We start from the raw sequence: 112990 nt of genomic DNA on the forward strand, positions 1-112990 counted from the left end.
GGTGGGATTCCCTGACGCTGATGTTCCAGCGCGAGGTCGCCGAGCGCATCGTCGCGACGCCGGATGAGCGCGCCGATTACGGCCGGCTTGCCGTGCTCTCGAACTGGCGCTGCGAGACGAAGATCCTGTTCGACGTGCCGCGCAGCGCCTTCGTGCCGCCGCCGAAGATCACCTCGTCGATCGTGCAATTGATCCCGCGCCCGCAACCGGAGCCCTGCGACCGGCGCCTGCTGGAGCGGGTGACGCTGGCGGCCTTCGGCCAGCGCCGCAAGATGATCAGGCAGAGCCTGAAGGCCGTGCTGCCCGATCCCGCCCCGATCATCGCGGCCGCCGGCCTCGACGAGACGGCGCGCGCCGAGGAGATACCGGTCTCGGGCTTCGTCAGGCTGGCGAACGCGCTGGCCGCGCAGCGCTGATCAGGGCAGCTCTTCAGTCAGAAGCTGGTCGACGAAGTCGTTGAGGCCGACCGCGCGGCTGCGCTTCAGGCGCTCGGCCGTCAGGATCGCCTTGATCGACTCATAGGCCGCCTGGAGATCGTTGTTGACGATGACGTAATCGTACTGGTTCCAGCGCGCGATCTCGTCACGGGCATTGGCGAGACGCTTGACGATGACCTCCTCGGCATCCTCGGCGCGGCGGATCAGGCGCGAGCGCAGCTCCGCCATCGAGGGCGGCAGGATGAAGATGGTGACGACGTCGGCCCGCGCCTTCTTGACGATCTGCTGGGTGCCCTGCCAATCGATGTCGAACAGCACGTCGCGCCCGGCCGCCAGCGAGGCCTCGACCTCCTTGCGCGGCGTGCCGTAGCCATTGCCGTGGACCTCAGCCCATTCCAGCAGGTCATTGTGCTGGCGCATGGTGTCGAAGGCTGCGCGATCGATGAAGCGGTAATGCACGCCCTCGATCTCGGACGGGCGCTTGGCGCGGGTCGTCACCGAGATCGAGAGGTCGAGGTTGTTCTCGCTCTTGAGATTGCGGGTGAGCGTCGTCTTGCCCGCGCCGGAAGGCGAGGACAGGATCAGCATGAGGCCGCGGCGGGCCGGGTGAAGGGTCTCGGCAGCCATCCGGCTCACTCCACGTTCTGGACCTGCTCGCGCATCTGGTCGACGACCGTGCGGAGCTCGAGCCCGATGCGCGACAGGCCGGGATCATTGGCCTTGGCGCAGAGCGTCGAGGCCTCGCGGCCGAATTCCTGCGAGAGGAAGTCGAGCTTGCGGCCAATCGGCCCACCCTTGGTCAGCAATTCCCGCAAAGCCGCGACATGGGCCTGCAACCGGTCGATCTCCTCGCGGATATCGGCACGCACGGCGATCAATGCCGCTTCCTGATGGAGGCGCTGCGGATCGAAGCCGTTATTCGCCCCGAGCAGGGCCTCGACCTGAGCTGCGATCCGGGCGCGGATCGCCTCAGTGCTGCGGGCGGGGTGCCCCTCCGCCTCGCCGGCGAGGCGGGCGATGGTTTCGAGATGGCCGAGGACGATCGCTTCGAGCGCGCGCCCTTCGGCGGCCCGCGCTTCCTTCAAGGCATCCGTGACGGCTGCGAGGCCGGCAAGGGCCGGGGCCTCGACCGCGCCGAGCGCGTCCTGCGCCTCGTCGGCATAGTCGACGACGCCGCGGATGCCGAGCAGCCCGTCATAGGATGGCGGATTGATGCCGGCGGCCGGCGGCAGCCTTTCGACGGCCTCGAGCAGCGCGGCCAGGACGGCCTCGTTGACGCGCGGGCGCGGCGGACCGGCATCGCTGGTGACGGCAAGGTTGACGTGAAGCGTTCCGCGCGAGAAGGCGGCGCCCAGCTTCTTGCGAGCGGCCTCGGCGAGGACCTCGAAGCCGGGCGGGACACGGACACGCAAATCGAGCCCACGCCCGTTGACGCTGCGGATTTCCCAGGCCCAGCCATGGACTCCGGCCGTTCCCGCCGCGCGGGCAAAGCCCGTCATGCTTTCGATGGACATTGCCCCTGCCGCCTTCATTCAAGATCGGCGGGACCGTAGTGGCGCGCATCCATGACAGCAAGCGGGCTGCCGCCGGAAAATGGGGATTGCGAGCCTTCCGGGGCCTGCAACTCAGGGCTTGAGCTGCGGCACCTGCTTGGGCGAGTTCAGGTCGAAGCTCTTGTTGAGCAGCGGATCCCGCGTCGTGCCTTCCGAAGCGTCGAAGGCGCGGGCGCGTGTTCCCGCAATCGCACCGGTCGGCTGGGCGACGGGGACGCCAGCGGAGCCGGTATTGTCGGCTGCGGGCTGCGTCGTGGCCGGCGCCTCGGTGCGGTTGTCGGGACCGGCCGGCGGCTCGACCTTGTCGACGGCCTCGGCCGGCGGCTTGCCGCCCTGCTGCTGCGTCCGCGTCGTCTCGATCTGGCGCCAGCGTCCGACATTGCGGTTGTGCTGCTCCAGCGTCTCGGCGAAGGCGTGGCCGCCGCTGCCGTCGGCGACGAAGTAGAGATCCTTGGTCCGCGAGTGGTTGACCACCGCCTCCATGGCGGCGCGACCGGGATTGGCGATCGGCCCCGGCGGCAGGCCGTTGATGACATAGGTGTTGTAGGGCGTCGCCTGCGTGATCTCGCTGCGCTGGATCGGCCGGCCGAGCGTGCCCTTGCCACCGACGAGGCCGTAGACGATCGTCGGGTCGGATTGCAGCCGCATCTTCTGGTTCAAACGGTTGATGAAGACGCCGGCGACGCGCGGCCGCTCATCGGCGCGCCCGGTCTCCTTCTCGACGATGGAGGCGAGGATGACGAGTTCCTCGGGTGTCTTGATCGGGAGATCAGCGGGCTTGCGCAGCCAAATGCTCTTCAAGATCGCATTCTGGCTCCGCCCCATCTGATCGATGATGCCCTTCCGCGAAAAACCGCGCGGGAAGCGATAGGTGTCGGGCAGGATCGAGCCCTCCTTCGGCACCTGTGCGATCTCGCCGGTCAGGAGGTCGTTGTTGCGCAGTCGCTCGACGACCTGCTCGCTCGTCAACCCCTCGGGAATGGTGATCGAATGCTCGACCACCTTGCCGCTCGAGATGATGTCGAGGATCTCCTGGGGGCTGATACGCGCCTTGAACAGGTACTCGCCGGCCTTGAGCTTGTGCCAGTCACCGCCGACGACGGCGGCGACGCGGAACGAAAGCGGGTGCTCGATCAGCCCCTCGCGCTGCAACAGTTCGGCGATCTCGGTGAGCCCGCTCTCCCTGGGGATGATCACGGCCCGGTCGCTGGCCAGCGGCCCCGGCGCCTTGCTCTGGTTCGAGACGACGGCGATCCCGGCGCCGACCACGCCGGCGCCGACGAGCGCAACCGTGAACAGCCCGCTCAGCATCGACAGGAAAGGGCTGCGCCGGCGGCGGCGGACCTTCGGCGGCGGCGCGGGAGGCGCTACGGGCTTGAGGGCCTCGCTCGGACTCTTCGGGGCGACGCGGGGCGTATCATTCACGATCAGGACGCTCGCAGCACGGGGGTGATGATCTCGGCACGGTGCAAACTGGACCGCGCCTGCCGGAGTGGGCATGCAGCCGCACTCAGTCGGGCGACGGCATTAGAGCCGGTTTCGGTGCGGCTGTGAACGCGGAATCACGCATTCAGCCGCAGTCGTCGCCAACTCTACCCAAGATTATGGCGAAACCGCGCTGTTTCGCAGCGGTTCAATGCTCGGGCCTGTAGCGCCGCATCACCAGCGAGGCATTGGTGCCGCCGAAACCGAAGGAGTTCGACAGGGCGTAATCGATCTCGCGCTTGCGGGCGACATGCGGCACCAGGTCGATCTCGGTCTCCACCGAAGGATTGTCGAGATTGATCGTCGGGGGCGCGGTCTGGTCGCGGATGGCGAGCACGGTGAAGATCGCCTCGATCGCACCGGCGGCGCCGAGCAGATGGCCGGTCGCCGACTTGGTCGACGACATCGACGGACGCCTCGAGGCATTGGCCAGCAACCGCTCGACGGCGCGCAATTCGATCTCGTCGCCGAGCGGCGTCGAGGTGCCGTGGGCATTGATATAGTCGAGGTCGGACGCCGTGATGCCGGCGCGATCCAGCGCGGCCTGCATGCAGCGATAGGCGCCGTCACCATCCTCGGAGGGCGAGGTGATGTGATAGGCGTCGCCGGACATGCCGTAACCGACGATTTCGGCATAGATATGCGCGCCGCGGGCAAGCGCGTGCTCGAGTTCCTCGAGCACGACGACACCGGCGCCCTCGCCCATCACGAAGCCGTCGCGATCCTTGTCATAGGGGCGCGAAGCCTTTTCGGGCGTATCGTTGAAACCGGTCGAAAGCGCGCGGCAGGCGCAGAAGCCGGCAATGCCGATGCGGTTCACCGCGGATTCGGCGCCGCCTGCGATCATGACCTCGGCATCACCCAGCGCGATCATGCGGGAGGCGTCGCCGATCGCATGCGCACCGGTCGAACAGGCGGTCACGACGGCATGATTCGGGCCTTTCAGCCCGTGCTCGATCGAGACATAACCCGCCGCCAGATTGCTCAGGCGGCCGGGAATGAAGAAAGGCGAGAGGCGGCGCGGGCCGCGCTCCTTGAGCAGGAGCGAAGCCTCGTAGATGCCGCCCAACCCGCCGATACCGGAGCCGATGGCGACGCCGGTGCGGGTCTGATCCTCGTAGCTTTCCGGCTTCCAGCCGGCGTCCTGCAACGCCTGCGTGGCCGCCGCCATGGCGAAGACGATGAAATCATCGACCTTGCGCTGCTCCTTCGGCTCCATCCACTGATCGGGATTGAAGGTCCCGTCGCTGCCGTCACCCCGTGGGATGTTGCAGGCGATCCGCGCCGGCAGATCGCTGGCGTCGAAGGATGTGATGGGGCCGGCGCCGCTGGCACCGGCAAGAAGGCGCGACCAGGTCGGCTCGACGCCGCATGCAAGCGGCGTCACCATGCCGAGCCCGGTTACGACAACACGCCGCATCGGATAACTGCGAGAAGCCATGGCTCTTTCTGCGTAGACCAACCCTTAAGGTCGATCAGGCGCTCTTCGACGACAGGAACTTGACGGCGTCGCCGACGGTCACGATCGTCTCGGCGGCATCGTCCGGGATCTCGACCCCGAACTCTTCCTCGAAGGCCATCACGAGCTCGACGGTGTCGAGGCTGTCCGCGCCCAGGTCCTCGATGAAGTTGGCGCCGTCGACGACCTTGTCGGCCTCGACGCCGAGGTGCTCGACCACGATCTTCTTCACGCGCTCGGCAACATCGCTCATGGGTCTCTTCCTTAGACTTTGAAACTGAAAACGCATCGCAGGGGTGCGACGCGGTGGAGGAATCTCATTCCGAGCCGCCGCGCCACCTGGAGGGGGCCCGCGATCCGGAAAGCTTGAAGCCTGCACAAACGCAACAACCGAGGTTTCGTCAAGTCCCCTCGGAACGCCCGGCGGCAGCGAGACGGCGCTAGTTAACATACCCTTTACGGACTGGCGAGAGCGCTTCCAGCTTATCAAAGCCGATCCGGAATGGGCGCTAACGCCCCTAGATCATTGCCATTCCGCCGTTGACGTGCAGCGTCTGCCCGGTCACGTAGCCGGCCTCCGTGCTGGCGAGAAAGGCGACGGCCGCGGCCACATCCGCGCCCTCACCCAGCCGCCCCATCGGCACGTCGGAGAGGATGCCCTCGCGCTGCTTGTCGTTGAGCGCCTGGGTCATCGGCGACTCGATGAAGCCCGGCGCGACCACGTTGACGGTGATGTTGCGGCTCGCGACCTCGGCTGCGAGCGCCTTGGACATGCCGATCAGGCCCGCCTTGGCGGCGGCGTAGTTGCCCTGGCCGGGATTGCCCATCGTGCCGACGACGGAGCCGATCGCGACGATTCGGCCGTAGCGGCGGCGCATCATCGACTTCACCGCGGCGCGCGACAGCCGGAAGGCCGCGGTGAGGTTGACCGCGAGCACGCTGTCCCAGTCCTCGTCCTTGAGCCGGATGAACAGGTTGTCGCGGGTGATGCCGGCATTGTTGACGAGAATGTCGAGCCCGCCAAGCTTCTCCTCGGCAGTCGGCACGAGCGCCTCGACCGAATCCTTGTCGGAGAGATTGCAGGGCGCGATCACGACGCGCTCGCCGAGCTCGGCCGCCAGCGCTTCGAGCGCTTCCGCGCGCGTTCCGGAGATCGCGACGCTGGCACCCTGCGCATGCAGTGTCCGGGCGATGGCGCCGCCGAGGCCGCCTGTCGCGCCGGTCACCAGGGCCTTGCGGCCGGTCAGATCAAACATGTTCGCTCCCCTTGTTCGGCATCCTGCCGCTGCAGCCCGTCCCGGGTTTCTGCACTTATTCCTTGCGGGCCTTCCAGGCCGCAACGTCATCGGCCGTGCCGATCGAGACCGGCGCCGCGCCTGCGACGATACGCTTGACGAGCCCGGCCAGCACCTTGCCGCTGCCGGCCTCGACGAAATCGGTGACGCCAGCGGCCGCCATCGCCTGCACGCATTCGCGCCAGCGCACCGTACCGGTGACCTGTGCGACGAGCGAAGCCCGGATCGCATCGGGGTCGCTCAGCGGCGCGGCACCGACATTGGCGACGACCGGCACCACCGGCGCCTGCATCGCGACCTTGGCGAGCGCGTCGCGCATGGCGTCGGCGGCCGGCTGCATCAGGGCGCAATGGAACGGCGCGGAAACCGGCAGCAGCATGGCGCGCTTCACGCCGCGCTCGCCGGCCAACACGATGGCGCGGTCGATCGCGGCCTTGGCGCCGGAGAGCACGACCTGACCGCCGCCATTGTCGTTGGCGGCTTCGCAGACTTCACCCTGCGCTGCGGCCGTGGCGATCTCGCGGGCGAGATCGAGCTCGGCACCGAGCAGCGCCGCCATCGCGCCCTGCCCCGCCGGCACGGCCTTCTGCATGGCGTCGCCACGAATGCGCAGCAGGCGGGCGGCATCGCCGATCGAGAAGGTCCCGGCCGCGGCCAGCGCCGAATACTCGCCGAGCGAATGACCGGCGACGAAGGCTGAATCGCGCTTCAGGTCGAGCCCGGCTTCGCTTTCCAGAACCCGCACCACCGCGAGGCTCACCGCCATCAGCGCCGGCTGGGCATTGGCCGTCAGGGTCAGCTCCTCGGAAGGCCCTTCCCACATCACGGCCGAGAGCTTCTGCGACAGCGCCGCATCGACCTCGTCGAAGACCGCCTTCGCGACGGCGAAGTTCTCGGCCAGGCTCTTGCCCATGCCGACGGCCTGCGAACCCTGGCCCGGAAAGATGAAGGCTGTGGTCATGTGCGGAACGCCTCGTTCTTCACTACTTATGTATTATGACGGGGCTGTCACATCGGTTTAGCGGCCAAGTCAAGCACAACGCCCATCTTTTCCGCCCGACAGACGCTCGTCCACACGAGATTCCGGTTGCCACGACGCACCGGACACTGTAACCACCGCCTCCTGCTTGTTCGGCCGGAGGCTGAACGGATGGCGCTTGCCCGCAAGGAAGAGCGCAGGTTCTTCGGAACCGTCATCCCGTGTCTCCGCCTTCGATGAAATCCTGTCGGGCCTTATCCAGGGCTCGGAGGGCTCCGCGCCGGGCGAAGCAGGGTGAAACAAGGAAGGCCACATATGGCATTGTACGAGCATGTGCTGCTCGCGCGGCAGGATGTCAGCGCGCAGCAGGTCGAAGCTCTTGTCGAGCAGTTCAAGGGCGTGATCGAAGCGAATGGCGGCGCCATCCGCAAGGTCGAGTACTGGGGCGTCAAGTCCCTCGGCTACCGCATCAAGAAGAACCGCAAGGCGCATTACACGCTGCTGAACATCGAGGCTCCCTCCGCCGCCGTGCTGGAGATGGAGCGCCAGATGCGCATCAACGAGGACATCCTGCGCTTCATGACCATCAAGGTCGAGGAGCTCGAGGAAGGTCAGTCGGCCATGCTGCAGAAGCGTGACCGCGACGACCGTCCTGAGCGTGGCGGCGACCGTTTCGACCGCGGCCCGCGCCGTGATCGTCCGCGCCGTGACGACGAAGCGACCGAAACCGCCGAAGCGGAGGCCTGAGAATGTCGACTGCATCCGCTGGCGCCCGCCGCCCCTTCTTCCGCCGCCGCAAGTCCTGCCCCTTCTCGGGCGAAGGCGCCCCGAAGATCGACTACAAGGACGTGCGCCTGCTCTCGCGCTACATCTCCGAGCGCGGCAAGATCGTTCCGTCCCGCATCACGGCGGTCTCCGCCAAGAAGCAGCGCGAGCTCGCCCAGGCGATCAAGCGCGCCCGCTTCCTCGGCCTGCTGCCCTACGTCATTCGCTGATCCGTTCATTCGGTTCCGGCACACGATAAATCCCGGAGGCGTACCTTTCGCCTCCGGTTCTCGCTTTCAAGATCAACCAGTCGCCCGTCGGTGAAACTCCCTCGGGTTCGTTGAGGCCAGAAGCCTCTCACCCTGCCGAGCCCACAAGGCTTGCGAGCAGCGGGACAGCAGGACGGACTAAAATGATTCCGATTGTCGGCATCGGCGCGGGCCTCGTTTCGGCCCTGCTCTTCTCAGTGGTGATCACCGGATCGCCGCTGGCTGCCCTGCTGTATTCGGCCGCTCCCCTCCCGATCTTCATCGCATCGCTGGGCTGGAACCACCGCTCCGGGCTGTTCGCCACGGTGGCCGGTGCGCTCGCCGTCGCGGTTGCGCTGGCTCCGACCGGCGGCATCGCCTTTGCCCTGATCATCGGCCTGCCGGCCTGGTGGATCGCCTATCTCGCCCTGCTCGCCCGCGGCGACATCGAGGGCCGGGTCGAGTGGTATCCGCTCGGCAACCTCTTGCTCTGGATCGCTGCCACCGCGGCGCTCGCGACCGTCGGCAGCGCGCTGGTGATGACCACCGATTACGAGACCTATCGCTCGGTGATCGCGCGCATGATCGAGAACCTGCTGGGCGAGATGGTGCGCGGCAAGCTGATCGCATTGCCCGCCGATATCCAGGTGAAGGAGCTGGCCGACAGCCTGGCTCCGGCCGTGCCGCTCGGCATCGGCGCCTCCTTCGTCACCACCATCACGGCCAATCTCTGGCTCGCGGCCCGCACGGTGAAGATGTCCGACCGTTTGCCGCGCCCCTGGCCCTTCATTCCCTCGACCACGCTGCCGCGGCAGGCCCTGCTGCTGCTGATCGCCGGCGCCTTCGTCGCGACCACGGGCGGCTTCATCGGCGTTGCCGCGATGGCCTTCGTCGGCGCGCTGCTCGCCGCCTTCATGTTCAGCGGGCTCGCCACGCTGCACGACATCTCGCGCGGCCGTGCCTGGCGGATGCCGATGCTGATCTCGGTCTATGTCGCGCTCGTCGTGATGCAGGCCCTGCTGACGCCGCTGCTCGCGATCGCCGGCGTCATCGACACGCTTCTCGGCCTGCGCAGGCAGGCCGCGCTGCCGCCTCCGCCTACCCGTTCCTGAAACCCTGACCACAGACAGATCAAGGAGAAGACAAAATGGAAGTGATCCTGCTCGAACGCGTCGCCAAGCTCGGCCAGATGGGCGACGTCGTGAAGGTCCGTGACGGCTTCGGCCGCAACTACCTGCTCGCCCGCGGCAAGGCGCTGCGCGCCACCGAAGACAACAAGAAGCGCTTCGAGAGCCAGAAGCTCGAGCTCGAGACCCGCAACCTCGAGCTGAAGTCGGAAGCCGATGCGGTCGCCGAGCGCCTCAACGGCCAGAGCGTCACCATCCTGCGCCAGTCCGGCGAGTCCGGCGTGCTCTACGGCTCGGTCTCGACCCGTGACATCGCCGAGGCCCTGACCAAGGACGGCTTCAACGTCTCGCGCGGCCAGGTGACCCTGAACACCCCGATCAAGACGCTCGGCCTGCACACCGTCCCGGTCGTGCTGCACCCGGAAGTCGCGGTCACCGTCACCGTCAACGTCGCCCGCTCGGCTGAAGAGGCCGACCGTCAGGCCGCCGGCGAGAACGTCACGGCCCAGGAGAGGTTCGATCTCGACGATCTCGGCCTCGAGGTCGGTGCGGCGCTGGCCGAGGCCGGTGGCGACGACGATCGCTGAGCCTTATCGCTCCCGAAACGAGTCAAGGGCGCCGTGGCAACACGGCGCCTTTTTCGTCTGTCCTGTGAACTGCGGGAATAGACCCTCAACATGCTGGCAGAAGCTGGCGGAGTGCTAAACTAGGTTCACTCCGACTCAGTTGCCGCCATGCGTTCCGCTCTCCGCGGTCGAATGCCGGCTTGAACACGTAAGTAAGAGCTTACTTACCAAGGCAGCCATGGCCCCCGTCACCGCCCTCGTCGCCCGCCTCGACAATCGCGAGGCCGAATTCCGCGTCCAGCCTCATAATATCGAGGCCGAGCAGGCGCTGCTGGGCGCGATCCTGGTCAATAACGACGCGTTCTACCGCGTTTCCGACTTCCTGCTGCCGGACCATTTCTTCGAGCCGATCCACCAGCGCATCTACGAGCTGGCGTCGAGCCTCATCCGGGCCGGCAAGGTCGCGACGCCGATCACGCTCAAGACCTTCGTCAACGACCTCGATCTCGGCGAGATCACGCCGAGCCAGTATCTCGCCCGCCTCGCCGCCGAGGCGACGACCGTCATCAACGCCGCCGATTACGGCCGGACGGTCTACGACCTCGCGATACGCCGCCAGCTCATCGGCGTCGGCGAGGACCTCGTCAACGTCGCCTATGACGCGCCGGTCGAGATGGCGCCGCGCGAGCAGATCGAGGACGCCGAACGCCGGCTCTACGAGCTCGCCGAGAAGGGCCGCTACGAAGGCGGCTTCCAGAAATTCGACGGTGCGCTGCGCCTCGCCATCGACATGGCGGCGAGCGCCTACCAGCGCGCCGGTGGCCTGTCGGGCATCTCGACCGGCCTGCGCGACGTCGACCAGCGCATGGGCGGCCTGCAGCGCTCGGACCTGCTCGTGCTCGCCGGGCGCCCCGCCATGGGCAAGACCTCGCTCGCGACCAATATCGCCTTCAACATCGCCAAGGCCTGGCGCGGCGAGCGGCAGGAGGACGGCTCGATCAAGTCCGTCGATGGCGGCATCGTCGGCTTCTTCTCGCTCGAAATGTCGGCCGATCAGCTTGCGACCCGTATCGTCGCCGAGCAGTCGAGCATTTCCTCCTACAAGATCCGGCAGGGCCGCATCACCGAGGGCGATTTCGCCCGCCTGACCGACGTCGCCGCCCAGATCGAGAAGCTGCCGCTCTATATCGACCAGACCGGCGGTATCTCGATCGCGCAGTTGATGGCGCGCGCGCGCCGCCTGAAGCGCCAGAAGGGGCTCGACGTCCTGTTCATCGACTACCTGCAGCTCCTCTCCGGCTCGTCCAAGAACAGCCAGAACCGCGTGCAGGAGCTGACCGAGATCACCACCAGCCTGAAGGCGCTGGCCAAGGAGCTCAACGTCCCGATCATCGCGCTCTCGCAGCTCTCGCGCCAGGTCGAGAATCGCGACGACAAGCGCCCGCAGCTCTCAGACCTGCGCGAATCCGGCTCGATCGAGCAGGATGCCGACGTGGTGATGTTCGTCTACCGCGAGGAATACTACCTCAAGGGCAAGGAGCCGCGCCCCGGCACCGAAGAGCACAACAAGTGGCAGATCGAGATGGAGGCGATGCACGGCGTCGCCGAGCTGATCATCGGCAAGCAGCGTCACGGCCCGACCGGCGCCGTGGCCTTGCAGTTCGACGCGGATGTGACACGCTTCTCCGATCGCGCCGATGAGATGCGCTTGCCGGACCGTGAATGATGCCTGCCGACCTGCCTGATTCCGCCGCCTTCGGTGCGACCCTCACCATCGATCTCGACGCACTGATCTCGAACTGGCGCCTGCTGGGGAAGCGGGCCGGCACCGAAGCCGGCGCCGTGGTCAAGGCCGACGCCTATGGCATCGGCATCGAGCCCGCCGTGACGGCGCTGGCGAAAGCCGGCTGCAAGAGCTTCTTCGTCGCCCATGTCTCGGAGGCCATCCGCGCCCGCAAGGTCGCACCGGACGCCACGATCTACGTGCTGAACGGGCTGCTGCCCGGCGCCGCCGAGACCTTCGCCGCGCATGGCCTGTCGCCGGTTCTGGGCTCGCATGAGGAATTGCTGGAATGGGCCTCGTTCCGGCAGACCGGCGCGCAGGTCCGGCCGGCGGCGCTGCATGTCGACACCGCGATGAACCGGCTCGGCCTCTGGCCCGGCGAGGGTCTCAATCTCGCCCGCGAGCGCTCGGGCGTGATCGCGGCGGCCGGAATCGGGCTGGTCATGAGCCATTTCGCCTCGTCCGAAGTCGAGACCGACCCGGCCAATGCCCGCCAGATCGCCGCCTTCGCCGAGATCGCGGCGGCCCTGCCCGAGGTGCCGGCCTCGCTCAAGAATTCGTCGGGTCATTTCCTCAAGGACTGCCCGTCCTACCAGCTCACCCGGCCGGGCTATGCGCTCTATGGCGGCAATCCGACGCCCGGGCAGCCGAATCCGATGAAGCCGGTCGTCGGGCTCGAAGCGACGATCATCCAGACCCGCGAGGTCGAGGCCGGCACGCAGGTCGGCTATAACGGCCGCTGGACGGCCAAGGGCAAGCGCAAGCTCGCCACGATCTGCCTCGGCTATGCCGATGGCTATCCGCGCAACGGCAGCTGGACCGATACCTCGACCGGCGGCTCGGTGCTGATCGATGGCGTCTCCTGCCCGTTCGTCGGCTCGGTTTCGATGGACCTGATCATCATCGACGTCACCGATGCTCCCGCGGATGCCGCCAAGCGCGGCGCGAGCGTGACCCTGATCGGAGGCCCGCTCGATCTCGAAACGGTCGGCGGCGGCGCCAAGACGATCGGCTACGAAATCCTCACCAGCCTCGGCCGCCGCTACCAGCGGCGCTATATCGGCGGCTGATGGCCAAGCGCGGTCCCACCTATCACTGCCAGGCCTGCGGCGCGGTCTATCACCGCTGGCAGGGCAAGTGCGACGCCTGCGGGACATGGTCCTCGCTGGTCGAGGAAGCGCAAGCCGCGCCCGTTCCTGGCGGCGGGCGGCTTTCCTCCGGCGGGCGGGCCCGCGGCCGCGTCTTCGCGCTGGAAACGCTGAAGGGCGAGACGCAGGACGCTCCACGCATCGTCTCCGGCATCGGGGAACTCGACCGCGTCACCGGCGGCGGCTTCGTGCCGGGCTCGGTGCTGCTGATCGGCGGCGATCCCGGCATCGGCAAGTCGACGCTCTTGATGCAGGCCTGCGCGGCGCTCGCCAAGGCCGGCCGGCGCGTCGTCTATGTCTCGGGCGAGGAATCGACCGGGCAGGTGCGCCTCCGGGCCGAGCGGATGGGGCTGGCCGAGGCGCCGGTCGATCTCGCGGCCGAGACCAATGTCGAGGACATCATCGCGACGCTCGGTCAGGGCGAGCGCCCTGCCCTGGTGGTGATCGATTCGATCCAGACGATGTGGTCCGGTGAGGTCGAGAGCGCGCCGGGCACGGTGACGCAGGTGCGCGGTTCGGCGCAGGCGCTGATCCGCTATGCCAAGACCAGCGGCGCCTGCCTGATCCTGGTCGGCCATGTCACCAAGGACGGGCAGATCGCCGGCCCGCGCGTGGTCGAGCACATGGTCGATGCCGTGCTCTCCTTCGAAGGCGAAGGCGCGCACTCGTTCCGTATCCTGCGCGGCCAGAAGAACCGCTTCGGCGCGACCGACGAGATCGGCGTCTTCGAGATGACCGGCAAGGGCCTGTCGGAGGTGACGAACCCCTCGGCGCTGTTCCTGGCGGGGCGTGACCAGCCGGCGCCGGGCGCCGCCGTCTTCGCCGGCATGGAGGGCACGCGGCCGGTGCTGGTCGAGATTCAGGCGCTGGTGGCGCCGACTGCGCTCGGCACGCCGCGGCGCGCCGTCGTCGGCTGGGAGAACAGCCGGCTCGCCATGGTGCTGGCCGTGCTCGAAACGCATGGGGGCTTGAGGCTCGGCCAGCACGACGTCTATCTCAACGTCGCCGGGGGGTTGCGGGTCAACGAGCCGGCGGCCGATGTCGCGGTCGCGGCGGCGCTGGTGTCCTCGCTGAGCGGAGCGACCCTACCGCAGGAAGCGGTCTATTTCGGCGAGATCGCGCTCTCGGGCGCGATTCGCCCGGTCGCCGTCGCGGCCGCGCGCCTCCGGGAGGCCGCCAAGCTCGGCTTCGAGGCAGCGCTGATGCCGAGCGGCGGCACCGATCATGGCGACGGCAACGGGCTCTCGCTGAGGCGTTTCGGCCATGTCACGGAACTCGTTGCCGATATCGCGGCGCGTGCACCTCGCAGAGATGTGAAATGACTCCGCCGAAAGGGTGACGCAGAGGGCGGGAACGCGTATAGCAAAGCCGAAACGGCCGCCCTGCTCCGGCTGGCCGGCACCTGACCACAGCAAAGCGGCCCTCCCAATGCCTGTCACCATTCTTGATCTCGTCGTCATCGGCGTGGTTCTGATCTCGGCTTTGCTCGCAGCTGTGCGCGGCTTCACCCGCGAGGTGCTTGCGATCGCCTCCTGGGTCGCCGCGGCAGTCGTCGCCTGGCTTTTCCACCCGCAGCTCGTGCCCTTCATCCAGCAATACATCCCGGCAAGCTCGGCGCAGGGCACGATCGCACTGGTCGCCTCGATCGCGGCTTTGTTCCTGGGCACGCTGATCGTCGTCTCGCTGATCACGGCGCGGGTCTCGGACTTCGTGCTGGATTCGCGCATCGGCGCGCTCGACCGCACGCTCGGCTTCGTCTTCGGTGCGGCGCGCGGCCTGCTGCTGGCGGTGATCGGCTATCTGTTCTTCGCAGCCCTGGTCGGCGCCGAGAAGATGCCGGTCTGGGCCAAGGATGCCAAGGCCAAGCCGATGCTCGAAGAGACCGGCCGCTCGCTGATCTCCATGCTGCCGCAGGACGTCAACGCCGACTTCATCAAGAACCTGCTGAAGAAGCAGACCACCGAGACCGCGCCCGAGGCTCCGGCGGAAGAGCCGCGCAGCCCCGCGACGCCGGCACCGGTGGCGCCGGCACCCGTTGCGCCGGCGCCCGCCCGTCCCTAATTGAGGCTCAGCTAAACCGTCCCAGCGCGTGGAGCTCGACATGATCTCGCACACCGAGCGTGATACCGCCTTCGACCCCAATGCCGACCGGCTCCGGGAAGAATGCGGCGTCTTCGGCATCTACGGCCATGCCGACGCGGCAGCGCTGACGGCGCTCGGTCTGCACGCGCTTCAGCATCGCGGCCAGGAGGCGGCGGGCATCGTCTCCTTCGACGGCAAGCGCTTCCACTCGGAGCGCCGCCTCGGCCTCGTCGGCGACGCCTTCTCGGAAGCGAGCGTCATCGACAAGCTCAAGGGCAAGCAGGCCATCGGCCATGTCCGCTACTCGACCACCGGCGAGACGATCCTGCGCAACGTCCAGCCGCTCTTCGCCGAACTGCATGGCGGCGGCTTCGCCGTCGCGCATAACGGCAACCTGACGAACGGGCTGACGCTGCGCCGCAACCTCGTTCGCGACGGCGCGATCTACCAGTCGACCTCCGATACCGAGGTGCTGCTGCATCTCGTCGCGCGCAGCCGCAAGCAGCAATTCGTCGACCGCTTCATCGAGGCGATCCGCCAGATCGAGGGCGCTTATGCCTTCGTCGGCATGACCAACAAGAAGCTGATCGGTGCGCGCGATCCGCTCGGCATCCGCCCGCTCGTGCTCGGCGATCTCGATGGCTGCCCGATCCTGACCTCGGAGACCTGCGCGCTCGACATCATCGGCGCCAAGTTCGTCCGCGAGATCGAGAACGGCGAGGTCGTGATCATCTCCGAGAGCGGGATCGAGAGCCACAAGCCCTTCCCGCCGGTGGCCGAGCGGCCGTGCATCTTCGAATATATCTACTTCGCCCGCCCCGATTCGATCGTGAAGGGCCGCAGCATCTATGAGCGCCGCAAGGCGATGGGTGCCGTGCTGGCGCAGGAAGCGCCGACCGAGGCCGATGTCGTCGTGCCCGTGCCGGATTCCGGCGTGCCGGCGGCGCTAGGCTATGCCCAGGCCAGCGGCATCCCCTTCGAGCTCGGCATCATCCGCAACCACTATGTCGGCCGCACTTTCATCGAGCCGACGCAGAAGGTCCGCGAGCTCGGCGTCAAGCTGAAGCATTCGGCCAACCGCTCGGTGGTCGAGGGCAAGCGCATCATCCTGGTCGACGACTCGATCGTGCGCGGCACGACCTCGTTCAAGATCGTGAAGATGATGCGCGAGGCCGGCGCCAAGGAGGTGCATTTCCGCATCTCCTCGCCGCCGATCACCCATCCCGACTATTACGGCATCGATACGCCCGATCGGGAGAAGCTGCTCGCCGCGACCCATTCGCTGGAGGAGATGCGCCAGTTCGTCGGCGCCGATTCGCTGGCCTTCATCTCGGTGGACGGGCTCTACCGGGCGATGGGCCATGAGCGGCGCGATCCCGTCCGGCCGCAATTCACCGACCATTGCTTCACCGGCGACTATCCGACCTCGCTGACCGACCTGATCGGCGAGAGCGCCAAGCAGCGGATCTCGCTGCTGGCCGAAGCCGGCTGATCTGGAGCAATGCCGCATTTCTCCGAAACGCGGCATTGCTCCAAGTTCCTCACTTTGTCGCATTTTCCTCACGCGAACCGGTATCCACTTCGCTCGAAAATGCTCCAGCGGAGCCTCCCATGACCAAGCCTCTCGCGGGGCGCGTCGCGCTCGTCACCGGCGCTTCGCGCGGCATCGGCCGCACCGCGGCGCTGGCCTTCGCCGAGGCGGGCGCCCATGTCATCGCGCTCGCCCGCACGGCCGGCGCGCTCGAGGAGCTCGACGACGAGATCGTTGCGATCGGCGGCAGCGCCACGCTGGTGCCGCTCGACCTCACTGACGCCGGCGGGCTGGAGAAGCTCGGCCACGCCGTGACGGAGCGCTGGGGCAAGCTCGACATCCTGCTCGCCAATGCCGGCGTGCTCGGCTCGCTGAGCCCGCTCGACCATGTCACCGAGAAGGACTGGGCCAAGGTTCTCGACATCAACGTCACTGCCAACTGGCGCCTGCTCAAGGCGCTCGATCCGGCGCTGCGCGCCTCCGATGCCGGCCGCGTCCTGCTAATGACCTCGGGCGCCGCGCATAAGTGCACGGCCTATTGGGGCCCCTACTCGGTCTCCAAGGCCGCCGTGGAGGCTCTGGGACGCACCTATGCGGCCGAGACCGCGACGACCCCGGTCAAGCTCATGCTGGTCAACCCGGGGCCGCTACGCACCAAGATGCGGGCCGAGGCCATGCCGGGCGAAGACCCGCAGACGCTGAAGACGCCCGAGGAGCTGGCGCCGCATCTGGTCCGACTGGCTTCGCCCGACTGGGCCGAGAGCGGCAAGATCTTCGACTTCCCGCAGGGCAAGGTGCTGACGCCGCGTTTGCCGGCCTGAGACGCGGCCATACCAAGACGAAGGAGACAGCGTGGTTTTGCCTTCCGTCCGTTGGTCGACAGCCCTCTGCCTCGCCGCTGTCCTGATCGGGGGACCGGCTCTTGCCGATTCCGTCGCGGACCTGCGCCAGATCTGCCGTTCGGGGCATAACGAGCCCTCATCCGATCCGGCTCAGATCATTGCGCGCCATGACAAGGCTCTCGCCGCCTGCAACGCGCTGGTGGAGCACCACGGGCTTACGGGTGAGGCGCTTGTCGCCACCCTTCTGGATCGCGCCGATCTCCTGGCGCCGGGAACGGGCGCGGCCTATACGCAGGCGCTTGCCGATTATGGCCGTGTCATCGCGCTCGCACCGAAGACGGCCATCGCCTTCTGGAAGCGCGGCCAGGCCCGGCTGCTCTACATGCGTGACTTGCCGCGAGCCTTGAGCGACCTCAACACCGCCATCGGGCTCGATCCATCGCAGGCCGAGCTCTTCATCACGCGCGCGTCGATCCAGACCTCGCTCGGAGAGCCCGCCAAGGCTCTCGCCGATCTCGACCGTGCAATCGCTCTGGCGCCGCGTCTCGAAAAAGCCTGGTCGGTCCGCGGCCTGACCCATTTCAGCAAGGGCGACACCAACCGCGCCATCGCCGATTTCAGCGAGGCGATCCGTCTCGCGCCGGATGCCGACGATAATTATCGCTTCCGCGCAGCCGCCAGACGCGCAGCCGGCCAGGAGGCCGAGGCGGTTGCTGACGAGGCGAAGGCCAAGGCCCTTTCGGCGCGCGATGCAGGCGCGCCTGCGCCGGTCACTCGGCCCTGAGCCAGCGCAGCAGGCCGGCCTGATCGCCGCTCTCGACCGCAGCCGCGACGCGCCGGCCGACCGCCGCGCCGAACTTGTAGCCATGGCCGGAGCAGGCCGAGACCGCCGTCACGCGGCCGATCTGCCGCGACAGGAACTTGCGATCCGCCGTGAAGGTGTAGGCGCAGGTGACGACGCGATCGACGCGATATTCGGCGATGCGTGCGAAGGGCGGCGCGAAATAATCGCGGATCTGCTCGCCTTCGCCGGCCCGCGGCTCGCGCTCCTCGTCGGGCTGGCGCGGGCGCTTGTGCACGCCGGCGCCGACCTTGAGGCCAGTGCCGTCGACCGGCGGCAGGACATAGCCGTCGACCGAGCCGCCGACATCGACGATGACCGGGGCAGCCTCCCAGGCGGCCTTCAGGTCATCAGGCGGGTCGAGATAGGCGACGGCGGTGCGATAGGTCGTCAGCACCTCGGCAAGCTCCGGCAGGAGCTTCAGCACCCAGGCGCCGGAGCTGACGACGATGCGGTCGAAGCTCGCCACCTCGCCGTCGGCAAGGTCGATACGGCCGCTCTCGGGATCGATCACGGTGACGGCCGCGCCTTCGCGCAAGGTGACGCCGCGCTCGCGCAGCAGGCGGACCATGTCGGCAGCGATGCGGGCCGGGAACAGCGCGCCACCCTCGGGGCTGAGATAGGCGTAGCGGATCGTCGCCGGATCGATGAAGGGATAGCGCCGGGCGGCCTCGGCTGCTTCGTAGAGCTCGTAGGGCGAGGCCATGCGGTCGAGGCCCTCGCGATATTCCTCGCCCTCGTCGCCCTCGGTCTGGGAGATGCCCAGCACGCCGCAAGGCGCGTAATGCTGCCTGCCGAGATCGCCCCAGAGCTCGCCCCAGGCCTCGAAGGCCTCGGTGATGGTGCGGGCATAGCCGTCGGCGCCGCCATAGGCGCGGCGGATGATGCGGTGCTGGTCGCCCGAGGCCGCATAGGGGTTGGGGATCTGCGGCGCCTGTTCGAACAGCGTCACCTCATGCCCGCGCCTGCTGAGCGACCAGGCGGTGGAAAGCCCGGCGATACCGGCCCCGACGACAGCAACCTTCATCAGCTCTTGCGCCCCTTGTCATAGGGATTGTCGCCGCCGCGGCGATGCAGCCGAATCGGCGTGCCCGGCAATTCGAAGGCTTCCCGGAGATTATTGACGAGATAGCGGGTGTAGGACACCGGCAGATGATCGAGCTGGTTGCCGAACAGCGCGAAGGTCGGCGGGCGGGCCTTGGCCTGCGTCATGTAGCGGATCTTGATGCGCCGTCCGGCCACGGCCGGGGGCGGATGCGCCGAAAGCACGCCTTCGAGCCAGCGATTGATGCGCGCGGTCGAGACGCGGCGGTTCCAGACGCCGTAGGCGGAGAACACGCCCTGCATCAGCTTGTCGATGCCCTCGCCAGCGAGGCCGGAGAGCGGAATGATCGGCACGCCGCGGACCTGCGCGAGGAGATGGTTGGCCTTCTCCTTGAGCTCGGCCAGCAGGCCCTGCTTGTCGGCGACGAGATCCCATTTGTTGAGGCCGATGACGACGGAGCGGCCCTCGCGCTCGGTCAGGTCGACCAGCGTCAGGTCCTGCTTCTCGAAGGGGATGGTGGCGTCGAGCAGGACGACCACGACCTCGGCGAAACGGATCGCGCGCAGCGAATCCGCGACCGAAAGCTTCTCCAGCTTCTCCTCGATGCGGGCACGCTTGCGCATGCCGGCCGTGTCGAAGAGCTTGACCTTGCGGCCGCGCCATTCCCAGTCGACCGAGATGGTGTCGCGGGTGATGCCGGCCTCGGGGCCGGTCAGCATCCGGTCCTCGCCGATCATGCGGTTGACCAGCGTCGACTTGCCGGCATTCGGGCGGCCGATGATGGTGACGCGCAAGGGGCGATCGGGGTCGATATCCTCCTCGTCATCCGAATCGGCGGCGGGAACGTCGGCCCAGGCCGTCTCGTCCTCGTCGTCCTCGGGCTCATCGGGGATGTAAGGCGCGAGCGCCTCGAGCAGGTCCGAGGTGCCTTCGCCATGCTCGGCCGAGAACGGCACGGGATCGCCGAGGCCGAGCCCGTAGGACTCGATGATGCCGTCGGTGCCCTTCTTCCCCTCGGCCTTGTTGGCGAGCAGGATCACCGGCTTGCCGGAGCGGCGCACCAGATCGGCGAAGGGCTGGTCCATCGGCGTGATGCCGAGGCGGGCGTCGATCATGAAGAGCACGACGTCGGCCTGCGCGATCGCGGTCTCGGTCTGGGCGCGCATGCGGCCCGCGAGCGATTCCTTGTCGGCCTCTTCGAGACCGGCGGTGTCGATCACCTTGAAGCGGAGATGGCCGAGGGTGGCATCACCCTCGCGGCGGTCGCGCGTCACGCCCGGCCGGTCGTCGACCAGGGCGAGCTTCTTGCCGACCAGCCGGTTGAACAGCGTCGACTTGCCGACATTGGGGCGCCCGATCAGGGCGACGATGGCTGTCATCAGATTTCACACATTTTCGCCGTCGTCCCGGTTCGCCGAAGCGAAGGACCGGGGCGGCGGCGGCGTTGGAGCGAGGCTCCGGTTCAGTTCTTCACCGTGACGGGGCCGCCACGGACCAGAGCGAGATAGAGCTCGACACGCTGGCGCAGGCCGCGCGGCGCCTGCGGATCGGTGATCGCGGCATCGAACCAGCGCCCGGCATCCTCGAAGAGGTTGGCCTTGAGCGCGGCGATGCCGAGGAACTCGCGAGCGGTATGGCGCCAGACGCCCTCCGGGGTGGCCAGCGGCTCCAGCGCCGCCTTGATCTCGGGATAGGGCGCGAGATCGACGCGCAGGATGCCGGCGCGCAGCTTCGCGAGGTCGCGATAGGTCTGGTCGAGCGAAGCGTCGCCGGCGAGCGCATCGAAGGCTGCGGCGCCGGCGGCCGGGTCGCGCTTGGCCGTCTCGGCCGCGAGGCGGAAGCGGGCGATCAGGCGGTAGCCGGCCGGCGCCGTGGTCGAGAGCTCCTTCAGGATCGTCTCGGCCTGGGTGGCGTCGCCGTCACGCGAGGATTTCAGCGCTGCTTCGAGGCGCGCGCCGACGGCCTGCGAGGCCTGATTCTCGCGGTGCAGCCAGAACTGCCAGCCGGCGACGGCCAGCACCGCCAGCACGGCGAGGCCGGTGATGACCCAGCCATATTTCTTCCAGAGCTCCGCCGCCTTGTCGCGGCGGACTTCCTCTTCGATCTCGCGAAAAATATCGGCCATTTGACTGTCAAAATCCCTGTTGGGAGCCCGGTAGCATTTTCAGCCGGGGAATGCGAGCCGGTTCAGTGCATGGAGCACCGACCATGATGGACGAGCGGGCTCCGAACATGGCAAAATTGGCTCGGCCCCTGCTGCGCCCGCCCCGGACGGCCTTTCAGCTTGCGGCCGTGGAGAGTTCCATGAAGCAGACGACAACCAGACGGGCCGGCCTCGCCGCCGTCGCCTTCGCCGCCTTTGGTGCGCTCGCGGCCCCTGCTGCCGCGCAGACCCAACCGATCAAGGTCAAGGTCTTCATCGCCGCGATGTTCGAGATCGGCGAGAATACCGGCGACCGGGCCGGCGAATTCCAGCACTGGTACGAGCGCTACTGGAAGACGAGCCAGCCGCATGAGGTCAAGGGCGCGCTGAAGCCGGTCTACTGCAACGGCGACGGCGTCTGTGGCGCCGTGCTCGGCATGGGCAAGGTCAATTCGTCCTCCTCGATGCAGGCGATCCTGCTCGACCCGGCCTATGATTTCTCGCAGGCCTATTTCGTGCTGAGCGGCGTCGCCGGCACGCCGCCCTCGCGCGGCACGATCGGCGATGTCTCCTGGGGGAGCTGGCTGGTCGATTACGATCTCGGTCATCGCTGGGCGCCGGAGGAAGGCAAGCCGGGCGAGCCCGTCTTTATGCCGCGCAAGGGCTATGAGGCCTATCGCGTCTTCCAGCTCAACCCGGTTCTGGTGAACTGGGCGGTGAAGCTCGGCTCCGGCGTGAACCTTCAGGATTCCGACTCCGCGAAGCAGTATCGCATGCGCTACCCCGACAAGAAGGCGCAGGCCGCGCCCTCCGTACAGGTCGGCACGCATATGACCGGCGACACCTTCTTCCACGGGCCGGGCCTGTCGAAGGAGGCGCAATACATGGCCAAGCTCTACGGCGCCGATGACTACGTCATCACCGAGATGGAGGCGGCCGCGATCACGCTGGTGATCAAGCGGCAATTCGGCACCGACCGGATCATGAGCCTGCGCGGCGCTGTCAATTTCGACCAGGGCAACCCGAACGAGACGACGCTGCAGCATCTCGACCCGGCGCCCGGCCAGACGGCGGGCGGCTTCGCCGAGACCGTCGCCAATGTCGAGGCAGTGGGCTCGAAGGTGGTCGATCACATCGTTGCGGACTGGCCGGTCTGGCAGAAGGGCGTGCCGCCGCTGCCGGCGAAGTAAGGCCTGCGGGCGCGGTCAGCCTGCCCGGAAGAGCAGGCTGCCATCGCCGTAGGAGTAGAAGCGGTAATTTGCCGCGATCGCATGGGCATAGGCCCGTTTCATCATGTCGAGTCCGCAGAAGGCGGAGACGAGCATGAAGAGCGTCGAGCGCGGCAGATGGAAATTCGTCATCAGCATGTCGACCGCACGGAAGCGGTAGCCCGGCGTGATGAAGATTGCGGTGTCGCCGGAGAACGGCCGGATCGTGCCGTCCTCGGCGGCCGCGCTCTCGATCAGGCGCAGCGAGGTCGTGCCGACGCAGACGATCCGCCCGCCCTTCGCCTTAACGGCGTTCAGCGCGGCAGCCGTCTCGGCTGAGACCGTGCCCCATTCGGCATGCATGCGGTGGTCGTCGGTGTCCTCCGCCTTCACCGGCAGGAAGGTGCCGGCGCCGACATGGAGCGTGACGAAATGCCGGCTGACGCCGCGCACCTCCAGCGCCGCCAATAGCTCCGGCGTGAAATGCAGGCCCGCGGTCGGGGCGGCGACGGCGCCGTCCTTCCGGGCGAAATTGGTCTGGTAATCGGCCGTGTCGGCGCTGTCGGTCGGGCGCTTGCCGGCGATATAGGGCGGCAGCGGCAATTCGCCGAGCCGCTCGATCGCCTCGTCGAGATAGGCGCCGGTCAGGCTGAACTGCAATTCGACCTCGCCGCCCTCGCCCTTGGCGATCACCTCGGCATGCAGGCGGCCGAGCTCGCAGGCATTGCTGGCGGCGTCCGAATCGAAAACCACACGCTCGCCGACGGCGAGCTTCTTGGCCGGCCGGGCGAAGGCGAGCCAGCAATCCTCGCTCTCGCGCTTGTGCAACATGATCTCGACGCGGGCCGAATCCTCACCGCGATAGCGCCGGCCGCGCAAGCGGGACGGGATGACGCGCGTGTCGTTGAGGACGAGCGCGTCACCGGGCTCAAGCAGCGCGACGAGGTCGCGGATGCCGCGATCCTCCAGCGGCTCGGGTGCGTCCGGGCGCACCACGAGCAGCCGCGCCGCATCGCGCGGGCTTGCGGGCCTCAGTGCGATACGGTCCTCGGGCAGGTCGAAATCGAAGAGCCCGACATCCACGATGATCAGGCCGCGTCGGCCATCACCTTCATCGAGACGATCGAATCGGGATCGCGCACCGGCTCGCCACGCTTGATCAGGTCGACATTGTCCATGCCTTCAACGACCTCGCCCCAGACGGTGTACTGCTTGTCGAGGAAACGGGCATCGTCGAACACGATGAAGAACTGGCTGTTGGCCGAGTTCGGGTTCTGGGCACGGGCCATCGAGCAGACGCCGCGGACATGCGGCTCGGCGTTGAACTCCTGCTTCAGGTCCGGATAGCTCGAGCCGCCGGTGCCGGTGCCGTGCGGGCAGCCGACCTGGGCCATGAAGCCGTCGATGACGCGATGGAAGACGATGCCGTCATAGAAGCCCTCGCGGGCGAGCAGCTTGATGCGCTCGACATGGCCCGGCGCGAGATCGGGACGCAGCTTGATGACCACCTTGCCCTTGGTGGTTTCCATGACGAGGGTGTTCTCGGGATCGAGGGACATCAGGTTTGCCTTTCATTGAGCCGCGTGCGGCCGTGGAAGCGGATGGTGAAGGGTCGCCCCGCGATACTCGCTCCGAGGCCCGCCGACAACCTCATCGGCGTGCAGGAACGGATGGCGGCAACGGCGGAATCGCTGAAGCGCTGCTGGAATGCGGCATCGCCGCGCTTGGTCTCCCAGGTGACGCGCGGCTGCCCGAAGAGGCTGCCGTCACGCCGCAGACTGAAGCGCAGCGACACCATCGCGCCCGTCAGATCACCGGGCAATGGCGGCGGGTGCCAGCAGCGCTGGAGCGCCGGGGCGATCTGGTCGAGCCGGTCGACGGTTTCGGTGCCGTCTTTGGGGCTTTCGGGCGTGACCTGACCGATCAGGCCGATCTCGCCGGTGCCCTGCAGAACGCGCGGCGAACCGAGCCGGCGCTGGTCGAGGCCGGGAATGTCGTCGCCCCTGAAGGGGCCGCCGACACCAGGATTGTAGCGTTGGCCGCTCTGCGGCGGCAGGATCGGGTTCTGCGAGCCCGAAGGCGGGGGCAGAACCGGATTCTGCGAGCCGGAAGGCGGCGGCAGGCCGAGATCGCGCGTCTCCTGCGCGAGCGCTCCGCCCAGGCCGAGCACCACGGCGATCCCGATCAGGGCCGTCCGAAGCATCGCCGCACCCTCCCCGGCTCGTCCTGCCCGCTTCGAGCCGGCTTACTTGGCGTCGGCCTGCATGCGCATGCGGACGATCTTGTCGGGGTTGCTCACCTGGCCGTTATTGGCGCTGGAGCCCTTCTTGATCTTGCGCACGGCATCCATGCCGGAAACGACCTCGCCGAAGAGCGTGTACTGGCCGGTCAGCGAGCCGCAACCCTCGTAGCAGATGAAGAACTGCGAATTGGCTGAATCCGGCGAGGACGAGCGGGCCATGCCGAGCGAGCCGACCTTGTAGGGCGTCGGGGTGAACTCGGCGGGCAGGTTCGGCAGGTCGGACTTGCCGGTGCCGGTGCCCGTCGGATCGCCGGTCTGGGCCATGAAGCCGTCGATGACGCGGTGGAAGACGATGCCGTCATAGAAGCCGCGCTTCACCAGTGCCTTGATCTGGGCGACATGTTTCGGCGCGAGATCCGGCCGCAGGCGGATCGTCACGGGGCCATCCTTGGTCTCGAGGATGACGGTGTTTTCCGGATCGGCTTTCGGCGTCTGTGCCTGGGCGAAACCGAGCGAGGCGACGACGGCAAGGGCGGCGAGCGAGCTGCGCAGCATGAAAATCTCCATGGCCGCCGGCGAGCCCGGCGGATGCCGGTCGATAGCCCTATCCTTTGACCGGAACAAGGCATCGCATCGACACGCGCCTGCCCTTGCTGCACTGCACAAGTGCAAGGAAGACTAATCTTGCAAAAATTCCAGGCTGATGCTGCCTAAACTGGTGACAGAGCCGTCACAATCGGCTAATCCTTCCGGCGCTGGGAGCGCTTTGCCAGTCGAAGCGCTGCGGACCAGGTCTTGGGAGGAACAAACGCCCGCCTTGCAAAATGAGTCGCACGCTTTTCGGAGACGTGCGCCGGTGCAGCGGTAAAAGCGGACTACCAAAGGCAAGGCATCGGCCTTGCCTTTTTTCTTGGGCGGTTGCGCGGCGTTTCCCGGCTCATCGAACAGTTACTGAGCCCTCATCCTGAGGAGCGGCCGAAGGCCGCGTCTCGAAGGATGTTCGCCGAGGCCCCCGAACCATCTGGAGCATCCTTCGAGACGCCGCTGCGCGGCTCCTCAGGATGAGGGCTCGGAGCGCAGGTGGACATTCTCTCAGATGTCGTAGCTCACCCAGAGATACCAGACGCCGGCGAAGATCACTGCCGCGACCAGCGAGGTGATGACGGCCTTCTTCAGCAATCCGGGGAACACGGGCGCGCCAGGCTCGGTGCCGGCCACGACCTCGCCCGCCTCGTGCTGGCTGCGGATGCCGAAGGGCAGCACCGCGAAGAGCGTGATCCACCAGATCACGAAATAAAGGGCGAGGCCGCCGACGATATTCATGCTGAGGCCCCCGCGAGCGCGATGCAGGAAAAGGCGACCTTCGCCTCGGTCGGCACGCCGAAGCGCGCAGTATGACGGGCCGGCAGGCCACCGGGGAAATGCTTCACGTATTCGGCGTTGCAGGCGGCATAATCGACCGGGTCGGTGATCAGCATCGTCATCTGCACGACGCGGTCGAGGGAACTTCCCGCCTCCGCCAGGATCTCGGCGACGCGGCCGAGCGCATTGCGGACCTCCTCGGCGGGTGTCGCGCCGCGATGGACGCCACGCGCCGGGTCATGCGGCGCCGAATGCCCGGAGACGAAGACGAGCCCGCCCGCGACGGTCGCGGCGCTGAAGGGGCGTGGCGAGCCGGCTTCCGGCTGGCCGAGAAAAGCAATGGCGGTCATTGTCGTCAGGCCTGTTCGAGTTCGACCAGCGTACCGAGGAAGTCCTTGGGGTGCAGGAAGAGCACCGGCTTGCCGTGGGCGCCGATGCGCGGCTCGCCGGAGCCGAGCACGCGGGCCCCTTGCGCCTTCAGCCGGTCACGCGCCGCGAGGATGTCGTCGACCTCGTAGCAGATGTGATGGATGCCGCCGTCCGCATTGCGCTCGAGGAACTTGGCGATCGGCGAGTCGGCGCCGAGCGGCTCCAGCAATTCGATCTTGGTGTTCGGCAGTTCGACGAAGACGACCGTGACGCCGTGCTCCGGCTCGGGCTGAGGCTGCGAAACGCGCGCGCCCAGCGTGTCGCGGTAGAGCGCCGTGGAGGCTTCGAGGTCCTTCACCGCAATGGCGACGTGGTTCAGGCGTCCGATCATCTTCATCCTCTCCGGCGTGGCCGTACGGCCTTTCTACACCTCGATCACGAGAGCATGCACCAGCGGCTTCTTGCCCCACTCGTCGTTGACGGCGCTGCGCACGCCGCGCTCCAGCGCGTTGCGCAGGGCCTCGGGGTCGCGGCGGCGGGCCTTCGGGATATTATCGAGCAGATCGCCCACGGTATCGGCGACGTATTCGTCGAAATCGATGCCGCCAAGCGTGCGCGGCGGCAGGCCGAGCACGGCGATCTCGGGCTCGCCGGCGATGCCGCCCTTGTCGTCGATGGCAACCGCAATCGAGACGATGCCGGCGAAGGACAGGCGGCGACGCTCCTGAATGGTTTTCTCGAGAGCATTCACCAGCAGCGAGCCGTCCTGGTAGAGCCGGCCATGCCTGACCTCGTCGACCTTGCGGGCGCCCTCGCCCGAGATCGCGACCACATCGCCGTTGCCGGCGCGCAGCACATGCTTCACGCCGAGGCTTCTGGCGAAGGTTTCATGCTCGGCCAGATGCAGGTCCTCGCCATGGGCGGGGATCGCGATCTGCGGCTTCAGCCAGCCATAGAGCCGGGCCATCTCCTCGCGGCGCGGATGGCCGGAGACATGGACCAGATGCGTCCTGTCGGTGATGATCTCGATCTTGTCGCGGGCCAGCGCGTTCAGGATGTTGCCGACCGACTTCTCGTTGCCGGGAATGGTGCGCGAGGAGAAGATCACGCGGTCGCCGGGCGAGAGCGCGATCTCGGGATGGTCGTCCGAGGCGATGCGCGAGAGCGCGGCGCGCGGCTCGCCCTGGCTGCCGGTGACCAGCGCCACGACCTTGTCGCGCGGCAGGTAGCCATAGGCATCGACCGCGCGGAATCCGGGAATGCCGTCGAGATAGCCGCATTCGCGGGCGACATCTATGACGCGGTCCATGGCACGGCCCACGACAACGACCTCGCGGTCGTTGGCCATCGCGGCTTCCGCGACGGCGCGCAGGCGCGCGACATTGGAGGCGAAGGTGGTGACGGCGACGCGTCCCGGCGCCGAGGCGACCAGTTCCTTCATCTTGGCGGCGACATCGGCCTCGCTCGGGCTCGTGCCGTCACGCATGACATTGGTCGAATCGCAGACCAGCGCCAGAACGCCCTCGTCGCCGAGCTCGCGCAGGCGCTTCTCGTCGGTGGGCAGGCCGACGCGCGGGGTCGGGTCGATCTTCCAGTCGCCGGTATGGACGACGAGGCCGGCGGGCGTGCGGATCGCCAGCGCGTTCGATTCCGGGATCGAGTGCGCTACCGGCACAAACTCGATATCGAACGGACCGAGCGTGATCGCCCCGCCTTGCGGCACGACGTTGATCTCGACGCTCGGCGCGCCGGGCTCCGAGAGGCGGCGCGTGGCGAGGAGGCCGGCGGCGAAGCGCGTGCAATAGACCGGCGCGCGCAGGGAGGGCCAGAGCGCCGCGAGCGCGCCGATATGGTCCTCATGGGCATGGGTGATGACGATGCCGAGGAGGTTCGCCCGCTCCTCGATGATGTAGCGCAGGTCGGGCAGGACGATATCGACGCCCGGCGCCTCCGGCCCGGCGAAGGACAGGCCGCAATCGACCAGGATCCACTTTCGCCGGCCCTCGGGCCCGAAGCCGTAGAGAGCGGCGTTCATGCCGATCTCGCCGAGGCCGCCGAGGGGAACGAAGACGAGCTGGTCGCTGGAACGGGTCACTGGCAATCCTGATTTTGGCAATGGCTTGATCTTATGCCGCGTGATGGCAACGAGCCCTAGCACGCCAGCAAGGTAGCCTCCAGATCGACGGAGGCTGGAGAGATGGCTGGATCAGCCCGGAGGGCCGAAGAAGAGGTCGCCGGCATCGATGACGCGGCGGCCGGCTTCGGTTTCGAGTTCGAGGCGCCCGGTCGGGTCGAGACCGATGAAGATGCCGGTGAGCGGACCTTCGGGCAGGCGGATGGTGATGGTCTCACCCAGGAAGGCGGCGCGCTCCAGCCAGGCGGCGCGGGTCGGGCCGAAGCCACCGGCTTGCGACCAGACGGCGAAGCGCCGGGCGAAGGCATCGCTCAGGCCCGTGAGCATGGCTTCGACATTGGCCTGCGGCGCGGTAGCCTTGAGGAAGGTCGCGGGATAGGGCGTATCGGGAGGGCAGGAGGCGATGTTGACGCCGCAGCCGACGATAATGTTGAGCCGCCCTGCCCGGCTCTCGCCCTCCAGCAGCAGGCCGGAGGTCTTGGCGCGGTCGAGCAGCAGGTCGTTCGGCCATTTCAGCTTCAGCCCGGATGCGGCCGGACCAAGCAGCTTCGCGGCGGCATCGTGCAAGGCGAGACCCACCACGAAACCCAGTTGCGGCGCCAGCGCCGGTTCGCACGGATCGGTCAGCAGCAGGCTGGCGTAGAGATTGCCGGGCGGCGAGCCCCATTGCCGGCCATGACGACCCCTGCCCGAATTCTGGCTGCGGGCGACGATCCAGAGCTTGCCCGGTTCGCCCTGATCGAGCGCCCGACGGGCCTCCTCCATGGTGGAGCCGACCTCGTCGCGGACGATCAGCCGATAGCCCGCGGCGCGGGCGGCCTCACCGAGCATGGGAGTTGGTCGACGCCGTCATGCTCGCCCTTGTGGCGACCATCCACGTCTTGAACACGCCCCTCGACCAGCGAAGACGTGGATGGTCGGGACAAGCCCGACCATGACGGGGAGACATCAAAACAGCGACTTGGCCGCAGCCGCCGCCGAGTCGAAGAGCGGCGCCGGCACCAGCGAGAGCACCAGCACGAAGACCGCCGAGACCAGCAGCACCGCGCGAACGCCGAGATCGGACGTCTCGAAGGCCGGCTTCGGCTCGTCGAAATACATCACCTTGACGAGGCGCAGGTAGTAATAGGCGCCGACCACGCTGGTCAGCACGCCGATGACGGCGAGCACATAGAGCTTCGCATTGATCGCGGCGAGGAAGACGTACCACTTCGCCCAGAAGCCCGCGAGCGGCGGGATGCCGGCAAGCGAGAACATCATCATCGACATCGCGAACGCCATCCAGCCATTGGTGCGGGACAGGCCGGCGAGTTCCGAGATGTCCTCGACCAGCTTGCCGTCGCGGCGCATCATCAGCACACAGGCGAAGGCGGCAAGCGTCGTGGCGAGATAGATCGCCATATAGGTCATCACGCCCTGCACGCCCTCGGCCGTGCCGGCGGCGAGGCCGACCAGCGCGTAGCCCATGTTGGCGATCGAGGAGTAGGCGAGCAGGCGCTTGATGTTGCGCTGGCCGATCGCGGCGAAGGCGCCGAGCGCCATCGAGGCGATCGAGATGAAGACGATGATCTGGCGCCAGTCATGGATCGCGCCCGGGAAGGCGCCGATGAAGACGCGGATCACCATCGCCATGGCGGCCATCTTGGGCGCCGAGGCGAAGAAGGCCGCGACCGGGGTGGGCGCGCCCTCGTAGACGTCCGGCGTCCACATGTGGAACGGCACAGCCGAGATCTTGAAGGCGACACCGGCGGCGATGAAGACGATGCCGAAGATCAGGCCGATGCCGGCATGGCCGCCCGCCGTCGCCGCGGCGATGCCCGGGAAGGTGACGGTGCCGGTGAAGCCGTAAACCAGCGAGCCGCCATAGAGCAGCATTCCGGAGGAGAGCGCGCCGAGCACGAAATACTTCAGGCCGGCTTCGGTCGATTTCGCGTTGTCGCGGTCGAATGCGGCGACGACATAGAGCGCCAGCGACTGCAGCTCGAGGCCGACATAGAGGCTGATGAGATCGTTCGCCGAGATCATCATCATCATGCCGATCGTCGCGAGCACGACCAGGATCGGGAATTCGAAACGCATCGTGCCCTGGCGCCGCAGCGTATCGGCCGAAAGCAGGATGGAGGCGCCGGCGCCGATGAGCGTCAGCACCTTCATGAAGCGGGCAAAGCCGTCGACGATGAAGCCATCGTTGAAGGTCAGCATCTTGCCGCTGCCTGAGACAACCATCACCAGCGCGACCGCGAGCAGCGCGAGCGCCAGCCCTTCGAGCAGGCGCGTGGCGCGCTCGCCCTGGATCGCACCGACCAGCACCATCGTGATGGCGCCGAGGGCGAGGATGATTTCCGGCAGGGCCGGGCCGAGAGCGGGCAGAGCCATGACGAGACCTTACTGCGCGGCCGCCAGCGCCGTCTTGGCGACGGCGAGGGCTGCCTGATAGTTCTTGATGAGCGCTTCGGTCGGCGCCGCGAAGGCGTCGAGGATCGTGTGCGGCTGGATGCCGTACCAGATTGTCAGCAGGACGAGCGGGACCAGGATCACGAATTCACGCGGGTTCAGGTCCTTGATGTCCTTCAGCTCCGGCTTGACCAGCTCGCCGAAGACGACGCGGCGGTAGAGCCAGAGCGCGTAGGCAGCCGAGAGGATGACGCCCGACGTCGCGATGAAAGCCACCCAGGGGTTGGCGCGGAAGGCGCCGAGCAGCGTCAGGAACTCGCCGACGAAGCCCGAGGTGCCGGGCAGGCCGACATTGGCCATCGTGAAGATCATGAAGACGACGGCATAGGCCGGCATGCGGTTCACGAGCCCGCCATAGGCGGCGATCTCGCGGGTGTGCATGCGGTCGTAGATCACGCCGACGCAGAGGAAGAGCGCGCCCGAGACCAGCCCGTGGCTGACCATCTGGTACATCGCGCCCTGGATGCCCTGCGGCGTCAGGGTGAACAGGCCCATCGTCACGAAGCCCATATGGGCGACCGAGGAATAGGCGATCAGCTTCTTCATGTCCTCCTGCATCAGCGCCACCAGCGAGGTGTAGACGATGGCGATGACCGAGAGGGCGAAGACCAGCGGCGCGAACAGGGCCGAGGCTTCCGGGAACATCGGGATCGAGAAACGGATGAAGCCGTAGCCGCCCATCTTCAGCAGGATCGCCGCCAGAACGACGGAGCCGGCGGTCGGCGCCTCGACGTGGGCGTCGGGCAGCCAGGTATGGACCGGCCACATCGGCATCTTCACCGCGAAGGAGGCGAAGAAGGCGAGCCACAGCCAGGGCTGCATCTGCGACGGGAACTTGTGCGCCAGCAGTGTCGGGATGTCGGTGGTGCCGGCGTTCCAGTACATCGCCATCACCGCCAGCAGCATCAGCACCGAGCCGAGCAGCGTGTAGAGGAAGAACTTGTAGGAGGCGTAGACGCGCCGCTTGCCGCCCCAGATGCCGATGATCAGGAACATCGGGATCAGGCCAGCCTCGAAGAACAGGTAGAACAGCACGAGGTCGAGCGCCGCGAAGACGCCGATCATCAGCGCTTCCAGGACGAGGAACGCGATCATGTATTCGCGCACCCGCTTCTCGACCGAGGTCCAGGAGGCGAGGATGCAGAACGGCATCAGGAAGGCCGTCAGCACGATGAAGGGGAAGGAGAAGCCGTCGACGCCGAGCTTGAACTTGATGGACTCCGAAACCCAGCCATGGGTCTCGACAAGCTGGAAGCCGGGATTGGCCGTGTCGAAGCGCCCCCAGGCGACGCAGGCCAGCACAAAGGTGAGCACCGTCGTGACGAGCGCCGCCCAGCGCGCATTGGAGTTGACCGAAGCCTCGTCGCCACGCTGCACCAGGATGAAGGCAGCGCCGACCAGCGGCAGGATCAGGAGACCGGTGAGGATACCGAAACCGAACATCATCTCACCCGCGCGCCACGAGATACCAGGTCACGAGCCCAGCGACACCGATGAGCATGGCGAAGGCATAGTGATAGAGATAGCCGGTCTGAAGCCGGACCACCCGATTGGTGACGTCGACCACGCGGGCCGAGACGCCGTCCGGGCCGAAGCCGTCGATGACGAGGCCATCGCCCTTCTTCCAGAGGAAGCGGCCGAGCCACTTCGCGGGCCTGACGAACAGGAAGTCGTAGAGCTCGTCGAAGTACCACTTGTTGAGCAGGAACTGGTAGAGCGCCGGGTTGGCGGCCGCCAGCTTGCCCGGGATCTCGGGCCGACGGACGTACATGTACCAGGCCAGTGCGAAGCCGATCACCATCGCCACGAAGGGCGACCAGACGACCCATTTCGGCACTTCGTGCATGGCGTGCAGGATGTGGTTGTCCTTGCCCATGAACAGCGCCGACTTCCAGAAATGCTCGAAGTCGTGGCCGATGAAGGCTTCCTTGAAGGCGTAGCCGGCCACGATCGCGCCGAGCGAGAGCACGGCGAGCGGAACCAGCATCGTCCAGGGGCTCTCATGCGGCGTGTGGTCATGGCCGTGGCCGTGATCGTCGTGCCCATCAGCGGCATGGGCGTGATCGTCATGGCCGTGAGCATGCGCGTCGTGACCATGGCCCCAGCGCGGGGCGCCCTCGAAGGTCATGAAATAGAGCCGCCAGGAGTAGAACGAGGTCATGCCGGCCGCGACGACCAGCAGCACGAAGGCATAGGACGAGGCGAGGCCGCCATGCGCCACCGAGGCGTAGGCGCTCTCGATGACCGCATCCTTGGAGAAGTAGCCGGCAAAGCCCGGGAAGCCGGTCAGCGCCAGCGTGCCGATCGTCATGGCGGCGGCAGTCAGGGGGATGTGCTTCCGGAGGCCGCCCATGTGGCGCATGTCCTGCTCGTGATGCATCGCGTGGATGACCGAGCCGGCACCCAAGAAGAGCAGCGCCTTGAAGAAGGCGTGGGTGAAGAGGTGGAAGATGCCGGCGCCATAGTTGCCGACGCCGAGCGCGACGAACATGTAGCCGAGCTGCGAGCAGGTCGAATAGGCGATGACGCGCTTGATGTCGTTCTGCACGAGGCCGACCGTCGCCGCGAAGAAGGCCGTGGTCGCGCCGATGACGACGACGACGGTGAGCGCAACGGGGGCGTACTCGAACACCGGCGACAGCCGCGCCACCATGAACACGCCGGCCGTGACCATCGTCGCGGCATGGATGAGGGCCGAAACCGGGGTCGGGCCTTCCATCGCGTCCGGCAGCCAGGTGTGCAGCAGGAACTGCGCCGACTTGCCCATCGCGCCCATGAAGAGCAGCAGGCAGGTCAGGGTCAGCGCGTTCCAGTCATAGCCGAGGAAGCGGAAGCTCTGGCTCACCATCTCGCCGGCGCGCGGGAAGATGGCGTCGAAGGTGACGGCACCGAAGAGCACGAAGATCAGGAAGATGCCGAGCAGGAAGCCGAAATCGCCGACGCGATTGACGATGAAGGCCTTCATCGCAGCCGCATTGGCCGAGGGCTTCTGATACCAGAAGCCGATCAGCAGATAGGAAGCCAAGCCGACGCCCTCCCAGCCGAAGAACATCTGGACGAGGTTGTCGGCCGTCACCAGCATCAGCATCGCGAAGGTGAAGAGCGAGAGATAGGCGAAGAAGCGCGAGCGGTGCTCGTCCTCGTGCATGTAGCCGATCGAGTAGAGGTGCACGAGGCTGGAGACCGTGTTGACCACGACCAGCATCACCGCCGTCAGCGTGTCCACGCGGAAGGCCCAGTCGACCTGCAATTCGCCGGAGGAGATCCAGCTCGCGACCTGCACGCGGGTCGTGCCGGAGCCGAAGCCGACCTGGGTGAGCGCGACCCAGGACAGGGCGGCGGAGACCATCAGCAGCGAGGTCGTGACGATCTCGGAGCCGCGCGCGCCGATCAGCCGGCCGAAGAGGCCGGCGATCAGGAAGCCGATGAGAGGGAGGAAGACGATCGCGTGATACATGGCAGTGAGGTCCAGGCGCGTGGGTGCGCTCAGCCTTTCATCATGTTGATGTCTTCCACCGCGATCGTGCCGCGGTTGCGGAAGTAGACGACGAGAATGGCGAGACCGATCGCGGCCTCAGCCGCCGCCACCGTGAGCACGAGCAGCGCGAAAACCTGGCCGACGATGTCGTTCAGGAAGCTCGAGAAGGCGACGAAGTTGATGTTGACCGAGAGCAGGATGAGCTCGACCGACATCAGGATGACGATGACGTTCTTGCGGTTGATGAAGATGCCGAGCACGCCGAGCGTGAAGAGGATGGCGCTGACGGCGAGATAATGGCCCAGTCCGATCGTCATCACGCCATCTCCTCGGGAACGCCGGCGCGCGAAGGCACCTGCTTGACCGCCATCGCCGCGTCCTTGGTGCGGGCGTTCTGCGTCGGGACGTGCTGGCGCTTGATGCCGGGGCGGTCGCGCAGCGTCAGCACGATCGCGCCGATCATGGCGACGAGCAGCACGAGGCCGGCCGCCTGGAAGTAGTAGACATACTGGGTGTAGAGCACGCGGCCGAGCGCCTCGGTGTTCGAGATGCCCGCCGGGATCGCGGCGACCGGCGCCTTGACGATCTGCGGATCGATGACCCAGGCGCCGACGACCAGCAGCAGCTCGACGGCGAAGATGAAGCCGATCAGCGCGCCGATCGGCAGGTAATTCAGGAAGCCCTGGCGGAACTCGGCGAAATCGACGTCGAGCATCATCACCACGAAGAGGAAGAGCACCGCGACCGCGCCGACATAGACGACGACCAGCAGCATCGCGAGGAACTCGGCGCCGAGCAGCATGAAGAGCCCGGCCGCGTTGACGAAGGCCAGGATCAGGTAGAGCACCGAATGCACGGGATTGCGCGAGGTCACCACCATGAAGGCGGATGCCACGGTCACCCCTGCGAAGAGATAGAAGAAAGCCGCTGCGGCATTCATCTCGGCCAGCCCTTCCCGCCCCTTTTCGGCGCGGTCCTCGTTTGGTTCGTGCTCCGGGACTCAGAAGGCCCGCAGCAATTTGGAGCGTCTATAATCAGGCCCGCCGGGCGGGACAACCGCACGGCGGGTCTGTGAACTCAATCGCACCCTTCGGCATCATCGCGGGACGACGCCGGAGGTCGGTCGATCACCGATAGGGCGCATCCATCGCGATGTTGCGCGCGATCTCGCGTTCCCAGCGCGCGCCGTTCGCGAGCAGCTTGTCCTTGTCGTAGAACAGCTCCTCGCGGGTCTCGGTCGCGAACTCGAAATTCGGCCCCTCGACGATGGCATCGACCGGGCAGGCTTCCTGGCAGAAGCCGCAGTAGATGCATTTGGTCATGTCGATGTCGTAACGGGTGGTGCGGCGCGTGCCGTCGTTGCGGCGCGGGCCGGCCTCGATGGTGATGGCCTGCGCCGGGCAGATCGCCTCACAGAGCTTGCAGGCGATGCAGCGCTCCTCGCCGTTCGGATAGCGGCGCAGCGCGTGCTCGCCACGGAAGCGCGGCGAGAGCTGGCCCTTCTCGAACGGGTAGTTCAGCGTCGCCTTCGGCTTGAAGAAATAGCGCATCGACAGGCCGATAGCCCCGACGAACTCCTTCAGCAGCAGGCCCCTTGCGGCTTGCGCGAGTGACATCGCCTTCGTCCTTTACATCCTCAGCCGAACACCGTCCGACCGATCACGAAACCCAGAACCGGCATCAAGCCGATCGTCATCACAACCAGCACCGCCCGCAGGATGCGGATGCGGCGCTCGTAGTCAGCTCTCTCGGCCTCGGTCTCCGAGTGATCCGTGCGCCGGAGCGCCCCGATCACCACCGCCGACATCAGCCGGTATTCCAGCAGGCCGAGCCCGAAGCCGATCAGGGCACCGAGCGGGCCGGCCCAACTCATCCCGCGACCGGGCCCCAGCCGGTCAATTGCAGCACCAGCGCCACGATCACCACGCTACCGATGGAGAGCGGCAGAAAGACCTTCCAGCCCAGGCGCATCAACTGATCGTAGCGGTAGCGCGGCACGAAGGCCTTCACCAGCGCGAACATGAAGAACACGAAGCAGACCTTGAGCGCGAACCAGAACACGCCGGGCAGCCAGGTGAAGGGCGGCAGCGCGACCGGCGGCGCCCAGCCACCGAGGAAGAGGATCGTGGTCAGCGAGCACATGGTCATGATCGCCACGTATTCGCCGAGCATGAACAGCAGGTACGGCGTCGAGGAATACTCGACCATGAAGCCCGCCACGAGCTCGGATTCCGCCTCGGCCAGATCGAAGGGCGGCCGGTTCGTCTCGGCCAGCGCCGAGATGAAGAAGACCACGAACATCGGGAAGAGCGGGATGAAGTACCAGTTCAGGATCGAGAGCCACGGCACGCCGAGCGCATGCGCCAAGCCGCGGTTCGCTTGAGCCTCGACCACGGCCGAGAGGTTCAGCGAGCCGACGCAGAGCAGCACGGTGATGATGACGAAACCGATCGAGACCTCGTAGGACACCATCTGCGCCGCCGAGCGCAGCGCGCTCATGAACGGATACTTCGAGTTCGAGGCCCAGCCGGCCATGATGATGCCGTAGACGCCGAGCGAGGAGATCGCGAGGATGTAGAGCACGCCGACATTGATGTCGGCGATCGCCCAGCCTTCCGCCACCGGGATCACCGCCCAGGCGCCGAGCGCCAGGAGGCAGGAGATAAACGGCGCCAGCAGGAAGATGCCCTTGTTGGCGCCCGATGGGATGATCGGCTCCTTGAGCGCGAACTTGATCAGGTCCGCGAAGCTTTGGAACAGGCCCCAGGGTCCGACCACGTTCGGGCCGCGGCGGAGCTGCACCGCCGCCCAGACCTTGCGGTCGGCCAGCAGGATATAGGCGATGAAGACCAGCAGGCAGACCAGCAGCAGCAGGCTCTTGCCGAGGATGATCGCGATATCGAGGACGAGGTCCCAGTTCATGGCCGCTTACTCCGCCGCCTGCTGATGCCGGCCGGAGGCCAGCGCCGAGCATTCCGCCATGATGGCGGAGGCACGCGCGATCGGGTTGGTCTGATAGAAATCGGCGACGACGGGCGAAAAACCCGCCTTGTCGGTCTTGCCGCCGAGGCCGGCGAGCTTGCCGATCTCCGAGGCGTCGTTGACTGGGAGGCCGTCGAGCGCCGCGAAATGCGGGTGCGCCTCGTAGAGCGCCTTGCGCAGGCCGGCGAGCGAGTCGAAGGGCAGTGTCTTGCCGAGAGCTCCTGAGAGCGCGCGCAGGATCGCCCAGTCCTCGCGGGCATCGCCCGGCGGGAAGGTGGCGCGGTCGCCCATCTGCACACGACCTTCCGTGTTCACATAGGTGCCGGACTTCTCGGTATAGGCCGCGCCCGGCAGGATGACGTCGGCGCGGTGAGCGCCCTTGTCGCCATGCGTGCCCTGGTAGACGACGAAGGCGCCTTCCGGCACCTCGATCTCGTCGGCGCCGAGCAGGAAGAGCACGTCGAGCGCGCCAGGCTTGACCATCGCGGCGGCGTCCAGACCACCCTCGCCCGGCACGAAGCCGAGATCGAGCGCGCCGACGCGGGCGGCGGCGGTGTGGATCACGCCGAAGCCGTTCCAGCCTTCAGCGACGGCGCCGAGCGCCTGCGCCGCCTTGGCGGCGAGCGAGAGCACGGCCTCGCCGTCGGCGCGGGCGAGAGCGCCCTGCCCGACCAACACCATCGGCTTGGCCCCAGTGGCCTTGGCCGACTTGACGATTTCGGCCAGCGTTTCCGGGCCGGCGCCGAGATAATCGTAAGCGTAGGTCAGGTCCGCCTTGTCGCCGATGACGGAGACCTTGAGATCGCCACGCAGCCAGCGCTTGCGGATGCGGGCGTTCAGGATCGGCGCCTCGCGGCGCGGGTTCGAGCCGATGATCAGCAGCGAGGTCGCATCCTCGATGCCGGCGATGCCGGCGTTGAGGACGTAGGAGGCGCGGCCGAACTTGGGATGCAGCTTCGTGCCGTCCTGGCGGGCGTCGAGATTGGCGGAGCCGAGCGAGGCGATCAGGCTCTTCAGCGCGAACATCTCCTCGACCGCGGCGAGATCGCCGGCGATGGCGCCGATCTTCTCAGGCGCCGTCGCCTTCACCTTGTTGGCGATGGCGGCGAAAGCCTCGTTCCAGCTCGCGGGGCGCAGGCGGCCGTTCTCGCGGATATAGGGCCGGTCGAGACGCTGCGTGCGCAGGCCGTCGGCGACATGGCGGGTCTTGTCGGAGATCCACTCCTCGTTCACCGCCTCGTTGAGGCGGGGCAGGATGCGCATCACTTCCTTGCCGCGCGAGTCGACACGGATGGCCGAGCCGACGGCGTCCATCACGTCGATGCTCTCGGTCTTGGAGAGCTCCCAGGGCCGGGCCTTGTTCTGGTAGGGCTTCGAGGTCAGCGCGCCGACCGGGCAGAGATCGACGACGTTGCCCTGCAGCTCCGACGACATCGCCTGCTCGAGATAGGTCGTGATCTCCATGTCCTCGCCGCGGCCGATGGCGCCGAGGTCGGAGGCGCCGGCGACCTCGGTGGTGAAGCGGACGCAGCGCGTGCACTGGATGCAGCGCGTCATCGAGGTCTTGACCAGCGGGCCGATATACTTGTCCTCGACCGCGCGCTTGTTCTCGGCATAGCGGGAGGTGTCGACGCCATAGGCCATCGCCTGGTCCTGCAGGTCGCACTCGCCGCCCTGGTCGCAGATCGGGCAGTCGAGCGGATGGTTGATGAGCAGGAACTCCATCACCCCTTCGCGGGCCTTCTTGACCATCGGCGACTTGGTCAGGACGACCGGCGGCTCGCCGTTCGGGCCGGGGCGCAGATCGCGCACGCCGATGGCGCAGGAAGCCTGCGGCTTCGGCGGGCCACCCTTCACCTCGACGAGGCACATGCGGCAGTTGCCGGCGATCGAGAGGCGCTCGTGGAAGCAGAAGCGCGGCACCTCGGCGCCAGCCGCCTCGCAGGCCTGGAGAACCGTGTACTCGGCGGGTACGTCGACCTCGACGCCGTCGATGAGGAGTTTCGTCATGGTCTCACTCCGCCGCCATCAGGCGCACAGGCTCGCTGTGCGGATTGGCGGCATAGTCGTCGATGCGCTGCTCGATCTCGTGACGGAAATGCGCGATCAGGCCCTGGATCGGCCAGGCGGCTGCGTCGCCGAGCGCGCAGATGGTGTGGCCCTCGATCTGCTTGGTGACGTCGAGCAGCATGTCGATCTCGCGCTTCTGGGCGCGGCCCTCGGCCATGCGCTCCATGACGCGCCACATCCAGCCCGTGCCTTCGCGGCAGGGCGTGCACTGGCCGCAGCTCTCGTGCTTGTAGAAATGGCTGATGCGGGCGATGGCGCGGACGATGTCGGTCGACTTGTCCATCACGATGACCGCCGCCGTGCCGAGGCCGGAGCGCAGCTTCGAGAGCGAGTCGAAATCCATCGGCGTGTCGATGATCTGCTCGGCCGGGACCATGCGGACCGAAGAGCCGCCGGGGATGACCGCCTTGAGATTGTCCCAGCCGCCGCGGATGCCGCCGCAATGCTTCTCGATCAGCTCACGGAACGGGATGCCCATCGCCTCCTCGACGTTGCAGGGCTTGTTCACGTGGCCGGAAATGCAGAACACCTTGGTGCCGACATTGTTCGGCGTGCCGAGCGAGGAGAACCAGCTCGCGCCGCGGCGCAGGATGGTCGGCGCGACCGCGATCGACTCGACGTTGTTCACCGTGGTCGGGCAGCCATAGAGGCCCATATTGGCGGGGAATGGCGGCTTCAGCCGCGGCATGCCCTTCTTGCCTTCGAGGCTCTCCAGCAGCGCCGTCTCCTCGCCGCAGATATAGGCGCCGGCGCCGTGATGCACATAGAGATCAAAGGGATAGCCGTGGACGTTGTCCTTGCCGATCAACTTGGCGGCATAGGCCTCGTCGACGGCGCGCTGCAGCGCCTCGCGCTCGCGGATATATTCACCGCGGATGTAGATATAGGCTGCGTGCGCGCCCATGGCGAAGGAGGCGATCAGGCAGCCCTCGACCAGCGTGTGCGGGTCGTTGCGCATGATCTCGCGATCCTTGCAGGTGCCCGGCTCCGACTCGTCGGCGTTGACGACGAGATAGTGCGGGCGCCCGTCGCTGACCTTGGGCATGAACGACCATTTCAGCCCGGTCGGGAAGCCGGCGCCGCCGCGGCCACGCAGGCCGGACTTCTTCATCTCGTCGATGATCCAGTCCCGGCCCTGCTCCAGGATGAACTTGGTGCCATCCCAAGCGCCGCGCTGGATCGCACCCTTCAGGGTACGGTCATGCAGGCCGTAGAGATTGGTGAAGATGCGATCGCGATCTGCGAGCATGTCCTAGTGCCTCACTCTGCCGGCTTGTCGCCAAGCTTCGACTCCGGGCGCCAACCCGTCGCGAGCTTCTTCGACTGAGCAATCCAGTCGTCACGCAGCGCCCGGCCCTTGAAGCCGGTCAGCCGCGCATCGACCCAGGCGAGCTCCGCCGGTGTCCATTTGGCGATCTGGTCGTAATGCCAGACCCCCATCTCGTTGAGCATCTTAGCCAGCTTCGGCCCGACGCCCCAGATCAGTTCGAGATCGTCGCCTTTGCCGCCGCGGGCAGCGGTCAGCAATTCGGGCTTGCTCTCGTCAGTTGCAGCCGGCGCCGGCGCAGGCTTCGCCACAGCAACAGGCTTCGCCACAGCAGCGGGCTTGGCCGCAGCAGCAGGCTTGGCAGCCTCGGCGACATCCTTCTTCTCGACCTTGCCCTTGGCGGCCGGCGTATCGTTCGCGGCGCTCGAAGGCTGGGCGGGAGCAGAGGGCTTCGGACGGCCGGCAGCGGCCGTCTCGGTCGCAGGCTTGGCAGCGACGGCGGCCGGGGTCGCCTCGGCCTTCTTGGCCTCGGCTTCAGCAGCTTTCTTGGCCTCAGCCTCGGCGGCGGCCTTGGCGGCGGCGGCCTCGGCGGCAGCCTTGCGCTGCTCGACGACGCGCTTCTGCCAGTCGCCGGCGCCGATCATCGAGCCGTCATAGAGCGCCTTGTCGGTCAGCGTCTGCGGGCCGCCTTCCGGCTCGGAGCCGGTGCGGCCGTTCTGCGGGCCGGGCTTGGTGGCGCGGCCATTGCGCATGTCGTCGAGAAGCTGGCGGAAGGAAGCCGGCGTCAGGTCCTCGTAGTAATCGACATTGATCTGCGCCATCGGGGCGTTGCAGCAGGCCCCCAGGCACTCGACTTCGAGCCAGGACAGCTTGCCGTCGGCGGTCACGGTCGATTGCGGGCCGATGACGTCCTCGCAGACCTTCTTCAGCGCTTCCGCACCGCGCAGCGCGCAGGGCGTCGTGCCGCAGAGCTGGACGAAGAACTCGCCGACCGGCTGCAGGTTGAACATCGTGTAGAAGGTCGCGACCTCCAGCACGCGCATCGGCGCCATTCCTAAGCGCTTCGCGACGGTCTCGATCACGGCGCGCGAGACCCAGCCTTCCTGCTCCTGCGCCTTCCACAGAAGCGGGATGACGGCGGAAGCCTGGCGGCCTTCGGGGTACTTGGCGATCTGCTGGTCGATCCAGTTCTCGTTCGCCGCGGTGAAGGCGAAGGAGGCAGGCTGGATGGGATCGGGCGCGAGACGACGGACGGACATCAGCGGTCCACCTCACCAAAGACGATATCGAGGGAGCCGAGGATCGCGGAGACGTCGGCGAGCATGTGCTTGCGGCACATGAAATCCATGGCCTGGAGATGGGCGAAGCCCGGGGCCTTGATCTTGCAGCGATAAGGCTTGTTGGTGCCGTCCGAGACCAGATAGACGCCGAACTCGCCCTTCGGCGCCTCGACGGCGGCATAGACCTCGCCGGCCGGCACCTTGTAGCCCTCGGTATAGAGCTTGAAGTGGTGGATCAGCGCTTCCATCGAGCGCTTCATCTCGCCGCGCTTGGGCGGAACCATCTTGCCGTCAAGCGAGGAAACCGGGCCGCCGCCATCAGGCGCCAGCAGCTTGTCGCAGCACTGCTTCATGATGCGCACCGACTGGCGCATCTCTTCCATGCGGATGTGATAGCGGTCGAAGCAGTCGCCGTTCTTGCCGACGGGGATGTCGAATTCCATCTCCTCGTAGCACTCGTAGGGCTGCGACTTGCGAAGGTCCCAAGGCGCGCCGGAGCCGCGCACCATCACGCCCGAGAAGCCCCATTTCCAGCAGGCCTCGAGATCGACCACACCGATATCGACGTTGCGCTGCTTGAAGATGCGGTTGTCGCTGAGCAGCCCTTCGAGGTCGTCGCAGACCTTGAGGAAGGGATCGCACCACTCGGCGATGTCGTGGATCAGCGAGACCGGGATGTCCTGATGCACGCCGCCGGGCCGGACATAGGCCGCATGCATGCGCGCGCCGCAGGCCCGCTCGTAGAAGATCATCAGCTTCTCGCGCTCCTCGAAGCCCCAGAGCGGGGGCGTGAGGGCGCCGACGTCCATCGCCTGCGTGGTGACGTTGAGCAGATGCGAGAGGATGCGGCCGATCTCGGAATAAAGCACGCGGATGAGCTGGCCGCGGCGCGGCACGGTCACGCCGACGAGGCGCTCGACCGCGAGCGCAAAGGCATGCTCCTGGTTCATCGGCGCGACATAGTCGAGCCGGTCGAAATAGGGCACAGCCTGGAGATAGGTCTTGGCCTCGATCAGCTTCTCGGTGCCACGATGAAGCAAGCCGATATGGGGATCGACGCGCTCGACGATCTCGCCGTCGAGCTCCAGCACGAGGCGCAGCACGCCGTGCGCGGCCGGATGCTGCGGGCCGAAATTGATCGAGAAATTGCGGATATTGTGCTCGGTCATGACCGGCCTTCCTGCTGCGCCTGGAAGCGCGCCATCACTTCGGCACCCGTCAGCCGCGGGCGCTCGCCGGCGAAGGCATAAAGCGCCGGCTTTTCATCGATGAAGATCTCTTCGAGGAACTTGAACGATCCGGTGTCGTCGAAGCTCTGGAAGGCCACGGCGACATGGCCCTCGCCTTCGCGCAGGCGCCAGAACAGGCTCGAGCCGCAATTCCGGCAGAACTGCCGCATCGCCCATTCGGACGAGACGTAGCTGCCGAGCTGGCTGTCGTCCTCGATCGCCACGTCGCCACAGGACACGGCCATGAAGACGCCGCCGCTCCATTTCCGGCACATGCCGCAATGGCAGACATCCATCTCATCGTTCTTGGGCGTCGCCGTGAAGCGGATGGAACCGCAGAGACAACCGCCGGAGAGTTTTTCCGCCGCAGCCGTCATCACGCCCCCTTCGCCTTCTCGTCGCCCGGCAGCACGTAATCCGTGCCTTCCCACGGCGAGAGGAAATCGAAGTTGCGGAATTCCTGGTTGAGCTTCACCGGCTCGTAGACGACGCGCTTCTGCTCGTCGTCGTAGCGGACCTCGACGAAGCCGGTCAGCGGGAAGTCCTTGCGCAGCGGATAACCCTCAAAACCGTAATCGGTGAGGATGCGGCGCAGGTCCGGATGGCCCGAGAACAGGATGCCGTAGAAGTCGTAGGCCTCGCGCTCGAACCAGTTCGCCGCCGGGAAGACCTCGATCACGGAGGGGACGGGCGTCGCCTCGTCGGTCTGGACCTTGACGCGAATGCGGCGGTTATGATGCGGCGCCAGCAGATGGTAGACGACGTCGAAGCGCTTCTCGCGGCCGGGATAGTCGGCGCCGGCGAGGTCGGTGAAGTTCACGAAGCGGAAGCGCGGATCGCTGTAGAGTGTGCGCAGGACCGCGACGATCGAAGCCGCCTCGGCATGGATCGTGAGCTCCTCGAAGGCGACGACCGCCTCCGTCACCGCGCCGGGCAGCGCGGCCTTGATCTCTTCGCCGAGTTGTACGAGCGCTTCGCTCATCGTCTCACCTTCATCGCCTGCAGCATCGACCGAAAGAACGCTCAGCGCTCGATCGTGCCGGTGCGGCGGATCTTCTTCTGCAGCAGCAGGACGCCGTAAAGCAGCGCCTCTGCCGTCGGCGGGCAGCCCGGGACATAGATGTCGATCGGGACGATGCGGTCGCAGCCGCGCACCACCGAGTAGCTGTAGTGGTAGTAGCCGCCGCCATTGGCGCAGGAGCCCATCGAGATGACGTAGCGCGGCTCCGGCATCTGGTCGTAGACCTTGCGCAGAGCGGGAGCCATCTTGTTGGTCAGCGTGCCCGCGACGATCATCACGTCGGACTGGCGCGGAGAGGCGCGCGGCGCGAAGCCGAAGCGCTCGACGTCGTAGCGCGGCATCGAGAGCTGCATCATCTCGACGGCGCAGCAGGCCAGGCCGAAGGTCATCCACATCAGCGAGCCCGTGCGGGCCCAGTTGATCAGGTCGTCCGTGGCGGTGACGAGGAAGCCCTTGTCGGCCAGCTCGTTGTTGATCTCGACGAAGAACGGATCACGCGTCCCTACCGGCTTGCCGTCCGGACCCAGAAGGCCCTTCGGAGCCGGCGCGACCAGCGGGTTGCCGCGATCGATCGCTGTGACTGCCATAAGCTAATCCTCGTGAACTTTCAGACTGTCAGGTAAGAAGCAGAAAACCGTTTTTCTACCCGACAGTTAGTCCCACTCCAGCGCGCCCTTGCGCCACTCGTAGATGAAACCCACGGTGAGCACGCCGAGAAAGATCATCATCGACCAGAAGCCATACCAGCCGAGCCCGCCGAAGGCGACGGCCCAGGGAAACAGGAACGCGACCTCCAGATCGAAGATGATGAAGAGAATCGCGACCAGGTAGAACCGGACATCGAACTTCATGCGCGCATCGTCGAAGGCGTTGAAGCCGCATTCATAGGCCGAGAGCTTTTCCGCGTCCGGCTTCGAATAGGCGATCGCGAAGGGCGCGATGAGCAGGGCCAGGCCGATGACCGCCGAGACGCCGATGAACAGCACCAGAGGCAGGTAGTCGCTCAGGATGGAAGGCACCGTGGCAGCTTGCATGGTCGAACTCACTTCAGACGGCCGTGGGGCGGCGCGCTGTCCCAGTCGCTTAGACCCTCGATTAGAATGAAGCAAGACTCCGCCGCGCCGCACAATCGCCGTATCCGGGTTGAACCCAGCGCAGAATGCGGCAAAATCCGGCCACGTCCCGCCATCGCCCTGCAGAGCAGTGGCGAAAATCCGACAAAACCGCCTGCTTTCGGCATGCGGGAACGGCAATCATCCGTTCACCCTGCCGAATCGTTGCCGGCTGTGCGAGCGCTCTCCCCGAAAGGCCTGCGATGTTTCGTGCCCCTCGCCCCTCCTCCTTGCCAGCTGAATCCGGACGCATGACGGCACGATGACCCGCGCCGGCCTTCCGCGGGTTCTGGCCATGCCGGCGCTCGCCCTGCTGCTCTCGACGGCCGTTGCCCGCGCTCAGGACGGCGAGCCGATGCGCGCGCCGCTGCCGCCTCAGCGCCCGTTCGACCTCGATCTCGAAGGCACGCCGAAGCTGCCGCCGATCGTGGTACCGCCGCCGACGCCGCGCGCCTCCGCCCCCGATACGCCCGCGCTGGCCTTCTCCGAAGAGACACCTGCGGTGACAAAGGGATCGGAGACGCCGGCGGCTCCCGCGTCACCGCCCAGTCCCGGCGAGCCGGACGACGACGAGGGCGTCGAATGGCCGAAGCTGACGCCGGGCCAGAAGGCCGGCGCGGAACCGGAATTCGATCCGAACGAGCGGGCGGAGCGACCGGGCATCTCGACCGATCCGGGCACCTCGACCGCCTGCCTGCCGCAGGAACTGAAGCAGATTCTCGGCAAGATCGCCGACAAGTACGGGGCGGTTAAGGTGACCTCGACCTGGCGGCCGCCCTGGCGCGCCCGGCGCGGCTCCTATCACAAGGGCTGCCAGGCGATGGATTTCCGCGTCCCCGGCGTCAGGCCCCGCGCCGTGCTGGAATGGGTGCGCGCCATGCCCGAGGTCGGCGGCCATCATGTCTATTGGAACGGCCTGATCCATATCGACACCGGGCCGCGGCGGCCCTGGTAGGATCTTTCCGCGAAGGCGCGGTTCCAGCTCACGTCATGCTCGCCCTTGTGGCGAGCATCCACGTCTTGGACGCCGCACGGCATCAATGAAGACGTGGATGGCCGGGACAAGCCCGACCATGACGACGATCCGCTGCGCTCCGCCCGGGATGCCCGCTCCTTTGAAAGTCACGACAGGTCCCGCATTCAGGACACTCTCTCAGCTTTCAAAAAACAGGCTTGACTGTTTGTAAGTGAGCCCGCACCGTTTCCTCATCGTCAGGGGAGCGAGACCGGCATGAGCAGCACCGGCAAGCGACGGTCGCAGAAGGAGCGCAGCGCGGAGACATCCGCGCGGCTGATGAACGCGACCATCGACCTGCTGCACGACCAGGGGCTGGCCCGCACCACCACCCCGGAGATCGCCCGCATGGCCGGGGTCTCCCGCGGGGCTTTGACCCATCATTTTGCCGGGCGCGAGGCGATCATCAGCGCTTCCGTCGCCGACATGCTCGGCAAGGCTGCGCGCGACCTGCACCGTTTCGCGGAGGATTTCATGGCGCGCGGCGGCTCCAGCGACGAGATCGTCGACTATGCCTGGCGGATGATGGACGACCGGCTGTTCTACGTGACGATGGAATATCTGCCGGAGGCCCGCCACAACCCGGCCTTCCGCGCCGATCTCATTCCGACGGTCAAGGAATTCCATGCCGGGCTCGACGCGGTCTGGACCGCGCTCGCGGCCCGCGCCGGCACCGACCCCGACCATACCCGCACCGTGATGAACGCGACGATGTGCCTGGTGCGCGGCATGATCAGCCAGACCGTGCTGCGGCCGAACGATCCGGCCTATTACGAGGGCCTGCTCGGCTTCTGGAAGCAGCAGGTCCGGCAGCATTTCCCGATGAAACCCGCGGCTGCCCAATCCGGCCGACGCAAGACGGCGACGGCATGACGGCTGCATTGACCATCCAGGGGCTGAAGCTCGGCTTCTACGGCGTGCAGGTATTGCGCGGCGTCGATTTCGCGGTGCCGCAGGGCTCATTCACCGGGCTGATCGGGCCGAACGGAGCCGGCAAGTCGACCCTGTTCAATGCGGTCTCCGGGCTCTACCGGCCGCAGGCCGGCTCGGTCCGGCTCGGCACGACGGAAACGGCCGGGATGCCGCCGGAGAAGCTCGTCGCGGCGGGGCTGGTGCGCTCCTTCCAGCTCGCGCGCGGCTTTCCCAAGCTCAGCGTCTTCCAGCACCTGATGCTCTACGGCGCCGGCCAGCCGGGCGAGGGCCTGCTGGCCGGTCTGATCGGCACGGGCGGGGCCAAGCGGCGCGAGGCCGAGCTGTCCGAGCGCGCTTTCGGCATCGCCCGTCGATTGAAGCTCGACCATGTGCTGGACAACCCCGTGACCGCGCTCTCCGGCGGCCAGAAGAAGCTGGTCGAGATCGGCCGTGCGCTGATGGCCGAGCCGAAGCTGCTGCTGCTCGACGAGCCGATGGCCGGCGTCAATCCGAGCCTGACCGAGCAGATCGCCGCGCATCTCGTCGCGCTCAACAACGACGGGCTGACCATCTGCCTGATCGAGCACGACATGGGGCTGATCAGGAAGCTCTGCGCGCCCGTCATCGTCATGGCCGAGGGCAAGACGCTGACACAGGGCACGTTCGACGAGGTCGCCACCGACACCCGCGTGCAGGAAGCCTATCTCGGGAGGCGTCATTGAGCGCGGCACAAGGCGAATTGCTCGCCGTCGACGGCGTCGTCGCGGGCTACGGCGCGGCCGAGCAGATCCTGAAGGGCACCTCGCTCACGGTGGCACCCGGCGAGATCGTCTCGATCATCGGCCCGAACGGCGCCGGCAAGTCGACATTGCTCAAGACCATCGCAGGCCTCGTCCAGGCGCGCGACGGCACGATCAGGCTCAAGGGCGGCGACGTCACCCGCGAGAATGCACTCGGCCGGGCAAAGGCCGGCATCGGCTTCGTGCCGCAGGAGCGCAACGTGTTCGGCGCAATGACGGTCGCCGAGAATCTTGAGATCAGCGGCTTCCAGGAGCCGGGCAAGGTCGGCGCGCGCGCTGAGGAGCTCTATGCGCGCTATCCGATGCTGGCGGAGAAGCGCAAGGCGCTGGCGCGCACGCTCTCAGGCGGCCAGCGCCAGATCCTCGCCATGGCGATGGGGCTGATGAACGCCCCTGCCCTGCTGCTGCTCGACGAGCCGACGGCGGGGCTCTCGCCCAAAGCCGCCGACGAGCTGTTCGACGCGATCGTCGCCCTCAACAAGGGCGGCCTGCCCATCCTGATGGTCGAGCAGCATGCGCTCGAAGCTCTGCAGATCTCGACGCGCGGCTATGTGCTGGTTTCCGGCCGCAACAGCCGCGAGGGCGCGGGCCCCGCGCTCGCCACCGATCCCGAAATCCGCCGGCTCTTCCTCGGCGGCTAGGACGACGCCGACACGACATCAAACCAACAAGACAACAGGGGAACATCATGACCGAGTTCACGACCGACCGCCGCACGCTTCTGGCAGGCGCCGCCGCGCTTGCCGGCCTCTCCGCCCTGCCCGGCCGCGTGCTCGCCCAGGGCGCCCCGATCAAGATCGGCACGCTGACGCCTCTCACCGGCGCCGGCGGTCCCTATGGCCCGGTCATGGTCAAGGCGGTCAAGGCCGTCGTCGACGAGGTCAATGCCGCCGGCGGCGTGCTCGGCCGCAAGATCGAGCTGATTTCGGAAGACGACCAGACCAGCCCGGAAGCCGGCGTGCGCGCCGCCCGCAAGCTGATCGATGTCGACAAGGTCTCGGCCATCCTCGGCACCTGGTCCTCGGCCGTCACCACCGCCGTCGCGCCGCTGTGCTGGGAATCGAAGACCTTCCTCGCCACCGTCTCGGGCGCCGATTCGATCACGCAATTGCCGCATCAGGGCTACCTGATCCGCACCCAGCCGAACACGACGCTGCAGGGCCGCAAGTTCGGCGAGTTCTGCCTCGCCGAGAAGGCCAAGCGCGTCTTCTTCCTCTCGCCGCAGACGCCTTTCGCCAAGAGCCAGTTCGACAACATCACCGAGGCCGTGAAGAAAGCCGGCGGCGAGACCGGCTCGCTGATCTATGACGACAAGAAGCCGGCCTATCGCAGCGAGATCGACGAGGTGCTGCGCTTCAAGCCCGACGCGATCATCTTCGGCGGCTACACGCCCGATACCGCCGTCATGCTGAAGGACGCCTATCGCGCCGGCTATACGGGGCTGAAGGTCGCCTTCGGCTATGCGGTCAACCAGAAGCTGGTCGAGAGTGTGCCGGCCGAGGTGGTCGACAAGACCTTCACCATCGCGCCCTCGCCGGCCGAGGGATCCAAGGCCTATGCAAGGCTGGTCAAGATGATCGGCGTCGCCTCGCCCGATCCCTACACCACCCAGGTCTACGACCAGATCAACCTGATCCTGATGGCGATCGCCATCGCCGGCGACACGTCGGGCACCGCGATCAAGGATGCGGTCCGCAAGGTCAGCCAGGCGCAGGGCGGAGCCAAGGTCGACAACGCCATCGACGGGCTCAAGGCGATCGCCGCCAAGCAGCCGGTCGATTACGACGGCGCCAGCGGCCCCTGCGACTTCACCGAGACCGGCGACATCGCCGATTGCCAGTTCCGCTACGAGCAGGTTCAAGGCGGCAAGCTGACGCTGGTGAAGATCGCGTGAGCCAGCTCCTGCAGGCGCTCATCAACGGGGTGATGACCGGGACGCTGATCGCCGTCCCGGCCATCGGCTTCTCCGCCATCTTCGCGGTGCTGCGCTATCCGAACTTCGCCATCGCGGCCTATGCCACCATCGGCGCCTTTGCCGCCTGGTGGGCGAATGCCGCGATGGGGCTGCCGATACCGGCCGCGCTCGTCGTCGCCTTCGCGGTGACCGGCTTCGTCGGGGTCGTCGCCGAGGAAACCTCGCTGAAGCGCCTGCGCGGCAACGGCGCGCTGATCGTGGCCATCGCCTCGATCGCGCTCAATCTCGTGCTGGAGAACGTCGTCCGCTTCATCTTCGGCAACGAGATGCGCGGCTACGACCTGCCGATCGCGCGCGACATGCGCTTCGGCGACCTGCGCATCGGCCCGCAGCAGCTCCAGAGCCTTCTGCTGGCCGTCGCGATCATGGCCGCGATGTTCCTGTTCCTGCGCTATACCCGCTTCGGCAAGGCGATGCGCGCCGTCGCCGACAATCCCGACCTCGCCCGGCTCAAGGGCATCGATCCCGCGAAGATCGCGATCGTCACGCTCTTTTTGGGCGCCGGGCTGACCGGCGTCGGCGGCGTGCTGATCGGATTGGACACCTCGATCGACCCGCTGACCGGTTATCGCGTGCTGCTCTCGGTCTTCGCCGCCGCCGTGCTCGGCGGGCTCGGCTCGATCCCCGGCGCAGTCGCCGGCGCGCTGATGCTCGGCATCGCGGAGGAGCTGGCACTGCTCGTCGTGCCCGCGACCTACCGCACCGGCGTCGGCTTCGTCGCGATCCTGCTGATGCTGACCTTCCGGCCGCGCGGCCTCCTCGGGGAAAGGGCCGCCTGATGCTGTCCTATCTGATCTTCACCCTGACGCTCTGCGCCATCTACGGCCTGCTGGCGCTCAGCCTGAACCTGATCTGGGGCAGCGCCGGCCTCGTCAATCTCGGCCTCGCCGGCTTCTTCGCGGTCGGCGCCTACGCTTCGGCGCTGGCGACCGGAGCGGGCGCGCCGGTTCTGATCGGCTGGGGGGCGGCGCTCGTGGTGGGCGCGGCGGTCGGGCTCGTCGTCACCTTCGCGACGCTACGCTTGCGCGACGACTATCTCGCCATCGTCACGCTCGGTTTCGCAGAGGTGATCCGCCTCGTCGCGCTCAACGAGCGCTGGCTGACCAATGGCTCGGACGGCATCTCCGGCATCAAGGCGCCGCTCAAGGCCGAGCTCGGCACACAGAACTTCGCCTGGTTCTATCTCGGCCTCGCCACGCTTGTGCTGGTCATCGTCTGGGCGCTGCTGCGCCGGCTCGACGCCTCGCCCTATGGACGTGCGCTGAAGGCGATCCGCGAAGACCAGCAGCTCGCGGCCTTCGCCGGCAAGCCGGTCTTACGCTTCAAGCTCCAGGCCTTCGCGCTCTCAGCGGCGATCGCGGCGCTGGCGGGCGCGCTCTACGCGCATTTCCAGTCCTATGTCTCGCCGGACCATTTCCAGCCGCTGATCACGATCTACATCTTCCTCGCCGTCACCGCCGGCGGCGTCGGGCGCCCGAGCGGCGCCGTGCTCGGCGCCTATCTGGTCGTGATCTTCCTGGAGGCGACGCGCTTCATCACCGAATGGGTGCCCGGCCTCCAGCCGGTCCAGCTCGCCGCCACGCGCGAGATGCTGATCGGCATCGCCCTCATCCTCGTCCTGCATCTCAAGCCGCAGGGCATCCTGCCCGAGCGCATCCCGAAGGCGCCGGCTCCCCCGACGACCGCCTGAAGCAAAGAAGGCCTGCCCATGTCCGACGATCTCGCCACCCTCTCCGCGCTCATCAAGGAGCCCGGCCAGCCCGATACGGTCTTCAAGGCCTTCGAGGACATCACCCGCCGCCTCGTCGGCCACGAGCTGTTCACGCTGCTCTATGTCGACGGGCAGGAGGTCGCGCGCATCTTTTCCAACCGGCCGACCGAGTACCCGGTCTCCGGCCGCAAGACGATGGGCCCGACGCCCTGGGGCAAGCATGTGCTGGACGGCCGCCAGCCCTATCTCGGCAAGGACAAGGCCGGCATCCGCTGGGCCTTCTTCGATCATGAACTGATCGAAAGCATGGGGCTCGGCTCCGTCATCAACATCCCCGCGATCTATGACGGCAAGGTGGTCGGCACGATCAACCTGCTCGCGCCCGAGCACCATTACCGCGAAGAGCATGTCGCGCCGGTCGAGCGCCTCGCGCCGCTGCTGGTACCCGGCTTCCTCGCCGCGCGTGCTGCCAACAAAGCCGCCTGATTTCCTCCCTTGAGCCTTCCCGAAGGAACACGCCCGTGGCTTCCACCCTCTTCACCAATGCCCGCATCGTCGACGGCTCGGCGCCGGAAGCGGGCGCACCCGTCAGCGTCCTCGTCGAGGGCGGCACCATCCGCGAGGTCGGCAAGTCGGTGACCTCGGCCAAGGCCAAGGTCATCGATCTCAAGGGCAAGACGCTGATGCCCGGCCTGATCGACGCCCATGTCCATGTCATCGCCTGCCTCGCCGATCTCGGCGCGAATTCCCGCCTGCCGGATTCGCTGGTCACCGCCCGCTCCTTCGGGATCATGCGGGCGATGCTGATGCGCGGCTTCACCACGGTGCGCGATGTCGGCGGCGCCGATTTCGGCCTGAAGCAGGCGACCGAGGAAGGCGATTTCCCGACGCCGCGCCTCGTCATCTCCGGCAAGGCGCTGAGCCAGACCGGCGGCCATGCCGATTTCCGCGGCCGCTACGACGACCGCCCGAGCGTGATCGAGCGCCATCGCCTGGGCGCGCTCGGCCGCATCTGCGACGGCGTCGATCAGGTCCGCCGCGCCGCACGCGAGGAATTGAAGGGTGGCGCCGACTTCATCAAGATCATGGCCAATGGCGGCTGCGCCTCGCCGACCGACCCGATCCATTTCCTCGGCTTCTCGGTGAGCGAGCTGGAGGCCGTGGTCGAGGAAGCCCGGATGGCCGGCACCTATGTCTCGGCCCATGTCTATACCGACGACGCCATCCGCCGCTGCGTCGAGGCCGGCGTGCATTCGCTCGAGCATTGCAACCTGATCAAGGCCGAGACGGCGAAGCTCGCGGCCAGCAAGGGCGCTGTCGCGGTGCCGACGCTGGTGACCTATGACAAGCTGGTCTCGGACGGGCCGAAGCTCGGCTTCCCGCCGGATTCGGTCGCCAAGGTCGATGTCGTGCGCTCGGCCGGCATGGAATCGCTCGCGATCATGAAGAAGGCCGGCCTGACCATGGCCTATGGCAGCGACCTGCTCGGCGAGATGCACAAGTACCAGTCAGAGGAGTTCGTGATCCGCGGCCGCGCCCTACCGGCCCATGAGGTCATCGCCTCGGCGACCCATGTCGCGGCCAAGCTCCTGAAGATGGAAGGCCTGATCGGCACTGTCGCGGCCGGCGCCCATGCCGACCTGATCGTCGTCGACGGCGACCCGCTGAAGGACCTCTCGCTCTTGACCCGCCAGGGCCGGCATATCCCGCTGATCATGAAGGCCGGCGTCTTCATGAAGCGCGCCAGCCTGAACTGATCGCATAGGCCGGCGGGGCATATCGCCCCGCCGTGCATTCTCCGGCTATGGCGCGGCCGGTTTCTTCGCCATACTGCCCTTCGGCCGCCGACGGATTCGAAGGTTGTGAAGCGACTGCCTCTCCTGCTCGTTGCATTCTGCGCCGTCACCCTGAGCGGCGTGGCGCAGGCCGCCAGCGATGCGGGCGAGATCGTCAGGCTGGCCATCCGCCGCCACGATATCCAGACGACGATGCCGGTGCCCGAGCCACGCCAGCCGGGCTGGCTCGACTGGCTGAAATTCGACCTCTCGCCCGATACACTGCGCATCCTGCTCTGGGGCGCCGTCATTCTCGGCGTGGCCGTGACGCTCTGGTCGCTGCGCGACAGCCTGCCCGCCTTCAGCCGCTCGCGCCGGATCAAAGCGGCCGAGACAATGTCCGGCTTCTCCGACCCCTCCGGCCGGATGGAGGAAGCACAGCTCGAGGCGGACGATCTCGCGCGCCGGGGGCAGTATGGCGAGGCCATGCATGTGCTGCTGCTGAAGAGCTTCGCCGAAATCCGATTGCGGCTCGGCACCAGTTTCGCGGTGTCGCTGACCAGCCGCGAGATCCTGCGCCGGGTTGCCCTGCCGCAGAGCGGGACCGGCGCGCTCGGCGCGATCGTGCAATCGGTCGAGCAAACGTATTTCGGCGGGCGGCCGGCCGGGCAGAAGGACTATCTCGGCTGCCGGCAGGAATTCGAGACGCTGCGGCGCTCCCTTGCGACAGGGCCGGCCTGATGGGGGGAACAACCTTCCAGCCGCGTATCCTGGCCGCACTCGCTGCCGCGCTCTTCGCACTCTTCGCGGCATCTCTGCTGCTGACGGGGATGGGCGGGCGCGAGGCGGGCGGCCTCGCCTCCGGCGCCAACAGCTATTCCAGCTCCGCCGTCGGGCATCTCGCCTTCCATGACCTGCTCGAGGGTCTCGGCCACAAGACGGTGCAAGCCGAGGACCGCCCGCTTGCCGCCGTCAGCGAGAATGGTGTGCTCATTCTCGCCGAGCCCTCCGGAAGCCTCACGGGCGAGGAGAATCGCAACAAGCTCCGGATCGCCGGCCGCATCCTGCTCGTCCTGCCGAAATGGACCGTGAAACCGGGCGAGCGGCGCAAGGACTGGATCGGCGAGGCGGAACTGGCTCCAGTGCTACAAGTCCAATCCGTGCTCGGCGCTGCCGTGAGCGGCGGCGATATCGTCCGGACCAAGCCGCCGGCCTCCTTCCAGAAGACGATTTCCGCGGCGGACCCGACCGTCCAGGGCGAGCTCCAGCTCATCAAGGGTTCCAACCTCACCCCCCTGATCTCGACGCCGGACGGCATCCTGCTGGGCGAGTTGCGGCAGGGCAATCGCCGGACGCTCATTCTGGCCGATCCCGACCCGATCGAGAACCACGGCATCGGCAAGGGCGGGAACGCCACGTTCGCACGCGACATCGTCGCCGCGTTGCTGGACGGGAAAAGCGGCACGTTGGTCTTCGACGAGACCATCCACGGCTTCAGAAGATCGCCGCCGAACCTGCTGAAGTTCCTCTATGAATTCCCGCTCAACCTGGTGCTCGTCCAGATCCTGGTCGCGGCCGCGCTATTGCTCTGGGCGGCGATGGGGCGCTTCGGCGCTCCGCTGCCGGCACCGCGTCGGCTCGATGCCGGCCGGCATGCTCTGATCGGCAATGCCGCGGCGCTGGTCGACTATGCCGGGCACCATGGCGCGATCCTGCAACGCTATATCGCGATGACGCTTCAGGATGCGGCGCGGGCCTTGCGCGCTCCCGCCGGGCTCGAAGGTGCCGCGCTCACCGAGTGGCTCGCGCGGGCCTCCGAGGCGCGCGGCATCGATCCGAAACCCCTCTCAGGGCTGGGCGACAGCCCTGCGGCCGGCCCCCGCAATCTCGCCTCGCTGCTCGCCGCGGCGCAGGCCCTCCATCACTGGCGCAAGGACCTGCCGCATGGAACTCCGCGACGTCTCGACGATCACTGAAGCGCTTCGCGGCGAAATCCGCAAAGCCGTCGTCGGCCAGGACGAGGTCGTCGACCTCATGCTCGTCAGCCTGCTCTGCGGCGGGCATGTGCTGCTGGAGGGGGTGCCGGGCACGGCCAAGACCCTGCTGGCGCAATCCTTCGCGGCGGGGCTGTCGTTGCGCTTCGGGCGCATCCAGTTCACGCCCGACATGATGCCGGGCGACCTGCTCGGCACCAATCTCTTCGATTTCCGCACCAGCAGTTTCAACCTGACGCGCGGGCCGATCTTCACCGATATCCTGCTCGCCGACGAGATCAACCGCACGCCGCCCAAGACGCAGGCCGCGTTGCTGCAGGCGATGAACGAGCGCAACGTCACCATCGACGGCACGACCCATCCGCTGGGCGAGGCCTTCATGGTGGTGGCGACGCAGAACCCGATCGAGCAGCAGGGCACATATCCGCTGCCCGAGGCGCAGCTCGACCGCTTCCTGTTCAAGATCAACCTCGCCTATCCGAGCCGCGAGGAGGAGTTCGCCATCGTCGCGCGGCACGGGCACCGCGCCGCCATGCCGAAGCTCGCGGAGTTCGGCCTTGCCTCTATCGTCTCTGAGCAGGACCTGCTGGCGGCGCGGGCGCTGGTCGGCGGGATCGCTCTCGGCGAGCCCTTGGTCGGCTATATCGTCGACCTGATCCGCGCGACCCGCAACCATCCGGCGATCGAGACCGGCGCCTCGCCCCGCGCCGCGACGATGCTCGCCTCGGCCAGCCGGGCGCGGGCCGCGACGCAGGGGCGCGACTTCGTCATCCCCGACGACGTCAAGGGCATCGCCCTGCCCCTGCTGCGGCACCGGATCGTGCTCGCGCCCAATGCCGAGATCGACGGGCTGATCAGCGACAAGGTCATCCTGGAACTGATCGACCAGGTCGCCGTGCCGCGATGATCAGGCCGACCCCGCGCGCCGTGCTGCTCTTCGGGGCGACCGTGCCGGTCGCCATCGGATTGCTGATCCATGACCCGTCGCTCTGGCCGATCGCGCTCGATCTCGGCCTGTTCGTCCTGGCGCTGATCGGGCTCGACGCCCTGCTCTGCGCCCGGCCGTCGCGGCTTTCGCTGACAGTCGATGCGCCGCCGCGATTGTATATCGGTAGCGAGGGCCAATTGAGCGTCAGCGGCGCCATCGAAGGCGCATCACGGGCCGTGTCGATCCAGGTCCTGCCGGAGCAGAGCGGCGATGTAACTTCGCCCGAACCAGCCCGGCTCGATGTCCCGCCGGGAGCCGTGGGTTCGGTTACGCTGCCGGTGCGTCCGCTCCGGCGCGGGCGGATCACGATCGAGGCGCTCTGGCTGCGCTGGCGCGGGCCGCTGGGTCTCGCCGGCCGGAGCGAGCGCCGGCCGCAGGCGCTGACGATCGACGTCGTGCCAGATATCCGCGGCATCGCCTCGGCCGCCGTGCAGTTCTTCAACCGCGATGCGATCGACGGCATCAAGGTCCAGCGCCAGAAGGGCGAAGGCACGGAGTTCGAGGCGCTGCGCGACCATGTCCAGGGGCTCGACAACCGCTTCATCGACTGGAAGCACTCGGCCAAGCATCTCAAGCTGCTGTCGAAGGAATTCCGGATCGAGCGCAACCACCAGATCGTGCTCGCCTTCGATACCGGGTACCTGATGGCCGAGCCGATCGACGGCCTGCCGCGGCTCGACCATGCCATCCATGCCGGGCTGCTGCTCGGCTGGGTCGCGCTGCGCAGCGGCGATCATGTCGGCTCGTTCGGCTTCGATTCACGCATCCGGCAATATCTCCAGCCTTCGCCCGGCCGAAACGCCTTCGCCAGGCTCCAGAATGCGTCCGGCCAGCTCGGCTACCGGGCCGAGGAGACCAATTTCACCCTCGGCCTCGCCGAGTTGAACACCCGCCTGAAGCGCCGGGCGCTGGTGGTGCTGTTCACCGAGTTTATCGACACGACGACGGCGGGACTGCTGCTCGAAAGCCTGCAGCGCATGGCCAACCGCCATGCCGTGATCTTCGTCACGCTGCGCGACCCGCTGCTCGCCGATATCGTCGATGCCGAGCCCGCCGGCTTCCGGCCGGTCGCCGAGGCGGTCGTCGCGCGCGACCTCCAGCGCGAGCGCGCCGTCGTGCTGGAGCGGCTGGCACGGATGGGCGTGCATTGCCTGGAAATCCCGCCACGCGGCCTCGCCGTCGGTCTCGTCAACCGCTACCTGACCATCAAGCAGAGGGGGCTGCTATAGAACCGCTTCGCCCTTCCGCCGCTCCGCCGCCGGCCCCTGTCGCGACCGTGACGCTGCGCAGCGCCGAATTCCGCCGCAGCCGCGAGACGGCCTGGCGGATGCTCGACGGTCTCGTCTCGCGTGTCGAGAAGAAGGGCCTGTCGCGCCTCTCCGCCGAGGAGTTGCAGGAACTGCCCTTGCTCTATCGGACCGCGGCCTCTTCGCTTTCCGTCGCCCGCTCGATCGCGCTCGACCGCAACCTCATCCTCTATCTCGAAGGGCTGGTGCTGCGCGCCTTCTTCGTCGTCTACGGGCCGCGCATCGGCATCCTCGAAGCGCTCGGCGGCTTCCTGAAGCGCGGCTTCCCGGCGGCCGTCCGTGCGGCCGGCTGGCACATCCTGCTGGCGACGCTCGCCATCGCCGCCGGAATCGCCATCGGCTACCTGATGGTGCTGCCCAACGAAGCCTGGTTCGGCATGCTCGTGCCCGAGAGCATGGCCGGCGGGCGCGGGGCCGCGAGCACCGCCGACCAGCTACGCCGGACCGAGATCTTCGCGCCCTGGCCCGGATTCGTCGATTCCTTCGTCGTCTTCGCCAATTTCCTGTTCCGGCATAACGCGACGATCGGAATCATGACCTTCGGGCTCGGCGTGCTCGGCGGTGTGCCGACGCTGCTGCTACTCGGCTATCAGGGCCTCATTCTCGGCGCCTTCCTGGCCCTGCACTACAATCGCGGGCTGCTCGTCGATTTCATCGGCTGGATCTCGATCCATGGCGTGACCGAGATCGGCGCATTGATCCTGTGCGGCGCCGGCGGGCTCGTCATCGCCGAGAAGATCCTGTTTCCGGGTCGCTACAGCCGCCTCGACAGCCTGGCCATGGCCGGCAAGGCGGCGGCCGGGCTCGCCGGCGGAGCGGTGCTGATGCTCTTCGTCGCGGGGATCATCGAGGGCGGCCTGCGCCAGCTCATCGCCTCGACGCCCTGGCGGCTGGCGATCGGCGCGGCGACCGGCGCCTTGTGGACCGCCTATTTCCTCCTGAGCGGCAGGCGCTGAACCCATGGCCCAGCGACTTGACCGCATCAACCGCCTGCTCGACGGCACCACCCGCAACCGGCGCGAGATCAGCACGCCGGAGGGCGTGACGCTGGAGGTCGACATCGCCAACCACGGCGAGCGGCTCGTCGCCTTCCTGATCGACTTCCTGTTCTGGATGCTGGCGACCGCCCTGCTCTTCCTCGTGCTGGGCCTGACCCTGCTCCACGGCGTCACCGGCTCGGTGACGGTCACGGTCGTGCTGTTTCTGTCCTTCCTGCTCCGGAACCTCTACTTCATCCATTTCGAGCTGCAGAGCCAGGGCGCGACGCCGGGCAAGCGCATCGTCAACCTGAAGGTGATCGACCGCAGCGGCGGCCCGCTGCTGCCCGGCGCGATCGTCGCCCGCAACCTGACGCGCGAGGTTGAGATCTTCCTGCCGCTCGGGCTGTTCTTCGCCGTGCCGAAGATCGGGGCCGGCGCGGAATTCTGGACGGCGGCGAGCTATTTCGGCTGGGCGGTCGCGCTCTCGGCCCTGCCTTTCTTCAACCGCGACCACCTGCGGGCCGGTGACTTGATCGGCGGGACCATGGTCATCTCGGTGCCGCGGCGAGCCCTGCTGGCCGAACTCGCGGAGGCGCAGAGCCGCTTCGTCTTCAGCCGCAAGCAGCTCGACGCCTATGGCGCCTTCGAATTGCAGGTTCTGGAGGAACTGCTGCGCCGCCCGTCCTCACCCGACACGCACAGAATGCAGCGCCAGGTCTGCGAGAAGATCCGCCGCAAGATCGGCTGGACGGAAGAGGTTCCGCCAGTCGAGACGCTCGATTTCCTCAGGGCCTTCTACACGGCCGAGCGGGCGCATCTCGAAGGCGAGCAGCAATTCGGCCGCTACCGCGCCGACAAGAACGAGCCGGCTGCGACCGGCCCGTGAAGGCCTGCCGCAGTTCGGCAAGCTTGCGTCAGTCGAAGACGCTCGCCAGCGTATCGAGGTCGATGCCTTCCTTGGCCATGCGCAGATCGTGATAGATCACGGCCGAGAGCACGGCACCGAAAGCGGTCGAGACGACCTGCCAGGCGAAGCCGAGAATATCCCCGATCAGGCCGCCGCCACCGATCCGCGCCAGCACGAGAGCGCCGACCAGGGCGATGACGATGACCAGCAGGAAGAGCCCGAAGATCTGCCAGCGATAGCCCTTGGTCAGCGCGACGCTGCGGCTCATGCTCGCCGTCACCCCGGTCTTCTCGATGACGCAGGCGGGGATCGCGACATAGAGCATGCAGCCGATGATGGCGCCCGGCACGACGAAGAGCAGGAAGCCGAGACCGGTCGCGAGACCGACGAGGATGCCGACACCGATGACGGGAACGGCACGTGCGAGCCCGATCCGCAGGGAGTCGCCGATGGTGAAGGGCTGTTGGCGCATCTCCTGGAAGGCGCCGTAAAGGCTCGTCGCCTGCGCCACGGTCTGGAGCACGAAGGTCAGGAGCCCGGTCAGCACCGCACCGAAGGCGATGCCCGATGGCGAAGGGGCACCCGACGACAGCGCGCCCAGCGTCAGCAGGAAGATCGGGATCATCGGCACAAGCGCCAGCAGGGCGAACTTGCCGAACTGACGTCCGAGGATCGCGAAAGTCTTGTTCATGACCGAGCCGATGCGAAACTGCCCGGGCGCGGCGGAAAATCCGCCGGTCGATGTGCTGCTCATGAGGAACCCCGCCGCGAATGAGGCGGAATAGTGGCACGCCCCGTATAGCGGCACAATCCGCAGCAACGCGGGCTACGCGCTTCGCATCAAGGTCTCGCGCAAGCCGAGAAGCGTTTCGCAGACGGCTTCCAGCTCGCGGATGTCGAACCCATCCCGCAGCTCCGGAACGTGCCCCGCGATCCTGCCGCCGAGGATGCCGGCAAAGCTCGCCCTCCCCTCAGACGACACGACGAGGCCGTTGGCCGCCTCGAAGGAAGCGTTCCAGGCGATGGCATCCTCGCGCGTCAGCCCCGGCGGCAGATCGAGTTCGAGCGTGCCGCCCGCGAGCCGGACCGGATAGCCGCCGGGCAAGCCGTCCGGGCCGGGCACATGCCCCTGCCAGGGCCGGCCCGCCGCCATGGCAAGCAGCATCGGGACGCCGCTCGCGCCGGAAATCTCGATCACCGGCTCGGGCGTGAGCTGGATATCGGCGAAGCGGGCATAGACGTCGGCGACCTCCTCGCCATCCAGCCAGACGCGCGGGGCGCGTCCGTCGCGTTCCTCGGGACGGCGCCGCCAGGCTGAAAGGTTCTGGTAATGCGCGAGAACTTTGACCGCGGTGCCGGCAGGCACTGCGGCCGAGCCGGCGAAGACATTGGACAGGATCGCGACATTGCCCATGCCACAGGCGACCTCGTGCCCCATCGCGCGGATCATGCCGTTGACCACATCGGGGAAGCTGCAATTGACCAGGGTCACCGGCTTGCGGCTGCGCGTGATGGCGGCGGCGACGCGGGCGCTGATCAGCGCCTGAAAGACGGCCGTTGCGCTCAGGCCGCCCTCGGCGACGAGGCGCGTCCAGGCATTGCCGCTCTGGGCGATCACCTGCGAAGTCTGGATCGAGGCGGCCTGTACGACGATGCGCGGGCCGGTCGCCGCGAGCAGCGTGTCTGAGGCGTCCGGGGCAAGCAGGTCGATCGCATGAGTGGTGAAGCGCGCCTTCGCTCCAAAGAGCGCGGCGCGGGCATTGGCGGCCGTGCGCAGCCAGTTCAGCCGTTCGAGGTTGCGGCCGGCAATGACCACATCGACCGGCTCGCGGGCCGTGGCGGCGATGTCGAAGGCGATCCGTGCGGCGAAACCGCCGGTGCCTGAAATGAGGATGTCGCAGCCGGCCATGTCAGCGCCCCGTTCCGGCCCGGTCCCAGCAATCGTCGAGCCGGGGCGAGAGCCTGTGCTTCATGATGCGCTGGCTCGCCGTGCGCTCGAACTCGTCGACGAGGGCGATGTAGCGCGGGTTCTGGTAGGGCGCGAGCCGCTGGCCGAGCCAGCCGGACAAGGCCTGCGGATCGATGATCGCGCCATGGCGCGGCTTGACGAAGAGCTTGATGTCCTGCTCGCCGATATCGGCGGCGACGCCGATCATCGCGCAATCCTCGACCGCGTCGTGCTCGGCGGCGACGTGCTCGACCTCCCAGGCCGAGACGTTCTCGCCGCGGCAGCGCACGCTGTCGGTCATGCGGCCGTGGAAATAGAGATTGCCATCGGCGTCGAAGGAGCCGAGGTCGCCGGTATGAAGGGCGCCGTTGCGCAGGGCCTTCGCCGTCGCTTCGGGATTGTCGAGATAGCCGGGGAAGATCGCGCCGGGGATGCTGGTCTCGACGACGATCTCGCCGCGCTCGCCCGCCGCGACGGGCTTGCCCTCGCCACCGAGCAGCCTGACGGAGAACCAGGGCATCGGCCGCCCGACCGAGCCGACCACGCCGCTGGTATTGCAGGTGGTCAGGCTGGAGGCTTCCGTCATGCCGTAGCATTCGCGAATCTCGGTGCCGAAGCGATCGCGGAACTGCGGCCAGATATCGGCCGGGCAGCCGCCGCCCCAGGCGATGCGCACGCCATGCTCGCGATCTCCAGCGGAAGGCGGCTGCTTCAGCAGGATCTGCAGGATGCCGCCGAGATAGTGGATATGGGTCGCGCCCTCCTCCTGGACCTGCGCCCAGAAGCGGCTGGCGCTGAAGCGCTCGACCATGGCCAGCGTCACGTCGCGGATCATCGGCAACGGCAGAAGCTGGGCGCCGCCGATGTGATAGAGCGGCTCCCAGACGAAGAAGACATCGCCCGGCTTTGCATCGGACAGGCGGACGACGCTTTCGGCCGCCAGCCGCAGCATGCGGTGCGAGACGATCACGCCTTTCGGCCGCCCGGTCGTGCCGGAGGTGTACATGATCGCGAAGACGGCATCGGCTGCCGGTGCCGGCTCGTCGAAACGCGCGGGCGTGGCGAGCACGGCGTCGAGCTCGCCGTCCGGCGCATGCAGCAGCACCGGCAGGGTCGCATCCGGCCCCATCGCCTCGGCGATCTGCGGCGCGAGCTCGGCATCGGCCACGACGAGGCGCGGGCTGGAATGGGTCAGGAGATAGTTCAGCCCCTCGCCGCGCTGCTGGGCATTGACCGGCACCCAGGCGACGCCGGCCCGTGCGAGACCGAAGACCACGGCGATGGTCGCGATGGAATTGCGCATCATCACCGCGACGCGGTCGCCCGTGACGATGCCCTGCGCCCGCAGGTGCGCCGCGAAGGCGGCCGAGCGCCGCTCGATCTCGCCATAGCTCACCGGCTCGCCGCCGAAGCGGGCATAGATGCGGTCCGGCTCGGCGGCTGCGCGCGCGGTCAGGAGGCCTACGAAGCCGTCTTGGTCTGGGGAGGTCATGGTTGCGCTTCGGTCGACAGGATCAGGAAGAAGAGGAGGAGCGGAAGCGTTCGGCCAGGAGCAGCATCACCGTCACCACCACGAAGACGACGACCGAGACCGCGGCCAGCGTCGGGTTGAGCTGCAGGATCATATCGTCCCACATCTGCTTCGGCAGGGTCGTCTTGACGCCGCCCGAGATGAAGATCGCGATGGTCAGTTCGTCGAAGGAGGTGATGAAGGCGAAGAGGAAGGCCGCGACGAGGCCGCCCTTCACCAGCGGGATCGTCACGCCCGTGAGGGTGCGGACGCGGTTGGCGCCGAGGGTCGCCGCCGCCTGGTCGAGCCGCTGGTCATAGGTCTTGAGCACGGCGGCGATGGTGACGAGCGTGAACGGTATCGCGAGCACCGTGTGGCCGATGATCAGGCCGAGATCGGTGGCGACGAGACCGATCCGGGCGAAGAGATAGAACAGCCCGACCGCAATGACGATGCGCGGCACGATCATCGGCGCGAGGAAGAAGGCGAAGATCAGCCCGCTCCAGCGCGTGCGGCTATGGGCCAGCGCCAGCGCCGCGAAGCCGCCGATCGCGGTCGCAGCCAGCGCCGTGGCGAAGGCGACCATGAAGGAACGGATCGTCGCCTGAATCCAGAGCGGCGATTCGAAATAGGTGCGGAACCAGCCGATTCCGTAGCCCGGCGGCGGGAATTCGAGGAATTGCGAGGAGGTGAAGGCAAGCGGGATCACCAAGAGCGTCGGCAGCACGAGGAAGCCGATGACGAGCCAGCAGAAGCCCGGCAGCAGCCAGCCGCAGATGCGCTTGCCGAGGAGCCGCTGCGTCACCGCTGCGGCACGCCCGGCGATGTCGCCTACGACCCCGAGGATGGCGAGGCCAAGATCGCGGATGCGCCCGGCCCCGGCCTGCGCCGAGCCGCCGGCAATCGTCGAGATGCCGAAGAGCCGGTCGTAGATCCAGCAGGAGACCAGCGCCGCCGCCAGCATCATCGCGGCCAGCGCCCCGGCGAAGGACCAGTTCAGCAGCTCCTGGACCTGGGTGATGATGAGCTGCGCCAGCATCGTCTCCTGCCGCCCGCCGAGGAAGGCCGGCACGATGAAGAAGCCGAGCGAGGAGATGAAGACGAGCAGGCCCGCCGCCGCGACGCCCGGCAGGGAGAGCTTGAAATAGACCAGCCAGAAGGCCCGTGCGGGAGCAGCCCCCAGCGTCTGCGCGGCCTGGACGAGGCGGCGGTCGATGCCGGTCATCACCGGCAGCATGGTCATCACGGCGAGCGGCACCATGGCATGGACCATGCCGACCATCACGCCGAACATGTTGTGCAATAGCGGCAGGGGCTGGTCGACGAGGCCGGAGCCCGTCGCCAGCGAATTGATGATGCCGCTGCGGCCGAGCACGATCATCCAGGCGAAGGTCTTGACGAGATAGCTCGTCCAGAACGGCACCATGACGAAGAGCAGCATGCGGCCGCGGAACATGTCCGGCAAACGCGCCAGCCAATAGGCTAGCGGATAGCCGATCAACAGCGACCAGAGCGCAGTCCAGCCGGCGATGCGGAAGGTGATGCCGAGCACGCGCAGATAGACGTCGGTCGCGGCGATGCGCCGATAGGACTCAGTCGACAAACCGCCATTCTCGGGATCGACGACACTGAGGCCGAGCAATTGCGCCACCGGCCAGGCGAAGAAGACCGCGAGGAAAAGGAGCCCGGGGACCGCGAGCCACAATGGGCCGAACCGGAACCCGCTCCGGCGCGCCGGAGCCGCTCGTGCCGCGACCGCGCTCATGCGACCAGCACCGCCTTGTCGCGGGCCCAGCCGGCGACGATGGCCTGATCGATGGCGGGCACCGGATCGTCCGGCCCGAGCCGCAGCACGAGCGGACTGCCATCGCCGAGCGCGGCGATGACGCGCGTCTCCGAGCCGGCATAGACGATCTCGCTGACCCGGCCGCTGACGGCGTTGCCGTCGCGCTCGCCGAGATGGAGGTTCTCGGGCCGGATGACCAACGCCGCATCCTTGCTCTGGCAATGGGCGCCACGCGGCAGGGCGAAGCGGCCATGCGGGGTATCGAGCGCGCCGTTGCCGTCCCAGTTGCCGCGGAAGATGTTGGAGATGCCGATGAAATCGGCGGCGAAGGCCGTGCGGGGGCGCTCGTAGATCTCGCGCGGCGTGCCGAGCTGCTCGATCTTCGCGTGGTTCATCAGGCAGATGCGATCGGACATCGCGAGCGCCTCTTCCTGATCGTGCGTGACGTAGACGATGGTCGCGCCGCTCTCGCGGTGCAACCGCTTGATCTCGATCTGCATGTGCTCGCGCAGCTTCTTGTCGAGAGCGCCAAGCGGCTCGTCCATCAGGATGATCGAGGGCTGGTAGACGAAGCAGCGCGCCAGCGCGACGCGCTGCTGCTGGCCCCCGGACAATTCGCGCGGGAAGCGCCCGGCGAGATGGCCGAGATGGACCATGTCGAGCGTGGACGCGACCCGGCCGGCGATCTCGGCCGAGGGACGCCCACGCATCTTGAGCGGAAAGGCGATGTTCTCCGCCACGGTCAGGTGCGGGAACAGAGCGTAGTGTTGGAAGACGAGGCCGATATCGCGCTGGTGGACCGGCATGTTCGACTGGTCGCGCCCGTCGATCACGACCCTGCCCTCGCTGGCCTCGACGAGGCCGCAGATGAGCTGGAGCAGCGTCGTCTTGCCGGAGCCCGAAGGCCCCAGCAAGGTGAGGAACTCGCCCTCGGCAACGCTGAGCGAGCTGGGCTCGAGGGCCGTGGTCGCGCCATAGCGCTTGCCAAGTCCTTCGATGACCAGCTTGCCCGTGTTCGGCTCGCGCACAGCCATCCCGGCCCCCGCCCCCGTCGCCATCAGGCCAGCAGCCAGGCGTTGAAGCGCTCGGTGACCTTGGAGCGGTTGGCACTCCACCAATCCTCGTTGGCGATCGCCATCTGCTTCAGGTTCTCCGGCGAGGTCGGCAGGACCTTGGCACGATCGGCTGCGATCGTCTGGTAGGCGTCGAGATTGGTCGGGCCGTAGGCGAGCGCCTCGGTGAAAGCGGCCTGCGCCTTCGGATCGGAGCAGAAGCGGATGAACTGGCGCGCGACATCCGCTTTCGGCCCGCCCTTTGGCAGGCCCCAGCCCTCGATCGAGTAGAGGCCCTGGTTCCAGACGATCTTTGCCGGCGTGCCGCCGTCGATCGCGGCCTGCAGGCGGGCGTTCCAGCCCGGCAGCATGTCGACCTCGCCGCTCTGCAGGAGCTGCGTCGACTGGGCGCCGCCCGTCCACCAGACCGCGACATGCGGCTTGATCTTGTCGAGCACCTTGAAGGCGCGCTCGATATCGAGCGGATAGAGCTTGTCGAGCGGCACGCCGTCGGCGAGCAGCGCCTGCTCGATCGTGTCGATCGGGTTCTTGCGCAGCGCGCGCCGACCCGGGAACTTCTCGACATTGAAGAAGTCGGTCCAGCTCGCCGGTGCGTTCTTCACGCGGTCGGTGCGATAGGCGAAGACGGTCGAGTAGACGTCCGTGCCCATGAACTCGGCCGAGATCGCCTCCGGCATCAGCTTCGGCACGTCGGCATGCGAGAAGCCGATCGGGTCGAGCAAGCCCTGCTTCTTGAGGATGTCGCGGGCCGAGAGCGTCAGCGTGCAGACGTCCCAGGTATAGGACTTGGTCTCGACCATCGCCTTGAACTGGGCGGTGGGCTCGGCCTCGCGGGCGACGTTGACGACCTTGTTGCCGGTCGCCTTCTCGAACGGGTCGTAGAAGGCCTTGCGGAAGGCCGGGCCGAACGGGCCGCCGGGATCGGCGACCGTGATCTGCGTCGCGGCACGCGCCGTGCCCGACAGGTAAGGCGCGGCGACCGCGCCGGCAGCAACGCCGCCGGCGAGTTGCAGCAGGGTGCGCCGGGTCGGCTTCGTGGTCAGGTTCGTCATCGTCTTCTCCCCTTACAAGCGGTTTTCCGCATTTCCCCGTGGGTGGTCAGATGGTCAGGCGGTCTTGCGCGCCGCGCGCTTGGCGAGGAATTCCTCCATCATCCGGGCCGGTTCGCCGGTGGCGTAGGCGGCGCGCTGGTTGCGGATGCCGGCGGCGAGACATTCGCGGAAGCTCTCCTCGGTGACCTCGCGGAAGCGGGCCTTGTTGAGGCGCATGGCGACCGGCGGCTTGCCGGCGAGCTCCTCGGCCAGCGCGAGCGAGGCCTGCATCACCTGCTCCTTCGGCACGATCCGGTTGATCAGGCCGATGCGGAAGCATTCGTCGGCATCCATCATCCGGCCGGTCAGGGTCAGGTCGATGGTGCGGGCGATCCCGATCATTTCCTTCATGATCCAGGGGCCGGTGACCGAGGCGATGCCGGAATTGATCTCGGGCTGGCCCATGGTGACCCCGTCATGGCCGATGCGCAGGTCGCAGAGCAGCGCCACCTGGAAGGCGGAACCAGCAGCGACGCCGTTCAGCGCCGCGATCAGCGGCTTGGAGAGCGAGCGCATGCGGTCATAGAGCCGCTCCCATTCCCCCATCCAGAGCTCCGCGCGGTCGGGATCGAAGGTCTTGGTCTCGTTGAGGTCCTGGCCGGCGCCGAAGGCGCGCTCGCCGGCGCCCGTCAGGACGATGGCACGGACGGCCTCGTTCGCCTCCAGCTCGTCGAAGCAGGCGACCAGCCGCTCGCGCATCGGTGCGTTCCAGGCATTCAGGATCTCGGGGCGGTTGAGCGTGATGATGCCGACCGCGCCACGCAGCTCGACCAGAACAGAGTCCTTCATAGCGCTCTCCGATGAGTTTTTATTGCAATGCGATAATTTCTATTGCTTATTCTGCGCGAACGACCCAGCTTGTCAAGATCGTTAGCCGCAGCCATTGATCGCGCCGAGGAGAGCAGGCCCGATGACGATGCCCGAAGAGAGAGAGACCGGCCGCAAGCGCGCGGCGCAGCCGCCCGATCAGGCCGGCCGCAAGGACGACGCCCTGATGGTCAATTCGGTCGAGAAGGCGTTCCGGGTGCTCTCCGCCTTCGGCCGCCAGCACCCAACGCTCAACCTGTCGCAGGTCGCCTCCGAGACGGGGATGGATGTCAGCGCGGCCCAGCGCTTCACCCATACGCTCACCAGGCTCGGCTACCTGCGCAAGGATGCGCAGACCAAGCGCTTCGAGCTGACCGCCAAGACGCTCGATCTCGGCTATCATTTCGTGCGCAGCAGCCGCCTGCTCGACCGGGCGATGCCCTATCTCATGCATCTCAGCAAGGAGACGGAGGAGACGGTGAACCTCACCGTGCGGGAAGAGACCGAGATCATCTTCGTCTCGCGTTTCCTGAGCCGGCACGTCCTCAACACCGACGTTATCATCGGCACGCGCATGCCCGCCTATGCCACGGCACCGGGCATCGCGATGCTGTCGCGCCTGCCCGAGAGCGAGGCGATGGCGATCATCGATGCGTCCGACCGCAGGGCGCATACGCCCTCAACGACCTGGGAGCGCGAGGCCCTGCGCGAGAAATTGCGCCAGTCGGCCGCCCAGGGCTACGCGACCGCCTTCGAGGAGGTCTATCTCGGCGATGCCTCGATCGCCGCGGTGGTGGTCGACCATCACGGCCGCCCGGAGGCCGCCGTCAATATCGCGACCTCGACCTCGCGCTACAGCCACGAGGAGGTCGTCTCGCGCTTCTCCTCGCTGGTCATCGCCGCTGCCCACGCCATCTCGCGCGTCTGAGGAAACCAGGCCGATGGCCTTGACAGGACATTATTTGATTTATCAAAATCCACGAACTTCTATTGCATTGAGATAAATCTGAGGTCGCATGGACCGCTCGCAAGCCCAGTTCCGTCGCGTGGCATTTCGGAGCGGAGCGGCGGTGGCCCTCAGCTTTGACGGCCTTCCGATCCGCGCGACCGCCGGTGACAGCGTGCTCGCCGCGCTTCTGGAAAACGGCGCCCTCATCCGCCATCTCGAATTCGGCGGCGAGCCGCGTGCCGGCTTCTGCCTGATGGGGGTCTGCCAGGATTGCTGGGTCTGGAGCGCCACGGGCGGCCGGATCAGGGCCTGCACCACGCCTGTGAGCGAAGGCATGGAGCTTTTCGCCGAACCGCAAGCGATGGCCGGCGCCCATGGCTGAGATCGTCATCATCGGAGCCGGACCGGCCGGGATCAGCGCGGCCGAAATCCTCGTCGCAAACGGGCTGAGGCCGATCCTGATCGACGAAGGCGCACGCGCCGGCGGACAGGGCTATCGTCGGCCGGCCGATGATCTCGCGCTCGACATGAACAAGCTGATGGGCTCGGAAGCCGGCCGATACGCCGCGCTGCACGCACGCTTCGTGGCGCTCCGTCCCCAGATCGATTACCGGCCCCAGACACTGGTCTGGGCGCTCGACGACAAGCGTCTGCATCTGCTGCGCGATGGCCGCGCTGAAGCGCTCGATTGCGACAGGCTGCTGATCGCCAGTGGCGCGATGGACCGGATCGCCCCCTTGCCCGGCTGGACCTTGCCCGGCGTGTTCACACTGGGCGGGGCGCAGGTCGCGCTCAAGGACCAGGGCTGCCTGATCGGCAGCCGCGTCGCCTTCCTCGGCTCCTCGCCCTTGCTGGCGCTGGCCGCGAAGCAATATCGCGCGATGGGCGCCGAGATCGCGGTGATCGCCGATACGACGCCATTCTCGGCCAAGCTCGCGGCGATGCCGGCCTTGCTCGGCGCGCCGCGCACGCTGCTGCGCGGCCTCTGGTATATGGCCACGGCTCTGCGCGCGGGCATCCCGACGTTGCATGGCGTGACGCCGGTCGCCGTCGAGGGAGACGGCCGTGTCGAGGCTCTCGTCCTGCGCGACGGCAGTGGACGCGAGCGGCGTTTCGCCTGCGATGCGGTTGCGCTCGGCTATGGCCTCAAGCCCGAGACGCAGCTCGCCGATCTCGCCGGAGCGGACTTCGCCTACGACCCGGATTTCCGGCTGTTCCTGCCGAAGATCGACGGCTTCGGCCGGGCGCGGCCAGGGCTCTACCTCGCCGGCGATGGCGTGCGGATCGGCGGCGCCGATGCAGCGGAGGCGAGCGGGGCGCTCGCTGCCCATGCCATCCTCTCCGATCTCGGCCGGCCGCAGGATATCGCGGCGATCAGGCCGCTGGCACGACGGGTCGCGCGGCTGCGTGGCTTTCAACGCGGGCTGGCGCGGGCCTTCGCCTGGCCGAAGCAGCAGATCGCCGCCCTGCCCGATTCCGTCACGCTCTGCCGCTGCGAGAACGTCACCATCGGCGAGGTCCGCGCCGCCATGGCGCAAAGCCTCGGCCCGGTCGAGGTCAACCGCGTCAAGGCGATGACCCGCTGCGGCATGGGGCGCTGCCAGGGCCGCGTCTGCGGACCGGCTCTGCAGGAGATCGTCGCGGCCGGAACAGGACAAGGCGGCGAATCCGCCGGGCGCCTGCGCGGGCAGGCGCCGGTCAAGCCGATCGCACTCGCCGCCGCGGAAGAACCGGCATGAGCGCGCGGACCACGGACGTCGCGATTATCGGCGGCGGGCTGATCGGCGCCTGGACCGCCTTCTTCCTCGCCAAGCGTGGACAGCGCGCAACGCTGATCGAAAAGGGGGTCGTCGGCGCCCAGTCGAGCGGTGTCAATTTCGGCAACCTGCGCCTGCAGGGCCGCTTTCCCGGCCAGTATCCGTTGTCGCTGCGCTCGCAGGCGCTGTGGGAGGATTTCGACGCACTGATCGGCGAAGGCTGCGAGTTCGAGCAGACCGGTCATCTCTACCTCGCCTATGACGAGGAGGAGCACGCGAAGCTCGAAGGCTACGCCAAGGTCTCCGAATCCTACGGGCTTGCGATCGAGCGGGTCGGCCCGGCCGATCTGCGCCGACGCTGGCCCTGGCTCGGCGAGCGCGCCATGGCCGCGACCTTCTCGGCACGCGACGCCACCGCCAATCCAAGGCTCGCCACCCCGGCCGTGGCACGGGCAGCAGCGAGACATGGCGCCACCATTCTTGAGAACACGCGCGTCACAGCCGTGGACCGCGAAGGCGACGGTTTTTCGCTGACGCTGGCCGATGGCAGCAGGCTGAGCTGCGACGCGCTGGTCAACTGCGCCGGGGCCTGGGCGCTGGAGATCGCCGAGCGTTTCGGCGAGACCGCGCCGGTCTTTCCAGCCGGCCCACCGCAATTCGTGACCGAGCCTTTCCCCTATCGAATCGAGCCTTCGGTGCAGGCGATCGACGGCTCGGTGATCTTCCGCCAGATCCCGCGCGGCAACATCATCCTCGCCGGCTATCCGCGCACCGCCGCCGATCCGCAGGCGAACCGCGCGCCGGTGCCCCCAGCGAAGACGCTGGCGGCGATGCGGGCGCTCGCCCGCGTCGCGCCGATGCTGGCGCAGTGCCATGTCATCCGCGTCTGGTCCGGCATCGAGGCCTATCTGCCCGACATGATCCCGGTGATCGGCCCGAGCGGGACGACGCCCGGCCTGTTCCATGCCTTCGGCTTCTGCGGCCACGGCTTCCAGATCGGTCCCGGTGTGGGCCTGTGCCTCAGCGAGATGATCGTCGACGGCGAAACACCGACGCCGCTGGAACCGTTCTCGATCGAACGCTTCCGCACCGCCACGGCCGTCAGCGAGAAGTTCAAGAAGGAATTCGACTGACGCGCGGCAGCCTAGCCGGACCTGCAAGCCGGCTATATGACGGATTCATGGCCCGCTTCGCCGCAGAGATCAGGCTTGTCTTCATCGCCGTGCTGGCCTTCGGCTGGCCTGCCATCGGCATGGCCGAGGGACGTCGCGTCCAGATCATCACCTCGTTCCCGCCCTCGTTCTTCGAGCCCTTCCGCAACGCTTTCCGCAACCGGCATCCCGACATCGCGGTCGAGGTCGTGCAGCGCAAGACCACGGCGGCCGTCATCGATATCCGCACACAGAAGCGACCAGATGCCGACCTGTTCTGGGCTTCCGCGCCCGATGCCTTCGAACTGCTGAAGCGCGCGAACCTGCTGGCGCCGTTGCAGCCGCGGGCGACCGGCGCGCCGGAGACCATCGCCGGCTATCCGGTCAATGATCCCGATCATCGCTATCTCGGCTTCGCCGTCTCGGGCTACGGGCTGGTCTACAACCCCGCCTACCTCGCGGCGCGCGGCCTGCCGGTACCGCGCAACTGGGCCGATCTCGCCGCCCCGGTCTATGCCGGGCATATCGGCCTGACCTCGCCTGCCCGCTCCGGCACCACGCACCTCATGGTCGAGGCGCTGCTGCAATCGCTCGGCTGGGAGCGCGGCTGGGCCCTGTGGTCGGCGATCGGCGGCAATCTCGCGACGATCACGGCGCGCAGCTTCGGCGTCACCGCCGGCGTCGCCCGCGGCCGCTTCGGCATCGGCATCTCCATTGATTTCCTGACGGAGGCCAGGACGACCGAGGGCGAGGGCAACCGCTTCGTACTGCCCGGCGAGACCTTGTTCGCGCCCGCCAGCATCGCAAGGCTTGCGACCTCGCCCAATCCGAAGGAGGCAGAACTCTTCATCGACTTCGTGCTCTCGCCCGAAGGGCAGAAGATGCTGCGCGAGCCGCGGATCGGGCGCCTTGCCGTCTCGCCGGCCGCCTATGGGCCGGACGAGACACCTCCACATCTTTCGGAGACCGAAGGCATCTTCAACCGCACTGGCTTCGACGCTGGGCTTTCTGCCGGGCGCTACGAGCTGGTCAACCTGATCTTCGACGAGTGGATCACCTTCCGCCGCACCGAGCATGCCAGGCTCTGGCGCAGCCTGCAGGCGATGGAAGCGGCCCTGCTCACGCGCCCCGACGAGCAGGCCGCCAAGCTCCTGACCCGGGCGCGAGCCGCCCTGACGCAGCCGCCGGTCTCCGCTGCCGAACTCGGAGAGCCCGGGCGTTTCCAGAATATCGTCCGCGTGCCGCGCGGCCTGCCCGTGCCCGAGGAGCAGGCGCGCATCGAAGCCGCACTCCGGAACGCGATCGTGACTCACGCAACCGAGGCCGGCGACAGCCTGCAGCAGGCGGCCGAGCGGCTGACCGCGCTGGGCTGGCGCGACGAAAGCCTGACCGGGAGCAGGCCATGACGCCCGCCTTGTCCAGGCGCCGCTTCGGCATCGGCGGACGGTTGATCGCGGCCTTCCTCGGCGTCGGCCTCTTTGCGGTCGGCGCCGGCATCGTAGGCGTCATCTCCTATGAGCGGCTCAGCAAGGAGCTGGCGGCGATCGCCCGCGAGCATCTGCCCGGCCTCGCTTCCGCTGCACGGCTGGCGGAAGCCAGCGCCCGCGTCATCGCCGGCATGCCGGAACTCGCCAATGCCGAACGGCGCGACGGTTATGATCGCGGAAGGCGCGTGGTCGGCGAGCGCTTGAACGAGCTCGACAAAGTTTTGTCCGAGCGAGCGGGCAGCGGCTTCGACGCACCCGCGCTGACCGCCGTGGCGGCGGAAATCCGCCGCAATCTCGGCGCGATCGACGACGTCTCGGGGCGCCGCTTCACGCTGGCGGAGCGCATCCGCGGCGTCAGCGAGGAATTGCGCTGGCTCCAGGCCGACCTCATCGACGAGATCGAGCCGCTGACCGACGATGCCCGCTTCAATATCGATACGGCACTCGGCCAGAGCGGCAACGAGGCGTCATCCTCGGCCAAACCGAACACGATCCGCGAGGAGACCCGCAAGAGCGAAGCGCTGATGACGCTGAACGCCCAGGCCAATCTGATCGTCGGTCTATTCGGGCGGCTCGGCACGGTCCAGACCCGCGAGGACATGGAGCAGACCGGCCATGTCATCGGCGAGGCGGTCGACCAGCTCGAAGTCGAGGCCAAGGCGCTTGCGGGCTGGGCCGACACGATCACGGTCCGGCAGATCACGCAGCGCCTGATCGGGCTTGCGGACACCACGACCGGCCTGCCTGGCCTCAAGCGCTCCGAGCTTGCTGCGCTCGCCGATGCGCAGCGCCTGATCTCGGAGAGCCGTCGCCTCGTCACGGAACTCGGCACGCTGGTCTCGCAGGAGGTGCGGCGAACCGAGGCCGTGGCGAAGGAGGCCGCCGACCGCTCGGCCGAGGCGATCCGGCTCGGCCGCAACCTGCTGCTCGCCATCGCGGCAGCCTCGCTATTGGGCGCGCTGCTGATCGGCTGGTTCTATGTCCGGCGCCATCTGGTGGCGCGCCTGCGGGTCCTGACCGAGGCCGCGACCAGCATCGCCAGCGGCCAGTCCTCGGCGCTACTGCCGAAGGCGGGCAATGACGAGCTCGGCGACCTCACCCGCGCACTCGCCGTCTTCCAGCAGACCCGCGACGACCTGATCCAGGCGGCCAAGCTCGCGGCGCTGGGACAAATGGCGGCGGGCCTGAGCCATGAGCTCAACCAGCCGCTCGCCGCGATCCGCTCCCACGCTCATAACGGCGCGCTGCTGCTGGAGCGGGGCCGGCCCGAGGAGGCCCGAAAGGCGATCGGCCGCATACAGGCGCTGACGACGCGTGCGGCCGACCTGATCGCACATCTCAGGCGCTTCGCCCGCAAGCCCGGCGTTGTTCTGGCGCCGGTTGCGGTCGGCGATGTCGTCGAGACCGCGCTGTCGCTGTTCGGGCCGCGCTTCGACGCCGAGCGCGTGACGCTCCAGCGGGACCTCCCGGCGGGACGCCTCCATGTCCATGCCGAGGAAATCCGGCTGGAGCAGGTGCTGGTCAATCTCGTCGCGAACGCGCTCGACGCCGTCGCCGGCATCGACGGCGCGACGATCGCGATCGGGGCCCGCCGAAGCGGCCAAAGGGTCGAGATCTGGGTCGAGGATAGCGGACCCGGCATCGACCGGGCGCATCTGGAACGCATCTTCGACCCGTTCTTCACGACCAAGCCGGTCGGCTCGGGGCTCGGCCTCGGCCTCTCGCTGTCCTACAACATCATCAAGGACCTTGGCGGCACGCTGGCCGTTGCCGAGACCGGCCCCGAAGGCACGCGCTTCCTGATCACCCTCGAAGGGACGACAGTCCACGTCATGGCCCCGCTGGAAATCGACGCATGAGCGCTCCCAAGGTCGTCCTCGTCGATGACGATGCCGAGGTGCTCGAAGCCTGGCGGTTGACGCTGGAGCTCGAAGGCTTCGCGGTCGTGGCCAAGCGCTCGGGCGATGCGGCGCTCGCCGAGCTTGGCCGCGACGCCTCCGTCGTGCTGGTCAGCGATGTCCGCATGCCCGGCCGCGATGGGTTCGGGCTGCTTTCCGCGGTGACCGCCGTCGATGCGGAGATCCCGGTCGTACTGATCACCGGCCATGCCGATGTTCCCATGGCGGTGAAGGCGATCCGCGAAGGTGCCTGGGATTTCGTCGAAAAGCCGGCCGATCCGGTCCGCCTGATCGAGACGATCCGGCGCGCCAGCGAATACCGCCGGCTGATCATCGAGAATCGCTCGCTCAGGGCGGGCGCGAATCGCGAAGATCCATGGTCGACCCGACTCGTGGGCCATTCGCCGACAATGGCAAAGCTGCGCAGCCGGCTGGCCCTGCTGGCCGATGCCGATACCGACGTGCTGCTCTTCGGCGAGACCGGGACCGGCAAGGAGGTGGCGGCGCGCGCGCTCCACGATCTCGGCAATCGCCGCGCCGGGCGCTTCGTCGCGGTGAATTGCGGGGCGATCCCCGAGACCATGGTCGAGAGCGAATTGTTCGGGCACGAGGCCGGCGCCTTCACCGGCGCGCGCGCGCGGCGGATCGGCAAGATCGAGCACGCCAGTGGCGGCACGCTCTTCCTCGACGAGATCGAGTCGATGCCGATGGCGGCGCAGGTGCGCCTGCTGCGCGCGCTGCAGGAGCGCCGGATCGAGCGTCTCGGCTCCAACAAGGAGATCGCGGTCGATATCCGCATCGTCGCCGCGACCAAGAGCGACCTCGCTGCGCTGGCCAAGGCCGGAGGTTTCCGCGAGGACCTGGTCTACCGGCTGAACGTCGTGACCCTGCGCCTGCCGCCCCTGCGCGATCGCCGCGAGGACATCCCGCTGCTGTTCCAGCACTTCCTCGCGCTCGCCGCCGCGCGCGTCGGCCGCTCGGCCCCGCCGCTCGGGCGGGACCTCTTGCAGCGGCTGACGCGGCAGGACTGGCCGGGGAACGTGCGCGAATTGCGCAACGCCGCCGAGCGCAGCCTGCTCGGCATGGATGAGGATTTCGAGGATGAAGATGCCGGCGCCTCAGCCTCCGATGGTGCAGAGCGCACGCTGGAGGAGCTGGTCGCCATCGCCGAGGCGGAGGCGATCGGCGCCGCCTTGAAGCGCCATAACGGACGCATCGGCGTCACCGCCGCCGCGCTCGGCATCACCCGCAAGACGCTCTACCTGAAGATGCGCCGTTACGGCCTGAGCGGCGCCGCCGCGCTCGCAGACTGAGCCTCGATGTTACCGCGATGACCCATCGGGCGCTTCGGCAGGTTACCGCCATGCCCCCGAAATTGGGTATCTGAAGACCCTTCCTTCCGAATTCCGCAATGGAATCAAAGCCGCCGACACTTGGCATCACCGTTGCTGAGAAGAAGCCATCGACCTCGACGTCGAACAGAAAAAACGCTTCGGAGGAAATCATGCTCAATCGCAGGCTCGCGCTCGCGGCCACCCTCGGCCTGTCGCTCAGCGCCTCGTTTACGGCCATCGCGCTGGCGCAGGCGCCAGCCGGCAAGGTCACGGTGGTGACCTCCTTCTCCAAGGACGTCACCGATCCGATCAAGAAGGCCTTCGAGAAGGCGGTTCCGGGCGTCACGCTCGAAGTGCAGAACCGCAACACCAATGCCGGCGTGAAATATGTCGAGGAGACCAAGGCCAATAACCAGGTCGACCTGTTCTGGGCCTCGGCGCCCGATGCCTTCGAGGTGCTGAAGGGCAAGAAGCTGCTCACCGCCTACAAGCCCAAGGCGACCGGCATCCCCGAGAAGATCGGCTCCTATCCGATCAACGATCCCGCCGGCTTCTATTTCGGCTTCGCGGCCTCCGGCTACGGCATCATGTGGAACGACCGTTACGCCAAGGCCAACAAGCTGCCCGAGCCCAAGGACTGGCAGGATCTCGCCAAGCCGGTGTTCTACGACCATGTGTCGATCGCGGCGCCGTCGCGCTCCGGCACGACGCACCTGACGATCGAGACGATCCTGCAGGGCGAGGGCTGGGACAAGGGCTGGCGCACCATCAAGGAGATGGCCGGCAATTTCCGCTCGATCAACGAGCGCTCCTTCGGCGTGCCGGAGCAGGTCAATTCCGGCCAGGTCGGCGTCGGCATCGTCATCGACTTCTTCGCCTTCTCGGCCCAGGCCTCCGGTTTCCCGGTCAAGTTCGTCTATCCGAGCGTGACGACCGTGGTCCCGGCCAATGTCGGCATCATCGCCAACCCGCCGAACAAGGCTGCGGCCGAAGCCTTCATCGAGTTCCTGCTCTCGCCGACGGGCCAGGAGGTGCTGCTCGAGCCCGGCATCCGCCGCCTGCCGGTCAACCCGGCCGTCTATGCCAAGGCCGGCGCCGACTATCCGAACCCCTTCACCGATCCGCGCTTCCAGAAGATGATCGGCTTCGACGTCGACAAATCGGAAGGCCGCACCGCGGTCGTCGATACGCTGTTCGACCAGATGATCTCCTTCCAGCTCGACGGGCTGAAGGGTGTCACCAAGGTGCTGCACGAGGTCGATGCGGCGCTGGCCAAGAAGCCGAACGACAAGGCGAAAGCGCTGGCCGATGAGGCCCGCGTCCTGATCGCCGCCATGCCGGTGAGCGAGGCGCAGGCCGCGAGCCCCGAGCTGCGCGGCGCCTTCACCGGCGGCAAGGAGAAGGGCGCCCGCCAGGCCGAGGTCGAGGCGCAGTGGGCGAGCTTCGCCCGCGACAACTACGCCAAGGCCAAGGCCAAGGCGGAAGAGGCGCTGAAGGCGGCAAAGTAAGCGCACGCGTCATCGTCGTCCCGCGGGTCTTCCCGTGCGCGCTGCAGCGTGAAACGCTGCGGCGCAGACACGGGACCGCGCGACCAGTAGGCGCCTTTTCCTGAAGACGGTCCCGTGTCTGCGCAGCGGCATTTGCATGCCGCAGCGCGCACGGGATGACACCCGGCCGCACCCATGACAGCCATTCCGACCTCGGTTCCCCGCCCCCGTCGCATCGCCGGCACGCCCGGCCAGATCGCGCTGGCGCTGGCGATCGCCGCCTTCCTGCTGATGTTCCTGGTGCTGCCGGTGGCGACGGTGATCTATGTCGCCTTCACCGAGAAGGGCACCTCTACCTTCACGCTGGTGAATTTCTACGATTTCGTCCGCACCGAGCTGTTCATGCGCTCGTTATGGAACTCGTTCTATGTCTCTGCGATGTCAGTGGTCTGGGCCTCGGTCTTCGCCCTGCCGCTGGCCTATCTGACGACGCGCTTCGTCTTCCGCGGCGCGGCCATCGTCCAGACGCTCGGCTTCCTGCCATTGATCATGCCGCCCTTCGTCGGCGCGGTGGCGATGCAGCTCTTCTTCGGCCGCAACGGCTCGATCAACCTGCTGCTCGACGACTGGTTCGGCTTCAAGATCGACTTCATGGAGGGGCTGAACGGCGTCATCTTCGTCCAGTCCGTCCATTATTTCCCGTTCATCCTGATCAACCTCTCGGCGGCGCTGCGCAATGTCGACCGCGCCATGGAAGAGGCCGCGCAGAATCTCGGCTCCTCCGGCTTCCGGCTGTTCCGGCGCATCGTCTTCCCGCTGGCGATGCCGGGCTACCTCGCCGGCGCCTCGCTCGTCTTCGTCAAGGTCTTCGACGATCTCGCCACGCCGCTCCTGCTCAACGTCAAGGACATGCTGGCGCCGCAGGCCTATCTCAGGGTGACCTCGATCGGCATCGCCGACCCGATGGGCTATGTCATCTCGGTCGTGCTGATCATCGCCTCCGTGCTGGCGATGTGGCTCTCGGCGCGGGCCTTGAAGGGACGCGACTACGCCACGACGCAGCGCGGCGGCGGCGGCCTCGCCAAGCGGGTGATGACGCCGATGGAGGCCGTGTTCGGCTACGGTATCGTCATCCTGATCCTGGCGCTGGTGCTGGCGCCGCATCTGGGCCTGCTGCTGCTCTCCTTCGCCACGATCTGGTCGTTCTCGCCGCTGCCCGATGCCTTCACCACGGCGCACTACGCCCGCGTCTTCGGCGAGAGCTCGGTCTACATCAAGAACACGCTGATCTATGCCTCGATCGCCGGCGGCATCGACGTCGTGCTCGGCGTCGCCATCGCCTATCTGGTGCTGCGCACGAGGTTGATCGGCCGCGAATGGCTCGACTGGATGGCCTCGGCCGCGCTCGCCATCCCCGGCGTGGTGCTCGGCATCGGCTATCTCAGGACCTTCTACGGCATCACCCTGCCGGACGGGACGCCGCTCGCCGCGCTCTGGATCACCATCGTGATGGCGCTGGCGATCCGGCGCCTGCCCTATGCTTTGCGAGCCTGCTATGCGGCACTCCAGCAGATTTCGGTCTCGCTGGAAGAAGCTGCCGAGAACCTCGGAGCGACCAAGGCGCGCACGGTCCGGCGCATCGTCGTACCCCTGATGGCGGGCGGCATCCTCGCCGGCTTCGTCACCTCGTTCTCGACGGCCGCCGTCGAGCTCTCGGCGACATTGATGCTGGTGCAGTCCAATTCCGACGCGCCGCTGGCCTATGGGCTCTATGTCTTCATGCAGTCGGCGGCGGGGCGCGGTCCCGGTGCGGCGCTCGGTGTCGTCGCGGTGATCCTCGTCGCGGCCTGCACCTTCCTCTCCCATCTCATCATCGAACGCAGCCAGAAGGCCAAGGGAATGGGCCACTGATCATGAACGCGACCGTCTCCCTGACCACGCCCGCCGTCTCCGTCGACATCGAAGGCGTCAACCTGTCCTACGGCACCAATCATGTGCTCAAGGACGTCAACCTGGCGATCGAGCCGGGCGAGTTCTTCGCCTTCCTCGGCCCGTCCGGCTGCGGCAAGACCACGCTGCTGCGCCTGATCGCCGGCTTCAACCATGCCGATACCGGCGAGGTCCGGATCGGCGGCAAGCCGATCACCGACCTGCCGCCGTGGAAGCGCGATGTCGGCATGGTCTTCCAGTCCTATGCGCTGTGGCCGCATATGACGGTACGCCGCAACGTCGCCTTCGGACTGGAGGAACGCGGCGTGAAGCGTGCCGAGGTCGAGCGGCGCGTGGAAGCGGCGCTGGGGCTCGTCGGGCTCGCCCATCTCGCCGAGCGGCGGCCGTCGCAACTCTCGGGCGGCCAGCAGCAGCGCGTCGCGGTGGCGCGCACCGTCGCGGTCGAGCCCAAGGTGCTGCTGCTCGACGAGCCGCTCTCCAATCTCGACGCCAAGATGCGCGTGCAGGTGCGCCGTGAATTGCGCGACCTGCAGCAGCGGCTGGGCCTGACCACGATCTTCGTCACCCACGACCAGGAGGAGGCAAACACGATCTGCGACCGGATCGCCGTGATGAACGACGGCATCGTGCAGCAGGTCGGCACGCCGATGGAGCTTTACGAGCGACCGGCGAACCTGTTCGTCGCCGGCTTCCTCGGAACGGCGAATATCCTTGGCGGCAAGCTTTCCGGTAGCGGCGGGACCCGAGTCTTCGAGATCGAGGGCGGGACGCGGGTTCCGGTTCCGGCCGATGCTCAGGTGCCGGAAGGCGCCAAGCTGGTCTTCCGGCCTCAGCATGCCAGTCTCGGTGATGCGGGCCCGGCCAGCGATGGGATGCTGGCTCTACCCTGCACCGTCGCCAATCGCGAGTTCCTTGGCGCCAGCGTGCGCTACGGCGTCCGTATCGGCACGACAGAGGTGGCGGTCGACGTGCCGTTCCAGTCCGGCAGCGGCCTGTTCGAGGTCGGCAGCGGGGCGACGCTCAGGCTGTCGCCGCGCTCGTTGTTGTGGCTTGCCGCCTAAGCGGCGCAGAGCGAGGGCCGCAGCCCTCGCCAACCCATCTCACCCCCGCTGCTCGGCCTTGTCGCGTGCCCGCGCCTCGGCGCTGCGCTCCGCGGCCGGGCCGTAGCCGCCGGCGCCGGGCGTGATGATCTCGACAATCTGGCCCTTTTCCAGCGCGCCGTCGCCCTTGAAGAAGGGGACGACGCCCTCGCTGAAGGAAAACGATCCGCCCTGCCCTTCGCCGCCACCGGCGAGGCCCCAGGGCCGCGAGGTCAGCCGCGAGTTGTCGACGCTCAGGCGGCACGGCGCCTCCGCCCGGTAGACGCGGCGCAGGCCCATGCCGCCGCGTTGGCGGCCGTCCCCGCCCGAACCGTCGACCAGCTCGTAGCGCAGCAGGGTCAGCGGGTATTCCAGCTCCAGCGCCTCGACCGGCAGGTTCGAGGTGTTGGTCATATGGACATGGACGCCGTGGAGCCCGTCCTTGTTGGTGCGGGCGCCGGAACCGCCGCCGATCGTCTCCAGATAGACCCAGAGCTCGCCGCTGCCCGGCTGCTCGCCGGCAAAGGTGGCCGAGGCGACCGCGCCCGAACAGGCCGCGATCACCCGATCCGGCACGGCCTGCGCGAGCGCGCCATGGATCAGGTCGACGACGCGCTGGCAGGCGGCGATGCGGCCGTTGACGGCAGCCGGGTGCACGCAGTTCAGCACCGTGCCTTCCGTCGCGGTGACGGTAAGCGGCCGGGCGAGCCCGGCATTGGGCGGGATGGTCGGGTCGGCCACGGTCTTGACCGCGTAATACACGGTCGAGAGCAGCGCGGTGTAGACCATGTTGAAGCCGGCTCGCATCTGCGGCGGCGAGTCGAAGGCCAGCCGCATCTCCTCGCCCGCGACGGTGATCGCGACCGAGAAGGTCAGCGCCTCGTCGATCTCGGGATTGTCGAAGGAATCCGAGAAGCGATAGGTCCCGTCGGGGATCGAGGCGATGCCGGCGCGCATCTTGCGTTCGGCATAGTCCTGCAGCGCCTTGCCGGCGGCGAGCACGGTGTCGCGGCCGTATTTGTCGCAGAGCGCGCGCAGGCGCTCGACGCCGAGCCGGTTCGCCGCCATCTGGGCGCGCAGATCCGAGAGGCGCTCGCGCGGGACCTGACAGTTGAGCAGGATCAGCTCCTGCACGTCCTTCATCAGCACGCCGCCGTCATAGAGGCGGATCGGCGGGATGCGCAGGCCCTCCTGATAGATATGGGCATGGCCGCGATCGGCGAAATCGGAATGGTGGGCGGTGTTGACCGCCCAGGCGATCATCACGCCTTCGTGGAAGACGGGCTCGGCCAGCACGATGTCCGGCAGATGCGTGCCGCCGCCCTCATAGGCGTCGTTGCCGATGAAGACGTCGCCCGGCTTCATCTCCGCGACGGAGTGGCGCTTCAGGATATGCGGGATGATGCCGATGAAGGAGCCGAGATGCATCGGGATGTGCTCGGCCTGACAGAGCGTCTGGCCCTCGATATCGAAGAGCGCGGTCGAGCAGTCGCGGCGCTCCTTGATGTTGGTCGAGTAGCTCGCCTTGACCAGAGCTTCGCCCATCTCCTCGGCGATCGAGGCGAAGGAGGAGCCGATGACCTCGACGGTGATCGGGTCGACGCTGACGGATGCGGTCGCGGTCATCACGGCATCTCCAGGATCAGGTTGAGATAGGGCTCGACCGTCGCGGTCATGCCCGGCAGCAGAACGGTGGTTGAATCCATCTGCTCGACGATGGCCGGGCCGGCGAAGCGGTTGCCGGATTTGAGCTTGTCGCGGTCATAGATCGGGCAAGCGACGAAGCCGCCGGCCTCGGGGAACCAGACCTCGCGGCTGCCGATGACGGCGTGGGACGCATCCGGCCCGGCATCGGGCTCCGGCCGGAAGGCAGCCTTAGGCACGAGGCCGACCGCCTCGACGCGATAAGTCACGAGCTGGACCGCCTCGCCTTCGGCGACGAAGCCGTAGAGCCGCTTATGGGCGGCGGCGAAACCTTCCGCAAGCGCGGCGATCGTGGCAGGAGTGATCGGCCCGTCCGGCACGTCGATGCCGAGTTCGTAGTTCTGGCCGTGATAGCGCAGGTCGGCGGTGCGCTTCAGCCGGCGGTCGGCCGAGGCAACGCCCTCCTCTTCGAACCAGTGATCCGCCTGTTCCTGCAGGGCGACGAAGATCTCCGCCATGTCGGGGACCAGCGTGTCGGAGAGCGTCGCGAGCCGGGTCGTGGCAAAATTGGCCCGCAGGTCGGTGAGCAGCAGGCCGAGCGCGCAGCCGATGCCGGGATTGCGCGGCACGACAATGCGCTTCATGTCGAGTTCGCGCGCGAGCCTTGCCGCGTGCAGTGGCCCGGCCCCGCCGAAGGCGACCAGCGCGTAATCGCGCGGATCATGGCCGCGCTGGACGCTGATGACGCGGATCGCCTTGGCCATGTTGGCGGTGACGACCGAGATGATGCCCTGCGCCGTCGCCATCACATCGAGGCCGAGTTCGTCGGCGAGCCGACCGATCGCCTGTTTCGACAGGCTCTGGTCGATCGGCATGCGGCCGCCGAGCAGATGCGTCGGATTCAAGGTCTGGAGCACGACATTGGCGTCGGTGACGGCAGGCTCGGTCGCGCCGCGCCCATAGCAGACCGGGCCCGGATCGGCGCCGGCCGAGCGCGGCCCGACCTTGAGCAGGCCGCCGGAATCGATCGCGGCGAGCGAGCCGCCGCCGGCGCCGACCGTGTGGATGTCGAGCATCGGCGCCTTGATCGGGTAGCCGTGAACATTGGCCTCGGAGGCGAGCTTGGCCTCGCCATCGTCGAGCAGGGCGACGTCCGAGGAGGTGCCGCCCATGTCGAAGGTGATCAGGTTCGGGATGCCGATCATCGCGCCGATCGCCTGCGCCGCGACGACGCCGGTCGAGGGGCCGGAGAGCACCGTGCGCACCGGCAGGCGCGCCGCCATGTCGAAGCCGATGACGCCGCCATTGGACTGCGTCAGATGCGGCACCGCCTTGAGGCCGAGTTCTTTCAGCCGGTCGGCGAGGCGGCGGATATAACTCTGCATGACCGGGCCGAGATAGGCGTTCACGACGGCGGTCGAGATGCGCTCGTACTCGCGGAATTCGGGCGCGACCTCATGCGAGGCGCAGATGAAGGCCTCCGGGAATTCCTCAGTGACGATGCGCTTGGCGGCTTCCTCGTGCTCCGGCCGGACGAAGCCGTAGAGGAAGCCGATGGCGACCGCCTTGACGCCCTCCGCCTTCAACGCCCGCGCCGCCTGCCTGACAGCCTCCTCGTCGAGCGGCGTCTCGACCGTGCCATCATGGCGGACACGCTCGGCGACGCCGAAGCGCAGGTCGCGGGTGACCAGCGGCGGGGCCTTGTCGGCCTGGAGGTCGTAGAGATCCGGCCGCTTCTGCCGGCCGATCTCGATCAGGTCGCGGAAGCCTTCGGTGGTGATCAGTCCCGTCTTCACGCCGCGATGCTGGATCAGGGCGTTGGTGCCGACCGTGGTGCCATGGCCGAAATAGGCGATGTCGCCGGGACTGGCGCCGACGCGCTCGACGCCTTCCTGCGTGCCGCGCGCGATGGCGCGGGAAGGATCGTCAGGCGTCGACGGCACCTTCCAGACAGCGACCATGCCGGTCGCGTCGTCGAACAGGCAGACATCGGTGAATGTGCCCCCGGAATCGATCCCGATCCGCCACGCCATCTCTGCCTTCCTTCCGTTACAGCATCGCCGCCTCGGCAGGCGGCGACACCGGTTCCCAGTATGGCAAGCGAAGCGGCGGCGATGAAAGCGCCGTCGACGCCGAACATCTCTTCGATCAGCGCAGGACTGGCTCGGCGCAAGACTCGTCGGGCCTACGAAGGGCGTTGAGCTTGGTCTATACCGGACACCTCGTGCCGCCGACCGCCAGCCCCTTCCCGCCACCGCCGGAGCCTTCGTGATGGGCATCACCATCGAGACCATCGAGCCGGACCCGTCCCTTCCCGCCGCCAGCGATGTCGTCGTCATCGGTGGCGGCATTATCGGCATCACCACGGCGCTCTTCCTGGCGCGCGAGGGCATCTCGGTCACCGTCTGCGAGAAGGGCGAGGTCGGCCATGAGCAGTCCGGGCGCAACTGGGGCTGGGTGCGCGTCATGGGGCGCGATCCCGGCGAGATCCCGCTCGGGCTCGAAAGCATGCGGCTCTGGGAGGATATGGACCGGCTCGTCGGCGGCGATACCGGCTTCACGCGCTCCGGCATCGTCTATGTCGCCGACACGGAAGCGAAGTTCGCCGAGCAGGAGGCCTGGCTCGAGCACGCCAGAACCTATCAACTCGACTCCCGGCTCCTGAGCAAGCGCGAGATCGACGCCGTCCTGCCCGGCGGCAAACGCGCCTATGCGGGGGCGATGTTCACCCCGAGCGATGCCCGGGCCGAGCCGCAGAAGGCCGTTCCAGCGATGGCGCGGGCGCTGCGCCGCCATGGCGGCACCGTGCTGACGCGCTGCGCCGTGCGGGGCATCGAGACGGCCGGGGGACGCGTCAGCGGCGTCGTCACCGAACGTGGGCGGATCGCCTGCCAGCGTGTCGTATTGGCAGGCGGCGCCTGGTCGCGGCTGTTCCTCGGCAATCTCGGCATCGACCTGCCGGCGCTCAAGATTCTGGGCTCGGTGTTCCGGACCGAGCCGCTCGACGGCCCGCCGACCCATGCCGTCGGCGCCTCCGACTTCGCCTTCCGCAAGCGGCAGGACGGCGGCTATACGATCGCTCATCGCGGGGCGAGCGTCGCCGAGATCGTGCCGGACAGCTTCCGGCTGCTCTTCGATTTCCTGCCGTCCCTGGCCAGGCAGCGCCATGAATTGCGGCTGCGGCTCGGCGAGCGCTTCCTGGAGGAGGCCCGCACGCCGAAAAGCTGGTCGCTCGATCAGGAAACGCCGTTCGAGCGCAACCGCATCCTCGATCCCAAGCCGTCCGAGGGCATCCTGCAGGAAGCGCGACGCAACCTGATCGCCGCCTTCCCCGCCTTTGCCGGCCTCAAGGTCAAGGAGAGCTGGGGCGGACTGATCGATGCGGCGCCCGATGCCGTGCCGATCATCGGTGAGGTGCCGAGCCTGCCCGGCTTCTTCCTCGCGACGGGCTTCTCGGGCCATGGCTTCGGCATCGGCCCCGGCGCCGGCCGCCTGATCGCCGATCTGGTCAGCGGCCGCACACCGCTGATCGATCCCAAGCCCTTCCGGCTGGAGAGGTTCGCGCGGCTGGAGCGGACGACACGGGCGAGGTGAGGCGGGCGCTCAGGCGAGCGCCGCCTCGTCCAGTGAATAGGCCGAGAAGAAGTTCGTGCCGCCCGGATAGCATTTGAAGCCGCTGAGGCCCGTCACCATGGCATAGCCCTGCGAGCGCCAGGCGAGGCCGACGAGCGGCGCCTGCTCCAGAGCGAGCTTCTCCAGCTCGGCATAGATCGCCTTGCGCTTGGCCGGATCGAACTCGGCGCGGCCCTTGGCGAAGAGCGCATGGATTTCGGGCGTGGGAATCTGCCAGCTTCGGGCCATATTGGGCGGCAGATCGCCGTCGATCAGCGGGGCAAGGCCGTCGGGGTCGTTATTGTCCGCGGTCGTGCCCTGCACCATGAAATCGTAACGGCCCTTGCCGGCCAGATCGACGCGCGCCGCCCAGTCCGGCAGGTTCAACGTCACCTGGATACCGATCTCGGCCAAATTGGCCTGCACGACCTCGGCGGTCGATTTGTGCATGCCGTATTGCGCCGTCGAGAGCAGCGTGCAGGTGAAGCCGTTCGGCACGCCGGCCTCGGCCATCAGCTTCTTCGCCTTGGCCGGATCGTAGTTCCAGAACTCGGAGCGGCCCTTGTCGAAATAGGGGCTGCTCGATGCGATCGGGATGCCTTGCAGCTTGCTGCCGCGACCGAAGAAGGCCGCCTGCACGATGTCCTCGCGGCGGATGGCGTGCGCCACCGCCTGGCGCAGACGGACATCCTTGAACGGCCCGGTACCACCATTGAAGTTCAGCCCCATGAAGGGCCCGTCGACCGCGACCAGCCGCAGGCGCGAATCCTTCTCGATCGTGCCCATGGATTGCCAGGGCACGTATTCGATCAGGTCGACATCGCCGGCCTGGAGCGCGGCGACACGCAGGTTCTCGTCGGCATAGGCGACGAGCCTGATGCCGTCGAGCTTCGGCAGGCCCGGCTTGTAGTATTTGTCGAATTTCGCGACCTCGATCGAGGCGCCGCGCTCCTGCGCCTTGATCATGAACGGACCGGCGCCGACGCCGAGCCCGGCACGCCCCTCGATCGAGTCCTTGGCGATGATCGGCATATGCGGGCTGGCGAGCCAGATCGGCAGCGTCACGGTCGGCTGCTTCATCACGATCCGGACGGTGCGGGCATCGGGCGTCTCGATGCGCTCGACGCCGCCGAACTCGGCCTTCATGAAGGCGGTCGAATTGGGCGCTGCGACCTGCTCCAGCGTCCATTTCACGTCTTCGGCGGTGACCGGCTTGCCGTTCTGGAAGGTCGCCTGGCGCAGCTTGAAGACCCAGGTCGTCTCGCCCTCGCGCGCCCAGGACTCGGCGAGCTCAGGCCTGACCTCGCCCTTCTCGTCGAAGCCGGTCAGCCCCCGGAAGATCAGGAGCTTGACCGTAAGCGCCGCCGTGCCGGTGTGAAGCCAGGGTTGGAGGCTCGGCGGAAAGCTCGATAGGCCGAAGCGGAGCACCTTGCCCGCGGCCTGGGCGTGGGCCCGCAGGCTCAGGAGAGGCAGGGTTGCACCGGCGGCGAGCACGGTACGGCGAGAGACCGGCACCATCGAATACCCCTCCCTGTTTTTGGCGGCTCGAACGGCCGAAGGGAAAGAATGATTTCGTGTGCGAGCTTGTCAATGCCTTCCGTGGCTCGCGAAACTCCGGCGCAGCCCGCCGAAGTTGCAGGCACGATGCTGCGGCGCGACCCTGTGCCGCCCCGGCGTCGACGCCATCCGGCCGGGCGCTTGACTTCCGGGCGAAAGACTCTCTAGCATCCTTAATTACAAGATATATTCTCTAATTATGGATTATTCTTGCAAAGAGGGGAAACGCCAATGAGCGAGACGGACGAAGGCAAGAGGCTTCTGCTGAAGGGTGGACTGGTCGGCGGCCTCGCGCTGGCTGCGGCTGCGAGCACCGCCCGCGAGGCCGCGGCGCAATCGGCGCCCAACAGCCTGCTGCGCACGGTGCTGGATCGCGGCAAGCTGATCGTCGGCACGGGCTCCACCAATGCGCCCTGGCATTTCGAGGACGAGAAGGGCCAGCTCGTCGGCATGGACATCACCATGGGCCGCATCCTGGCCAAGGGGCTGTTCGACGACGCCAGCAAGGTCGAGTTCGTCCGGCAGGACGCGGCCCAGCGCATCCCCAACATCAATACCGGCAAGGTCGACATCGTCATCCAGTTCATGACGATGTCGCCGGCCCGCGCCCAGTTGATCGCCTTCTCGCGCCCCTATTATGTCGAGGGCATCGCGCTCCTGACCCGGCCGGACAGCGACAAGAAGAGCTTCGACGCGCTGCTCAAGGCCGGCTCCTCGGCCCGCGTCTCGATCCTGCAGAACGTCGATGCCGAGGCTTCGGTGAAGAAGGTGCTGCCGCAATCGACCGTGATGCAGCTCGACAGCCAGGCCAATGTCATCCTGGCGCTCGACTCCAAGCGGGCGGATGCCGCTGCGGTCGATCTCTCCACCGTCTGGTGGCTCGCCAAGCGCCATCCCGACAAATACGCCGATGCCGGCAAGTCCTGGAACACGATGCTCTACGGCGCCGGCATGAAGCAGGGCGACCCGGACTGGATGCGCTTCGTCAACACCACCTTCGACATCGCGATCTTCGGCCACCAGAACGAGCTCTACGACGCGGCGGTGAAGGATTATTTCGGCGCCGAGCCGCCGCAGCGCCAGCCCGGCCTTCCCCGGTTCTGACCGTTCCACGCTTCGCAAGCGGAAGGGCGCCCGGCGCCCTTCCGCCCCTATCGCCCGGCTGATCGCGGGACCATGGCGAACTATCACTTCAACTTCGCGATCGTCTGGCGCTATGCCGGCAAGCTGTTCGAGGGGCTCTGGCTCAGCCTCGAACTCGCCGCCGCGAGCATCGCGATCGGCATGGCGATCGGCCTCGTGCTGGCGCTGCTCAGCCTGGACGGCCCGAAATGGGCGCGCCCGCTGATCGCGGCCTATGTCGAATTCGTCCGCAACGTGCCGCTGCTGCTGCTGGTCTATCTCGTCTTCTACGGCATCCCCAGCGCCATCGACCTGCAATATGACGCGGTCACCTCCTTCGTCGCGACACTCTCGATCTATTCCGGCGCCTATCTCGTCGAGGTGATGCGTGCGGGACTGGAAGCCGTGCCGCGCGGGCTGATCGAGGCCGGCAAGGCGATCGGGCTCACGCCGATGAAGGTGCTCTGGCACGTGCGCCTGCCGACGGCCATGCGGATCGCCCTGCCCTCGCTTTCCAACACCTATGTCTCGCTGTTCAAGGACACCTCGATCGCCTCGGCCATCGCCGTGCCCGAGCTCGCCTATGGCATGCGCTGGATCGAGACCCAGACCTTCCGCACGGTCGAGGTCTATCTCGTGGCGACGCCGATCTACCTGATCACCAGCTACGCCATCCTGCTGCTGCTGCGGCTGGCCGAGCGGCGCTATTCGATCGCACGGTGACGGCATGGCGACGCTGATCCAGACCCTGCCCTTCCTCGTCGACGGCCTGCTGACGACCCTGCTGGTCTCGGCCTGCGTGATCGTGCTGTCGCTGATCGTCGGTTTGCCGCTCGGCTGCGTGCTCGCCTTCGGGCCGCTCTGGGCGCGGGCGCCGATCCGGCTCTATGCCGATTTCGTGCGCGGCGTGCCGATCCTCGTCCTGCTCTATTTCGTCTATTACGGCCTGCCGGCGATCAAGGTGAACCTGCCGAGCCTGCTTGCCGCGATCGTGGCGCTGACGGCGTTCAAATCGGCGCAGATCATCGAGATCACGCGCGGCTCCTTCCAGTCGATCCCGACCGGCCAGACCGAAGCCGCCAAGGCGATCGGGCTCACGCTGTTCGACCGCTTCACGCATGTGCTGGCGCCGCAGGCCGTGCGCCGTTTCCTGCCGCCCTTCGTCAACAGCGTCGTCGACACCGTGAAGGGCTCCTCCTTGGTCTCGCTGCTCGGCATCGTCGACCTGATGCTTTCGCTGCAGCAGGTGATCGGACGCACCCATGTGGCGCTGCCGCTCTATCTCATCGGTGCGCTGATGTATTTCGCCATCAACTTCCCGCTTTCGGCGCTCAGCCGCCGGCTCGAGAAGCGCTTCGTCTGAAAGGAGGCATCCATGGCCGAGACGGATGCCCGTGCTTTCGCCACAAAACCGGTGATCGCGATCGAGGGCCTGACCAAGTCCTTCGGCGCCAATCAGGTGCTGAAGGGCGTCGATCTCACCGTCGGCAAGGGCGAGGTCGTCGCGATCATCGGCCCCTCCGGCAGCGGTAAGACCACGCTGCTGCGCTGCATCAACTTCCTCGAGGAGTATGATGGCGGCTCGATCCGGATCGACGGGACCGAGGTCGGCTATCGCGACGGCGCGGGCGCTCGCAAGCGCCGCAGCGATCGGGAGCTTGCGGCGATCCGCGTCGACGCGGCGATGGTGTTCCAGCAGTTCAACCTGTTCCCGCATCTCACCGCCGCGCAGAACATCATGCTCGGACTGATGAAGTCGCGCGGACGCCCCAAGGCGGAGGCGCGCGCCATCGCCGAGAAATGGCTCGCCCGCGTCGGACTGGCGGCCAAGGTCGATGCCCTGCCCTCGCAGATGTCCGGCGGCCAGCAACAGCGCGTCGGCATCGCGCGGGCCGTGGCGATGGAGCCGAAGGTGCTGCTGCTCGACGAGATCACCTCCGCGCTCGATCCGGAACTCGTCGGCGAGGTTCTGGCCGTGGTGCAGGAGCTCGCCTCCGAGGGCCGCACCATGATCCTCGTCACGCATGAGATGGCCTTCGCGCAGGAGGTGGCGGACCGCGTCGTCTTCACCGACCAGGGCCGGATCGTCATCGACGCGCCGCCCGCGCAGGTTTTCGGCGAACAGCCGCATGAGCGGTTGCGCTCCTTCCTGTCGCGCTTCGCCGGCTTCCGCCCCAACCCGGCGTGAGGAAACCATGAGCGCCGCCCTGTCCACCTTGCCCGACACGGCGCCCTACCGGCGCCTGGGGGAGCTCGGCCTCACGCTACCCGACCTGCCGCGGCCGATCGGCAATTTCGCGACCCATATCCGCGAAGGCGACCTGATCTATCTCTCCGGCCAGGGGCCGACGCATGAAGACGGCCGGCTCCATACCGGCAAGGTCGGCCGCGACGTCAGCGTCGCCCAGGCCTATGACCATGCCCGGCTGACCGGCCTCAACCTGCTCGCCGTGCTGCATGGTGCGCTCGGAGACCTCGGCCGCGTCCGGCGTATCGTCAAGCTGCTCGGCATGGTCAATGCCGAGCCGGATTTCGGCGATCACCCGGCCGTCATCAACGGCTGTTCCGACCTCTTCGTCGCCGTCTTCGGCGAAGCCGGCCGGCACGCCCGCTCGGCTGTCGGCTTCGGCTCGCTGCCACGCCAGATCACCGTCGAGATCGAGGCGATCGTCGCCGTGTCCTAGAGCATCGAGCCGATGCTCTAACCGGGGCAGCAGCCCCGCCCGCCTTTCAGGAGAAACCGATGACTGCCCCCGATATCCGCCCTTCCCTCGGCCTGCGCCCCGTCATCAATGTCTCGGGTACGATGACTGCGCTCGGCGCCTCGATCGTCGTGCCGGAAGCGGTCGCGGCGATGACAGCGATCCTGCCGCAATTCGTCGAGATCGACGATCTCCAGCGCAAGGCCAGCGCCGTCATCGCGCGGCTCTGCGGCAGCGAGGCCGGCTTCGTCACCGCCTCCTGCTCGGCCGGGATCACGCTGGCGATCGCCGGTGCGATGACGGGCGACGACCTCTACGCCGTCGAGCAACTGCCGGATGCCAGCGGCCTCCAGGACGAGGTCGTGATCATGATGGGCCATATGGTCGGCTATGGCGCGCCGGTCGAACAGGCGATCCGGCTTGCGGGCGCGACGCCGATCGTCGTCGGACAGGCCACCAGCGCCCGCGCCTACCAGCTCGCCGGCGCGATCTCGGAACACACGGCGGCCGCGCTCTACGTCGTCTCGCACCATACGGTCCAGTACGGGCTGCTGCCGCTCGACGAGTTCGCGGCGATCTGCCACGAGCGCGGCGTGCCGGTCATCGTCGACGCGGCCTCCGAATACGACCTGCGTGGCTTCCTCGCGGCCGGCGCCGACATCGTGCTCTATTCCTCGCACAAGTTCCTGGGCGGACCGACCGGCGGCATCGTCGCCGGCCGCAAGGCACTGGTCCGTGCCGCCTTCATCCAGAATGGCGGCATCGGCCGCGGCATGAAGGTCGGCAAGGAAAGCGTGCTCGGCACGATGGCGGCGCTTGAGGCCTGGGAGAAGCGCGACCATGCCGGCATCAGGGCGCGCGAGCAGCGCGCGCTCGACCTCTGGCTCTCCCGTTTCACCGAGCGGCCCGGCGTGACGGCCGTCATCGAGCCCGATCCGACCAACAATCCGCTCGACCGGATGAAGCTCTCCGTCGATCCCGAGCAGGCGCATATCACCGCCTGGGACCTCGCCGACGCGCTGGCGCGCGGCACGCCGCCGGTCATCGTCAGGGATCACGAGGTCGAGCACGGCCATTTCTTCCTCGATCCCTGCAATCTGCATCCGGATGAGGAAGAGATCGTCGCCGCGCGCATCGTCACCGAACTGGAGACCGCGCGGCGCAGCAACACGATCATCGCAAGCCCGCTGATCGAGCGCCGCAACCGGCGCGCCGCCTCGCTGGCGAAATGGCCGGACTAGAGTATCGGACTGAATATCGTATTCAGTCCGATACTCTAGCTCTTTGATCTTGCATCGGCTTTGCCCAAAAACCGGATGCCACTTTTCGGGCCGATGCTATAGCGACCGGCGTTGACGAAACGGGCGGCAAAGCGGAGAGGTTCGCGGCCCCGACGGAAACCACTGCGGGTCACCGCCGTTTGAGTCGATACGCGGCAGGGATGAAAGCCCGGACATGACCAAAGCCACGACGACGGAAGCCAGCGGAGACGAGCCGGAGCGCGCGCCGCAGCGACGCTCGCGCGTCAGCGGCATCGACCGCGCCGTGCAGATCCTCGACCACCTCCAGCAGGAGGGCCGGGCCCAGACGGCCTATGAGGTCGCCCGCGCGATCGGCGCGCCGCTTTCGACCGTCTATGCCATCGTCGAGGATCTGCTCGACAAGAGCCTGCTGGCGCGCTCCGGCGATGGCGGCGTCTGGCTCGGTCCCCGGCTCTACCATTACGGCCTCGCCTATGCCCGTGACCTCCAGGTCATCAATGTCGCGACGCATGAGATGCATGTGCTGGCGCGCGAAGTCGGCGAGACCGTGCAGATCTGCGGCCGTGACGGCGGCATGATGGTGGTCGAGGCGATGGCCGAGGGTCCCGGACATTTCGTCATCACCTCGCGCGTCGGCACGCGCGTGCCGCTGAACTGGACCGCGTCCGGCCGGTTGCTGGTCGCCGGGCTGGACGATGCCGAGCGGGCCGCGCTCTTCCGCAGAAGCGCCAAGGCGTCGCCGACCGGGCGCGCCGTCACCGATCCCGCCACCCTGCTCGCACAGGCGCGCGACGCGCTCGCGGCGGGCGTGTCGATTCAGGCCGGCGAGTCCGACTACGCGGTCGCCTGCATCGCGGCGCCGGTGCTGGACGAGGCCGGCGCCTGCCCGATCACCGTCTCGATCGTCCTGCCCGAATTCCGCGTCAACGAGGAGCATGCGAATTTTGTCGAAGCCGTGAAGGCTGCGGCCCGGCGCATCGAGGACAAGCTCGGCTGGCGCGTCGGCCCCTTCGCCAACGGGCGCAGATACGGCTAGACCGCCACGCCTCCAGGCGAGCGCGAACCGACCGATTCCGCTCACACGCGGGCGAGCGCGGCCTCGGCACTTGCAGCCATCGCCAGCAACGGGCGATCCGCGCCGCGCCGGCCGATCAGCATCATCCCGACCGGGAGAGCGCCGGCCGGGACCGGCAGGGGCAGCGAGAGCGACGGCGTGTCGAGCAGGTTGCCGACGCGGGGATTGCGCAGGGCCAGGCCGTTGGCATGGTGGAAGCCGGCATCGTCGGCGACCGAGGCAAGGAGCGGCGCCCGGATCGGGGTCGTCGGCACGAGATAGACAGTATCCTCGGTCATCGCCGCTGCGAAAGCCGCGACAGCTGCCGCGCGCCGGCGCTGCATGCGGACATAGTCGACACCGAGGAGGCCGGCGCCGGCCTCGATGCGCACGCGGGTCTTGGGATCGACCTCGTCGAGGCCGTCGACGCCGAGATCGCGCAGGGTCGCGCCGAGCTCGATCGACGGGAAGCCACCGATCTTGTCGAGCGCGGCCAAGGCATCGAGGCTCGGATCGAGCGAGCCGTCCTCGACGCTCAGGCCGGCGCGCCGCAACCGGTCCAGCCCCGCCTCGAACGCCTCGGTGACCTCGGCCTCCATCGCATCGAACAGGCGCCCACGTGCGACCACGAAGCGGGCCTGCGGCCGCGGCGCCAGCGGCGATGGCGCCTGCCCTGCCAGAACGGCATCGGTCATGGCGCAATCGACGACGGATCGGGCGATCGGGCCGACCGTGTCGAGCGTGCTCGAAAGGGAGAAGGCGCCGGTCGTCGGAACGCGGCCGGAGGTCGGCTTGAAGCCGACCGCACCGGTCAGGGCCGCCGGAATGCGGATCGAGCCGCCGGTGTCGCTGCCGATCGCGATCTCGGCCATGCCGTCGACCACCGAGACGACGGCGCCCGAGGACGAGCCGCCAGGCGCACGGCTGCGATCATGCGGATTGCCCGCGACCGGGTCATGGGCGTTGGTGCCGAGCGCCGAGAAGGCAAATTCGGTCATCTGCGTCTTGCCGACGATGACGGCGCCGGCGGCGCGCAGACGCTGGACGATCGGCGCGTCGGCCGCGGCCGGCGGCTGGCGGCGCAGGACGGCGGCGCCGGCACGCGTCGTCTCGCCGGCGACGTCGAACAGGTCCTTGATCGAGACGATCCGGCCGTCCAGCGGCCCCAACGGCTTTCCGGCCGCGATCCGAACATCGGACGCCTCGGCCTCGCGCCGTGCGGAGGCTTCATAGAGCGTCGTGAAGACCTTCCCGCCTTCGAGCTTGGGATCGCGAATCCGGCCGAGCGCCTGGTCGAGGCGCTCGGTGGCGGACGGACGGAGGCTTTCGGTCATCGGAACACCTTTCTCGAGCAACGAACCGGCGCAGGTGGAAAGCGGCGGGAATCGTGGCGAGCCTATCCATTGCAGGCGCGGCGTAAATGGCCTTCGACGCTTGGGGTGCAGTGCACGGCCGCCGCAGCGGCATGGACCACCGCGCCCCTATCGCAGCGGGCTTCGAGCCGCTGCGTGTTCACATGGCGACGGCCGCACAGTAGAACGGATGCGTGACGCCATTCTCGTATCGCCTTGTCGCCATTGTGCGCCATGACGGCATGAGGCAGCGACTCCCCGCATTTCTGAAAGGCTGAATCATGTCCCAGTGGAGCGATTTCAAGCGCGACGCGATCTTCGTCGGCGGGCGCTGGCTGGACAAGGCGTCGGGTGGAACAATCGACGTGACCGATCCGGCGACGGGTAAGATGCTCGGCTCGGTGCCCTCGGCTGGTGTCGAGGAGACGCGCGCCGCGATCGAAGCCGCGCATGCCGCCTTCCCGGCCTGGGCTGCCAAGACCGCGCAGGAGCGCGCCGTGCTGCTGCGCAAGCTCGCCGACGAGATCATGAAGCACCAGGACGCGCTGGCCGAGCTTCTCACCCGCGAGCAGGGCAAGCCGCTGGCCGAGGCGAAGGGCGAGGTCGGCATGAGCGCGGCCTATGTGCTGTGGTTCGCCGAGGAGGCAAGGCGCGTCTATGGCGACGTCATCCCCTCGCCCTGGGCTGACCGGCGCATCATCGTGACCAAGCAGCCGCTTGGCGTGGTCGGCGCGATCACGCCCTGGAACTTCCCCTCCTCGATGCTGGCCCGCAAGATCGGCCCGGCGCTGGCGGCGGGCTGCACCGTCGTCGCCAAGCCGGCGTCGCAGACGCCCTATTCGGCACTGGCCTGGGGCATCCTCGCCGAGAAGGCCGGCATCCCGGCCGGCGTCGTCAATGTCGTGACGGGTGATGCCCGCACCGTCGGCGGCGAGCTCACCGGCAATCCGCTGGTGCGCAAGATCACCTTCACCGGCTCGACCCCGGTCGGCAAGGTGCTGCTGAAGCAGGCAGCCGAGACGGTCAAGAAGGTCTCGATGGAGCTCGGCGGCAACGCGCCCTTCATCGTCTTCGACGACGCCGATCTCGACCGGGCGGTCGAAGGCGCCATCGCCGCGAAATTCCGCAATTCCGGGCAGACCTGCGTCTGCACCAACCGCTTCTACGCGCAGGCCGGCATCTACGACGCCTTCGTCGAGAAGCTGACCGCGGCGGTCAAGAAGCTCAAGCTCGGCTCCGGGCTTGAGACCGGCGTGACGCAAGGGCCGCTGATCGACGACAAGGCGATCGCCAAGGTCGAGGAGATGGTCGCCGACGCCAAAGCCAAGGGCGGCGCCGTCGCGACCGGCGGCAAGCGCTCGGAGCTGGGCCTGAGCTTCTACGAGCCGACCGTCATCGCAGGCGCGACCAGCGCCATGCAGTTCGCGCGCGAGGAGATCTTCGGGCCGGTCGCGCCGGTGTTCCGCTTCGAGACCGAGGAGGAGGCGCTGCGCCTCGCCAACGACACCGAATACGGGCTCGCCTGCTATTTCTACACCCGCGATCTCGGCCGCACCTTCCGGGTCTCGGAGGCGCTGCAATACGGCATCGTCGGGGTGAACGAGGGGCTGGTGACCACCGAGGTCGCGCCCTTCGGCGGCGTCAAGGAATCCGGGCTCGGCTCGGAAGGCTCGAAATACGGCCTGCAGGACTATCTCGACGTGAAATACACCTGCATCGGCGGGATCGGGGCCACGGCCTAGCTGGCTCCGCTGCCATGACACGCGACATCGCAGCGCGACGGCACAACGCCATCCTGGCGAAGCTCGACGAGACGGGCTCCGTCACGGTGGAGGAACTGGCGCAGGCGCTCGACGTCTCGCGCGAGACGGTGAGGCGCGATCTCAAGGCCCTGTCGGCGGGCAGCCTGCTCGCGATCGTCCATGGCGGCGCGATCCGCAACGAGCGCTCGGAAGCCTCCTTCGCCAGCCGCCGCACCGTGAACCGCGCCGGTAAGGAGGCGATAGCCGATCTCGCGGTCTCGCTGATCGGCGACGGCATGACCATCCTGCTCGATTCCGGCACGACGACCGAGGCCTTGGCCCGCGCCTTGGCCCGGTCCGACCGCAAGCGCCTGATCGTGCATACGACCTCGCTGGAGAATGCCCGGCTCGTCAGCCGGCTGGCCGGCGCCCGCGTCTTCCTGATCGGCGGCGAGTTCGATCGCAACGAGGATGCGGCCACCGGCCCGGAGACGCTCAGGGCAATCGCACGGCTTTCCGCCGATTTCGCCTTCGTCAGCGTCGGCGGCGTCGATCCGAACGGGCACCTCACCGATTACACCCGCGCCGGCGCCGCGACCCGCACCGCCCTGCTGAACGCGGCCGAGCAGGGTTTCCTGATGGCGGACAGCGGCAAGTTCGGGCTCGTCCTGCCAAGCCGCATCGTTGGCGACAGGCCTTGCGCGGGGCTGCTGGTCGACCAGGCACCGCCCGCGCCGCTCGCCACGAAACTGGCGGAACAGGGGGTTCGCGTCCTCGCTTCCTGATATGACTGTTTTTGTGGTTTTTTGTTGTTTTCTGAATTTGCCTCGCTAAGCTGCCTTCCATCGCGGAGGCGCTCATGTCCATTCCCACCCAATCCCGTGTCGTCATCATCGGCGGCGGTATCATCGGCTGCTCGGTCGCCTATCACCTGACCAAGCTCGGCTGGCGCGACGTGCTGCTCCTGGAACAGGGACGGCTCTCCTCCGGCACGACCTGGCATGCGGCCGGCCTCGTCGGACAATTGCGCAGCCAGTCCAGCATGACGCGATTGATCCGCTATTCGACGGAACTCTACGCCTCGCTGGAGAACGAGACCGGGCTCGCCACCGGCTGGAAGCGCTGCGGCTCGGTCTCTGTCGCCCGCACTGAGGAGCGCATGACGCAACTGCGCCGGACGATCTCGGCAGCACGCGCGCAGGGCGTCGAGATCGAGGAGCTGAGCCCGCAGGAAGCTGGCGATAAATGGCCGGTGATGCGCACCGACGATCTCGTCGGCGGCGTCTGGCTGCCCGGCGACGGCAAGGCCAACCCCTCCGACATCACGCAGGCGCTGGCGCGCGGCGCCCGCAGCGGCGGCGCGACCGTGCGCGAAGGCATCCGCGTCACCGGCATCGAGACCGAGAAGGGCCGGGTCAAGGCGGTCCAGACCGATCAGGGCCGGGTCGAATGCGAGGTGCTGGTCATCTGCGCGGGACAGTGGTCGCGCACGATCGGCCAGATGTGCGATGTCTCGGTGCCGCTGCATTCGGCCGAACACATGTACATCGTCACCGGCAAGATCGCGGGCGTCTCGCCCGATCTGCCGGTGATGCGCGATCCCGACGGCTACATCTACTTCAAGGAGGAGGTCGGCGGGCTCGTCATGGGTGGCTTCGAGCCGGATGCAAAGCCCTGGGGCATGGATGGCATCCCCTATCCGTTCGAATTCCAGCTCCTGCCCGACGACTGGGACCAGTTCGGCATCCTGATGGAGAATGCGCTCCAGCGTGTGCCGGCGCTGGAAACCGCCGAGATCAAGACTTTCCTCAACGGCCCCGAGAGCTTCACGCCGGACAACAACTTCCTGCTCGGCGAGGCGCCGGAGGTGGCGGGCGTCTATGTCGGTGCCGGCTTCAACTCGATGGGCATCGCGTCGGCCGGCGGCGCCGGCCGGGCGCTGGCCGAATGGATCATCGAGGGCGAGGCGACCAGCGACCTCTGGCCGGTCGATATCCGCCGCTTCGCCGATTTCAACAACAACCCGGCCTGGCTGAAGGATCGGATCAAGGAGACGCTCGGGCTGCATTACGCCATGCCCTGGCCGAACCGCGAGCTCGACACCGCCCGCCCCTTCCGTCGCTCGCCGCTCTATGACCGGCTCGCGGCCAAGGGCGCCGTCTTCGGCTCGAAGATGGGCTGGGAGCGCGCGAACTACTTTGCCCGCAGCGAGGCGGAGCGCACGATCGGCTATTCCTTCGGCCCGCAGAACTGGTTCGAGACGGTCGCGGCCGAACACCGCGCCTGCCGCGAAGCGGTGGGGCTGGTCGACATGTCGAGCTTCGCCAAGTTCCTGCTGCAGGGGCCGCAGGCCGAGGCCGCCTTGCAGCGCCTCGCCGCCAATGATGTCGCGGTGCCGGTCGGCACCTCCGTCTATACGGCGCTGCTCAACGACCGCGGCACCTTCGAGAGCGATCTCACCGCCGCCCGCATCGCGCCCGACAGCTATCTCCTGCTGACGGGTACGGCGCAGGCGACGCGCGACGCGCATTGGATCAGGCGGCAGCTCCCTGAAGGCGTGACGCTGACGGACGTCACCTCGTCCTATGCCGTGCTCTCGCTCGCCGGGCCGAAGGTCCCCGAAATCCTCAGCCGTCTTTCGCCGACCTCCTTCGACCTCGCCGATTTCCCAGCCAACGCAATCCGCAAGATCACGATCGGCTATGCCACGACCTGGGCCTGCCGCCGCTCCTATCTCGGCGACGGCTTCGAGCTCTATGCGCCCGTCGAGTTCACTGCCGCGATCTATGACGCGCTGCACGAGGCCGGCGCCGATCTCGGGCTGGTCGATGTCGGCTACTACGCCGTCGACTCGCTGCGCATCGAGAAGGGTTTTCGCGCCTGGGGTCGCGAATTGACGCCGGACGTCAACCCCTACGAGACCGGCCTCGGCTTCGCGGTGAAGCTCGGCAAGGGCGATTTCCTCGGTCGGGAGGCGCTCGTCGCCGCCAAGGCGGCGTCGCGCACGAAACGGCTGATCGCTCTTGTCGGGCCACGCCCGAACGGGCAAATGGCCTGGGGCGGCGAAGCGATCCTGGCGGATGGCAAGCCGGTCGGCGAGATCACCTCGGCCGCTTTCGGCGCGAGCCTCGACGGCATCGTGGCTCTGGGCTGGGCCTCAAGCGACCAGCCGATCGACCAGGCCTGGCTCGAGGCACGGAGCTGGGCGATCGACCTCGCCGGCACCACCGTTCCGGTCAGCGCGAGCCTCGCGGCGCCACTCGACCGCAAGAGGTGAGCAGCGCCCTGATGCTCGCCTGATCCGCTCAGACGAAAGCGACATTCCGCGTTTGTGCGCGCAGACGCGGATCGTAGGAGCGGATTTCGACCAGCCTGCCGTCGAGGATTTCGAAGCAGCGGGCCAGCGTGTCGTCCGAAAGCCGCCGCATCGCCTCGGCCGTGAAGAAGGTCAGGTGCGGGAACAGGATGACGTCGTCACGGCCGAACAAAGGGCTGAGCGGATGGCCCTGCCGGGCGAGCGGCTCCTGGCTGTAGACGTCGAGCCCGACACCGCCGAGCTTCCCCGCCAGCACCGCCTCGACCAGCGCCGCCTCGTCGATCAGCGCGCCGCGCGAGACATTGACGAGGATGGCTCCGGGCTTGAGGCAGGCGAGCTCGGCCCGGCCGATGATGTGGCGGGTCGCGTCGTTCAGGACGCTGTGGAGCGAGACCAGATCGCATTGCCGGAGCATCGCGTGGAGGTCGTCGACCTTCTCGATCCCGGCCGCCGCCATGGTCGCGGCATCGACATGCGGATCGCAACCGAGAACGCGCGCCCGGAACCCCTGCCCCGCCATCCGCGCCATGCTGCGGCCGATCTTGCCGGTACCGACCAAGCCCAGCGTCGCCCCGGTGATGTCGCGGCCGAGCCAGCGCGCAGCCGGCCAAATCCAGCCCTCGCTTTGCACGGCTTGGCCGATCTCCGGCAGGCGCTTGGCCAGCGCGATCATCAGGGCGAAGGCGCCCTCCGCGACCGTCTCCTCGGCGTATTCGGGCACGTTGACGACGGGGATACCGCGCGCGATCGCGGCGGGGATGTCGATCGCGTCGATGCCGACGCCGTATTTGACGATGCCCTTGAGCCTGGGCGCCGCCGCGATCACCCGCGCGGTGACCGGCGTGTAGCACATCAACAGCAGGTCGGCGTCGGCGACCTCCCGCATCAGCGCCTCCTCCGAAATCCCGTCGGGGAGCGTGACGAGGTCGATACCGCGGGCGCGAAGCCCGGCATCGATCTCCGGGCATTCCAGTTCCCGGTCGGTGCGGACAGCCTTCATCACCGCTTCCTCAGCCCGCCAGGATCGCCTGCTCGACAATGCCGAGCGCGCGTTCGAGATCGGCCCGCGCGATCACCATCGGCGGCGACAGGGTCAGTACATTGCCCTGGCTGATCTTGAAGCTCAGGCCCGCTTCGAGGCAGCGGTAATAGACGCGCTCAGCCAAGGCGTTGTCCGGCGTCCAGGCATCGCGATCCACGACGAGTTCGACCCCGAAGAGCAAGCCGCGCCCGCGTACATCGCCGACGGCCGGGCAGCTCGCGCCGAAATGGCGCAGACGCTCCATCGCATAGGCGCCGAGCTCGGCGGCGCGCTCGGTCAGTCCCTCCTCGCGGATGATGTTGATCGTCGTCAGCGCCGCGCGGGTCGTGACCGGGTTCTTCTCGTGGGTGTAGTGGCCGATCGCGTAGCCACCGGCGACATCGAGATCGCGCCGCGCGATCACCGCGGCGATCGGCAGGATGCCGCCCCCTAGCGCCTTCCCGAGCACGACCATGTCGGGCTGCACCTCGTCATGCTCATGGGCGAAGAAGCGCCCGGTCTTGCCGAGCCCGGTCGGGATCTCGTCGAAGATCAGCAACGTGCCGTGCCGGTCGCAGGCCTCGCGCACGCTTTTCCAGAAGCCCGGCGCCGGCGGATAGGGCGTCGCCCGCATCGGCTCGGCGACGACGGCGGCGACATCCCCTTCCCGCGCCAGCACATAGGAGATCATGCGGGCGCAGGCGCGCGCCGAGTCCTCCAGATTGTCATGGCCATAGGCGCAATTGCGGGTGCCCCAGGGCGCGACATGCTCGGCACCCGGCAGCAGCGGCCCGGCGATGCCGGAGCGGAAGGTCGCCTCGCCGCCGACGCTGGAGGCGCCGAAGCCGGCACCATGGAAGGCATCCCAGAAGGACAGAGTCTTGAAGCGGCCGGTCGCGGCGCGGGCGAGCCTGAGCGCCACCTCGATCGCGTCCGAACCGCCGGTGGTGAAGAGCACCTTGCCGAGATCGCCTGGCGCGAGGCGCGTAAGCGTCTCGGCCAGTTCGACGGCCGGCTCACAGGTGAAGCGGCGCGGCGCGAAGCAGAGCTCGTCGATTTGCGCCTTGATCGCCTCTTTCAGGCGCGGGTGACCATAGCCGATATGGTGGACGCTGTTGCCATGGAAATCCATGTAGCGGCGCCCCATCGTATCCTCGATCCAGATGCCTTCTGCCTTGGCGATGGCGGTGAGGCACGGGCTCGACAGGCTCTGGTGCAGAAAGGCGGCGGAATCGCGCGCGAGCAATTCGCGCGTTCCCGCATCGCCGATCCCGGCCGACCAGTCGCTGCGCGCCGCGGAGGTATTGGATTCGCCTTCGGTATGGACGATGGCAGCGGTTTCGGCGCGCATGGGAGAGCCTCGGTTCGCGCCAATTGGGCGCTGTCGAGGCTCAGAATGCCTGCACCATATCAATCTGAAAAATCGTTATTTTATATCCAGGTATAAATTTCAGCGATATCTTCGCGCGTCGATTTTCGAGGCTTCGCCCACCATGCGTCATGTCCAGCTCCGCGCCTTTCATCAGGTCGCGCTATCCGGCGGCTTCTCGAAGGCGGCGCTGGCGCTCAACCTCACACAGCCGGCGATCTCCGATCAGGTCCGCAAGCTGGAAGAGGAATACGACGTCGCGCTGTTCAGCCGCCGCCACCGCCAGATCGTCCTGACGCCGGCCGGCCAGAGACTGCTCACCGTCACGCATCGCCTGTTCGGGGCCGAGGGAGAAGCGCTGGAGCTTCTGCAGGAAGAGCGCTCGCTGCGGACCGGCGCGCTCAGGATCGTCGCCGATTCCGTGCATCATGTGCTCGACGTGCTCACCGCCTTCCGCGAGCGCCATCCCGGCATCCAGGTCTCGATCGCGCAGGGCAATACCGGGAGCATCGTCGAGACGCTGATCGGCTACGATGCCGAGATCGGCGTGCTCGGCGAACTTGCCGACGAGCGGCCCTTCGAAGTGCTGCCGCTCAATGTCTCGCCGATCATCGCCTTCGCGGCGAAGGGCCATCCGGCGGCGATGCGTCCAGCGCTTTCATTGCAAGAACTGACGAGCTGGCCATTGGTCATGCGCGAGCGCGGATCGCGCACGCGGCAATTGCTGGAGCAGCGGGCGGCGGAACAAAGCCTCGCGCTGAGCTACGCGGTCGAGGCCGAGGGGCGCGAGGCGGTGCGTGCCATCGTGGCGGCGGGCGGCGGCATCGGCTTCGTCTCGGCTGCCGAGTTCGGCGAGGACGATCCGCGGCTCGTCCGCATCCCGCTCGGCGGGCCGCCGCTCCTGATGCACGAGAAGCTGATCTGCTTGCACGAGCGCCGCAACAGCAAGATCATCCAGGCCTTCTTCGCGCTGGCGCGGTCGATGCGTGCGTGACGACGTTAGGGGAGCGCCCTTCCCGTCCGCAGAGCGTGCGCCCAATCCGTTCGCCCGCTCTCCTCGGCACGCCGGGCCGAGCGCTCCCAGTCATAGGCGACGAGGTGATGCTCGATTGTGATCTCCGTCCCGAGCGTGACGACGGCGAAGCGAGCGTGCGGCATGCCGCTCTCGGACACATGGGGCGGCTTGGCGTCGCGATAGGCCGGATTGCCGACACTACCGGGATTGAGGACCACCGCACCGGAGCTCAACCGCGCCGCACGCGTCTGATGGCTGTGCCCGCAGAGCATCAGGGGCGCCGTCCGCCCGGCGAGGCGCTGTTCGATCGTCGGGATCGGAGACGGCACGAGATATCCGTTCTGGACCTCCTCCATCAGATAGGTCGAGTCGTTGCCGGGACAGGCGTGGAAGCAGAGCGCGCCTTCCACCGTGATCTCGACAGGCAGGCCGGCGAGCCAGGCACGGGCCTCCGGATCGAGCGCCTGCCAGGCGTAGCTGTCCGAGGTGCCGAGTTCGTCGAGCGAGGCCGCGCCCATCGCCCGGTCGTGATTGCCCCGGACATGGCTCATCACGCGTGACCGCAGCAGCGCGACGGTCTCGACCGGCCAGAGCGGGCTTGAAGCGCAATCGCCGAGATTGACGATGCGATCCGGCGCGAGCGCATCGAGTTTGGCCAGTACCGCTTCGAGCGCGGGCAGGTTGCCATGGATGTCGGCGATCACGCCCAGACGCATACCCGACATCCTAACGCTGGCGCCATTGCTGCAGGCGGCCGAAGACCAGATTGTCGAGGCCGACATGAGCAAGCTTCACGGCGATGGCGGTGGCCATGATGACGCTCGCCATGCCCGCGGCGGAGGCCATGGCGCCCGCCTCGTCCATATGCACGATCGCGATCGAGGCTAGCTTGGTGTCGGCCCCATAGAGGAAGATCACCGCCGAGACCGTCGTCAGGGCGTTGACGAAGACATAGACCGCGATGTCGAGGATCGCCGGCAGGCAGATCGGCGCGGTCACGCGGCGGAAGGTCGACCAGAACGGCACCTTGAGCGAGGCGGAGACCGACTCGAACTCGCCGTCAAGCTGCTTCAGGCTGGTCAGCGCCGTGATATGCCCGACCGTGTAGAAATGCGCGACGGTGTTGATCACCAGGATCGCCAGCGCCCCATAGAGGAAGCCGAGCGGGTTCCAGCCGGCATTGTAGAAGAAGACATAGCCGAGGCCGAGCACGAGGCCGGGCACCGCCATCGGCAGCATCGCCAGGAACTGGGCGAATGCGCGCAGACGCGGGAACAGCTTCACCTTCTCGATCAGGTAGGCGCCGGTGAAGATCAGTGCCGTGCCGATCACCGCCGTCAGCGAAGCCAGCAGCAGCGAGTTGCGATACGGCCCCCAACCGTCGGGCTCGACGGCCGAGAAGTCGTAATTGCCCAGCGTCAGCGACAGGTTATAGGGCCAGTATTTGACGAAGGAACCCCAGAAGGCGATCGCATAGGGGCCGACGATGGCGAGCGCGACCAGGCTGACGAAGCCGAGCAACCCGAGATCGCGGCGCCGCTCCGGCTTGGGGACATAAGGCACGGCTCGAGCCGAGAGCATGGCGCTCTGGCGCCTCTGCACGACGCGGTCGACGAAGAAGGCGAGCACGGCCGGTACCAGCAGGATGATGCCGACGACGGCGCCCATCGGGAAATTCTGCTGGCCGACCACCTGCCGGTAGGCGTCGGTCGCCAGCACGCTGAACTGCCCGCCGATCACCTTGGGAATGCCGAAATCGGTGATGACCAGCGTGAAGACGACGAAGGTCGCGCTGATCACGCCGTAGCGCGCACCCGGCAGGGTGATCGTGTGGAAGATGCGCCAGCGCGAGGTGCCCATCGCGTCCGCCGCCTCGCGCAAACGGCCGTCGGAGAGCGCCAGCGCCGTGACGAGGATCAGCATCGCATGCGGGAAGCAGTAGAGCACCTCGGCCGCAATGATGCCGACGGGGCCGTAGAGCGAGGCGCCCATCATCCAGGATTTCAGGATGCCCTGATTGCCGAAGAGATAGATCAGCGCCAGGCCCGACAGCAGCGAAGGCGCGAAGACCGGGACCATCGCGGCGGCGTAGAAGGCGCCCTTGGCCGGGATGCAGCTGCGGCGCAAGGCATAGGCGTAAAGGAAGGCGAGCGGCACCACGATCGCGGTCGTCACGCCGGCGACGAGCAGGCTGTTCAGCAGCGAATAGAACAGCGAGGGTGTCGTCGCATAGCTGACGAAATTGGCGAGGCCGACGAACTTGCCGTCCGTGTTCTCCAGGCTCTTGGAGAGCAGCGCCCAGAGCGGCAGGGCGATGATCAACACCAGCACGGCGCAGAGGGCCAGAATGAGCGCTCCGGCGACATGACGCTCGCTGATCCGCAGCGGCGAGATTTTCACAGGTGCATCGGTCATCGTCAGGGGCGGCGCAAGATCGCTCATCGTCCGTCGCCTGCAAAGACGTGCAGGGCCTCGGGCGGAAAGGCGACGGTGCGCACCTGCCCCGGCACGATCCCGAGATCGCGCATCGCGTTGGACGAGAAGTCGGCGGCGATCCGGGTCGCGCGCGATCCCGTCGGCTCAAGATGCGCCCGGCAATAGGAGCCGAGGAAGGCAAGGTCCCCGATCGTCGCCTCGAAGCGGTTCGGCGTCTCCGCGCCGATGCCGCGGGTGCGGACCTCCTCCGGCCGCATCGCCAGACGCACCGGCGTGCCCGCGGCGAAGGGCGCGGCATTGGCGACGACGAGGTCGAGCTCGTCGACGCGGACCTTGCCCGGCCCGGTCACGATCGCGTCCATGAAAGTCATGTGCCCGACGAAATCGGCGACGAAGGGCGTCGCGGGGCGACGGTAGATCTCCTCGGGCGAGCCGACCTGCTCGACGGCGCCATCCCGCATCACGACGATGCGGTCGGCCATGGCGAGCGCCTCCTCCTGGTCATGCGTCACCATGATCGTGGTCACACCCAGTCGCTGCTGCAGCGAGCGCATCTCGCCGCGCAAGCGCTCCCGGACCTTGGCGTCGAGCGCCGAGAGCGGCTCGTCGAGCAGGAGCAATTCCGGCGCGGTGGCAAGCGCACGGGCCAGCGCCACGCGCTGCTGCTGGCCGCCCGAAAGCTGGACCGGATATTTCCTGCCCTGCTCCGGCAAGCCGACGAGCGTCAGGAGTTCATTGACGCGCTTGGCGATCTCATCGCGGGAACGGCGCCGGTTGACCAGCCCGTAGCCGACATTGTCGCTGACGGTGAGATTGGGAAAGAGCGCATAGGACTGGAAGACGATACCGAAATCGCGCTCGGACGGGCTGGCGCGCGAGACGTCGCGCCCGCCCATATGGATGGTGCCGCTATCCTGCAGGTCGAGACCGGCGACCGCCCGCAGCAAGGTGGTCTTGCCGCAGCCGGACGGGCCGAGGAAGCAGACGAATTCGCCGCGATGGATATCGAGATCGATATGGTGAAGCGCCCGGAACGCGCCGAAATTCTTGGCGAGATTGCGGACCGAGAGGAACGGGGTCGTGGTGGTGGACATCGGGCCGGCCTTCATCTGAACGGGCAGAGAACCGTCCCGCGGACAACGGCGGGACTTCTCTAGACGTCTTGCACAGACCATGCCGCCGGCCGCCCAAGCGGCCGGCGGCATGGCAAAGACTCAGTTCTTCGGCGCCGCCTTGGACTCGTAGCGCTTCGACCATTCGGCGAGCACGCGGTCGCGGTTATCGGCCATCCAGCCGAGATCGTTCTTGATCATGCCGGCTTCGGCATTGGCGGGATAGTTGGCCGGCTTGGTGCCGACGCCCGGCGCGGCGACGATCGCGTAGGTCTTCGAATAGAGCTCGTTGGCGTCCTTGGTCGTCGACCAGTCGGCGATCTTCTTGGCAAGCGCGAGGTTCTTGGAACCCTTGACGATGGCACTGGCCTCCATCTCCCAGCCCACGCCCTCCTTCGGGATCACGACCTCGATCGGTGCGCCCTTGCTCTTCTCGGAGGCGCCGCGCATGTCGAGCGCGAGCCCGATCGTGCGCTCGCCGCGCGCCGCCTGGACGCAGGGCGCCGAGCCGGAATGCAGGTAGGCGCCGATATTCTCGTGCAGCCCGTCCATGAACTTCCAGCCCTCGGCCTCGCCCATGCTCTGCAGCCAGCCGGCGACCATCAGATAGCCGGTGCCCGACGAAGCCGGGTGCGGCATCACGATCTTGCCCTTGAAGGCCGGGTTGAGCAGGTCCTTCCAGGAGCTCGGGACGGGCACGCCCTTGGCCTCGGCGGTATTGTAGCAGACGACGCCGAGATAGGCGTCCATGCCGGTCCAGGTGTAGGGCTCCTTGCCGTCGCGGAAGACCGGTTTCAGCGCATCGGCTCCGGCGGGCTTGTAGGTTTCGAGCAGGTTCGCCTTCTCGAACATCAGCAGGCTCGAGGCGGCCAGGCCCATCACCATGTCGGCGCGGGGATTGTCCTTCTCGGCCAGGAATCGGGCGGTGATGACGCCGGTGGAGTCACGGACCCAGACGACCTCCACCTCGGGCACGGCCTTCTCGATCGAGGCCTTGAAGGGCGCGAGCTGATCGTTCTCAAGGGCCGTGTAGACGGTCACCTTGGTCTTCTGTGCGTGAGCCATGCCGGGAAGCGCGAGCGCGATAGCCCCGATGACGCAGGAAGCAAGCCAGTTCTTCATATTCTCATCCCCTGTTTTTCGATTGGTTTGAACGCTCTTGCGACGTTTTCTTCCCCTGACAGACGAAAACGCAGGCGGATCGCTCCGCCTGCGTTGGCTTTTCTTGTTTCACGCAGTCCAGGGCATCGACCACGTCTTGACGTTTGTGAAGGATTTCATGGCCTCGACGACGCCCTCCTTGTAACCGAGGCCGGAATCCTTGATGCCGCCGAAGGGGGACATCTCGATCCGGTAGCCCGGCACCTCCCAGAGATTGACCGTGCCGACCTCGAGGTCGGCCACAAAGCGCTGGATGTAATCGTAGCGGTTCGTGCAGACGCCGGAAGAGAGACCATAGGCGGTGGAGTTCGAGATCCGGATCACCTCGGCGATGTCGTCGGGCACGCGGATGATCGGGATGACCGGGCCGAAGGTCTCCTCATGCACCAGCTCGCAGGTGTAGGGGATCCTGTCGACCACGGTCGGGTGGAACAGCGCCCCTTCCGCCCGCTTGCCGTAGAGCACCTCAGCGCCCTTGGTGACGGCATCGTCGACGCGCGCCTGGAAGAGCGCGGCCGAGCGAGCGTTGATGACGCAGCCGACATCGGTGGCGGGGTCCATCGGATCACCGCATTTCAGCTTCTTCGCCTTCTCGACGACGAGCTTGGAGAAGGCGTCGGCGACGCTCTCGACCACCAGGATGCGCTTCACCGCCGTGCAGCGCTGGCCGGAGTTCTTGGTCGCGCCGGTGACGGCGAGCTCGGCCGCCTTGTCGAGATCGGCATCCTCCATGACGATCAGCGGGTCGTTGCCGCCGAGCTCCAGCACGATGCGCTTGTAGCCGGCGGTATTGGCGATGTGCTTGCCGACACGGACCGAGCCGGTGAAGGTCACCAGATCCGCATCGGGATCGGTGATCATCGCATCGCCCATGGTCGAGGGATTGCCGGTGACGACGGAGAGCATCTCCGGCGGCAGCCCGGCCTCGTAGAGCACGTCGGCCAGCGCCAGCGCGGTCAATGGCGTCAGTTCCGTCGGCTTCAGCACGAGGCGATTATTGGTCGCGATCGCCGGGGCCAGCTTGTGGCTGACCATGTTGAGCGGGTGGTTGAACGGGGTGATCGCCGAGATCACGCCGAGCAGCGGCTGGCGCGTGGTGAAGATCTTGCGCGCCTTGCCGTTCGGCGAGATGTCGCAGGAGAACATCTCGCCATCGTCCTTGATGGTGAGCTGCGCCGCGAAGGACCAGACGTCATAGGCGCGGCTGGCCTCGTAGAGCGAGTCCTTCCAGCACAGCCCGGCTTCCGCCGTGATCAGCCTGGCGAAGAGCTCCTTGCGGTCGCGCAGCAGCTCGGCGGTCTTCTGCAGGATCTGCTGGCGCTCGTAGCGCGAGAGCATCGGCTTGAACGCCTTCGCCTTGGCGAAGGCCTCGCGGACATGCTCGGGCCGGGCGGCCGGGATCAGGCCGACGACGCTGTCATCATAGGGGTTCCTGACCTCGACCATGTCGTCGGTCGTGACCAGCTTGCCGGCGATGCGCATCGCCTCGCGCCGCACCGGCGGCTTCACCGTCGCGTTCATCTCAGTTCACCAGGTTCAGGGCGACGTCGAAGACGTCGAAATTGCGAAGCGTGCGACCCTGCGGCACCGTGATCGGCCGGTTGGCGATCATCGGCACGCGCTGCTCGGTGATGCCGCCATGCGAGCGCAAAGGCTCGGTCAGGCCCGAGAGATCGTGCTTGTCCGGGGACGTGCCGAGGACCTTCTGGCGCGTCGAGACGACCACGACATCGCCGATCCGGTCGGCCGGCAGTTCGAAGCGCTCGCAGGCTTCCGCCGAGGTCACCGCCAGCGCGATGCCCTCGATCCCGGAGATCCGGGCCGCGACCTCCTCCTGGCTGGCGCCATCAGGCAGATAGACCGTGGCGAAGGAGCCGAGCGCGCCGTGATGGACAACGTAAGGGTCGGTGATCGGCAGGATCACGCGCATCGTGCCCTTGCCGTACCACTCATCCATCAGGCTCTGGAGGTAGACGACATCCGGCTCGCCATTGGCGAGGTGCTTGTCGTTCATGCCGTGATCGGCGGTGATGACCAGCGTGCAGCCGAGCGCGTCGAGCTTGCCGACGTAACCGTCGAACATGGCGTAGAACGAGTCCGCCATCTCCGACCCGGGTGCCGCCTTGTGCTGCACATAATCGGTGGTCGAGAGATACATCAGGTCCGGCCTGAAGCTCTCCAGCAGCTTGACGCCGGCGGCGAAGACGAACTCGGAGAGATCGGCCGAGTAGACCGAGGGCACCGGCATGCCGACGAAGTCGAGCACGTTCTCGATGCCGTTCTCGGCCTTGTTGGCCTTGTCGGCCTTCTCGGAGGAGAAGGCGATCGCGCTGCCCGAGGCGAAGTCCAGGCCCTTGCCGAGCAGGGTGCGCAGCTTGTCCTTGGCGGTGACCATCGCGACCTTGAAGCCGGCCTTCTGGAACTCGGCCAGGATGGTCGGCGCCCGCAGGAAGCGAGCGTCGTTCATCATCACCTCTTCCTTGGCCTCGCGGTCATAGAAGAAGTTGCCGGCGATGCCGTGCCAGACCGGCGGGCGGCCGGTAATGATCGAGAGGTTGTTCGGGTTGGTGAAGCTCGGGATCACCGAATAGGCATGGGTGCTGGCGCCGGTCTTCATGATCCGGTCGAGGTTCGGCGTCAGGCCCCTGGCGCTGGCCGCCTCGATATAGGCCGGCTCCGAACCGTCCATGCAGATCACCACTGTCGGGCGCCGCGGCCGCGCATAGTCGCGACCGTTCGCAACAACATCCGAGCCGATCTTCGTGTGCATTGTCATCTCGGGGCTCCTTACGCGGCCGACTTCAGGCCGACGCCCATTTCATCAAGGACATCCGACACCGTGGCGACGAAGGCGCGCATGTCCTGTGCGCCCAGCGCGCCGATGCAGCCGATGCGGAAGCTGTCGGCGACCGTCAGCTTGCCGGGATAGATGACGTAGCCAGCGTCCTTCAGCGCGTCGTAGAAGCGCTGGAAGACGAAGTTCTTGTCCTCCGGCATGTGGAAGGTGACGATGATCGGCGCCTGTCGGGCCGCCGGCAGCAGCGTGCGGAAGCCGAGCCCTTCCATGCCCTCGATCAGGATGCGGGCGTTCTCGGCATAGCGCTCGCCGCGGCCTGCGACACCGCCCTCGGCCCAGAACTCCTGCAAGGCCGCGTGGAAGGCGACGATGACATGGATCGGCGGGGTGAAGCGGTACTGGCCGGTGCGCTCGAAGCCGGCGTTCTGGTCATGGAGATCGAGCACGAGCGTCGTGGCATTGCCCTTGGTCTCGGCCAGCGCGCTCTTGCGGGCGATGACGAAGCCGAGGCCGGGAACGCCCTGGATGCACTTGTTCGAGGAGGCGGCGACGGCGTCGAAATAGACCTCGCGGCTGTCGAGCGGCAGGGCGCCGAAGGCGCTCATCGAATCGACCAGCAGCCGGCGGCCATGGCGCTTGGCGAGCGCGGCGAGCGCCTCGACCGGGTTGCGGATGCCGCTCGTCGTCTCGCAATGGACCGTGAAGATATGGGTGATGGCGGTGTCCGCCACCAGCATGCGGTCGACCTCGGCGAGATCGGGCGGGGTGTCCTCGGCGGTCTCGTGCACGGCGACGGCGCGGCCGGCGATCTCGACGATGCGCTTGGCGCGCTGGCCATAGGCGCCATTGATCAGGATCAGGATCTTGCCGTCGCGCGGCACGAAGGTGGTCAGCATCGCCTCGACCGCGAAGGTGCCGGAGCCCTGCATCGGCACGGTGACGAAATCCTCGCCGCCATGGATGATCTTCGGAAGCTCCTCCAGGACCGCCTTGTTGATGCCGACGAAGGTCGCGTCGCGCGAGCCCCAATCATGCACCATCGCCTCCTTGATGGCCTTGCTCGTGGTCAGCGGACCAGGGGTCAGGAGGAGCGGATCACCGGTTTCGGAGGAGGCAGGGCGGCGGGCCTGGGCCATGATGGTCTCGCGATGTCGTTGCGGCGGATGATCGCGAAGCTAGGAGGGCCGTTGACATAGGTCCAATACATCGTTTCCATATCTCCTATAGATAGAGTCTATAGAATATGGCCATCAGCTATTCCGGCCTTGCGGCCTTCCATGCCGTCGCCGAGGCGCAGAGCTTCACCGGCGCGGCGAAGACCCGCCATGTCAGCCAACCCACCCTCTCCGCCCAGGTGCGCGGGCTGGAGGATGCCTATGGCGTCAGACTGTTCGACCGCGCCGGGCGGCAGGTGAAATTGACTCCGCTGGGGCAGAGCCTGTTCGTGGTCACGGCGCGGCTGTTCGCAGCCGAGGATGAGGCGGAATCGCTGCTCGCCGGCAGCCGCA

The 112990-nt window shown here is 67.3% G+C and carries 106 protein-coding genes (2 of these 106 running past the window's edge); 51 read left to right on the forward strand and 55 right to left on the reverse strand.

Going from position 1 to position 112990, the window contains the following annotated elements:
* Positions 1–416, forward strand: partial view of a 16S rRNA (adenine(1518)-N(6)/adenine(1519)-N(6))-dimethyltransferase RsmA gene (gene rsmA / locus AC1RLU_RS06465; RefSeq protein WP_492794566.1) — the 3' end only. 433 nt of this gene lie to the left of the window's left edge; the window shows 416 of its 849 coding nt (coding positions 434–849); its start codon lies beyond the left edge, outside the window; the stop codon is at positions 414–416.
* Here rsmA and gmk read toward each other — a convergent pair whose 3' ends face one another.
* From gmk to fabD, 7 genes are all read right to left on the reverse strand, one after another.
* Positions 417–1064, reverse strand: coding sequence for a guanylate kinase (gmk, locus tag AC1RLU_RS06470; RefSeq protein WP_061968109.1), 648 nt, complete (start codon positions 1062–1064; stop codon positions 417–419).
* A 5-nt stretch (positions 1065–1069) separates the two neighbouring features.
* Positions 1070–1951, reverse strand: a complete 882-nt coding sequence (locus AC1RLU_RS06475) for a YicC/YloC family endoribonuclease (RefSeq protein ID WP_492794567.1) — start codon at positions 1949–1951, stop codon at positions 1070–1072.
* 111 nt (positions 1952–2062) lie between these two features.
* Complete coding sequence (gene mltG / locus AC1RLU_RS06480) at positions 2063–3415, reverse strand: endolytic transglycosylase MltG (protein WP_244492846.1); 1353 nt, start codon at positions 3413–3415, stop codon at positions 2063–2065.
* A gap of 208 nt (positions 3416–3623) precedes the next feature.
* Entirely contained in the window at positions 3624–4895 is a 1272-nt protein-coding gene (gene fabF, locus AC1RLU_RS06485) for a beta-ketoacyl-ACP synthase II (RefSeq protein WP_492795231.1), read from the reverse strand.
* A gap of 55 nt (positions 4896–4950) precedes the next feature.
* Positions 4951–5187: an acyl carrier protein gene (locus tag AC1RLU_RS06490; RefSeq protein WP_061968116.1), complete on the reverse strand. Its 237-nt coding sequence runs from the start codon at positions 5185–5187 to the stop codon at positions 4951–4953.
* A gap of 265 nt (positions 5188–5452) precedes the next feature.
* On the reverse strand, positions 5453–6190 hold the full coding sequence (fabG, locus tag AC1RLU_RS06495) for a 3-oxoacyl-[acyl-carrier-protein] reductase (protein WP_061968118.1): 738 nt from the start codon (positions 6188–6190) through the stop codon (positions 5453–5455).
* A gap of 55 nt (positions 6191–6245) precedes the next feature.
* Positions 6246–7190, reverse strand: coding sequence for an ACP S-malonyltransferase (gene fabD, locus AC1RLU_RS06500; protein ID WP_492794570.1), 945 nt, complete (start codon positions 7188–7190; stop codon positions 6246–6248).
* A gap of 333 nt (positions 7191–7523) precedes the next feature.
* Here fabD and rpsF point away from each other — a divergent pair, with 333 nt between their 5' ends.
* The 11 genes from rpsF to AC1RLU_RS06555 all read left to right on the forward strand — a co-directional run bounded on the left by rpsF (position 7524) and on the right by AC1RLU_RS06555 (position 18084).
* Entirely contained in the window at positions 7524–7955 is a 432-nt protein-coding gene (gene rpsF, locus AC1RLU_RS06505; RefSeq protein WP_061968121.1) for a 30S ribosomal protein S6, read from the forward strand.
* 2 nt (positions 7956–7957) lie between these two features.
* Positions 7958–8203, forward strand: a complete 246-nt coding sequence (gene rpsR, locus AC1RLU_RS06510; RefSeq protein WP_038367644.1) for a 30S ribosomal protein S18 — start codon at positions 7958–7960, stop codon at positions 8201–8203.
* A gap of 182 nt (positions 8204–8385) precedes the next feature.
* Positions 8386–9333 (forward strand): DUF2232 domain-containing protein, encoded by a 948-nt coding sequence (locus AC1RLU_RS06515; protein WP_091859061.1) that lies wholly within the window; start codon positions 8386–8388, stop codon positions 9331–9333.
* A 35-nt stretch (positions 9334–9368) separates the two neighbouring features.
* Positions 9369–9935, forward strand: coding sequence for a 50S ribosomal protein L9 (gene rplI / locus AC1RLU_RS06520; RefSeq protein WP_061968124.1), 567 nt, complete (start codon positions 9369–9371; stop codon positions 9933–9935).
* A 217-nt stretch (positions 9936–10152) separates the two neighbouring features.
* The gene (locus AC1RLU_RS06525) at positions 10153–11640 is read left to right on the forward strand and encodes a replicative DNA helicase (protein ID WP_061968126.1); all 1488 of its coding nucleotides are present in this window, start codon (positions 10153–10155) and stop codon (positions 11638–11640) included.
* On the forward strand, positions 11637–12767 hold the full coding sequence (gene alr / locus AC1RLU_RS06530; RefSeq protein ID WP_492794572.1) for an alanine racemase: 1131 nt from the start codon (positions 11637–11639) through the stop codon (positions 12765–12767). Before AC1RLU_RS06525 ends, alr begins: the two co-directional genes overlap by 4 nt.
* Complete coding sequence (radA, locus tag AC1RLU_RS06535) at positions 12767–14167, forward strand: DNA repair protein RadA (protein WP_061968128.1); 1401 nt, start codon at positions 12767–12769, stop codon at positions 14165–14167. Before alr ends, radA begins: the two co-directional genes overlap by 1 nt.
* Positions 14168–14273: 106 nt before the next feature.
* On the forward strand, positions 14274–14906 hold the full coding sequence (locus AC1RLU_RS06540) for a CvpA family protein (RefSeq protein ID WP_061968129.1): 633 nt from the start codon (positions 14274–14276) through the stop codon (positions 14904–14906).
* A gap of 40 nt (positions 14907–14946) precedes the next feature.
* Positions 14947–16419, forward strand: a complete 1473-nt coding sequence (gene purF, locus AC1RLU_RS06545; protein WP_061968352.1) for an amidophosphoribosyltransferase — start codon at positions 14947–14949, stop codon at positions 16417–16419.
* A 119-nt stretch (positions 16420–16538) separates the two neighbouring features.
* Positions 16539–17279 (forward strand): SDR family NAD(P)-dependent oxidoreductase, encoded by a 741-nt coding sequence (locus tag AC1RLU_RS06550; RefSeq protein ID WP_492794575.1) that lies wholly within the window; start codon positions 16539–16541, stop codon positions 17277–17279.
* A 31-nt stretch (positions 17280–17310) separates the two neighbouring features.
* Positions 17311–18084, forward strand: coding sequence for a tetratricopeptide repeat protein (locus AC1RLU_RS06555; RefSeq protein ID WP_492794577.1), 774 nt, complete (start codon positions 17311–17313; stop codon positions 18082–18084).
* Here AC1RLU_RS06555 and AC1RLU_RS06560 read toward each other — a convergent pair.
* The 3 genes from AC1RLU_RS06560 to AC1RLU_RS06570 form a co-directional block, all read right to left on the reverse strand.
* Complete coding sequence (locus AC1RLU_RS06560) at positions 18071–19168, reverse strand: NAD(P)/FAD-dependent oxidoreductase (protein WP_492794579.1); 1098 nt, start codon at positions 19166–19168, stop codon at positions 18071–18073. The genes AC1RLU_RS06555 and AC1RLU_RS06560 overlap by 14 nt on opposite strands.
* Complete coding sequence (gene der, locus AC1RLU_RS06565; RefSeq protein WP_061968136.1) at positions 19168–20565, reverse strand: ribosome biogenesis GTPase Der; 1398 nt, start codon at positions 20563–20565, stop codon at positions 19168–19170. Before der ends, AC1RLU_RS06560 begins: the two co-directional genes overlap by 1 nt.
* A gap of 83 nt (positions 20566–20648) precedes the next feature.
* The gene (locus AC1RLU_RS06570; protein WP_492794581.1) at positions 20649–21311 is read right to left on the reverse strand and encodes a tetratricopeptide repeat protein; all 663 of its coding nucleotides are present in this window, start codon (positions 21309–21311) and stop codon (positions 20649–20651) included.
* A 179-nt stretch (positions 21312–21490) separates the two neighbouring features.
* Between AC1RLU_RS06570 and AC1RLU_RS06575 the strand changes: the two genes are divergently transcribed.
* On the forward strand, positions 21491–22519 hold the full coding sequence (locus AC1RLU_RS06575) for a purine-nucleoside phosphorylase (protein WP_492794583.1): 1029 nt from the start codon (positions 21491–21493) through the stop codon (positions 22517–22519).
* Between the two features lie 15 nt (positions 22520–22534).
* On the opposite strand, the gene queA is transcribed toward AC1RLU_RS06575, so the two are convergent.
* The 25 genes from queA to AC1RLU_RS06700 form a co-directional block, all read right to left on the reverse strand.
* Complete coding sequence (queA, locus tag AC1RLU_RS06580) at positions 22535–23620, reverse strand: tRNA preQ1(34) S-adenosylmethionine ribosyltransferase-isomerase QueA (RefSeq protein ID WP_492794584.1); 1086 nt, start codon at positions 23618–23620, stop codon at positions 22535–22537.
* 5 nt (positions 23621–23625) lie between these two features.
* Entirely contained in the window at positions 23626–24096 is a 471-nt protein-coding gene (locus AC1RLU_RS06585; RefSeq protein ID WP_061968142.1) for a peptidylprolyl isomerase, read from the reverse strand.
* Positions 24096–24740: a UCP034077 family protein gene (locus tag AC1RLU_RS06590; protein WP_492794586.1), complete on the reverse strand. Its 645-nt coding sequence runs from the start codon at positions 24738–24740 to the stop codon at positions 24096–24098. The genes AC1RLU_RS06585 and AC1RLU_RS06590 overlap by 1 nt, the downstream gene beginning before the upstream one ends.
* A gap of 42 nt (positions 24741–24782) precedes the next feature.
* A complete protein-coding gene (locus tag AC1RLU_RS06595) occupies positions 24783–25334 on the reverse strand; it encodes a peptidylprolyl isomerase (protein WP_248309290.1) in 552 nt (183 codons plus the stop codon).
* A 537-nt stretch (positions 25335–25871) separates the two neighbouring features.
* Positions 25872–26102 carry a DUF1467 family protein gene (locus AC1RLU_RS06600; RefSeq protein ID WP_492794588.1) on the reverse strand — a complete coding sequence of 77 codons (231 nt, stop codon included), beginning with the start codon at positions 26100–26102 and terminating at the stop codon, positions 25872–25874.
* Complete coding sequence (locus AC1RLU_RS06605; RefSeq protein WP_492794590.1) at positions 26099–26491, reverse strand: RidA family protein; 393 nt, start codon at positions 26489–26491, stop codon at positions 26099–26101. The genes AC1RLU_RS06600 and AC1RLU_RS06605 overlap by 4 nt, the downstream gene beginning before the upstream one ends.
* A gap of 5 nt (positions 26492–26496) precedes the next feature.
* Positions 26497–26901, reverse strand: coding sequence for a methylmalonyl-CoA epimerase (gene mce, locus AC1RLU_RS06610; protein WP_091859718.1), 405 nt, complete (start codon positions 26899–26901; stop codon positions 26497–26499).
* Between the two features lie 33 nt (positions 26902–26934).
* The gene (locus AC1RLU_RS06615; RefSeq protein WP_061968150.1) at positions 26935–28605 is read right to left on the reverse strand and encodes a ribonuclease J; all 1671 of its coding nucleotides are present in this window, start codon (positions 28603–28605) and stop codon (positions 26935–26937) included.
* A 111-nt stretch (positions 28606–28716) separates the two neighbouring features.
* Complete coding sequence (locus tag AC1RLU_RS06620; RefSeq protein ID WP_091859039.1) at positions 28717–29475, reverse strand: biotin--[acetyl-CoA-carboxylase] ligase; 759 nt, start codon at positions 29473–29475, stop codon at positions 28717–28719.
* A 117-nt stretch (positions 29476–29592) separates the two neighbouring features.
* The gene (gene nuoN, locus AC1RLU_RS06625) at positions 29593–31020 is read right to left on the reverse strand and encodes an NADH-quinone oxidoreductase subunit NuoN (protein WP_142115453.1); all 1428 of its coding nucleotides are present in this window, start codon (positions 31018–31020) and stop codon (positions 29593–29595) included.
* A 9-nt stretch (positions 31021–31029) separates the two neighbouring features.
* Entirely contained in the window at positions 31030–32541 is a 1512-nt protein-coding gene (locus tag AC1RLU_RS06630) for an NADH-quinone oxidoreductase subunit M (RefSeq protein WP_061968156.1), read from the reverse strand.
* 4 nt (positions 32542–32545) lie between these two features.
* Entirely contained in the window at positions 32546–34555 is a 2010-nt protein-coding gene (gene nuoL, locus AC1RLU_RS06635; protein ID WP_492794592.1) for an NADH-quinone oxidoreductase subunit L, read from the reverse strand.
* A 29-nt stretch (positions 34556–34584) separates the two neighbouring features.
* Positions 34585–34893, reverse strand: a complete 309-nt coding sequence (gene nuoK, locus AC1RLU_RS06640) for an NADH-quinone oxidoreductase subunit NuoK (protein ID WP_047575211.1) — start codon at positions 34891–34893, stop codon at positions 34585–34587.
* Complete coding sequence (locus tag AC1RLU_RS06645) at positions 34893–35516, reverse strand: NADH-quinone oxidoreductase subunit J (protein WP_047575213.1); 624 nt, start codon at positions 35514–35516, stop codon at positions 34893–34895. The genes nuoK and AC1RLU_RS06645 overlap by 1 nt, the downstream gene beginning before the upstream one ends.
* 187 nt (positions 35517–35703) lie before the next feature.
* Positions 35704–36192 carry an NADH-quinone oxidoreductase subunit NuoI gene (nuoI, locus tag AC1RLU_RS06650; RefSeq protein WP_038367698.1) on the reverse strand — a complete coding sequence of 163 codons (489 nt, stop codon included), beginning with the start codon at positions 36190–36192 and terminating at the stop codon, positions 35704–35706.
* Between the two features lie 20 nt (positions 36193–36212).
* Positions 36213–36449: a hypothetical protein gene (locus AC1RLU_RS06655; RefSeq protein WP_492794595.1), complete on the reverse strand. Its 237-nt coding sequence runs from the start codon at positions 36447–36449 to the stop codon at positions 36213–36215.
* Positions 36446–37498, reverse strand: a complete 1053-nt coding sequence (nuoH, locus tag AC1RLU_RS06660) for an NADH-quinone oxidoreductase subunit NuoH (RefSeq protein WP_113585010.1) — start codon at positions 37496–37498, stop codon at positions 36446–36448. The genes AC1RLU_RS06655 and nuoH overlap by 4 nt, the downstream gene beginning before the upstream one ends.
* Positions 37499–37504: 6 nt before the next feature.
* Positions 37505–39568 carry an NADH-quinone oxidoreductase subunit NuoG gene (nuoG, locus tag AC1RLU_RS06665; protein WP_492794596.1) on the reverse strand — a complete coding sequence of 688 codons (2064 nt, stop codon included), beginning with the start codon at positions 39566–39568 and terminating at the stop codon, positions 37505–37507.
* 4 nt (positions 39569–39572) lie between these two features.
* The gene (gene nuoF, locus AC1RLU_RS06670; RefSeq protein ID WP_492794598.1) at positions 39573–40877 is read right to left on the reverse strand and encodes an NADH-quinone oxidoreductase subunit NuoF; all 1305 of its coding nucleotides are present in this window, start codon (positions 40875–40877) and stop codon (positions 39573–39575) included.
* Between the two features lie 11 nt (positions 40878–40888).
* The gene (gene nuoE / locus AC1RLU_RS06675) at positions 40889–42154 is read right to left on the reverse strand and encodes an NADH-quinone oxidoreductase subunit NuoE (RefSeq protein WP_492794599.1); all 1266 of its coding nucleotides are present in this window, start codon (positions 42152–42154) and stop codon (positions 40889–40891) included.
* Complete coding sequence (locus tag AC1RLU_RS06680) at positions 42154–43344, reverse strand: NADH-quinone oxidoreductase subunit D (RefSeq protein ID WP_492794601.1); 1191 nt, start codon at positions 43342–43344, stop codon at positions 42154–42156. The genes nuoE and AC1RLU_RS06680 overlap by 1 nt, the downstream gene beginning before the upstream one ends.
* On the reverse strand, positions 43341–43781 hold the full coding sequence (locus AC1RLU_RS06685; protein WP_492794603.1) for a GFA family protein: 441 nt from the start codon (positions 43779–43781) through the stop codon (positions 43341–43343). The genes AC1RLU_RS06680 and AC1RLU_RS06685 overlap by 4 nt, the downstream gene beginning before the upstream one ends.
* Positions 43781–44386 carry an NADH-quinone oxidoreductase subunit C gene (locus tag AC1RLU_RS06690; RefSeq protein WP_454032792.1) on the reverse strand — a complete coding sequence of 202 codons (606 nt, stop codon included), beginning with the start codon at positions 44384–44386 and terminating at the stop codon, positions 43781–43783. Before AC1RLU_RS06690 ends, AC1RLU_RS06685 begins: the two co-directional genes overlap by 1 nt.
* 41 nt (positions 44387–44427) lie before the next feature.
* Positions 44428–45012 (reverse strand): NuoB/complex I 20 kDa subunit family protein, encoded by a 585-nt coding sequence (locus AC1RLU_RS06695; protein ID WP_492794606.1) that lies wholly within the window; start codon positions 45010–45012, stop codon positions 44428–44430.
* 66 nt (positions 45013–45078) lie between these two features.
* Entirely contained in the window at positions 45079–45459 is a 381-nt protein-coding gene (locus AC1RLU_RS06700; protein ID WP_061968175.1) for an NADH-quinone oxidoreductase subunit A, read from the reverse strand.
* Between the two features lie 340 nt (positions 45460–45799).
* Here AC1RLU_RS06700 and AC1RLU_RS06705 point away from each other — a divergent pair, with 340 nt between their 5' ends.
* From AC1RLU_RS06705 to AC1RLU_RS06775, 15 genes are all read left to right on the forward strand, one after another.
* Positions 45800–46492: a YcbK family protein gene (locus AC1RLU_RS06705; protein WP_492794607.1), complete on the forward strand. Its 693-nt coding sequence runs from the start codon at positions 45800–45802 to the stop codon at positions 46490–46492.
* A gap of 276 nt (positions 46493–46768) precedes the next feature.
* On the forward strand, positions 46769–47425 hold the full coding sequence (locus tag AC1RLU_RS06710) for a TetR/AcrR family transcriptional regulator (protein WP_492794609.1): 657 nt from the start codon (positions 46769–46771) through the stop codon (positions 47423–47425).
* Positions 47422–48186: an ABC transporter ATP-binding protein gene (locus AC1RLU_RS06715; protein ID WP_492794611.1), complete on the forward strand. Its 765-nt coding sequence runs from the start codon at positions 47422–47424 to the stop codon at positions 48184–48186. Before AC1RLU_RS06710 ends, AC1RLU_RS06715 begins: the two co-directional genes overlap by 4 nt.
* Entirely contained in the window at positions 48183–48905 is a 723-nt protein-coding gene (locus tag AC1RLU_RS06720; RefSeq protein WP_492794612.1) for an ABC transporter ATP-binding protein, read from the forward strand. The genes AC1RLU_RS06715 and AC1RLU_RS06720 overlap by 4 nt, the downstream gene beginning before the upstream one ends.
* 47 nt (positions 48906–48952) lie before the next feature.
* Complete coding sequence (locus tag AC1RLU_RS06725; protein ID WP_492794613.1) at positions 48953–50158, forward strand: ABC transporter substrate-binding protein; 1206 nt, start codon at positions 48953–48955, stop codon at positions 50156–50158.
* Complete coding sequence (locus AC1RLU_RS06730; protein ID WP_492794614.1) at positions 50155–51018, forward strand: branched-chain amino acid ABC transporter permease; 864 nt, start codon at positions 50155–50157, stop codon at positions 51016–51018. The genes AC1RLU_RS06725 and AC1RLU_RS06730 overlap by 4 nt, the downstream gene beginning before the upstream one ends.
* Complete coding sequence (locus AC1RLU_RS06735) at positions 51018–51929, forward strand: branched-chain amino acid ABC transporter permease (protein WP_492794615.1); 912 nt, start codon at positions 51018–51020, stop codon at positions 51927–51929. The genes AC1RLU_RS06730 and AC1RLU_RS06735 overlap by 1 nt, the downstream gene beginning before the upstream one ends.
* Positions 51930–51947: 18 nt before the next feature.
* Positions 51948–52436, forward strand: a complete 489-nt coding sequence (locus AC1RLU_RS06740) for a GAF domain-containing protein (RefSeq protein WP_061968186.1) — start codon at positions 51948–51950, stop codon at positions 52434–52436.
* A gap of 35 nt (positions 52437–52471) precedes the next feature.
* Positions 52472–53707 carry a metal-dependent hydrolase family protein gene (locus AC1RLU_RS06745; protein WP_492794616.1) on the forward strand — a complete coding sequence of 412 codons (1236 nt, stop codon included), beginning with the start codon at positions 52472–52474 and terminating at the stop codon, positions 53705–53707.
* A 105-nt stretch (positions 53708–53812) separates the two neighbouring features.
* Positions 53813–54466: a hypothetical protein gene (locus AC1RLU_RS06750; protein ID WP_492794617.1), complete on the forward strand. Its 654-nt coding sequence runs from the start codon at positions 53813–53815 to the stop codon at positions 54464–54466.
* The gene (locus tag AC1RLU_RS06755; protein ID WP_492794618.1) at positions 54466–55701 is read left to right on the forward strand and encodes a DUF4350 domain-containing protein; all 1236 of its coding nucleotides are present in this window, start codon (positions 54466–54468) and stop codon (positions 55699–55701) included. The genes AC1RLU_RS06750 and AC1RLU_RS06755 overlap by 1 nt, the downstream gene beginning before the upstream one ends.
* Positions 55670–56626 carry an AAA family ATPase gene (locus tag AC1RLU_RS06760; RefSeq protein WP_492794619.1) on the forward strand — a complete coding sequence of 319 codons (957 nt, stop codon included), beginning with the start codon at positions 55670–55672 and terminating at the stop codon, positions 56624–56626. The genes AC1RLU_RS06755 and AC1RLU_RS06760 overlap by 32 nt, the downstream gene beginning before the upstream one ends.
* The gene (locus tag AC1RLU_RS06765) at positions 56623–57936 is read left to right on the forward strand and encodes a DUF58 domain-containing protein (protein ID WP_492794620.1); all 1314 of its coding nucleotides are present in this window, start codon (positions 56623–56625) and stop codon (positions 57934–57936) included. The genes AC1RLU_RS06760 and AC1RLU_RS06765 overlap by 4 nt, the downstream gene beginning before the upstream one ends.
* A gap of 47 nt (positions 57937–57983) precedes the next feature.
* Entirely contained in the window at positions 57984–58970 is a 987-nt protein-coding gene (locus AC1RLU_RS06770; RefSeq protein ID WP_248309286.1) for a stage II sporulation protein M, read from the forward strand.
* A 4-nt stretch (positions 58971–58974) separates the two neighbouring features.
* On the forward strand, positions 58975–59880 hold the full coding sequence (locus AC1RLU_RS06775) for an RDD family protein (RefSeq protein WP_492794621.1): 906 nt from the start codon (positions 58975–58977) through the stop codon (positions 59878–59880).
* Between the two features lie 28 nt (positions 59881–59908).
* On the opposite strand, the gene AC1RLU_RS06780 is transcribed toward AC1RLU_RS06775, so the two are convergent.
* From AC1RLU_RS06780 to AC1RLU_RS06810, 7 genes are all read right to left on the reverse strand, one after another.
* Positions 59909–60655, reverse strand: coding sequence for a hypothetical protein (locus tag AC1RLU_RS06780; protein ID WP_113584996.1), 747 nt, complete (start codon positions 60653–60655; stop codon positions 59909–59911).
* Between the two features lie 72 nt (positions 60656–60727).
* The gene (locus AC1RLU_RS06785; protein ID WP_492794622.1) at positions 60728–61810 is read right to left on the reverse strand and encodes a hypothetical protein; all 1083 of its coding nucleotides are present in this window, start codon (positions 61808–61810) and stop codon (positions 60728–60730) included.
* 1 nt (position 61811) lies between these two features.
* Positions 61812–63341: a class I adenylate-forming enzyme family protein gene (locus AC1RLU_RS06790; RefSeq protein WP_492794623.1), complete on the reverse strand. Its 1530-nt coding sequence runs from the start codon at positions 63339–63341 to the stop codon at positions 61812–61814.
* 22 nt (positions 63342–63363) lie between these two features.
* Positions 63364–65124, reverse strand: a complete 1761-nt coding sequence (locus tag AC1RLU_RS06795; RefSeq protein WP_113584993.1) for an ABC transporter permease subunit — start codon at positions 65122–65124, stop codon at positions 63364–63366.
* A complete protein-coding gene (locus AC1RLU_RS06800; protein WP_492794624.1) occupies positions 65121–66179 on the reverse strand; it encodes an ABC transporter ATP-binding protein in 1059 nt (352 codons plus the stop codon). Before AC1RLU_RS06800 ends, AC1RLU_RS06795 begins: the two co-directional genes overlap by 4 nt.
* Positions 66180–66202: 23 nt before the next feature.
* Positions 66203–67270 (reverse strand): ABC transporter substrate-binding protein, encoded by a 1068-nt coding sequence (locus AC1RLU_RS06805; protein ID WP_091858972.1) that lies wholly within the window; start codon positions 67268–67270, stop codon positions 66203–66205.
* A 54-nt stretch (positions 67271–67324) separates the two neighbouring features.
* Positions 67325–68098: an enoyl-CoA hydratase/isomerase family protein gene (locus AC1RLU_RS06810; protein ID WP_061968208.1), complete on the reverse strand. Its 774-nt coding sequence runs from the start codon at positions 68096–68098 to the stop codon at positions 67325–67327.
* Positions 68099–68219: 121 nt separating this feature from the next.
* Between AC1RLU_RS06810 and AC1RLU_RS06815 the strand changes: the two genes are divergently transcribed.
* The 10 genes from AC1RLU_RS06815 (at position 68220) to AC1RLU_RS06860 (ending at position 81190) form a co-directional block, all read left to right on the forward strand.
* Complete coding sequence (locus tag AC1RLU_RS06815) at positions 68220–69044, forward strand: IclR family transcriptional regulator (protein ID WP_244512060.1); 825 nt, start codon at positions 68220–68222, stop codon at positions 69042–69044.
* 142 nt (positions 69045–69186) lie between these two features.
* Positions 69187–69447, forward strand: a complete 261-nt coding sequence (locus AC1RLU_RS06820) for a (2Fe-2S)-binding protein (protein WP_492794625.1) — start codon at positions 69187–69189, stop codon at positions 69445–69447.
* Positions 69440–70804: an FAD/NAD(P)-dependent oxidoreductase gene (locus tag AC1RLU_RS06825; protein WP_492794626.1), complete on the forward strand. Its 1365-nt coding sequence runs from the start codon at positions 69440–69442 to the stop codon at positions 70802–70804. The genes AC1RLU_RS06820 and AC1RLU_RS06825 overlap by 8 nt, the downstream gene beginning before the upstream one ends.
* Positions 70801–71955 (forward strand): NAD(P)/FAD-dependent oxidoreductase, encoded by a 1155-nt coding sequence (locus AC1RLU_RS06830; RefSeq protein WP_492794627.1) that lies wholly within the window; start codon positions 70801–70803, stop codon positions 71953–71955. Before AC1RLU_RS06825 ends, AC1RLU_RS06830 begins: the two co-directional genes overlap by 4 nt.
* 47 nt (positions 71956–72002) lie before the next feature.
* Entirely contained in the window at positions 72003–73379 is a 1377-nt protein-coding gene (locus AC1RLU_RS06835) for an ABC transporter substrate-binding protein (RefSeq protein WP_492794628.1), read from the forward strand.
* Positions 73376–75319, forward strand: a complete 1944-nt coding sequence (locus tag AC1RLU_RS06840; protein ID WP_492794629.1) for an ATP-binding protein — start codon at positions 73376–73378, stop codon at positions 75317–75319. The genes AC1RLU_RS06835 and AC1RLU_RS06840 overlap by 4 nt, the downstream gene beginning before the upstream one ends.
* Positions 75316–76671: a sigma-54-dependent transcriptional regulator gene (locus AC1RLU_RS06845; protein WP_492794630.1), complete on the forward strand. Its 1356-nt coding sequence runs from the start codon at positions 75316–75318 to the stop codon at positions 76669–76671. The genes AC1RLU_RS06840 and AC1RLU_RS06845 overlap by 4 nt, the downstream gene beginning before the upstream one ends.
* Positions 76672–76862: 191 nt before the next feature.
* Positions 76863–78200, forward strand: a complete 1338-nt coding sequence (locus AC1RLU_RS06850) for an ABC transporter substrate-binding protein (RefSeq protein WP_492794631.1) — start codon at positions 76863–76865, stop codon at positions 78198–78200.
* A 174-nt stretch (positions 78201–78374) separates the two neighbouring features.
* On the forward strand, positions 78375–80090 hold the full coding sequence (locus tag AC1RLU_RS06855) for an ABC transporter permease (protein ID WP_492794632.1): 1716 nt from the start codon (positions 78375–78377) through the stop codon (positions 80088–80090).
* A 2-nt stretch (positions 80091–80092) separates the two neighbouring features.
* Positions 80093–81190, forward strand: a complete 1098-nt coding sequence (locus AC1RLU_RS06860) for an ABC transporter ATP-binding protein (protein ID WP_492794633.1) — start codon at positions 80093–80095, stop codon at positions 81188–81190.
* A 39-nt stretch (positions 81191–81229) separates the two neighbouring features.
* Here AC1RLU_RS06860 and AC1RLU_RS06865 read toward each other — a convergent pair whose 3' ends face one another.
* Together AC1RLU_RS06865 and AC1RLU_RS06870 are read right to left on the reverse strand one after the other, a co-directional pair.
* Positions 81230–82834: a hydantoinase B/oxoprolinase family protein gene (locus AC1RLU_RS06865; RefSeq protein ID WP_492794634.1), complete on the reverse strand. Its 1605-nt coding sequence runs from the start codon at positions 82832–82834 to the stop codon at positions 81230–81232.
* Positions 82834–84885, reverse strand: coding sequence for a hydantoinase/oxoprolinase family protein (locus AC1RLU_RS06870; protein WP_492794635.1), 2052 nt, complete (start codon positions 84883–84885; stop codon positions 82834–82836). Before AC1RLU_RS06870 ends, AC1RLU_RS06865 begins: the two co-directional genes overlap by 1 nt.
* A 235-nt stretch (positions 84886–85120) precedes the next feature.
* Between AC1RLU_RS06870 and AC1RLU_RS06875 the strand changes: the two genes are divergently transcribed.
* A complete protein-coding gene (locus tag AC1RLU_RS06875; protein WP_492794636.1) occupies positions 85121–86446 on the forward strand; it encodes an NAD(P)/FAD-dependent oxidoreductase in 1326 nt (441 codons plus the stop codon).
* A 9-nt stretch (positions 86447–86455) separates the two neighbouring features.
* On the opposite strand, the gene AC1RLU_RS06880 is transcribed toward AC1RLU_RS06875, so the two are convergent.
* Positions 86456–87982, reverse strand: coding sequence for an ABC transporter substrate-binding protein (locus AC1RLU_RS06880; RefSeq protein ID WP_492794637.1), 1527 nt, complete (start codon positions 87980–87982; stop codon positions 86456–86458).
* 270 nt (positions 87983–88252) lie between these two features.
* On the opposite strand from AC1RLU_RS06880, the gene AC1RLU_RS06885 reads away from it, so the two are divergent.
* The 7 genes from AC1RLU_RS06885 (at position 88253) to AC1RLU_RS06915 (ending at position 94143) form a co-directional block, all read left to right on the forward strand.
* Positions 88253–89125 carry a transporter substrate-binding domain-containing protein gene (locus AC1RLU_RS06885; RefSeq protein WP_492794638.1) on the forward strand — a complete coding sequence of 291 codons (873 nt, stop codon included), beginning with the start codon at positions 88253–88255 and terminating at the stop codon, positions 89123–89125.
* 72 nt (positions 89126–89197) lie between these two features.
* Entirely contained in the window at positions 89198–89866 is a 669-nt protein-coding gene (locus AC1RLU_RS06890) for an amino acid ABC transporter permease (protein ID WP_492794639.1), read from the forward strand.
* 4 nt (positions 89867–89870) lie between these two features.
* Positions 89871–90506: an amino acid ABC transporter permease gene (locus AC1RLU_RS06895; protein ID WP_047579000.1), complete on the forward strand. Its 636-nt coding sequence runs from the start codon at positions 89871–89873 to the stop codon at positions 90504–90506.
* Between the two features lie 12 nt (positions 90507–90518).
* Entirely contained in the window at positions 90519–91331 is an 813-nt protein-coding gene (locus AC1RLU_RS06900) for an amino acid ABC transporter ATP-binding protein (RefSeq protein ID WP_492794640.1), read from the forward strand.
* A 7-nt stretch (positions 91332–91338) separates the two neighbouring features.
* Positions 91339–91827: a RidA family protein gene (locus AC1RLU_RS06905; protein WP_142115426.1), complete on the forward strand. Its 489-nt coding sequence runs from the start codon at positions 91339–91341 to the stop codon at positions 91825–91827.
* 59 nt (positions 91828–91886) lie between these two features.
* Positions 91887–93086: an aminotransferase class V-fold PLP-dependent enzyme gene (locus AC1RLU_RS06910; protein ID WP_492794641.1), complete on the forward strand. Its 1200-nt coding sequence runs from the start codon at positions 91887–91889 to the stop codon at positions 93084–93086.
* A gap of 214 nt (positions 93087–93300) precedes the next feature.
* Positions 93301–94143 (forward strand): IclR family transcriptional regulator, encoded by an 843-nt coding sequence (locus AC1RLU_RS06915; RefSeq protein WP_492794642.1) that lies wholly within the window; start codon positions 93301–93303, stop codon positions 94141–94143.
* A gap of 41 nt (positions 94144–94184) precedes the next feature.
* On the opposite strand, the gene AC1RLU_RS06920 is transcribed toward AC1RLU_RS06915, so the two are convergent.
* Positions 94185–95495, reverse strand: coding sequence for an amidase family protein (locus AC1RLU_RS06920; RefSeq protein ID WP_492794643.1), 1311 nt, complete (start codon positions 95493–95495; stop codon positions 94185–94187).
* Positions 95496–95794: 299 nt separating this feature from the next.
* Here AC1RLU_RS06920 and AC1RLU_RS06925 point away from each other — a divergent pair, with 299 nt between their 5' ends.
* From AC1RLU_RS06925 to AC1RLU_RS06935, 3 genes are all read left to right on the forward strand, one after another.
* The gene (locus AC1RLU_RS06925; RefSeq protein WP_492794644.1) at positions 95795–97255 is read left to right on the forward strand and encodes an NAD-dependent succinate-semialdehyde dehydrogenase; all 1461 of its coding nucleotides are present in this window, start codon (positions 95795–95797) and stop codon (positions 97253–97255) included.
* 14 nt (positions 97256–97269) lie between these two features.
* A complete protein-coding gene (locus AC1RLU_RS06930) occupies positions 97270–98040 on the forward strand; it encodes a DeoR/GlpR family DNA-binding transcription regulator (protein WP_492794645.1) in 771 nt (256 codons plus the stop codon).
* Between the two features lie 74 nt (positions 98041–98114).
* Complete coding sequence (locus AC1RLU_RS06935; RefSeq protein WP_492794646.1) at positions 98115–100532, forward strand: GcvT family protein; 2418 nt, start codon at positions 98115–98117, stop codon at positions 100530–100532.
* A 28-nt stretch (positions 100533–100560) separates the two neighbouring features.
* Here the strand turns inward: AC1RLU_RS06935 and AC1RLU_RS06940 are convergent, their stop codons facing one another.
* Positions 100561–101571: an NAD(P)-dependent oxidoreductase gene (locus tag AC1RLU_RS06940; protein ID WP_492794647.1), complete on the reverse strand. Its 1011-nt coding sequence runs from the start codon at positions 101569–101571 to the stop codon at positions 100561–100563.
* Positions 101572–101581: 10 nt separating this feature from the next.
* Positions 101582–102943 (reverse strand): (R)-1-hydroxy-2-aminoethylphosphonate ammonia-lyase, encoded by a 1362-nt coding sequence (pbfA, locus tag AC1RLU_RS06945; protein WP_492794648.1) that lies wholly within the window; start codon positions 102941–102943, stop codon positions 101582–101584.
* Positions 102944–103085: 142 nt separating this feature from the next.
* Here pbfA and AC1RLU_RS06950 point away from each other — a divergent pair, with 142 nt between their 5' ends.
* Entirely contained in the window at positions 103086–103955 is an 870-nt protein-coding gene (locus AC1RLU_RS06950) for a LysR substrate-binding domain-containing protein (RefSeq protein ID WP_492794649.1), read from the forward strand.
* A 5-nt stretch (positions 103956–103960) separates the two neighbouring features.
* Here AC1RLU_RS06950 and AC1RLU_RS06955 read toward each other — a convergent pair whose 3' ends face one another.
* The 7 genes from AC1RLU_RS06955 to AC1RLU_RS06985 all read right to left on the reverse strand — a co-directional run bounded on the left by AC1RLU_RS06955 (position 103961) and on the right by AC1RLU_RS06985 (position 112618).
* Positions 103961–104692: a metallophosphoesterase family protein gene (locus AC1RLU_RS06955; RefSeq protein WP_492794650.1), complete on the reverse strand. Its 732-nt coding sequence runs from the start codon at positions 104690–104692 to the stop codon at positions 103961–103963.
* Between the two features lie 10 nt (positions 104693–104702).
* Positions 104703–106418: a putative 2-aminoethylphosphonate ABC transporter permease subunit gene (locus AC1RLU_RS06960; protein WP_492794651.1), complete on the reverse strand. Its 1716-nt coding sequence runs from the start codon at positions 106416–106418 to the stop codon at positions 104703–104705.
* Positions 106415–107506, reverse strand: coding sequence for a putative 2-aminoethylphosphonate ABC transporter ATP-binding protein (locus AC1RLU_RS06965; protein WP_492794652.1), 1092 nt, complete (start codon positions 107504–107506; stop codon positions 106415–106417). Before AC1RLU_RS06965 ends, AC1RLU_RS06960 begins: the two co-directional genes overlap by 4 nt.
* A gap of 120 nt (positions 107507–107626) precedes the next feature.
* Positions 107627–108646 carry a putative 2-aminoethylphosphonate ABC transporter substrate-binding protein gene (locus AC1RLU_RS06970; protein WP_492794653.1) on the reverse strand — a complete coding sequence of 340 codons (1020 nt, stop codon included), beginning with the start codon at positions 108644–108646 and terminating at the stop codon, positions 107627–107629.
* 108 nt (positions 108647–108754) lie between these two features.
* Positions 108755–110206: a phosphonoacetaldehyde dehydrogenase gene (gene phnY, locus AC1RLU_RS06975; protein WP_492794654.1), complete on the reverse strand. Its 1452-nt coding sequence runs from the start codon at positions 110204–110206 to the stop codon at positions 108755–108757.
* A gap of 1 nt (position 110207) precedes the next feature.
* Positions 110208–111455, reverse strand: coding sequence for a phosphonoacetate hydrolase (gene phnA / locus AC1RLU_RS06980; protein WP_492795233.1), 1248 nt, complete (start codon positions 111453–111455; stop codon positions 110208–110210).
* 17 nt (positions 111456–111472) lie between these two features.
* Positions 111473–112618, reverse strand: a complete 1146-nt coding sequence (locus tag AC1RLU_RS06985; protein WP_492794655.1) for a 2-aminoethylphosphonate--pyruvate transaminase — start codon at positions 112616–112618, stop codon at positions 111473–111475.
* A gap of 107 nt (positions 112619–112725) precedes the next feature.
* Here AC1RLU_RS06985 and AC1RLU_RS06990 point away from each other — a divergent pair, with 107 nt between their 5' ends.
* Positions 112726–112990 carry the beginning of a LysR substrate-binding domain-containing protein gene (locus AC1RLU_RS06990; protein WP_061963444.1) on the forward strand. 614 nt of this gene lie beyond the right edge of the window, so only the first 265 of its 879 coding nucleotides appear in the window; the start codon lies at positions 112726–112728; the stop codon falls past the right edge of the window.

Source organism: Allobosea sp. GW822-FHT05A11 (assembly GCF_058800455.1).

Bases quoted from the DNA above. Each gene is read 5' to 3' on its own strand.
- gmk (WP_061968109.1), bottom strand. From the start codon at position 1,064: ATGGCTGCCGAGACCCTTCACCCGGCCCGCCGCGGCCTCATGCTGATC.
- AC1RLU_RS06475 (WP_492794567.1), bottom strand. From the start codon at position 1,951: ATGTCCATCGAAAGCATGACGGGCTTTGCCCGCGCGGCGGGAACGGCC.
- fabF (WP_492795231.1), bottom strand. From the start codon at position 4,895: ATGCGGCGTGTTGTCGTAACCGGGCTCGGCATGGTGACGCCGCTTGCA.
- AC1RLU_RS06490 (WP_061968116.1), bottom strand. From the start codon at position 5,187: ATGAGCGATGTTGCCGAGCGCGTGAAGAAGATCGTGGTCGAGCACCTC.
- fabG (WP_061968118.1), bottom strand. From the start codon at position 6,190: ATGTTTGATCTGACCGGCCGCAAGGCCCTGGTGACCGGCGCGACAGGC.
- fabD (WP_492794570.1), bottom strand. From the start codon at position 7,190: ATGACCACAGCCTTCATCTTTCCGGGCCAGGGTTCGCAGGCCGTCGGC.
- rpsF (WP_061968121.1), top strand. From the start codon at position 7,524: ATGGCATTGTACGAGCATGTGCTGCTCGCGCGGCAGGATGTCAGCGCG.
- rpsR (WP_038367644.1), top strand. From the start codon at position 7,958: ATGTCGACTGCATCCGCTGGCGCCCGCCGCCCCTTCTTCCGCCGCCGC.
- AC1RLU_RS06515 (WP_091859061.1), top strand. From the start codon at position 8,386: ATGATTCCGATTGTCGGCATCGGCGCGGGCCTCGTTTCGGCCCTGCTC.
- rplI (WP_061968124.1), top strand. From the start codon at position 9,369: ATGGAAGTGATCCTGCTCGAACGCGTCGCCAAGCTCGGCCAGATGGGC.
- AC1RLU_RS06525 (WP_061968126.1), top strand. From the start codon at position 10,153: ATGGCCCCCGTCACCGCCCTCGTCGCCCGCCTCGACAATCGCGAGGCC.
- alr (WP_492794572.1), top strand. From the start codon at position 11,637: ATGATGCCTGCCGACCTGCCTGATTCCGCCGCCTTCGGTGCGACCCTC.
- radA (WP_061968128.1), top strand. From the start codon at position 12,767: ATGGCCAAGCGCGGTCCCACCTATCACTGCCAGGCCTGCGGCGCGGTC.
- AC1RLU_RS06540 (WP_061968129.1), top strand. From the start codon at position 14,274: ATGCCTGTCACCATTCTTGATCTCGTCGTCATCGGCGTGGTTCTGATC.
- purF (WP_061968352.1), top strand. From the start codon at position 14,947: ATGATCTCGCACACCGAGCGTGATACCGCCTTCGACCCCAATGCCGAC.
- AC1RLU_RS06550 (WP_492794575.1), top strand. From the start codon at position 16,539: ATGACCAAGCCTCTCGCGGGGCGCGTCGCGCTCGTCACCGGCGCTTCG.
- AC1RLU_RS06560 (WP_492794579.1), bottom strand. From the start codon at position 19,168: ATGAAGGTTGCTGTCGTCGGGGCCGGTATCGCCGGGCTTTCCACCGCC.
- der (WP_061968136.1), bottom strand. From the start codon at position 20,565: ATGACAGCCATCGTCGCCCTGATCGGGCGCCCCAATGTCGGCAAGTCG.
- AC1RLU_RS06570 (WP_492794581.1), bottom strand. From the start codon at position 21,311: ATGGCCGATATTTTTCGCGAGATCGAAGAGGAAGTCCGCCGCGACAAG.
- AC1RLU_RS06575 (WP_492794583.1), top strand. From the start codon at position 21,491: ATGAAGCAGACGACAACCAGACGGGCCGGCCTCGCCGCCGTCGCCTTC.
- AC1RLU_RS06585 (WP_061968142.1), bottom strand. From the start codon at position 24,096: ATGTCCCTCGATCCCGAGAACACCCTCGTCATGGAAACCACCAAGGGC.
- AC1RLU_RS06590 (WP_492794586.1), bottom strand. From the start codon at position 24,740: ATGCTTCGGACGGCCCTGATCGGGATCGCCGTGGTGCTCGGCCTGGGC.
- AC1RLU_RS06595 (WP_248309290.1), bottom strand. From the start codon at position 25,334: ATGCTGCGCAGCTCGCTCGCCGCCCTTGCCGTCGTCGCCTCGCTCGGT.
- AC1RLU_RS06600 (WP_492794588.1), bottom strand. From the start codon at position 26,102: ATGAATATCGTCGGCGGCCTCGCCCTTTATTTCGTGATCTGGTGGATC.
- AC1RLU_RS06605 (WP_492794590.1), bottom strand. From the start codon at position 26,491: ATGACCGCCATTGCTTTTCTCGGCCAGCCGGAAGCCGGCTCGCCACGC.
- mce (WP_091859718.1), bottom strand. From the start codon at position 26,901: ATGATCGGACGCCTGAACCACGTCGCCATTGCGGTGAAGGACCTCGAA.
- AC1RLU_RS06620 (WP_091859039.1), bottom strand. From the start codon at position 29,475: ATGCTCGGTGAGGCCGCCCGCGCCGCGGGCTATCGGCTGATCGTCCGC.
- nuoN (WP_142115453.1), bottom strand. From the start codon at position 31,020: ATGGCTCTGCCCGCTCTCGGCCCGGCCCTGCCGGAAATCATCCTCGCC.
- AC1RLU_RS06630 (WP_061968156.1), bottom strand. From the start codon at position 32,541: ATGTTCGGTTTCGGTATCCTCACCGGTCTCCTGATCCTGCCGCTGGTC.
- nuoL (WP_492794592.1), bottom strand. From the start codon at position 34,555: ATGTATCACGCGATCGTCTTCCTCCCTCTCATCGGCTTCCTGATCGCC.
- nuoK (WP_047575211.1), bottom strand. From the start codon at position 34,893: ATGACGATCGGACTGGGCCATTATCTCGCCGTCAGCGCCATCCTCTTC.
- AC1RLU_RS06645 (WP_047575213.1), bottom strand. From the start codon at position 35,516: ATGAATGCCGCAGCGGCTTTCTTCTATCTCTTCGCAGGGGTGACCGTG.
- nuoI (WP_038367698.1), bottom strand. From the start codon at position 36,192: ATGTCACTCGCGCAAGCCGCAAGGGGCCTGCTGCTGAAGGAGTTCGTC.
- AC1RLU_RS06655 (WP_492794595.1), bottom strand. From the start codon at position 36,449: ATGAGTTGGGCCGGCCCGCTCGGTGCCCTGATCGGCTTCGGGCTCGGC.
- nuoH (WP_113585010.1), bottom strand. From the start codon at position 37,498: ATGAACTGGGACCTCGTCCTCGATATCGCGATCATCCTCGGCAAGAGC.
- nuoG (WP_492794596.1), bottom strand. From the start codon at position 39,568: ATGACGAAACTCCTCATCGACGGCGTCGAGGTCGACGTACCCGCCGAG.
- nuoF (WP_492794598.1), bottom strand. From the start codon at position 40,877: ATGCTCGCAGATCGCGATCGCATCTTCACCAATCTCTACGGCCTGCAT.
- nuoE (WP_492794599.1), bottom strand. From the start codon at position 42,154: ATGTCCGTCCGTCGTCTCGCGCCCGATCCCATCCAGCCTGCCTCCTTC.
- AC1RLU_RS06680 (WP_492794601.1), bottom strand. From the start codon at position 43,344: ATGACCGAGCACAATATCCGCAATTTCTCGATCAATTTCGGCCCGCAG.
- AC1RLU_RS06685 (WP_492794603.1), bottom strand. From the start codon at position 43,781: ATGACGGCTGCGGCGGAAAAACTCTCCGGCGGTTGTCTCTGCGGTTCC.
- AC1RLU_RS06690 (WP_454032792.1), bottom strand. From the start codon at position 44,386: ATGAGCGAAGCGCTCGTACAACTCGGCGAAGAGATCAAGGCCGCGCTG.
- AC1RLU_RS06695 (WP_492794606.1), bottom strand. From the start codon at position 45,012: ATGGCAGTCACAGCGATCGATCGCGGCAACCCGCTGGTCGCGCCGGCT.
- AC1RLU_RS06700 (WP_061968175.1), bottom strand. From the start codon at position 45,459: ATGCAAGCTGCCACGGTGCCTTCCATCCTGAGCGACTACCTGCCTCTG.
- AC1RLU_RS06705 (WP_492794607.1), top strand. From the start codon at position 45,800: ATGACCCGCGCCGGCCTTCCGCGGGTTCTGGCCATGCCGGCGCTCGCC.
- AC1RLU_RS06710 (WP_492794609.1), top strand. From the start codon at position 46,769: ATGAGCAGCACCGGCAAGCGACGGTCGCAGAAGGAGCGCAGCGCGGAG.
- AC1RLU_RS06715 (WP_492794611.1), top strand. From the start codon at position 47,422: ATGACGGCTGCATTGACCATCCAGGGGCTGAAGCTCGGCTTCTACGGC.
- AC1RLU_RS06725 (WP_492794613.1), top strand. From the start codon at position 48,953: ATGACCGAGTTCACGACCGACCGCCGCACGCTTCTGGCAGGCGCCGCC.
- AC1RLU_RS06735 (WP_492794615.1), top strand. From the start codon at position 51,018: ATGCTGTCCTATCTGATCTTCACCCTGACGCTCTGCGCCATCTACGGC.
- AC1RLU_RS06740 (WP_061968186.1), top strand. From the start codon at position 51,948: ATGTCCGACGATCTCGCCACCCTCTCCGCGCTCATCAAGGAGCCCGGC.
- AC1RLU_RS06755 (WP_492794618.1), top strand. From the start codon at position 54,466: ATGGGGGGAACAACCTTCCAGCCGCGTATCCTGGCCGCACTCGCTGCC.
- AC1RLU_RS06760 (WP_492794619.1), top strand. From the start codon at position 55,670: ATGGAACTCCGCGACGTCTCGACGATCACTGAAGCGCTTCGCGGCGAA.
- AC1RLU_RS06765 (WP_492794620.1), top strand. From the start codon at position 56,623: ATGATCAGGCCGACCCCGCGCGCCGTGCTGCTCTTCGGGGCGACCGTG.
- AC1RLU_RS06775 (WP_492794621.1), top strand. From the start codon at position 58,975: ATGGCCCAGCGACTTGACCGCATCAACCGCCTGCTCGACGGCACCACC.
- AC1RLU_RS06780 (WP_113584996.1), bottom strand. From the start codon at position 60,655: ATGAGCAGCACATCGACCGGCGGATTTTCCGCCGCGCCCGGGCAGTTT.
- AC1RLU_RS06785 (WP_492794622.1), bottom strand. From the start codon at position 61,810: ATGGCCGGCTGCGACATCCTCATTTCAGGCACCGGCGGTTTCGCCGCA.
- AC1RLU_RS06790 (WP_492794623.1), bottom strand. From the start codon at position 63,341: ATGACCTCCCCAGACCAAGACGGCTTCGTAGGCCTCCTGACCGCGCGC.
- AC1RLU_RS06795 (WP_113584993.1), bottom strand. From the start codon at position 65,124: ATGAGCGCGGTCGCGGCACGAGCGGCTCCGGCGCGCCGGAGCGGGTTC.
- AC1RLU_RS06800 (WP_492794624.1), bottom strand. From the start codon at position 66,179: ATGGCTGTGCGCGAGCCGAACACGGGCAAGCTGGTCATCGAAGGACTT.
- AC1RLU_RS06805 (WP_091858972.1), bottom strand. From the start codon at position 67,270: ATGACGAACCTGACCACGAAGCCGACCCGGCGCACCCTGCTGCAACTC.
- AC1RLU_RS06810 (WP_061968208.1), bottom strand. From the start codon at position 68,098: ATGAAGGACTCTGTTCTGGTCGAGCTGCGTGGCGCGGTCGGCATCATC.
- AC1RLU_RS06815 (WP_244512060.1), top strand. From the start codon at position 68,220: ATGACGATGCCCGAAGAGAGAGAGACCGGCCGCAAGCGCGCGGCGCAG.
- AC1RLU_RS06825 (WP_492794626.1), top strand. From the start codon at position 69,440: ATGGCTGAGATCGTCATCATCGGAGCCGGACCGGCCGGGATCAGCGCG.
- AC1RLU_RS06830 (WP_492794627.1), top strand. From the start codon at position 70,801: ATGAGCGCGCGGACCACGGACGTCGCGATTATCGGCGGCGGGCTGATC.
- AC1RLU_RS06835 (WP_492794628.1), top strand. From the start codon at position 72,003: ATGGCCCGCTTCGCCGCAGAGATCAGGCTTGTCTTCATCGCCGTGCTG.
- AC1RLU_RS06840 (WP_492794629.1), top strand. From the start codon at position 73,376: ATGACGCCCGCCTTGTCCAGGCGCCGCTTCGGCATCGGCGGACGGTTG.
- AC1RLU_RS06845 (WP_492794630.1), top strand. From the start codon at position 75,316: ATGAGCGCTCCCAAGGTCGTCCTCGTCGATGACGATGCCGAGGTGCTC.
- AC1RLU_RS06850 (WP_492794631.1), top strand. From the start codon at position 76,863: ATGCTCAATCGCAGGCTCGCGCTCGCGGCCACCCTCGGCCTGTCGCTC.
- AC1RLU_RS06855 (WP_492794632.1), top strand. From the start codon at position 78,375: ATGACAGCCATTCCGACCTCGGTTCCCCGCCCCCGTCGCATCGCCGGC.
- AC1RLU_RS06860 (WP_492794633.1), top strand. From the start codon at position 80,093: ATGAACGCGACCGTCTCCCTGACCACGCCCGCCGTCTCCGTCGACATC.
- AC1RLU_RS06865 (WP_492794634.1), bottom strand. From the start codon at position 82,834: ATGACCGCGACCGCATCCGTCAGCGTCGACCCGATCACCGTCGAGGTC.
- AC1RLU_RS06870 (WP_492794635.1), bottom strand. From the start codon at position 84,885: ATGGCGTGGCGGATCGGGATCGATTCCGGGGGCACATTCACCGATGTC.
- AC1RLU_RS06880 (WP_492794637.1), bottom strand. From the start codon at position 87,982: ATGGTGCCGGTCTCTCGCCGTACCGTGCTCGCCGCCGGTGCAACCCTG.
- AC1RLU_RS06885 (WP_492794638.1), top strand. From the start codon at position 88,253: ATGAGCGAGACGGACGAAGGCAAGAGGCTTCTGCTGAAGGGTGGACTG.
- AC1RLU_RS06890 (WP_492794639.1), top strand. From the start codon at position 89,198: ATGGCGAACTATCACTTCAACTTCGCGATCGTCTGGCGCTATGCCGGC.
- AC1RLU_RS06895 (WP_047579000.1), top strand. From the start codon at position 89,871: ATGGCGACGCTGATCCAGACCCTGCCCTTCCTCGTCGACGGCCTGCTG.
- AC1RLU_RS06900 (WP_492794640.1), top strand. From the start codon at position 90,519: ATGGCCGAGACGGATGCCCGTGCTTTCGCCACAAAACCGGTGATCGCG.
- AC1RLU_RS06905 (WP_142115426.1), top strand. From the start codon at position 91,339: ATGAGCGCCGCCCTGTCCACCTTGCCCGACACGGCGCCCTACCGGCGC.
- AC1RLU_RS06910 (WP_492794641.1), top strand. From the start codon at position 91,887: ATGACTGCCCCCGATATCCGCCCTTCCCTCGGCCTGCGCCCCGTCATC.
- AC1RLU_RS06915 (WP_492794642.1), top strand. From the start codon at position 93,301: ATGACCAAAGCCACGACGACGGAAGCCAGCGGAGACGAGCCGGAGCGC.
- AC1RLU_RS06920 (WP_492794643.1), bottom strand. From the start codon at position 95,495: ATGACCGAAAGCCTCCGTCCGTCCGCCACCGAGCGCCTCGACCAGGCG.
- AC1RLU_RS06925 (WP_492794644.1), top strand. From the start codon at position 95,795: ATGTCCCAGTGGAGCGATTTCAAGCGCGACGCGATCTTCGTCGGCGGG.
- AC1RLU_RS06930 (WP_492794645.1), top strand. From the start codon at position 97,270: ATGACACGCGACATCGCAGCGCGACGGCACAACGCCATCCTGGCGAAG.
- AC1RLU_RS06935 (WP_492794646.1), top strand. From the start codon at position 98,115: ATGTCCATTCCCACCCAATCCCGTGTCGTCATCATCGGCGGCGGTATC.
- AC1RLU_RS06940 (WP_492794647.1), bottom strand. From the start codon at position 101,571: ATGAAGGCTGTCCGCACCGACCGGGAACTGGAATGCCCGGAGATCGAT.
- pbfA (WP_492794648.1), bottom strand. From the start codon at position 102,943: ATGCGCGCCGAAACCGCTGCCATCGTCCATACCGAAGGCGAATCCAAT.
- AC1RLU_RS06950 (WP_492794649.1), top strand. From the start codon at position 103,086: ATGCGTCATGTCCAGCTCCGCGCCTTTCATCAGGTCGCGCTATCCGGC.
- AC1RLU_RS06955 (WP_492794650.1), bottom strand. From the start codon at position 104,692: ATGCGTCTGGGCGTGATCGCCGACATCCATGGCAACCTGCCCGCGCTC.
- AC1RLU_RS06960 (WP_492794651.1), bottom strand. From the start codon at position 106,418: ATGAGCGATCTTGCGCCGCCCCTGACGATGACCGATGCACCTGTGAAA.
- AC1RLU_RS06965 (WP_492794652.1), bottom strand. From the start codon at position 107,506: ATGTCCACCACCACGACCCCGTTCCTCTCGGTCCGCAATCTCGCCAAG.
- AC1RLU_RS06970 (WP_492794653.1), bottom strand. From the start codon at position 108,646: ATGAAGAACTGGCTTGCTTCCTGCGTCATCGGGGCTATCGCGCTCGCG.
- phnY (WP_492794654.1), bottom strand. From the start codon at position 110,206: ATGAACGCGACGGTGAAGCCGCCGGTGCGGCGCGAGGCGATGCGCATC.
- phnA (WP_492795233.1), bottom strand. From the start codon at position 111,455: ATGCACACGAAGATCGGCTCGGATGTTGTTGCGAACGGTCGCGACTAT.
- AC1RLU_RS06985 (WP_492794655.1), bottom strand. From the start codon at position 112,618: ATGGCCCAGGCCCGCCGCCCTGCCTCCTCCGAAACCGGTGATCCGCTC.